This is a genomic window from Enterobacter sp. N5-15, assembly GCF_057221635.1.
This window is the reverse complement of sequence record NZ_CM170150.1, coordinates 1-115,343: the sequence shown is the minus strand read 5'-3', so window position 1 is coordinate 115,343 and position 115,343 is coordinate 1. Positions and strand designations below refer to the sequence as shown.

At 57.1% G+C, this 115,343-nt stretch carries 104 protein-coding genes, 1 tRNA gene, 2 pseudogenes and 1 other annotated feature (1 of these 108 running past the window's edge); of the genes and pseudogenes, 50 read left to right on the top strand and 57 right to left on the bottom strand.

From position 1 onward, the window contains the following. From coaBC to slmA, 3 genes are all read left to right on the top strand, one after another. A protein-coding gene (gene coaBC / locus AC2TE5_RS00535; protein WP_484613378.1) for a bifunctional phosphopantothenoylcysteine decarboxylase/phosphopantothenate--cysteine ligase CoaBC crosses the window boundary here: on the top strand, positions 1–396 show its end. The gene continues 816 nt to the left of window position 1, outside the view; only the last 396 of its 1,212 coding nucleotides appear in the window; its start codon lies off the left edge, out of view; the stop codon is at positions 394–396. Continuing rightward, a complete protein-coding gene (dut, locus tag AC2TE5_RS00530; RefSeq protein WP_008502691.1) occupies positions 374–832 on the top strand; it encodes a dUTP diphosphatase in 459 nt (152 codons plus the stop codon). The genes coaBC and dut overlap by 23 nt, the downstream gene beginning before the upstream one ends. 120 nt (positions 833–952) lie before the next feature. Next, positions 953–1,549 (top strand): nucleoid occlusion factor SlmA, encoded by a 597-nt coding sequence (gene slmA, locus AC2TE5_RS00525; RefSeq protein ID WP_024906630.1) that lies wholly within the window; start codon positions 953–955, stop codon positions 1,547–1,549. Between the two features lie 83 nt (positions 1,550–1,632). On the opposite strand, the gene pyrE is transcribed toward slmA, so the two are convergent. Both pyrE and rph read right to left on the bottom strand, forming a co-directional pair. Then, on the bottom strand, positions 1,633–2,274 hold the full coding sequence (gene pyrE / locus AC2TE5_RS00520) for an orotate phosphoribosyltransferase (RefSeq protein WP_010426430.1): 642 nt from the start codon (positions 2,272–2,274) through the stop codon (positions 1,633–1,635). A gap of 67 nt (positions 2,275–2,341) precedes the next feature. Next, positions 2,342–3,058 carry a ribonuclease PH gene (rph, locus tag AC2TE5_RS00515; RefSeq protein ID WP_010426431.1) on the bottom strand — a complete coding sequence of 239 codons (717 nt, stop codon included), beginning with the start codon at positions 3,056–3,058 and terminating at the stop codon, positions 2,342–2,344. 125 nt (positions 3,059–3,183) lie between these two features. On the opposite strand from rph, the gene AC2TE5_RS00510 reads away from it, so the two are divergent. Then, positions 3,184–4,047 carry a YicC/YloC family endoribonuclease gene (locus tag AC2TE5_RS00510; protein ID WP_063145645.1) on the top strand — a complete coding sequence of 288 codons (864 nt, stop codon included), beginning with the start codon at positions 3,184–3,186 and terminating at the stop codon, positions 4,045–4,047. Positions 4,048–4,251: 204 nt separating this feature from the next. Continuing rightward, entirely contained in the window at positions 4,252–4,869 is a 618-nt protein-coding gene (locus tag AC2TE5_RS00505; protein WP_048980250.1) for a trimeric intracellular cation channel family protein, read from the top strand. Between the two features lie 2 nt (positions 4,870–4,871). Here the strand turns inward: AC2TE5_RS00505 and ligB are convergent, their stop codons facing one another. After that, positions 4,872–6,542: an NAD-dependent DNA ligase LigB gene (gene ligB / locus AC2TE5_RS00500; protein ID WP_484612476.1), complete on the bottom strand. Its 1,671-nt coding sequence runs from the start codon at positions 6,540–6,542 to the stop codon at positions 4,872–4,874. Between the two features lie 251 nt (positions 6,543–6,793). Between ligB and gmk the strand changes: the two genes are divergently transcribed. From gmk to recG, 5 genes are read left to right on the top strand one after another with little or no spacing between them, the layout of a single operon-like run. Further along, a complete protein-coding gene (gene gmk / locus AC2TE5_RS00495) occupies positions 6,794–7,417 on the top strand; it encodes a guanylate kinase (protein WP_008502674.1) in 624 nt (207 codons plus the stop codon). A gap of 54 nt (positions 7,418–7,471) precedes the next feature. Then, a complete protein-coding gene (gene rpoZ / locus AC2TE5_RS00490) occupies positions 7,472–7,747 on the top strand; it encodes a DNA-directed RNA polymerase subunit omega (protein WP_000135058.1) in 276 nt (91 codons plus the stop codon). A 19-nt stretch (positions 7,748–7,766) separates the two neighbouring features. After that, entirely contained in the window at positions 7,767–9,881 is a 2,115-nt protein-coding gene (gene spoT / locus AC2TE5_RS00485; protein WP_213330097.1) for a bifunctional GTP diphosphokinase/guanosine-3',5'-bis pyrophosphate 3'-pyrophosphohydrolase, read from the top strand. A 4-nt stretch (positions 9,882–9,885) separates the two neighbouring features. Beyond that, positions 9,886–10,575, top strand: coding sequence for a tRNA (guanosine(18)-2'-O)-methyltransferase TrmH (gene trmH / locus AC2TE5_RS00480; protein ID WP_024906644.1), 690 nt, complete (start codon positions 9,886–9,888; stop codon positions 10,573–10,575). Positions 10,576–10,578: 3 nt separating this feature from the next. After that, positions 10,579–12,660, top strand: coding sequence for an ATP-dependent DNA helicase RecG (gene recG / locus AC2TE5_RS00475; RefSeq protein ID WP_484612475.1), 2,082 nt, complete (start codon positions 10,579–10,581; stop codon positions 12,658–12,660). A 2-nt stretch (positions 12,661–12,662) separates the two neighbouring features. Here recG and gltS read toward each other — a convergent pair whose 3' ends face one another. Next, complete coding sequence (gene gltS / locus AC2TE5_RS00470) at positions 12,663–13,865, bottom strand: sodium/glutamate symporter (protein ID WP_063145642.1); 1,203 nt, start codon at positions 13,863–13,865, stop codon at positions 12,663–12,665. A 226-nt stretch (positions 13,866–14,091) separates the two neighbouring features. Here gltS and xanP point away from each other — a divergent pair, with 226 nt between their 5' ends. Next, positions 14,092–15,483: a xanthine/proton symporter XanP gene (gene xanP / locus AC2TE5_RS00465; RefSeq protein ID WP_196352861.1), complete on the top strand. Its 1,392-nt coding sequence runs from the start codon at positions 14,092–14,094 to the stop codon at positions 15,481–15,483. A gap of 119 nt (positions 15,484–15,602) precedes the next feature. Beyond that, entirely contained in the window at positions 15,603–17,291 is a 1,689-nt protein-coding gene (locus AC2TE5_RS00460; RefSeq protein WP_484612474.1) for an AsmA family protein, read from the top strand. A 157-nt stretch (positions 17,292–17,448) separates the two neighbouring features. Here the strand turns inward: AC2TE5_RS00460 and yicI are convergent, their stop codons facing one another. After that, positions 17,449–19,767, bottom strand: coding sequence for an alpha-xylosidase (gene yicI, locus AC2TE5_RS00455; RefSeq protein ID WP_484612473.1), 2,319 nt, complete (start codon positions 19,765–19,767; stop codon positions 17,449–17,451). Between the two features lie 12 nt (positions 19,768–19,779). Next, a complete protein-coding gene (locus AC2TE5_RS00450) occupies positions 19,780–21,171 on the bottom strand; it encodes a glycoside-pentoside-hexuronide family transporter (protein WP_484612472.1) in 1,392 nt (463 codons plus the stop codon). A gap of 288 nt (positions 21,172–21,459) precedes the next feature. Here AC2TE5_RS00450 and AC2TE5_RS00445 point away from each other — a divergent pair. Both AC2TE5_RS00445 and AC2TE5_RS00440 read left to right on the top strand, forming a co-directional pair. Further along, positions 21,460–21,554 (top strand) — tRNA-Sec (locus tag AC2TE5_RS00445). 65 nt (positions 21,555–21,619) lie between these two features. Further along, positions 21,620–22,474 (top strand): hypothetical protein, encoded by an 855-nt coding sequence (locus AC2TE5_RS00440; protein WP_484612471.1) that lies wholly within the window; start codon positions 21,620–21,622, stop codon positions 22,472–22,474. Here AC2TE5_RS00440 and AC2TE5_RS00435 read toward each other — a convergent pair whose 3' ends face one another. Further along, on the bottom strand, positions 22,475–22,663 hold the full coding sequence (locus AC2TE5_RS00435) for a toxin-antitoxin system HicB family antitoxin (protein WP_484612470.1): 189 nt from the start codon (positions 22,661–22,663) through the stop codon (positions 22,475–22,477). 136 nt (positions 22,664–22,799) lie between these two features. On the opposite strand from AC2TE5_RS00435, the gene AC2TE5_RS00430 reads away from it, so the two are divergent. From AC2TE5_RS00430 to AC2TE5_RS00415, 4 genes are all read left to right on the top strand, one after another. Next, positions 22,800–23,096 (top strand): SymE family type I addiction module toxin, encoded by a 297-nt coding sequence (locus tag AC2TE5_RS00430; protein ID WP_484612469.1) that lies wholly within the window; start codon positions 22,800–22,802, stop codon positions 23,094–23,096. A 371-nt stretch (positions 23,097–23,467) separates the two neighbouring features. After that, on the top strand, positions 23,468–23,953 hold the full coding sequence (gene tssD / locus AC2TE5_RS00425; protein WP_484612468.1) for a type VI secretion system tube protein TssD: 486 nt from the start codon (positions 23,468–23,470) through the stop codon (positions 23,951–23,953). A 9-nt stretch (positions 23,954–23,962) separates the two neighbouring features. After that, the gene (locus AC2TE5_RS00420; protein ID WP_072051083.1) at positions 23,963–24,328 is read left to right on the top strand and encodes a tlde1 domain-containing protein; all 366 of its coding nucleotides are present in this window, start codon (positions 23,963–23,965) and stop codon (positions 24,326–24,328) included. Further along, complete coding sequence (locus AC2TE5_RS00415) at positions 24,325–24,912, top strand: hypothetical protein (protein WP_484612467.1); 588 nt, start codon at positions 24,325–24,327, stop codon at positions 24,910–24,912. Before AC2TE5_RS00420 ends, AC2TE5_RS00415 begins: the two co-directional genes overlap by 4 nt. Positions 24,913–24,965: 53 nt before the next feature. Here the strand turns inward: AC2TE5_RS00415 and AC2TE5_RS00410 are convergent, their stop codons facing one another. From AC2TE5_RS00410 to AC2TE5_RS00375, 8 genes are all read right to left on the bottom strand, one after another. Continuing rightward, positions 24,966–25,448 carry an Hcp family type VI secretion system effector gene (locus AC2TE5_RS00410; protein ID WP_484612466.1) on the bottom strand — a complete coding sequence of 161 codons (483 nt, stop codon included), beginning with the start codon at positions 25,446–25,448 and terminating at the stop codon, positions 24,966–24,968. An 11-nt stretch (positions 25,449–25,459) separates the two neighbouring features. Beyond that, on the bottom strand, positions 25,460–25,804 hold the full coding sequence (locus AC2TE5_RS00405; RefSeq protein ID WP_224435036.1) for a putative T6SS immunity periplasmic lipoprotein: 345 nt from the start codon (positions 25,802–25,804) through the stop codon (positions 25,460–25,462). Next, a complete protein-coding gene (locus AC2TE5_RS00400) occupies positions 25,801–26,343 on the bottom strand; it encodes a type IV secretion protein Rhs (protein WP_484612465.1) in 543 nt (180 codons plus the stop codon). Before AC2TE5_RS00400 ends, AC2TE5_RS00405 begins: the two co-directional genes overlap by 4 nt. Before the next feature lie 127 nt (positions 26,344–26,470). Next, positions 26,471–26,914 carry an acetyltransferase gene (locus AC2TE5_RS00395; protein ID WP_484612464.1) on the bottom strand — a complete coding sequence of 148 codons (444 nt, stop codon included), beginning with the start codon at positions 26,912–26,914 and terminating at the stop codon, positions 26,471–26,473. Positions 26,915–27,207: 293 nt separating this feature from the next. Continuing rightward, on the bottom strand, positions 27,208–28,254 hold the full coding sequence (locus tag AC2TE5_RS00390; protein WP_484612463.1) for a class I SAM-dependent methyltransferase: 1,047 nt from the start codon (positions 28,252–28,254) through the stop codon (positions 27,208–27,210). 85 nt (positions 28,255–28,339) lie between these two features. Beyond that, positions 28,340–29,338, bottom strand: coding sequence for a GlxA family transcriptional regulator (locus AC2TE5_RS00385; RefSeq protein ID WP_484612462.1), 999 nt, complete (start codon positions 29,336–29,338; stop codon positions 28,340–28,342). Between the two features lie 131 nt (positions 29,339–29,469). Beyond that, the gene (locus AC2TE5_RS00380) at positions 29,470–29,949 is read right to left on the bottom strand and encodes a hypothetical protein (RefSeq protein ID WP_213330078.1); all 480 of its coding nucleotides are present in this window, start codon (positions 29,947–29,949) and stop codon (positions 29,470–29,472) included. Between the two features lies 1 nt (position 29,950). Continuing rightward, positions 29,951–30,712, bottom strand: coding sequence for a winged helix-turn-helix domain-containing protein (locus AC2TE5_RS00375; protein ID WP_484612461.1), 762 nt, complete (start codon positions 30,710–30,712; stop codon positions 29,951–29,953). A 704-nt stretch (positions 30,713–31,416) separates the two neighbouring features. Here AC2TE5_RS00375 and AC2TE5_RS00370 point away from each other — a divergent pair. The 6 genes from AC2TE5_RS00370 to AC2TE5_RS00345 are packed head-to-tail and all read left to right on the top strand — an operon-like array spanning position 31,417 to position 37,453. Continuing rightward, complete coding sequence (locus AC2TE5_RS00370; protein ID WP_121426049.1) at positions 31,417–32,019, top strand: helix-turn-helix transcriptional regulator; 603 nt, start codon at positions 31,417–31,419, stop codon at positions 32,017–32,019. 53 nt (positions 32,020–32,072) lie between these two features. After that, complete coding sequence (locus AC2TE5_RS00365; RefSeq protein ID WP_213330076.1) at positions 32,073–32,657, top strand: fimbrial protein; 585 nt, start codon at positions 32,073–32,075, stop codon at positions 32,655–32,657. A 53-nt stretch (positions 32,658–32,710) separates the two neighbouring features. Next, a complete protein-coding gene (locus AC2TE5_RS00360; protein ID WP_213330074.1) occupies positions 32,711–33,388 on the top strand; it encodes a fimbrial biogenesis chaperone in 678 nt (225 codons plus the stop codon). Positions 33,389–33,411: 23 nt separating this feature from the next. Then, positions 33,412–35,937, top strand: a complete 2,526-nt coding sequence (locus AC2TE5_RS00355; RefSeq protein ID WP_484612460.1) for a fimbria/pilus outer membrane usher protein — start codon at positions 33,412–33,414, stop codon at positions 35,935–35,937. Further along, the gene (locus AC2TE5_RS00350; RefSeq protein ID WP_484612459.1) at positions 35,928–36,443 is read left to right on the top strand and encodes a fimbrial protein; all 516 of its coding nucleotides are present in this window, start codon (positions 35,928–35,930) and stop codon (positions 36,441–36,443) included. The genes AC2TE5_RS00355 and AC2TE5_RS00350 overlap by 10 nt, the downstream gene beginning before the upstream one ends. After that, positions 36,440–37,453 carry a fimbrial protein gene (locus AC2TE5_RS00345; protein ID WP_484612458.1) on the top strand — a complete coding sequence of 338 codons (1,014 nt, stop codon included), beginning with the start codon at positions 36,440–36,442 and terminating at the stop codon, positions 37,451–37,453. The genes AC2TE5_RS00350 and AC2TE5_RS00345 overlap by 4 nt, the downstream gene beginning before the upstream one ends. A gap of 3 nt (positions 37,454–37,456) precedes the next feature. Here AC2TE5_RS00345 and AC2TE5_RS00340 read toward each other — a convergent pair whose 3' ends face one another. Next, positions 37,457–37,981: a lipocalin family protein gene (locus tag AC2TE5_RS00340; RefSeq protein ID WP_033147067.1), complete on the bottom strand. Its 525-nt coding sequence runs from the start codon at positions 37,979–37,981 to the stop codon at positions 37,457–37,459. A gap of 117 nt (positions 37,982–38,098) precedes the next feature. On the opposite strand from AC2TE5_RS00340, the gene AC2TE5_RS00335 reads away from it, so the two are divergent. From AC2TE5_RS00335 to AC2TE5_RS00320, 4 genes are all read left to right on the top strand, one after another. Beyond that, positions 38,099–38,824, top strand: a complete 726-nt coding sequence (locus AC2TE5_RS00335; RefSeq protein WP_121426055.1) for a MerR family transcriptional regulator — start codon at positions 38,099–38,101, stop codon at positions 38,822–38,824. A gap of 99 nt (positions 38,825–38,923) precedes the next feature. Continuing rightward, positions 38,924–39,334, top strand: a complete 411-nt coding sequence (gene uraH / locus AC2TE5_RS00330) for a hydroxyisourate hydrolase (protein WP_024906656.1) — start codon at positions 38,924–38,926, stop codon at positions 39,332–39,334. A gap of 102 nt (positions 39,335–39,436) precedes the next feature. After that, positions 39,437–40,396, top strand: coding sequence for a YbgA family protein (locus AC2TE5_RS00325; RefSeq protein WP_484612457.1), 960 nt, complete (start codon positions 39,437–39,439; stop codon positions 40,394–40,396). A 146-nt stretch (positions 40,397–40,542) separates the two neighbouring features. After that, positions 40,543–41,631 (top strand): AAA family ATPase, encoded by a 1,089-nt coding sequence (locus AC2TE5_RS00320; RefSeq protein WP_484612456.1) that lies wholly within the window; start codon positions 40,543–40,545, stop codon positions 41,629–41,631. Between the two features lie 40 nt (positions 41,632–41,671). Here AC2TE5_RS00320 and AC2TE5_RS00315 read toward each other — a convergent pair whose 3' ends face one another. The 3 genes from AC2TE5_RS00315 to AC2TE5_RS00305 all read right to left on the bottom strand — a co-directional run bounded on the left by AC2TE5_RS00315 (position 41,672) and on the right by AC2TE5_RS00305 (position 43,047). Then, positions 41,672–41,902, bottom strand: coding sequence for a hypothetical protein (locus AC2TE5_RS00315; RefSeq protein WP_484612455.1), 231 nt, complete (start codon positions 41,900–41,902; stop codon positions 41,672–41,674). A 90-nt stretch (positions 41,903–41,992) separates the two neighbouring features. After that, positions 41,993–42,448, bottom strand: a complete 456-nt coding sequence (locus tag AC2TE5_RS00310; RefSeq protein ID WP_484612454.1) for a hypothetical protein — start codon at positions 42,446–42,448, stop codon at positions 41,993–41,995. 296 nt (positions 42,449–42,744) lie between these two features. Beyond that, positions 42,745–43,047 (bottom strand): hypothetical protein, encoded by a 303-nt coding sequence (locus tag AC2TE5_RS00305; RefSeq protein ID WP_484612453.1) that lies wholly within the window; start codon positions 43,045–43,047, stop codon positions 42,745–42,747. A gap of 537 nt (positions 43,048–43,584) precedes the next feature. Between AC2TE5_RS00305 and AC2TE5_RS00300 the strand changes: the two genes are divergently transcribed. Beyond that, positions 43,585–43,740, top strand: a complete 156-nt coding sequence (locus AC2TE5_RS00300) for a SymE family type I addiction module toxin (protein ID WP_484613377.1) — start codon at positions 43,585–43,587, stop codon at positions 43,738–43,740. A gap of 56 nt (positions 43,741–43,796) precedes the next feature. Here AC2TE5_RS00300 and AC2TE5_RS00295 read toward each other — a convergent pair whose 3' ends face one another. The 9 genes and pseudogenes from AC2TE5_RS00295 to AC2TE5_RS00255 all read right to left on the bottom strand — a co-directional run bounded on the left by AC2TE5_RS00295 (position 43,797) and on the right by AC2TE5_RS00255 (position 63,146). Continuing rightward, entirely contained in the window at positions 43,797–44,399 is a 603-nt protein-coding gene (locus AC2TE5_RS00295) for a hypothetical protein (protein WP_484612452.1), read from the bottom strand. Continuing rightward, complete coding sequence (locus AC2TE5_RS00290; RefSeq protein WP_484612451.1) at positions 44,383–54,078, bottom strand: hemagglutinin repeat-containing protein; 9,696 nt, start codon at positions 54,076–54,078, stop codon at positions 44,383–44,385. Before AC2TE5_RS00290 ends, AC2TE5_RS00295 begins: the two co-directional genes overlap by 17 nt. Before the next feature lie 113 nt (positions 54,079–54,191). Beyond that, complete coding sequence (locus AC2TE5_RS00285) at positions 54,192–55,778, bottom strand: beta strand repeat-containing protein (protein WP_484613376.1); 1,587 nt, start codon at positions 55,776–55,778, stop codon at positions 54,192–54,194. 141 nt (positions 55,779–55,919) lie between these two features. After that, a pseudogene (locus AC2TE5_RS00280) lies at positions 55,920–56,882 on the bottom strand (filamentous hemagglutinin N-terminal domain-containing protein); the annotation flags it as partial. Between the two features lie 14 nt (positions 56,883–56,896). Then, a complete protein-coding gene (locus tag AC2TE5_RS00275) occupies positions 56,897–58,594 on the bottom strand; it encodes a ShlB/FhaC/HecB family hemolysin secretion/activation protein (RefSeq protein ID WP_484613375.1) in 1,698 nt (565 codons plus the stop codon). A 182-nt stretch (positions 58,595–58,776) separates the two neighbouring features. Beyond that, positions 58,777–59,730 carry a GlxA family transcriptional regulator gene (locus AC2TE5_RS00270; RefSeq protein ID WP_121426059.1) on the bottom strand — a complete coding sequence of 318 codons (954 nt, stop codon included), beginning with the start codon at positions 59,728–59,730 and terminating at the stop codon, positions 58,777–58,779. 26 nt (positions 59,731–59,756) lie between these two features. After that, positions 59,757–60,536, bottom strand: a complete 780-nt coding sequence (locus tag AC2TE5_RS00265; protein WP_484612450.1) for an MBL fold metallo-hydrolase — start codon at positions 60,534–60,536, stop codon at positions 59,757–59,759. Positions 60,537–60,658: 122 nt separating this feature from the next. Beyond that, positions 60,659–61,459 carry a lipoprotein NlpA gene (gene nlpA, locus AC2TE5_RS00260; RefSeq protein WP_213330393.1) on the bottom strand — a complete coding sequence of 267 codons (801 nt, stop codon included), beginning with the start codon at positions 61,457–61,459 and terminating at the stop codon, positions 60,659–60,661. Between the two features lie 187 nt (positions 61,460–61,646). After that, on the bottom strand, positions 61,647–63,146 hold the full coding sequence (locus tag AC2TE5_RS00255) for an MDR family MFS transporter (RefSeq protein ID WP_484612449.1): 1,500 nt from the start codon (positions 63,144–63,146) through the stop codon (positions 61,647–61,649). Between the two features lie 78 nt (positions 63,147–63,224). On the opposite strand from AC2TE5_RS00255, the gene AC2TE5_RS00250 reads away from it, so the two are divergent. Beyond that, positions 63,225–63,872, top strand: coding sequence for a TetR/AcrR family transcriptional regulator (locus AC2TE5_RS00250; RefSeq protein WP_032661988.1), 648 nt, complete (start codon positions 63,225–63,227; stop codon positions 63,870–63,872). Here AC2TE5_RS00250 and AC2TE5_RS00245 read toward each other — a convergent pair. Further along, positions 63,869–64,288 carry a GNAT family N-acetyltransferase gene (locus AC2TE5_RS00245; protein WP_484612448.1) on the bottom strand — a complete coding sequence of 140 codons (420 nt, stop codon included), beginning with the start codon at positions 64,286–64,288 and terminating at the stop codon, positions 63,869–63,871. The two genes, AC2TE5_RS00250 and AC2TE5_RS00245, sit on opposite strands and share 4 nt — an antisense overlap. A 187-nt stretch (positions 64,289–64,475) precedes the next feature. Between AC2TE5_RS00245 and AC2TE5_RS00240 the strand changes: the two genes are divergently transcribed. From AC2TE5_RS00240 to AC2TE5_RS00220, 5 genes are all read left to right on the top strand, one after another. Next, positions 64,476–65,045: a TetR/AcrR family transcriptional regulator gene (locus tag AC2TE5_RS00240; RefSeq protein WP_193940982.1), complete on the top strand. Its 570-nt coding sequence runs from the start codon at positions 64,476–64,478 to the stop codon at positions 65,043–65,045. A gap of 148 nt (positions 65,046–65,193) precedes the next feature. Further along, the gene (locus tag AC2TE5_RS00235) at positions 65,194–66,315 is read left to right on the top strand and encodes an efflux RND transporter periplasmic adaptor subunit (RefSeq protein ID WP_484612447.1); all 1,122 of its coding nucleotides are present in this window, start codon (positions 65,194–65,196) and stop codon (positions 66,313–66,315) included. Continuing rightward, the gene (locus AC2TE5_RS00230; protein WP_484612446.1) at positions 66,315–69,425 is read left to right on the top strand and encodes an efflux RND transporter permease subunit; all 3,111 of its coding nucleotides are present in this window, start codon (positions 66,315–66,317) and stop codon (positions 69,423–69,425) included. Before AC2TE5_RS00235 ends, AC2TE5_RS00230 begins: the two co-directional genes overlap by 1 nt. Further along, on the top strand, positions 69,425–70,789 hold the full coding sequence (locus AC2TE5_RS00225) for an efflux transporter outer membrane subunit (protein ID WP_484612445.1): 1,365 nt from the start codon (positions 69,425–69,427) through the stop codon (positions 70,787–70,789). The genes AC2TE5_RS00230 and AC2TE5_RS00225 overlap by 1 nt, the downstream gene beginning before the upstream one ends. 121 nt (positions 70,790–70,910) lie before the next feature. After that, a complete protein-coding gene (locus AC2TE5_RS00220) occupies positions 70,911–71,207 on the top strand; it encodes a YicS family protein (protein ID WP_032661999.1) in 297 nt (98 codons plus the stop codon). A gap of 45 nt (positions 71,208–71,252) precedes the next feature. Here the strand turns inward: AC2TE5_RS00220 and AC2TE5_RS00215 are convergent, their stop codons facing one another. Next, entirely contained in the window at positions 71,253–72,203 is a 951-nt protein-coding gene (locus AC2TE5_RS00215; RefSeq protein ID WP_196367203.1) for a LacI family DNA-binding transcriptional regulator, read from the bottom strand. 293 nt (positions 72,204–72,496) lie between these two features. Here AC2TE5_RS00215 and AC2TE5_RS00210 point away from each other — a divergent pair, with 293 nt between their 5' ends. The 6 genes from AC2TE5_RS00210 to AC2TE5_RS00185 all read left to right on the top strand — a co-directional run bounded on the left by AC2TE5_RS00210 (position 72,497) and on the right by AC2TE5_RS00185 (position 78,417). Beyond that, complete coding sequence (locus tag AC2TE5_RS00210) at positions 72,497–72,811, top strand: PTS sugar transporter subunit IIB (protein ID WP_010426508.1); 315 nt, start codon at positions 72,497–72,499, stop codon at positions 72,809–72,811. Between the two features lie 11 nt (positions 72,812–72,822). Then, a complete protein-coding gene (locus AC2TE5_RS00205) occupies positions 72,823–74,148 on the top strand; it encodes a PTS sugar transporter subunit IIC (protein WP_213330409.1) in 1,326 nt (441 codons plus the stop codon). A gap of 17 nt (positions 74,149–74,165) precedes the next feature. Then, a complete protein-coding gene (locus AC2TE5_RS00200) occupies positions 74,166–75,542 on the top strand; it encodes a glycoside hydrolase family 1 protein (protein WP_484612444.1) in 1,377 nt (458 codons plus the stop codon). A gap of 5 nt (positions 75,543–75,547) precedes the next feature. Next, positions 75,548–75,850: a PTS lactose/cellobiose transporter subunit IIA gene (locus tag AC2TE5_RS00195; RefSeq protein WP_029741865.1), complete on the top strand. Its 303-nt coding sequence runs from the start codon at positions 75,548–75,550 to the stop codon at positions 75,848–75,850. A gap of 136 nt (positions 75,851–75,986) precedes the next feature. After that, on the top strand, positions 75,987–77,366 hold the full coding sequence (locus tag AC2TE5_RS00190; RefSeq protein WP_484612443.1) for a carbohydrate porin: 1,380 nt from the start codon (positions 75,987–75,989) through the stop codon (positions 77,364–77,366). Positions 77,367–77,511: 145 nt separating this feature from the next. Further along, positions 77,512–78,417 (top strand): DMT family transporter, encoded by a 906-nt coding sequence (locus tag AC2TE5_RS00185; protein ID WP_248208803.1) that lies wholly within the window; start codon positions 77,512–77,514, stop codon positions 78,415–78,417. A gap of 48 nt (positions 78,418–78,465) precedes the next feature. On the opposite strand, the gene nepI is transcribed toward AC2TE5_RS00185, so the two are convergent. The 11 genes and pseudogenes from nepI to AC2TE5_RS00130 all read right to left on the bottom strand — a co-directional run bounded on the left by nepI (position 78,466) and on the right by AC2TE5_RS00130 (position 88,631). After that, a complete protein-coding gene (gene nepI / locus AC2TE5_RS00180; RefSeq protein ID WP_484612442.1) occupies positions 78,466–79,656 on the bottom strand; it encodes a purine ribonucleoside efflux pump NepI in 1,191 nt (396 codons plus the stop codon). A 102-nt stretch (positions 79,657–79,758) separates the two neighbouring features. Then, complete coding sequence (locus AC2TE5_RS00175; protein WP_047646739.1) at positions 79,759–80,211, bottom strand: DUF1198 domain-containing protein; 453 nt, start codon at positions 80,209–80,211, stop codon at positions 79,759–79,761. 178 nt (positions 80,212–80,389) lie between these two features. After that, a complete protein-coding gene (uhpT, locus tag AC2TE5_RS00170) occupies positions 80,390–81,781 on the bottom strand; it encodes a hexose-6-phosphate:phosphate antiporter (RefSeq protein ID WP_213330419.1) in 1,392 nt (463 codons plus the stop codon). Positions 81,782–81,913: 132 nt separating this feature from the next. Beyond that, on the bottom strand, positions 81,914–83,233 hold the full coding sequence (uhpC, locus tag AC2TE5_RS00165) for an MFS transporter family glucose-6-phosphate receptor UhpC (protein ID WP_484612441.1): 1,320 nt from the start codon (positions 83,231–83,233) through the stop codon (positions 81,914–81,916). Next, complete coding sequence (gene uhpB, locus AC2TE5_RS00160; protein WP_484612440.1) at positions 83,226–84,731, bottom strand: signal transduction histidine-protein kinase/phosphatase UhpB; 1,506 nt, start codon at positions 84,729–84,731, stop codon at positions 83,226–83,228. The genes uhpC and uhpB overlap by 8 nt, the downstream gene beginning before the upstream one ends. After that, positions 84,728–85,321 carry a response regulator transcription factor UhpA gene (gene uhpA, locus AC2TE5_RS00155; protein WP_213330425.1) on the bottom strand — a complete coding sequence of 198 codons (594 nt, stop codon included), beginning with the start codon at positions 85,319–85,321 and terminating at the stop codon, positions 84,728–84,730. Before uhpA ends, uhpB begins: the two co-directional genes overlap by 4 nt. 125 nt (positions 85,322–85,446) lie before the next feature. After that, on the bottom strand, positions 85,447–85,734 hold the full coding sequence (ilvN, locus tag AC2TE5_RS00150) for an acetolactate synthase small subunit (RefSeq protein ID WP_010426528.1): 288 nt from the start codon (positions 85,732–85,734) through the stop codon (positions 85,447–85,449). Positions 85,735–85,737: 3 nt separating this feature from the next. After that, entirely contained in the window at positions 85,738–87,426 is a 1,689-nt protein-coding gene (gene ilvB / locus AC2TE5_RS00145) for an acetolactate synthase large subunit (RefSeq protein ID WP_484612439.1), read from the bottom strand. 229 nt (positions 87,427–87,655) lie between these two features. Further along, the gene (gene ivbL, locus AC2TE5_RS00140) at positions 87,656–87,754 is read right to left on the bottom strand and encodes an ilvB operon leader peptide IvbL (protein WP_057979964.1); all 99 of its coding nucleotides are present in this window, start codon (positions 87,752–87,754) and stop codon (positions 87,656–87,658) included. A 147-nt stretch (positions 87,755–87,901) separates the two neighbouring features. Further along, the gene (locus tag AC2TE5_RS00135) at positions 87,902–88,321 is read right to left on the bottom strand and encodes a helix-turn-helix domain-containing protein (RefSeq protein ID WP_139156876.1); all 420 of its coding nucleotides are present in this window, start codon (positions 88,319–88,321) and stop codon (positions 87,902–87,904) included. Further along, positions 88,318–88,631, bottom strand: a pseudogene (locus tag AC2TE5_RS00130) (type II toxin-antitoxin system HigB family toxin). The gene AC2TE5_RS00135 and the pseudogene AC2TE5_RS00130 overlap by 4 nt, the downstream one beginning before the upstream one ends. 487 nt (positions 88,632–89,118) lie before the next feature. Between AC2TE5_RS00130 and tisB the strand changes: the two are divergent. From tisB to emrD, 4 genes are all read left to right on the top strand, one after another. Beyond that, entirely contained in the window at positions 89,119–89,208 is a 90-nt protein-coding gene (gene tisB, locus AC2TE5_RS00125; protein WP_023309830.1) for a type I toxin-antitoxin system toxin TisB, read from the top strand. Positions 89,209–89,272: 64 nt separating this feature from the next. After that, on the top strand, positions 89,273–89,719 hold the full coding sequence (locus AC2TE5_RS00120) for a GNAT family N-acetyltransferase (protein WP_484612438.1): 447 nt from the start codon (positions 89,273–89,275) through the stop codon (positions 89,717–89,719). A gap of 62 nt (positions 89,720–89,781) precedes the next feature. Continuing rightward, positions 89,782–90,615, top strand: a complete 834-nt coding sequence (locus tag AC2TE5_RS00115; RefSeq protein WP_484612437.1) for an EamA family transporter — start codon at positions 89,782–89,784, stop codon at positions 90,613–90,615. A 175-nt stretch (positions 90,616–90,790) separates the two neighbouring features. Then, entirely contained in the window at positions 90,791–91,975 is a 1,185-nt protein-coding gene (emrD, locus tag AC2TE5_RS00110; protein WP_484612436.1) for a multidrug efflux MFS transporter EmrD, read from the top strand. On the opposite strand, the gene AC2TE5_RS00105 is transcribed toward emrD, so the two are convergent. Both AC2TE5_RS00105 and dsdC read right to left on the bottom strand, forming a co-directional pair. Continuing rightward, positions 91,878–92,966, bottom strand: a complete 1,089-nt coding sequence (locus AC2TE5_RS00105) for a cellulase family glycosylhydrolase (RefSeq protein WP_484612435.1) — start codon at positions 92,964–92,966, stop codon at positions 91,878–91,880. The genes emrD and AC2TE5_RS00105 overlap by 98 nt on opposite strands. Before the next feature lie 84 nt (positions 92,967–93,050). Beyond that, complete coding sequence (gene dsdC, locus AC2TE5_RS00100; protein WP_213330435.1) at positions 93,051–93,977, bottom strand: DNA-binding transcriptional regulator DsdC; 927 nt, start codon at positions 93,975–93,977, stop codon at positions 93,051–93,053. A 204-nt stretch (positions 93,978–94,181) separates the two neighbouring features. Between dsdC and dsdX the strand changes: the two genes are divergently transcribed. After that, positions 94,182–95,519 (top strand): D-serine transporter DsdX, encoded by a 1,338-nt coding sequence (gene dsdX, locus AC2TE5_RS00095; RefSeq protein ID WP_213330437.1) that lies wholly within the window; start codon positions 94,182–94,184, stop codon positions 95,517–95,519. A 17-nt stretch (positions 95,520–95,536) separates the two neighbouring features. Next, on the top strand, positions 95,537–96,823 hold the full coding sequence (dsdA, locus tag AC2TE5_RS00090) for a D-serine ammonia-lyase (RefSeq protein WP_484612434.1): 1,287 nt from the start codon (positions 95,537–95,539) through the stop codon (positions 96,821–96,823). 82 nt (positions 96,824–96,905) lie between these two features. Here the strand turns inward: dsdA and AC2TE5_RS00085 are convergent, their stop codons facing one another. From AC2TE5_RS00085 to AC2TE5_RS00070, 4 genes are all read right to left on the bottom strand, one after another. Then, on the bottom strand, positions 96,906–97,253 hold the full coding sequence (locus AC2TE5_RS00085; RefSeq protein ID WP_032662043.1) for a DUF202 domain-containing protein: 348 nt from the start codon (positions 97,251–97,253) through the stop codon (positions 96,906–96,908). Next, positions 97,243–97,590: a YidH family protein gene (locus AC2TE5_RS00080; RefSeq protein WP_023309821.1), complete on the bottom strand. Its 348-nt coding sequence runs from the start codon at positions 97,588–97,590 to the stop codon at positions 97,243–97,245. Before AC2TE5_RS00080 ends, AC2TE5_RS00085 begins: the two co-directional genes overlap by 11 nt. 92 nt (positions 97,591–97,682) lie before the next feature. Then, on the bottom strand, positions 97,683–99,005 hold the full coding sequence (locus AC2TE5_RS00075) for a 6-phospho-alpha-glucosidase (RefSeq protein ID WP_484612433.1): 1,323 nt from the start codon (positions 99,003–99,005) through the stop codon (positions 97,683–97,685). Then, positions 99,002–100,624: an alpha-glucoside-specific PTS transporter subunit IIBC gene (locus AC2TE5_RS00070; protein ID WP_484612432.1), complete on the bottom strand. Its 1,623-nt coding sequence runs from the start codon at positions 100,622–100,624 to the stop codon at positions 99,002–99,004. The genes AC2TE5_RS00075 and AC2TE5_RS00070 overlap by 4 nt, the downstream gene beginning before the upstream one ends. A gap of 221 nt (positions 100,625–100,845) precedes the next feature. On the opposite strand from AC2TE5_RS00070, the gene AC2TE5_RS00065 reads away from it, so the two are divergent. Next, a complete protein-coding gene (locus tag AC2TE5_RS00065) occupies positions 100,846–101,592 on the top strand; it encodes a GntR family transcriptional regulator (RefSeq protein ID WP_484612431.1) in 747 nt (248 codons plus the stop codon). On the opposite strand, the gene AC2TE5_RS00060 is transcribed toward AC2TE5_RS00065, so the two are convergent. The 3 genes from AC2TE5_RS00060 to ibpA all read right to left on the bottom strand — a co-directional run bounded on the left by AC2TE5_RS00060 (position 101,560) and on the right by ibpA (position 104,362). Continuing rightward, complete coding sequence (locus AC2TE5_RS00060) at positions 101,560–103,221, bottom strand: putative transporter (RefSeq protein ID WP_213823192.1); 1,662 nt, start codon at positions 103,219–103,221, stop codon at positions 101,560–101,562. The genes AC2TE5_RS00065 and AC2TE5_RS00060 overlap by 33 nt on opposite strands. 165 nt (positions 103,222–103,386) lie before the next feature. Further along, a complete protein-coding gene (gene ibpB, locus AC2TE5_RS00055; RefSeq protein ID WP_108417247.1) occupies positions 103,387–103,815 on the bottom strand; it encodes a small heat shock chaperone IbpB in 429 nt (142 codons plus the stop codon). Positions 103,816–103,951: 136 nt separating this feature from the next. Next, positions 103,952–104,362, bottom strand: coding sequence for a small heat shock chaperone IbpA (gene ibpA, locus AC2TE5_RS00050; protein WP_008500162.1), 411 nt, complete (start codon positions 104,360–104,362; stop codon positions 103,952–103,954). Further along, positions 104,356–104,427, bottom strand: a sequence feature (ROSE (Repression Of Heat Shock gene Expression) occurs in the 5'-region of heat shock genes and acts as an RNA thermometer to modulate expression.). (Overlaps the previous gene by 7 nt.) 248 nt (positions 104,428–104,675) lie before the next feature. Here ibpA and AC2TE5_RS00045 point away from each other — a divergent pair. Further along, a complete protein-coding gene (locus AC2TE5_RS00045) occupies positions 104,676–105,008 on the top strand; it encodes a YceK/YidQ family lipoprotein (RefSeq protein ID WP_032640291.1) in 333 nt (110 codons plus the stop codon). Here AC2TE5_RS00045 and AC2TE5_RS00040 read toward each other — a convergent pair. From AC2TE5_RS00040 to AC2TE5_RS00030, 3 genes are all read right to left on the bottom strand, one after another. Then, a complete protein-coding gene (locus AC2TE5_RS00040; RefSeq protein ID WP_484612430.1) occupies positions 105,005–106,234 on the bottom strand; it encodes a YidR family protein in 1,230 nt (409 codons plus the stop codon). The genes AC2TE5_RS00045 and AC2TE5_RS00040 overlap by 4 nt on opposite strands. A 50-nt stretch (positions 106,235–106,284) precedes the next feature. Then, positions 106,285–107,097 carry a sugar-phosphatase gene (yidA, locus tag AC2TE5_RS00035; RefSeq protein ID WP_213330459.1) on the bottom strand — a complete coding sequence of 271 codons (813 nt, stop codon included), beginning with the start codon at positions 107,095–107,097 and terminating at the stop codon, positions 106,285–106,287. 115 nt (positions 107,098–107,212) lie between these two features. Continuing rightward, on the bottom strand, positions 107,213–108,238 hold the full coding sequence (locus tag AC2TE5_RS00030; protein WP_484612429.1) for a zinc-dependent alcohol dehydrogenase family protein: 1,026 nt from the start codon (positions 108,236–108,238) through the stop codon (positions 107,213–107,215). A 110-nt stretch (positions 108,239–108,348) separates the two neighbouring features. Here AC2TE5_RS00030 and AC2TE5_RS00025 point away from each other — a divergent pair, with 110 nt between their 5' ends. Next, a complete protein-coding gene (locus AC2TE5_RS00025) occupies positions 108,349–109,284 on the top strand; it encodes a LysR family transcriptional regulator (protein ID WP_484612428.1) in 936 nt (311 codons plus the stop codon). A 34-nt stretch (positions 109,285–109,318) separates the two neighbouring features. Here AC2TE5_RS00025 and gyrB read toward each other — a convergent pair whose 3' ends face one another. Genes gyrB through dnaA form a run of 4 tightly spaced genes read right to left on the bottom strand, consistent with a single transcriptional unit; the run spans position 109,319 to position 115,331 of the window. Then, positions 109,319–111,730 carry a DNA topoisomerase (ATP-hydrolyzing) subunit B gene (gene gyrB / locus AC2TE5_RS00020; protein WP_029741443.1) on the bottom strand — a complete coding sequence of 804 codons (2,412 nt, stop codon included), beginning with the start codon at positions 111,728–111,730 and terminating at the stop codon, positions 109,319–109,321. Positions 111,731–111,758: 28 nt separating this feature from the next. Continuing rightward, complete coding sequence (recF, locus tag AC2TE5_RS00015; protein ID WP_032648574.1) at positions 111,759–112,832, bottom strand: DNA replication/repair protein RecF; 1,074 nt, start codon at positions 112,830–112,832, stop codon at positions 111,759–111,761. Beyond that, a complete protein-coding gene (gene dnaN, locus AC2TE5_RS00010) occupies positions 112,832–113,932 on the bottom strand; it encodes a DNA polymerase III subunit beta (protein ID WP_484612427.1) in 1,101 nt (366 codons plus the stop codon). Before dnaN ends, recF begins: the two co-directional genes overlap by 1 nt. Positions 113,933–113,936: 4 nt before the next feature. Next, positions 113,937–115,331: a chromosomal replication initiator protein DnaA gene (gene dnaA / locus AC2TE5_RS00005; protein WP_010426558.1), complete on the bottom strand. Its 1,395-nt coding sequence runs from the start codon at positions 115,329–115,331 to the stop codon at positions 113,937–113,939. Between the last annotated feature and the right edge of the window lie 12 nt (positions 115,332–115,343).

Sequence of the window (115,343 nt, the reverse complement as noted above, 5' to 3'; positions counted from 1 at the left end):
GGCTGTGCGGCCGTCGCAGACTATCGTGCCGAGACGATCGCTGAGGCTAAAATTAAAAAGCAAGGCGATGAATTAACACTAAAAATGGTGAAAAACCCGGACATTGTTGCCGGTGTCGCCGCACTAAAAAGCCATCGTCCATACGTTGTTGGGTTTGCCGCAGAAACGAATAATGTGGAAGAATATGCCCGGCAAAAACGTACCCGCAAAAACCTCGATTTGATTTGCGCGAACGACGTATCGCTGGCCACACAAGGATTTAACAGCGACAGCAACGCACTGCACCTTTTCTGGCAGGATGGAGATAAAGTCTTACCGCTTGAGCGCAAGGAACTCCTGGGCCAACAATTACTCGACGAGATCGTTACCCGTTATGATGAAAAAAATCGACGTTAAGATTCTGGACCCGCGTGTTGGCGAGCAATTCCCGCTGCCAACCTATGCCACCTCCGGCTCTGCCGGTCTTGACCTGCGCGCCTGTCTCGATGACGCCGTAGAACTGGCTCCGGGTGCCACTACCCTGGTTCCAACTGGCCTGGCAATTCACATTGCTGACCCGTCGCTGGCAGCGGTGATACTGCCGCGTTCTGGCCTGGGCCATAAGCACGGCGTTGTGCTGGGTAACCTGGTCGGCCTGATCGACTCCGACTACCAGGGTCAGCTGATGGTCTCCGTCTGGAACCGTGGTCAGGACAGCTTCACCATTGAACCGGGCGAGCGTATCGCACAGATGGTCTTTGTACCGGTGGTACAGGCAGAATTTAACCTGGTGGCAGACTTTGACGCCACCGACCGTGGCGAAGGCGGCTTCGGCCATTCCGGGCGCAAATAACGGCCCGAAAGACACGTATCTCACAGCGTCATAATGCAATAACAAACCGCAAACGCCAGTTTGCGGTCGCTGTGTGGATGCCAGCCTGGCAAGTGCTTATTTTCAGGGGTATTTTGTAACATGGCAGAAAAACAAACCGCGAAAAGGAATCGTCGCGAAGAAATACTTCAATCTCTGGCTCTGATGCTTGAATCCAGCGATGGCAGTCAACGCATCACCACCGCTAAACTGGCCGCCTCTGTGGGCGTGTCTGAGGCGGCGCTGTACCGTCATTTTCCGAGCAAGACCCGGATGTTCGACAGCCTGATCGAGTTTATTGAAGACAGCCTGATCACGCGCATCAACCTGATTCTGAAAGACGAAAAAGACACCACCGCGCGTCTGCGTCTGATTGTGCTGTTAATCCTGGGCTTCGGTGAACGCAATCCGGGCTTAACCCGTATCCTCACCGGCCACGCGCTGATGTTTGAGCAGGACAGACTGCAGGGCCGCATTAACCAGCTTTTCGAACGTATTGAAGCGCAGCTGCGCCAGGTACTGCGCGAAAAGAAAATGCGTGAAGGGGAAGGTTACAGCATTGATGAAACGCTGCTGGCAAGCCAGATTCTGGCGTTTTGTGAAGGGATGCTCTCCCGCTTTGTGCGCAGCGAGTTCAAATACTGTCCAACGGACGATTTTGATGCCCGCTGGCCGTTAGTGGCCGCTCAGTTGCAGTAACATCGTTGCCGGATGGCGGCTTCGCCTTATCCGGCCTACGAAATGCGCAGGCCCGGTAAGCGTCGCGCCACCGGGCAATTTAACTACACTCCGAACTCTTCCCGGTACGCACGTACCGCCGCCAGATGGTCCGCCATCTCAGGCTTCTCTTCCAGATACGCAATCAGGTCTTTCAGGGTGATAATCGACGTCACTTTGCAACTGTAATCGCGCTCGACTTCCTGAATAGCGGAAATTTCACCGCGACCACGCTCCTGACGATCCAGAGAAATCAGCACGCCAGCAAGCGTCGCACCGTTGGCCTGGATAATCTCCATCGATTCGCGGATCGCCGTACCCGCGGTGATCACATCGTCGACCAGCATGACGCGGCCCTGCAGCGCGCTGCCGACCAGATTCCCGCCTTCACCGTGGGTTTTGGCCTCTTTGCGGTTAAAGCAGTACGGCACGTCGCGGTCATGGTGTTCCGCCAGCGCCACCGCGGTGGTGGTCGCAATCGGAATGCCTTTATAGGCCGGGCCAAACAGCAGGTCAAAATCAATCCCGGAATCCACCAGCGCTTCGGCATAGAAACGGCCTAACAATGCCAGATCGCGCCCGGTATTAAACAGCCCGGCGTTGAAGAAATAGGGGCTCTTACGCCCGGATTTCAGCGTAAATTCGCCAAACTTAAGTACCTGCTTGTTAAGCGCAAACTCAATAAACTGGCGCTGATACGATTTCATGGATTTGCTCCTTTGGTTTTTCTGTCTTACAGGCAAAAAAAAGGCGACTCATTGGTCGCCTTTAAAATCAATTTTCTAACGCCGCTTTCTGCGTCGTTACAATGGATTCGATGCCCCCTCGGGCCAACGCCAGCAGGGAGAGAAGTTCTTCGTGGGTGAACGGCTCACCTTCCGCCGTGCCCTGCACCTCAATGATGCGACCGTCTTCGGTCATCACCACGTTCATGTCGGTTTCGGCTGCGGAATCTTCAACGTATTCCAGATCGCAAAGCGCTTCGCCGTTAACGATACCGACAGAAACCGCCGCAACCATACCTTTCATTGGGTTGGTTTTCAGCTTACCGGCCGCAACCAGCTTGTTCAGGGCATCGGCCAGCGCTACGCAGGCACCGGTAATGGATGCGGTACGCGTACCGCCGTCTGCCTGAATCACGTCGCAGTCCAGCGTGATGGTGAATTCGCCGAGGATTTTCAGGTCAACGGCGGCACGCAGCGCACGCGCGATCAGGCGCTGAATCTCCATGGTACGACCGCCCTGCTTGCCCTTTGCCGCTTCACGGGCATTACGGGTATGGGTCGCACGCGGCAGCATGCCGTACTCAGCGGTGATCCAGCCCTGGCCCTGACCTTTCAGGAAGCGCGGAACGCCTTCTTCGATGGAGGCGGTGCACAGCACTTTAGTGTCACCAAACTCAACCAGCACGGAGCCTTCAGCGTGTTTTGTATAGTTACGGGTCAGGGTGACGGGACGCACCTGATTGGCGCTACGGCCTGATGGACGCATGATGGATTCTCCGGCTTGAAACGAATGTGGCTGCGCATTATACGGATAAAGGACGCTTATTCCTATCCTGAGAAGCCCCCGAAAGCTATAATCCCCCCATCTCTCCTTTAAAAACGGGAATGTCTATGATCCGCAGTATGACCGCCTACGCCCGGCGTGAAATCAAGGGTAGCTGGGGCAGCGCCACATGGGAAATGCGCTCGGTAAACCAGCGTTACCTGGAAACGTATTTCCGTATGCCGGAGCAGTTCCGCAGCCTTGAGCCTGTCGTACGTGAGCGTATCCGTAATCGTCTGACGCGCGGGAAAGTGGAATGTAACCTGCGCTTTGAGCCTGATGCCAGCGCACAGGGCGAACTCATCCTCAACGAAAAACTGGCGAAACAGCTCGTGAACGCGGCGAACTGGGTCAAAATGCAGAGCGATGAAGGCGAAATCAACCCGGTTGATATTCTGCGCTGGCCTGGCGTCATGGCCGCCGGTGAGCAGGATCTGGATGCCATTGCCGCTGAAATCCTGGCAGCCCTCGACGGCACGCTGGACGACTTTATCGTTGCCCGCGAAACCGAAGGTCAGGCGCTGAAAGCGATGATTGAGCAGCGCCTTGAAGGCGTGAGCACCGAAGTTGCCAAAGTCCGCACCCATATGCCAGAAGTGCTGCAATGGCAGCGCGAGCGTCTTGTCGCCAAACTGGAAGAAGCGGAAGTTCAGCTGGAAAACACCCGTCTGGAACAAGAGCTGGTGCTGATGGCGCAGCGTATTGATGTCGCTGAAGAGCTGGACCGTCTGGAAGCGCACGTTAAAGAAACCTACAACATTCTGAAGAAGAAAGAAGCTGTGGGCCGCCGTCTGGACTTTATGATGCAGGAGTTCAACCGCGAGTCGAACACCCTGGCGTCTAAGTCGATCAATGCAGAAGTGACGAATTCAGCGATTGAGCTGAAAGTGCTGATTGAGCAGATGCGCGAGCAGATTCAGAATATCGAGTAATGCCTTTCGGGTGGTGTCGACTGCGCCACCCATTACTATTTCTAATCCATCTCAACGCTCATTTTTGCGCCTTACCGCCTTTCATCAAGCCTGCCCAATATAACGTGATGAAAATTTATAGGGCAAACTGACTCGCCTTAGAAAATCTCAATCGTGATCTTGCGCACAAATCGCTAACCTCCCCGCGTTCACACCGGAGGGTATATGCTGCTTCACATCCTTTATCTTATTGGCATCACCGCAGAAGCCATGACCGGCGCACTTGCCGCCGGACGTCGCCGTATGGACACCTTCGGCGTAATCATTATTGCTACCGCGACCGCACTGGGCGGCGGTTCCGTGCGCGATATCCTGCTTGGCCATTACCCGCTTGGCTGGGTTAAACACCCTGAGTACGTGATTATCGTGGCGACGGCTGCCGTGTTAACCACCATCGTGGCGCCAGTTATGCCCCATCTTCGCCGCCTGTTCCTGGTGCTTGATGCGCTGGGGCTGATCGTCTTTTCGATTATCGGTGCGCAAATCGCGCTCGATATGGGGGAAGGACCGGTTATCGCCACCATTGCTGCCGTGGTCACGGGCGTATTCGGTGGTGTGCTGCGCGATATGTTCTGCAAACGCATCCCCCTGGTCTTTCAAAAAGAGCTGTATGCCGGCATCTCCTTTGCGGCAGCGGTGCTTTATATCGCTCTACAGCATTACGTTTCGAACCATGACGTGGTGGTCATCTCGACGCTGCTGTTTGGCTTTACGGCCCGCATGCTGGCGCTGCGTCTGAAGCTCGGGCTGCCCGTTTTTCATTACAAACACAGCACACACTAGCTTCAGAACCCGTTGATGTGCTGTTCAGCGAGCCATTTCGCCAGCACATCAATCTGAGGCGCGTGCATCCAGTTAACGATTTGTCGCGCTTTCTCCTCTCCCGTTCCCGGCAGGGCCTGCCAGTCCTTTGCGTTGCGCCCGCTCATCTCCTGCCACGATATGTCTCCCATCGCCTTCAGCGAAGCCTGCGTCATTGGCACACCCAATGCCATGAGCCAGCGGATAAACGGTTTTTCGCGCACCAGATTAAATCGGTGCCAGAGCGCCAGCCCGCGTGCTGAGGAAAACCCCGGTGTAGTCTGCAGCTGCGCCTGTGTTAATAACAGCCATGAAAAGAGATGTTCAAAACGATGCGCCTGCCAGAGGGCCCGCCAGCCTGATTCGCCTAATCCTTCAATATCAAAGACCTGCTTTGAGCTGAGCCACGTCAGCCGGGCAAAGAACTGCTCCATACACTCCGGCGAAGCATAGAAACAGCTAAGAGCATGATAGCGCGGGGCCGGAGGCTCTGGCTTATGCCTGTCCGTCCCGCGCCAGAGCACCTTATCAAACCGGGGGATACCCTGCCCGGCCAGGCTGACCTGTATCTGGTCCCCCGGGGCAATATCCAGCCTCTGCCAGCGCCCAACCGAGCCCAGACTCACCCGCTGCACCTGTTTATCATCCAGTTGCACGGGTTCCAGCGCTGCTACAACAGAAATTTTACCCGTTCTCCCTACGGAAAAATGAATATCTCTCACCTCAGCGACCTGGGCTGCAGGAGGATATTTCCAAGCGACAACCCAGCTGCCTTCTCCCGGTAACCAACCTTCGCCCGCGGGTTCATCTTCCGAACGCACCACAATGCCATCCGTGGCAAAGGGTAATGCGGTCGCGTGCCAGGCCGCGCGCTGTTTCTCGACGGTATCAACAGATTTAGCGGGAAGCGTGTACCGTGCCGACAGCGTAAAACCGGCCTGAGACAGTTCAGCTAAAGATGTCTGCATATCTTTCGGTCCGTCCGGCCAGGCCCAGATGAATACGCCGATCATGCTTAATAGCGCGTTATCCTTTTGCCTCATCATCGCCCCCGCCACCTTTGCGCGAGCGTTCATTCCGCCCATCTGGTTCTGAATGTGGTTGTCACGTAACCAGAAAAGCTCGCCCTGTAAGACGCTATTCGCCAGCACGCCGGTGAGCTTTTGCGGAACCGACGGGATTAAACGCACCTTCTCGGTCCAGTCTTCCCCTTTCAGGCCATCACCGCGGCTGATGGCCTGGGTTAACTTTCCGTCACGATAGACCAACGTTACCGCCACGCCGTCAACTTTCGGCTGCAGCCACAGATGCTGTCGGGCACGCATCCACTGCCTCAGCTCCTCTTTGCTGGCCACCTTATGCACGCCCGTGTGTGCAACAGGGTGTTTTACGCTCCCCGTCAGCGCGGGGAGTTTCTCTTCTGAAGGCTCACCGCCAAAACAGCGCTGCCACTGCGTTAATCGCCCGTGAAGCTGGTCGTAAACCTCGTCGTTGATCTCGCTCACGCCCTGCTTCCAGTAAGCCTCATCCCAGCGTTTGATTTGCGCGCTTAACGACGCCATCTCTTTCTCTGCTTTTGCCTGCGACCACACTGGACATACCGCCGCGCCATAGCCACACCACAACAGCATTAACCCGCTTACCCATCGCCACATCGCTACCCCTCCTTTGCATTGCAGGAGGTATACCCGGATGCCTGAAACAACGCTAACGGCAACGTTTCACAATGCGAGACGCTATCCGGGATTTCTTTTGGTTGCTGAAAACCACAGATAAAACCTGAAAACGGCACGCAAAATTCAATAATCCAGGGGAAAAAGTGTGACAAAGGCTACGTCACGGTGCGCCGACGTGTATAATAAGCCCGTATGTAGGACTTCTTCGTTAACACATACAAAAGACTCTCATGGCTCAAGGCACGCTTTATATTGTTTCTGCCCCTAGTGGCGCGGGTAAATCCAGCCTTATTCAGGCACTGTTAAAAACCCAACCGTTGTACGACACACAGGTTTCTGTTTCTCACACCACGCGCCAGCCGCGTCCGGGTGAAGTGCACGGTGAACACTATTTCTTTGTGGATCACGACGAATTCAGAGCGATGATCGGCAGAGACGCGTTTCTTGAACACGCTGAAGTATTCGGTAATTACTACGGTACCTCGCGTGAAACCATTGAGCAGGTTCTGGCCACGGGCGTGAATGTGTTCCTGGATATCGACTGGCAGGGCGCACAGCAAATTCGCAAGAAAATGCCTGACTCGCGCAGTATCTTTATTTTACCGCCATCGAAAGATGAGCTGGATCGCCGCCTGCGTGGCCGCGGTCAGGACAGCGAAGAAGTGATCGCAAAGCGTATGGAACAGGCTGTTGCAGAAATGAGCCATTACGCGGAATATGATTACCTTATTGTGAATGATGATTTTGATGCCGCATTGAGCGATCTCAAAACCATTCTTCGTGCAGAACGTCTGCGTATGAGCCGCCAGAAGCAGCGACATGACGCATTAATCACCAAACTGTTGGCAGACTGAACCCACTTTCAGTATCATGCCCAGTCATTTCTTCACCTGTGGAGCATTTTAAGTATGGCACGCGTAACTGTTCAGGACGCTGTAGAGAAAATTGGTAACCGTTTTGACCTGGTGCTGGTCGCCGCGCGTCGCGCTCGTCAGATGCAGGTAGGCGGTAAAGATCCGCTGGTACCGGAAGAAAACGATAAAACCACCGTCATTGCACTTCGCGAAATCGAAGAAGGTCTGATCAACAACCAGATCCTCGACGTGCGTGAGCGCCAGGAGCAGCAAGAGCAGGAAGCCGCAGAACTGCAGGCCGTAACCGCTATTGCTGAAGGTCGTCGTTAATTAAACCTGCGGGTCGCCCTTGTATCTGTTTGAAAGCCTGAATCAACTGATTCAAACCTACCTGCCTGAAGACCAGATTAAGCGTCTTCAGCAGGCGTATCTCGTTGCACGTGACGCTCACGAGGGCCAGACACGTTCAAGCGGTGAACCCTATATCACGCACCCGGTAGCGGTGGCCTGTATTCTGGCCGAGATGAAACTCGACTACGAAACGCTGATGGCCGCTCTGCTGCACGACGTGATCGAAGATACCCCTGCCACCTATCAGGACATGGAACAGCTGTTTGGCAAAAGCGTTGCCGAACTGGTGGAAGGGGTCTCTAAGCTTGATAAGCTGAATTTCCGCGACAAGAAAGAGGCGCAAGCCGAAAACTTCCGCAAGATGATTATGGCGATGGTGCAGGATATCCGCGTCATTCTCATCAAACTCGCTGACCGTACCCACAACATGCGCACGCTGGGCTCACTTCGCCCGGATAAACGTCGCCGCATTGCCCGTGAAACCCTCGAAATCTACAGCCCGCTGGCGCACCGTTTAGGTATTCATCACATTAAAACCGAGCTGGAAGAGCTGGGTTTTGAAGCGTTGTACCCGAACCGCTATCGCGTGATTAAAGAGGTGGTGAAAGCCGCACGCGGTAACCGTAAAGAGATGATTCAAAAAATCCTCTCTGAAATCGAAGGGCGCTTACAGGAAGCGGGGATCCCGTGCCGCGTCAGCGGTCGCGAGAAACATTTGTACTCCATCTACTGCAAAATGGTGCTCAAAGAGCAGCGTTTTCACTCGATCATGGACATCTACGCCTTCCGCGTCATTGTCCACGACTCGGACACCTGCTATCGCGTGCTGGGGCAGATGCACAGCCTCTACAAACCGCGTCCAGGGCGTATGAAAGATTACATCGCCATTCCAAAAGCGAACGGCTATCAATCTTTGCACACCTCGATGATCGGTCCGCACGGCGTGCCTGTTGAGGTGCAGATCCGCACCGAAGACATGGACCAGATGGCAGAGATGGGTGTTGCCGCACACTGGGCGTATAAAGAGCACGGTGGCGAAAGCAGCACGACCGCACAAATCCGCGCCCAGCGCTGGATGCAGAGCCTGCTGGAGCTTCAGCAGAGTGCGGGAAGCTCGTTTGAATTTATCGAGAGCGTTAAATCCGATCTCTTCCCGGATGAGATTTACGTTTTCACCCCAGAAGGTCGCATTGTCGAACTGCCTGCGGGCGCAACGCCGGTCGACTTCGCTTACGCCGTGCATACCGATATCGGGCATGCCTGCGTCGGCGCACGCGTCGACAGACAGCCTTATCCGCTGTCTCAGCCGCTCTCCAGCGGCCAGACGGTAGAAATTATTACCGCGCCGGGCGCACGTCCTAACGCGGCCTGGCTGAACTTTGTCGTGAGCTCCAAAGCGCGCGCCAAAATTCGCCAGCTGCTGAAAAACCTCAAGCGCGATGATTCCGTCAGCCTGGGGCGTCGTCTGCTCAACCACGCGTTGGGCGGCAGCCGTAAGCTGGCTGAAATTCCGCAGGAGAACATCCAGCGTGAGCTGGAGCGCATGAAGCTCGCGTCGCTTGATGACCTGCTGGCAGAGATTGGCCTCGGCAACGCCATGAGCGTGGTGGTGGCGAAGAACCTGCAGCAAGGCGACACGACAGCGGTGCCTGCAACGACGCAAAGCCACGGACACTTGCCGATTAAAGGCGCGGACGGGGTGCTGATCACCTTCGCAAAATGCTGTCGTCCAATTCCTGGCGACCCGATTATTGCGCACGTCAGCCCGGGCAAAGGGCTGGTTATCCACCACGAGTCCTGTCGTAACATTCGCGGCTACCAGAAAGAAGCCGAGAAATTTATGGCGGTCGAGTGGGATAAAGAGACCGCGCAGGAATTTATCACCGAAATTAAGGTGGATATGTTCAACCACCAGGGTGCCCTGGCGAACCTGACGGCAGCGATCAACACGGCCTCTTCCAATATTCAGAGCCTGAATACGGAAGAAAAAGATGGCCGCGTGTACAGCGCCTTTATTCGTCTGACCGCCCGCGACCGCGTGCATCTAGCGAATATTATGCGCAAGATCCGCGTCATGCCGGACGTGATTAAAGTCACCCGAAACCGAAACTAGGTTTATGAATTCACAACGTTATGCACGTATCTGCGAAATGCTCGCCAGGCGTCAGCCTGACCTGACGGTCTGCATGGAGCAGGTGCATAAACCTCATAACGTCTCTGCTATCGTCCGTACCGCAGATGCCGTCGGTGTGCATGAAGTGCACGCCGTCTGGCCGGACGGCCGTATGCGAAATACGGTCTCGGCGGCGGCAGGCAGCAACAGCTGGGTGTCTGTCAAAAATCATCACACCATTGGCGAAGCCGTATCGCACCTGAAAGGGCGCGGGATGCAGATCCTGGCCACTAACCTGTCCGCTAAAGCCGTAGATTTCCGCGAGATCGACTACACCCGCCCGACCTGCATTTTGATGGGTCAGGAGAAAACCGGGATCACCCAGGAAGCGCTGGATCTGGCGGATCGGGACATCATCATTCCGATGATCGGCATGGTCCAGTCTCTCAACGTCTCCGTGGCGTCCGCGCTCATTCTGTATGAAGCGCAGCGCCAGCGTCAGAACGCCGGGATGTACGAGCGCAGCAACAGCATGCTGCCGGAAGAGGAACAGCAGCGCCTGCTGTTTGAAGGCGGTTATCCGGTGCTGGCTCGCGTTGCGAAGCAGAAAAAATTGCCTTACCCCCACGTCAACGCGCAGGGCGAAATTGAAGCCGATGCCGAGTGGTGGGCCACCATGCAGTACGCCGGGTAAGCGATGAAAGGCCGCCTGCTGGATGCCATCCCGCTTAACAGCCTGACGGGCGTGGGCGCGGCGCAAAGCAATAAGCTGGCAAAAATTGGCCTGCACACCGTGCAGGATCTCCTGCTTCACCTCCCCCTGCGTTACGAAGACCGCACCCAGCTCTACAAGATTGGCGATCTCCTTCCCGCCATTTACGCCACCGTTGAAGGCGAAGTCCTGAACTGCAACATCACCTTCGGCGGACGCCGGATGATGACCTGTCAGATCAGCGACGGCACCGGCATTCTCACCATGCGTTTTTTCAACTTCAGCGCGGCGATGAAAAACAGCCTGGCGACGGGCCGCAGGGTGCTGGCCTATGGCGAAGCCAAACGCGGGAAATACGGCGCAGAGATGATCCACCCGGAGTACCGCGTGCAGGGCGATCTCAGCACGCCGGAAATGCAGGAGACGCTCACCCCGGTTTACCCAACGACCGAAGGCATCAAGCAGGCGACGCTGCGTAAGCTCACCGATCAGGCGCTGGAGCTGCTGGATACCTGCGCCATTACCGAGCTGCTGCCGCCCGAGCTGGCGCAGGGCATGATGAGCCTGCCCGAGGCGCTGCGCACCCTGCACCGCCCGCCGCCAACGCTGCAGCTCAGCGATTTAGAAAGCGGCAAACACCCCGCCCAACAGCGTCTTATCCTTGAGGAATTACTGGCACATAACCTGAGCATGCTGGCGCTTCGCGCGGGCGCGCAGCGTTTCCACGCCCAGCCCTTAAGCCCGCATGATGAGCTCAAAGATAAGCTGCTGGCCTCGCTGCCGTTTAAACCCACCGGCGCGCAGGCGCGCGTCACCGCCGAAATCGAACGCGATATGGCGCTCGACGTGCCGATGATGCGCCTGGTGCAGGGCGACGTAGGTTCCGGTAAAACGCTGGTTGCCGCGCTGGCGGCCCTGCGCGCGATTGCCCACGGTAAGCAGGTGGCGCTGATGGCGCCGACCGAGCTGCTGGCAGAACAGCACGCCAACAATTTCCGCGCCTGGTTTGCGCCCCTGGGGATTGAAGTGGGCTGGCTTGCCGGGAAGCAAAAAGGCAAAGCGCGCCTTGCGCAACAGGAGGCTATTGCCAGCGGGCAGGTGCAGATGATTGTCGGCACGCACGCCATCTTCCAGGAGCAGGTGCAGTTTAACGGTCTTGCGCTGGTGATTATCGACGAGCAGCACCGCTTCGGCGTGCATCAGCGTCTGGCACTGTGGGAGAAAGGCCTGCAGCAGGGCTTCCACCCGCATCAGCTGATCATGACCGCCACGCCGATCCCGCGCACCCTGGCGATGACCGCCTACGCCGATCTGGATACCTCCACCATCGACGAACTGCCGCCGGGCCGTACGCCGGTCACAACGGTCGCCATTCCTGACACGCGCCGCAGCGATATCATCGACCGCGTGCGCAACGCCTGCACCCACGAAGGGCGTCAGGCCTACTGGGTCTGTACGCTGATTGAAGAGTCTGAACTGCTGGAAGCGCAGGCTGCCGAAGCCACGTGGGAAGAGCTTAAGCTGGCGCTGCCGGAGCTGAACGTGGGTCTGGTTCACGGACGCATGAAGCCCGCCGAAAAACAGGCGGTGATGCAGTCGTTCAAACAGGGTGATTTGCATCTGCTGATCGCCACCACGGTGATCGAAGTCGGCGTGGACGTCCCGAATTCCAGCCTGATGATCATCGAAAACCCGGAACGTCTCGGCCTTGCCCAGCTCCACCAGCTGCGCGGGCGCGTTGGCCGTGGCGCGGTAGCGTCCCACTGCGTACTGCTCTATAAAGCCCCGCTCTCGAAAACCGCCCAGATGCGGTTGCAGGTGCTGCGCGACAGCAACGACGGTTTTGTGATTGCGCAAAAAGACCTGGAGATCCGCGGCCCGGGCGAACTGCTCGGCACGCGTCAGACGGGGAACGCGGAATTCAAAGTGGCGGATTTGCTGCGCGATCAGGCGATGATCCCCGAAGTTCAGCGCCTTGCACGACATATTCATGAACGCTACCCCGAACAGGCGGCAGCGTTAATTGAGCGCTGGATGCCGGAAACCGAGCGCTATTCCAACGCCTGATTTCAGGCAAACATCGGCAGCATCAGGTACAGCTTAATCACCAGCGCGTTGACGATATCAATAAAGAACGCCCCGACCATCGGGACCACCAGAAACGCCATGTGCGATGGCCCGAACCGTTCGGTGATCGCCTGCATGTTGGCGATAGCCGTTGGGGTAGCCCCCAGGCCAAACCCGCAGTGACCCGCAGCCAGCACCGCCGCATCGTAGTTTTTGCCCATCATACGCCACGTGACAAATATGGCGTATAGAGCCATAAACAGCGCCTGCACCGCCAGAATGGCCACCATCGGCAGCGCCAGAGAGGCTAGTTCCCACAGCTTGAGGCTCATCAGCGCCATCGCCAGGAACAGCGACAGGCAGACGTTGCCGAGCACCGATACCGCCCGTTCAAATACGCGGTAGAAGCCCATCAGCGCCAGACCGTTGCTCAGGATCACCCCGATAAACAGCACGCAGACAAACGTCGGCAGTTCAAACGCTGAGCCCGCCAGCCATTGCGCAACCACTTTGCCCACGGTCAGGCAGATGGCGATCGTCGCGATGGTTTCAATCAGCACCAGCGAGGTAATGCTGCGCCCGACGTCCGGCTTTTCGAACGCGGTCGGCACCAGCTCATCGTCAGGCCTGCCGTTCGGCGTGGTGGAGTGTTTAACCAGATACCGCGCCACCGGGCCGCCAATCAGGCCACCCAGCACCAGACCAAAGGTCGCACAGGCCATCGCCACTTCCGTCGCGTTTTCAAACCCGTAGCGTTCGATGAACAGCTTGCTCCATGCGGCCCCGGTTCCGTGACCGCCCGAAAGGGTAATCGACCCCGCCAGCAGCCCCATCAGCGGATCCAGCCCCAGCAGCGTCGCCATCCCGATGCCGATAGCGTTTTGCATTAGCAGCAGCCCCACCACCACAATCAGGAATACGCCGAGCACTTTACCGCCCGCCCGCAGGCTCGCCAGGTTAGCGTTCAGGCCGATGGTGGCAAAGAAGGCCAGCATCAGCGGGTCCTTCAGGGACATATCAAAATCGATTTCCCAGCCCATGCTTTTTTTCAGTATCAGCAGGGCCAGCGCCACCAGCAGGCCACCGGCGACAGGTTCAGGAATGGTGTATTTCTTCAGAAGGGAAACGCTATGTACCAGCTTACGGCCAAGCAGTAAGACCAGCGTTGCGGCAACAAGTGTCGACAACGTATCGAGATGAATCATAGAAGGCTCCTGTTTTGCGCGTGTTCCATACACTCGCGGCGTTATCCTGGGCCGGTTTGCGCTCTTCATGAGCTCCCGGCGCGAAAAAGTGTAATTTTTTTTCCCGATGCGTTGTAGAAAACCTGCTCACAGCGGCAGATTTTCTTCCCTTTTTTTGCTGGCAATCGTTTGCTTTTACCAGGTGGTCAGATAAAATGCCCGCTTTTCCACCGTGGGATTGCCGCCGATGTCCGTTAACACCATAGAGTCGCCCGATGCGCAACCGATTGCGCAGAAGCAAAATAGCGAACTGATTTACCGCCTTGAAGACCGCCCGCCGCTGCCGCAAACGCTTTTCGCCGCCTGCCAGCATCTTCTGGCGATGTTTGTTGCGGTGATCACCCCGGCGCTGCTGATTTGCCAGGCGCTCGGTTTACCGGCGCAGGACACGCAGCACATTATCAGCATGTCTCTCTTCGCCTCCGGCGTGGCCTCGATTATTCAAATTAAAGCGTGGGGTCCGGTAGGGTCGGGATTATTGTCGATTCAGGGCACCAGCTTTAACTTCGTGGCACCGCTGATCATGGGCGGTACGGCGCTGAAAACCGGCGGTGCGGATGTTCCGACCATGATGGCGGCGCTGTTCGGCACGCTGATGCTGGCCAGCTGTACGGAGATGGTGATCTCCCGCGTTCTGCATCTGGCTCGCCGCGTCATCACCCCGCTGGTTTCCGGCGTCGTCGTAATGATTATCGGCCTGTCGCTGATCCAGGTGGGCCTGACCTCCATCGGCGGTGGCTATGCCGCAATGAGCGATCACACCTTCGGCGCGCCGAAAAACCTGCTGCTGGCGGGTGTCGTGCTGGCGATCATTATTCTGCTTAACCGTCAGCGTAACCCTTACCTGCGCGTCGCCTCGCTGGTGATCGCCATGGCGGCGGGTTACCTGCTGGCGTGGGCACTGGGCATGCTGCCTGAGAACACCGCGCCGACCAACAGCGCGCTGATCACCGTCCCCACGCCGCTGTACTACGGGCTGGGCATTGACTGGGGCCTGCTCCTGCCGCTGATGCTGGTCTTTATGATCACCTCTCTGGAGACCATCGGTGACATCACCGCCACCTCCGACGTCTCCGAGCAGCCGGTGTCCGGCCCGCTGTATATGAAGCGCCTGAAAGGCGGCGTGCTGGCGAACGGCCTGAACTCGTTTGTCTCTGCGGTATTCAACACCTTCCCGAACTCCTGCTTCGGTCAGAATAACGGCGTGATCCAGCTGACCGGCGTGGCCAGCCGCTACGTTGGTTTTGTGGTGGCGCTGATGCTGATCGTCCTCGGCCTGTTCCCGGCAGTAAGCGGCTTTGTGCAGCACATCCCTGAGCCGGTGCTGGGTGGCGCAACGCTGGTGATGTTCGGGACTATCGCGGCCTCCGGCGTGCGTATCGTTTCCCGCGAGCCGCTGAACCGCCGCGCGATCATGATTATCGCGCTGTCGCTGGCCGTCGGTCTGGGTGTTTCCCAGCAGCCGCTGATCCTGCAGTTTGCGCCTGACTGGGTGAAAAACCTGCTCTCTTCCGGCATTGCCGCGGGCGGTATCACCGCTATCGTACTGAACCTCATTTTCCCGCCTGAAAAGAACTGATCCTCTTCACGGCAGGCAGTCAATGCCTGCCGTGACATCTAATTACACCATTCCCGCCTTGAGGATTGCGCATAAATCGTGCATAACTCCCTTATGTGCGTTTTGCGGGATGGAAGACCATGAAATTTATTGGAAAGCTCCTCATCTATCTTCTGGTAGCCCTGCTCATTGTGATGCTGGCGCTCTATATTCTGCTCCAGACCCGCTGGGGCGCGTCTCAGGTCAGCAGCTGGGTGACGGTGAATACCGACTACGAACTCAGTTTCGACAAGATGAATCACCGCTTTTCGTCGCCTTCCCACATCATTCTGGAAAACGTCACCTTCGGTCGGGACGGTAAACCCGCCACGCTGGTAGCCAAAAAAGTCGATATCGGCCTGAGCAGCCGCCAGATAACCGATCCGCTGCATATGGACACCATCACCCTGTTCGACGGCACGCTGAATCTCTCGCCCCAGACGGCACCGCTGCCTTTCCAGGCGGATCGCCTGCAGCTGAACAACATGGCCTTTAACAGCCCGAATACCGAATGGGACCTGAGCGCACAGAAGGTTACTGGCGGCGTCAGCCCGTGGCAGCCGGAAGCGGGCAACGTGCTGGGGAACAACGCGCAGATTCAGATGAGCGCAGGCTCGCTGACCCTGAACGGCGTACCGGCCACCAACGTGCTGATCGAGGGCCAGCTTAACGGCAAGGAGGTGGTGCTGAAAACAATTGGCGCCGACATGGCCCGTGGCTCACTCACCGGCTCCGCCCTGCGCAACGCCGACGGGAGCTGGATTATCGACACCATGCGCCTGAACGAGATCCGCCTGCAGAGCGATAAAACGCTGATGGCGTTCTTCGCGCCGCTGGCCACCATCCCCTCTCTGCAGATTGGTCGTCTGGACGTGACCGACGCCCGGCTTCAGGGCCCGGACTGGGCGGTGACCGATCTCGACTTAAGCCTGCGCAACCTGACTCTCAGCAAAGGCGACTGGCAGAGCCAGGAAGGACGCCTGTCCATGAACGCCAGCGAGTTTATCTACGGCTCGCTGCATCTTTTCGACCCGATCCTGAATGCGGAGTTTTCCCCACAGGGCATGGCGCTGCGTCAGTTCACCTCCCGGTGGGAAGGCGGCATGGTACGCACCTCCGGCAGCTGGCTGCGCGACGGTAAAGCGCTGGTGCTGGACGATGTCGCCATCGCCGGGCTGGAGTACACCCTGCCTGAAAACTGGAAAACGCTGTGGATGGAGCCTCTACCGGAATGGCTGAACAGCGTCACGCTGCAAAAATTCGGCCTGAGCCGCAACCTGGTGATCGATATCGATCCCGCCTTCCCGTGGCAGATCACCTCTCTGGACGGCTATGGCGCAAACCTGCAGCTGGTGAAAGATCGCCAGTGGGGTATCTGGGGCGGCAGCGCAACCCTGAACGGTGCGGCCGCAACCTTTAACCGCGTGGACGTGCGCCGTCCGTCGCTGGCGCTGAATGCCAACGCCGCCACGGTGAACATTACCGACCTGAGCGCCTTTACCGAGAAAGGTATTCTGGAAGCCACGGCAACGGTTTCACAGCTCCCGCAGCGGCAGACCACGGTGAGCCTGAACGGGCGCGGCGTGCCGCTCAACGTGCTGCAGCAGTGGGGCTGGCCTGCGCTGCCGATTACGGGCGACGGCAATATTCAGCTCACCGCCAGCGGCAGCGTGCAGGCCAGCGCACCGTTGAAGCCAACGGTGAACGGCAAGCTGAACGCGGTGAATATGGATAAACAGCAGGTGCAGCAGACGATGACGGGCGGTGTGGTTTCGACACCGGCGCAATAAACAAGCCGGGTGGCGCAAGGTAAATGCAAAACGGCAACCCTGTTGCCGTTTTTGATGTTTGTTCCCTCTCCCTGTGGGAGAGGGTCAGGGTGAGGGCATCAGACCGCACAATTATCGTAGGCCCGGTAAACGAAGCGCCACCGGGCATTTTTACGGCTCAGAGGTAAACCACCACCTCATCCCCCTCCGCTTTCACCACCACACCCCACTCGCTGCCCGCGTGTGAACCGCCTTTCACGCCGCTCACCTTCTGCACGTTGCGCAAGCACACCGACCAGTTTTGCGCGTCTCCCGCACCGGTAAAGGTCACGATGTCGCCCCGACGTGACGCCTTCAGCGTAAACGCCACGGAGCCGTCCGCCGCAGGCACTTCGCTCACCGCCGTTGCGCCGTCGTTCAGGTTAAACAGCTGGAAGGCCGTCCCCTCATTCCACGCGTAGTCCGGCTTCTGGTTGTTGCTGCCCAGCGCCAGCAGGGTGTTATCGCGCACGTAGACCGGCAGGCTCATAAAATCGTGCTGTTGCTTATGCCAGCGGCTGCCCTGAATTTCGTCGTTGTGCCACAGGTGCGTCCAGCGTCCTTCCGGCAGATAAAACTGCACGTCCCCCGCCTCGGAGAACACCGGCGCGACCATCACCGAATCCCCCAGCATGTACTGGCGGTCGAGGTAATCGCACGCCGGATCGTCCGGGAACTCCAGCATCATCGCGCGCAGCATCGGCGTGCCGAACTCGCGCGCCAGCGCCGCCTGACGATACAGATACGGCATCAGCTGGCACTTCAGCTGGGTGAAGTGGCGCACCACGTCGCAGGACTCGTCATCGTACGCCCACGGCACGCGGTAGGATTTGCTGCCGTGCAGGCGGCTGTGGCTGGAGAAAAGCCCGAACGCGCACCAGCGTTTGTAGACGTGCGCCGGAGCGGTGTTTTCGAACCCGCCGATATCGTGGCTCCAGAACCCAAAGCCGGACAGGCCAATCGACAGCCCGCCGCGCAGGCTTTCGGCCATGGATTCATAGTTGGCGTAGCAGTCGCCGCCCCAGTGCACCGGGAACTGCTGTGCGCCGACGGACGCGGAGCGGGCAAACAGCACCGCCTCTTCTTCCCCCACCGTTTCTTTCAGCACGTTCCACACCAGCTCGTTATAGATGTAGGCGTAGTGGTTGTGCATCTTCTGCGGATCGGACCCGTCAAACCACTGCACGTCCGTCGGGATACGCTCGCCGAAGTCGGTCTTAAAGCAGTCGACGCCGATATCCACCAGGCCTTTCAGCCTGTCGGCATACCACCGGCACGCGTCCGGGTTGGTGAAGTCGTAAATCGCCAGCCCGGGCTGCCATTTGTCCCACTGCCACAGAGAGCCGTCCGGGCGCTTGAGCAGGTAGCCCTTCTCTTTCAGCTCCCGGAAGATCGGGGATTTCTGGCCGATGTACGGGTTAATCCATACGCAGACCTTCAGCCCTTTCTCCTTCAGGCGTCGGATCATCCCTTCCGGATCCGGGAAGGTCACCGGGTCCCACTCGAAGTCGCACCACTGGAAGGCCTTCATCCAGAAGCAGTCGAAGTGGAAGACGTGCAGCGGCAGGTCGCGCTCGGCCATGCCGTCGATAAAGCTGTTTACCGTCGCTTCGTCGTAGTTGGTAGTGAACGAGGTGGTCAGCCACAGGCCGAACGACCAGGCAGGCGGCAGCGCCGGACGCCCGGTGAACTGCGTATAGCGGTTCAGCACCTCTTTCGGCGTCGGGCCGTCGATCACGAAGTACTCGAGATATTCTCCTTCCACGCTGAACTGCACTTTGGAGACCTTCTCGGAACCGACTTCAAACGAGACGTTCTCGGGATGATTCACCAGCACGCCGTAGCCGCGATTGGTCAGGTAGAACGGGATATTTTTGTAGGACTGCTCGGTGCTGGTGCCGCCGTCGCGATTCCAGGTTTCGACCGTCTGGCCGTTGCGCACCAGCGCGGTAAAGCGCTCACCCAGACCGTAGACCGTTTCCCCCACGCCCAGATCCAGACGTTCGAACACGTAATTGTGGTCGGTATTGCTGTCCTGCACGTAGCCGTTATTTTTTAGCTGGCTGCCGGTAATGCGCTGGCCGTTGCGCAGGAAATCCAGCGCCCAGAACTCGCCTTTGGTGACGCGGACGCTGACGCTGCCGCTTTTCAGCTCGGCAAACTCGGCGTTGTTTTCGATCTCTACCTTCACGTCTTTCAGAACGTTCAGCGGATAGTGCGGGCCATTATTCAGCGCGCCCTGGAAGTGCTCGATGCGTACCCCGACAATCCCTTCCTGCGGGGCAAACAGGCGCACCGTGAACATCAACGTGTCGAGCTGCCAGGTGCGTTCGCGCACGTCGCGCGGCGCAACAAACACCACCAGGTCATTGTCCTGCTGCTCCACGTCGAACACCTGCACCGGATAGGTCACGTTCAGACCCGGTTGAATAAGCCAGTTTCCATCACTGATTTTCATACTCTCGTCCTCTTAGTTCTGTAATTCTTTGCTGACCGGCAGAGTTTCAAACTCCTGCTGATTGCGGCGCGCGCCCTGCGCCAGCTCGCCCATGATTTTGGTCAGGAAAGGGGTTTTCAGCGTGTAGTAGCGTTTGGCGATGATGGCGCTCAGCACGTAGCAGACCGCCGGGGCCAGGGTAAACAGGCCGATAATGATGCTGATGGTCGCGCTGTTCTGGGTTTTGGCTGCCGCGTCGTAGCCGCCGCCTGCCAGCATCCAGCCGATCATCGCCCCGCCCAGCGCCAGGCCAAGCTTCAGCACGAACAGCGTGCCCGCAAAGCTGATGCCGGTCAGGCGCTTGCCGTTGGTCCATTCGCCGTAGTCGACGGTATCGGACATCATCACCCACTGAATCGGCGTCACCAGCTGGTGCAGCACGCCGATGACGAAGATAAAGGCGAACATCAGCACGGTGGCGTGCATCGGGACGAAGAACATCGCCACGCTGACCACCGCCAGCGCGGCGTTGGTCCACCAGAAGATGCTGACCTTGCACTTCCAGTCGGTGAGCGGTTTCGCCAGCGCGGAGCCGATCAGGTTGCCGACGCAGTAGGTGGTGAGGAACGCGACGAACACCTCCGGCGAGCCCATGATCCAGGTGCAGTAGTACATCATCGCCCCGCCGCGCACGCAGACGGCGAGGATGTTGAGAATGGTGAGCACGCCAACGATGCGCCACTGGTCGTTGTGCCAGATGTCGCGCAGGTCTTCCCGCATGGAGGTGGTGCTCGGCGGCACCTGGATGCGCTCTTTGGTGGTGAAGAAGCAGAACGCCAGCATCAGGAACGCGACCACCGACAGCACGGCGATGCCGCCCTGGAAGCCGAACGCTTTATCGTCACCGCCAATCAGGTTCACCAGCGGCATCATCAGCACCGTGGAGAGCATGCCGCCTGCCGTTGCCAGCACAAAGCGCCAGGACTGAAGGGAGATACGCTGCGTCGGGTCGTTGGTGATCACGCCGCCGAGCGCGCAGTACGGGATGTTGACCACGGTATAGAGCAGGGTCAGCAGGGTGTAGGTAACGGCGGCGTAAATCATTTTGCCGTTGAGGCTGAGGTCCGGCGTGGTGTAGGCCAGCACGCAGACGATGCCGAACGGGATGGCACCAAACAAAATCCACGGACGGAACTTGCCCCAGCGGCTGCGGGTGCGGTCAGCAATCAGGCCCATGCACGGGTCGGATATCGCATCCAGCGCGCGCGCCAGCAGGAACATGGTCCCGACAAACCCGGCGGGAATGCCGAAAATATCGGTGTAGAAGAACATCATGTACAACATAACGTTATCAAAAATGATGTGGCTGGCGGCATCTCCCATGCCGTAACCAATCTTCTCTTTTACTGACAAAACTTCGCTCATCTTTTTTTATCCTTCACGCTGTAGGGGGCGCTGAGACCGGTTACAAAGTTTTAAACCATTGTTTCAGGAGCGGGTATTGCGTTTTCTGGTTAGCAGATTACGTTTCTTGTTTTTTGTGATCGCGGTAAATGTTGAGAGCACGGGGGGCTAACATGAGGATTTTCTTAGGAATTAACTGAAACAGGGGTGTACAGGTCAAAAGAGAGGTGAAAAAAGTGTGTCGGGGTATGTGGTAAATGCCTGAAAGTAGCTATAATGCGCCCCGCCTCCATGTAGCAATCGAGGCGCGGAAGATCGTCATCTCCGGTGAGGTGGCTGGACTTCAAATCCAGTTGGGGACGCCAGCGTTCCCGGGCAGGTTCGACTCCTGTGATCTTCCGCCAAAAGTTTCTATTTTCCTAAACGCTTACTGTCATTTCCATTTTCTTCACATCATAGTGATATAAATATGTCTGCCGAAAAAAAAATTGAAGATATAACATGTGGCTATGTGATGCCAATAGCTAGAACCGACGGCTATCCTGAAAGCCACTGGAAGGATGTTTTAACTATTTTAGATTCTGTAACATCTGACTTGGGAATTAGTAAAAAAAGGATTGTAAGCGATGGTGATACCATAACAACCATACACTCGAGAATAGTTAACAATCTTAATGAAGATGATATTATTATTTGTGATGTAAGTTCAAGAAATCCAAATGTTATGTTTGAACTGGGAATGAGAATAGCTTTCGACAAACCAGTAATTATAATTAAAGATAGCCTAACAGACTATTGTTTTGACTCAGGGACCATCGAGCATTTGCCGTATCCGAAAGATCTACGTTATGGAGAAATACAAATCTTCAAAGAGAAACTTAAGAAAAAAATAGTTAAAACCCATGAAGAATTTATTCAAAATGGGGACAAAGGTGTGAGCCCTATTTTGAAAAACTTTGGTTCCTTTGAAAGAAAGAAAATAAAACTTGATAAACTTAGCGCTGAAGAAGCTTTAATTAGAGATATTGACTCGATAAAAAGCTCATTGTTGCATATACAAATGTCTGTCCCTTTCATGATGAACTCTATGAAAGAAACAAACACAGAAATAAAAATCAATCCTACAATGTTTTCTAAATTTATAAAAATCGAGGTCAAAGATTTCCCTTCTGAGAAAGTGGACACCCTTATTTCACTTCTGGATACAGAAAGATTATCTTTTGAACTAAGCGAGGAAGGATATTTAAAAATTAAGACAACCAATCCTTCTGAAAGACAACGAGCTCACCAAGTAATTAATTTTATCAATAATACGCCATTTTGACTATCCCGCCTCAAGACCTAATCGTTGAAGTTCTTTTCTTCCTAAGGTCTTGAGCCAATTCCCTAAACTCATCCCCTCAGCCTTCGCAGCAGCCTCAAACTGTTCCTTCAACTCCGGCGTAATACGCATCTGGAACGTCGGTGCTTTTCCGGATTTAGATTTGTTAGGGTCACGTTTAGCAGTTGACATGTACGTACCTACAAGAGCAAGATATCATCACTGAGGTACGTACCTTAACATACGAAAACCTCAAATTAAAACGCCCTCGCCAGGTACTCGCAATACCGGACGAGAGCTAACCTCACCAACTATCAAGGAGTTGATTATGGCTGATTCGCATTCTACCCCAGACACCGACCAATCCGGAACCGAGCGTTCGTTAATTGTGGGATACCGCCCGAATGTTTTCGACAAATCCACGCCGAAAATCATCCTTTCCGGCAAGTGGCTGCGTGCGGCAGGTTTTGATACCGGACAGCAGGTCACGATAAAAGTGATGAAAGGGTGCATCGTTCTGGTGGCGTATAACGAGCAGGAGCAAAGGATTCTGGACGATTACAAACGCACTAAAGCAAAGTTATGCCAGATCGAGAACACGCTGGCGAGCCTGCAATTATCATAACCGTTCCCGCTGTTATCAAGTTGGCTGCTGGGCATGCAGCCAACATAAAACACATTATGGAATGCCAGATTTCTTCCATGACATCCAAAAAGCAATCGAACCCAACATGTAATGCTAACTTACAAGTTCAATATTTGATGACATTCATCGTTTCAATACCTGATGCTATTTTTACTTAGCATTTATCTTACGATGGCAACGAAATCATAATTCAACGTTATAGTTTTTGAAAAAATATCTGAGAAAACAATATATCGCAAAGAGAAATTTTAAGCCCCACTTCCATATTTTCTTTTCTATTTTGAAATGAAAGTCACAATTTAAATCCATAATGAAGAGTAGTTTCCCTCACTCTATAAAAGGAGATTGAGATGGCTATACCTGTTTACTTATGGCTCGAGGATGATTCAGGCCGGAGGATTAATGGATCTGTCGATATAAAAGATCGCGAAGGTTCAATAGAAGTGATTGAATTTATGCATTCTATAGAACAACCTATAGATAAATTCTCCGGTAAAAGCACTGCAAAACGCATTTGTAGTACCTATGCATTCATGAAAGAGATTGATTCATCATCCTCTTATCTATACAAAGCCTTGTGCACTGGGCAAACACTAAAAAAAGCAGAATTTATATTTTACAGAATCAACTATAACGGACTTGAAGAGGCTTACTTTAAGACAACGTTAGAAAATGCAAAAGTTGTTCAAATTGAACCTATCATGTTTGACATTAAACACCCGCAAAACCAACACTATACACACCATGAATATGTAGATCTGACATATGAAAAAATCACATGGCACTACATTGATGGAAACATCATTCACTATGATACCTGGAAAGAACGCGCTTAAGGAGAAAGTATGTCCTGGGAATATGATGTAAAAGAGCATAAATTTTATCTGGATGGTGTCTACCAATTTGATGCAGATTACGCAGGAGCTAGTGGTTACAAAAACGATCCGTCACAAGAATGTGTAAAAAACAGCGGACCGCTGCCACGAGGTACCTACACTATTGGGTCCCCTCATAATTCAGCCCATACTGGGAAATATACTCTCAGCCTCACGCCCTACTCGACAAATGATATGTGTGGTAGAGACTCATTTAAAATACATGGTAAAAGCAGTTTGCACCCCGACGACTCTTCAGAGGGCTGCATCATTGCTCCCCTTAGTGCCAGAAGGAGTATCTGGAAAAGCAACGATACGGTATTGATTGTCAAATGAAGCATTTATTTTGTTTATTGCCATTACTCGTTGCAGTCAGTTCGCACGTCTCAGCAACGGAAATGACCGGCTTCGCGACTCGATATTACGATGAAGACGGCTCGCTGACGCAAATTTCAACAACAATGCCCCTTACTCCAATCATCACCATCGGTAAGAAAACCGTGCAAATGGAGGTTACTCATCTGGCAGACATCTCCAGCACACCAGTTAACAAAGACAGTTCCGCACGCTGGGTCTGCCTTCATGACGACGATGACACGAATTACTGGTTCATTTCTGATAACGAAATGGGTGCAGGATTGCTAACTGCGCTAGTTATAGCCAAAGATGGCATCCATCACGAGTGTGCTAAAACAACGGAACCTGTCAGAGTCTCGGTCGCTAATGTTCCATTATTAAATGCGACGCATGGCAATTTAGTCGCATTGTTCGGCAAGAAAGAGATAGCCAAAAAGAAAGCGATGCTTTTTTATCAGGAGACGCCAGTACAGAATGGATTCATCCAGAGTAATACGGTCTCGTATTACTTCGATGGCGAAAAAGTACATGGCGTAATCATCGGGCAAATTACCAGTAATTAGTTTTATAAATCCCTCTCCTTCAGGGGAGAGGGATCCAATCTTCACTTACAGCATCACTGAGGCACCTTATTCCAGTGATCCTCATATTTAATATGTCCCTCCAGATAAAACCACTCGATACCGCGATAACGGATCCCGATGCTTTCCATCATATTATGACCAGGCGCCCCCGGAACCCAGGTATGGGCAGCATCGACAGACATAATCACGATACTATCCAGCGTTATGCGGTACACCTCGAATTCAAATCCTGCTTCGTTCACATCATAGTAGTGGATAACCGCTTTCTGTAGCCTTTTGCTTTGACATAAGGCATCCGCAAAGTAAGGCAACGTTTTGTCGATCTGCTTATGGATAGTGAATGCCCCATGTTCTCTGGCCCCCATAAGATTGCCCGTACTGGCGCTGCAAACCTGATGGATGTGGTAATTGCTGTTAAGGATCTCAATCGCGCCTTCTCTGCCCGAAACGTTGCAGCTGCCTTTGATCGGGTTTCCATTTTCATCATAAAGAAACATGTATGCGGGTAATGACATTGACTTTCCTCTTAATGATAATTTATGACTCTGCCGTCATTATCCTTGAAAAATGGATAGTAATAATTTCGCTCATTCAAGGTATAAGAGATTTCATAGGCATAGCCAGCTGGTAGGGCAATCTCGATACAACTATCTGGATATGAACGCCTTTGAAATTCGGCCGCAAACTCTTTATATTCACCGTGTTGCATAGACGAAATAGTATATCCATTCAAAATATCTTTTTCGTCAACACTAAAACAAAAATGATTGCCATTTATCATGATCGTTCGCTGCTCAGGAATATTCAGGTTTTCACCCGGACAACCGGTCAACATTGAGATAATCGGAATGAATAGAATTTTTAGTTTCACTGTGGAAAATCTCCTAAAACAGCTTCATACCGCCTGAGAAGATTCTGTTTTGGTTCCGACGGGTCGTAATCAATGAGCTTATGCAGGTTGCTGCGGAGATCAAATCCATAGGTATTGAGTAGCCAGAAATCACTGACGATAGAGGCTTGTTGCTCGAGACCGTAATCAAGCAAGTGATGTTTATCTAAATGGTAGGAATAGTCGACAGCCCAGGAGAATGCTCCACGAAGGCGTACCATCATACCGTGCTGATGCTGCCAAACATGCATCATTTCATGCAGAAAAAGATGTGCTCCGACGATACGAGACATTCTTTGATGGGACATGGAAAAGTCGTTTTCATACGTACCTTCCATAAAGTAAATCTCACCGTTTGGCGTCATTGCGGTTCTGAAATTCTGCATATTGAAGGGCAAATAACTTCCCCGATGAATCCACACTTCATTATAACGAATACTTAAACCATAAAGCGTTTTGGCAAGGTTAATTTCACCGAGCGTTAGCAGTCGCACTCCGCCAATTTTTATTCCATCGCTCATCTGCGCTCTCCTTTTGCGAGAGCTATATTAATATCACCGTAACTTAATACAATTATTTTTTTAATGAATGATAAGTGTATAATTATATCCCTAAGAAATTACGGTAACGTTTTAAATTATCTACTGATTATTTATACTCACCCAACCGCATATGCAGCAACGGAAACGGATTCCCCTGCCCGTCCAGTTCCGAGCGTCCGACCTGCTCAAACCCCATATGGCGATAAAATCCCACGCCCTGCGGGTTCTGCTCATTCACGTCCACTTCGTTCGCGCCAAACTCTGCGATGGCGTGTTTAAGCAGCAATTTCCCGACGCCCTTTCCCCGGCTCGCGTCATCAACAAACAGCATTTCAATGCGGTTTTCATCCACGCCTAAAAAGCCTTGAATAACGCCTGCGTCATCGCGAGCGATCACGACCTTGAGATTGGGTAGATAGGCGTTGAGCAACAGCGGGCGCAGCGCCGCGATATCGCTTTCCTGTAAAAAGTGATGGGTGGCGCGGACGGAGGATTCCCAGATCGCGACCAAACGTTCGAAGTGTGAGGGGAGTGCGGTTTCAATTTTCATGGGGAGATCATTATAGAGCGCGGCGATTAAATCAAGTATCCAGAAGCATGGAGGCAATAAACTGAAGACCTTAAATGAAGTTATAAACTCTCGTACATCTGAAAGTCGAGAGCGTATCAGGGAAATGGCCCGGAAGTTGGTTCAGGAGACAGGTCAGCAGATAGAGCATGAAAAACAAGAATCCCCAACAGACAGTGAGAATAAAGAAACCAGCTAATCCTTCATGGCAGTTGTTCGGGTAAACCGAACAACTGAGGAACGGTAAATATTGTAGCGCCCTGTCCCCCCTCACCCTAACCCTCTCCCTCAGGGAGAGGGAACTGACCGTGCGGTTTTTCATCCCCTACCCTAATCTCCATCACCGCATACACCCCGTCCTTCGGTACTACCACGGTGACGTTTTCCACCGGCACGCCCGCCGCGAGGTGAATATTTTGCAGCTGCTGTAACGACCTCGGGTAAATATCCTCCCAGCCGATACCCCTCAGAACAAAGTCAATTTGCGGGCTGCTGGTCAGCATGTTCGACACAATCACCGCCCCGCCGGGTTTGACCAGCCGCAGCGCGCGCTGGAGAAAAATCACCGCATCGGTATCGTTGAAGTATTCGAAGATCCCCAGCGCGTCGACCAGTTCGGCCTGATGTTCGCCCAGCTCCAGCAGCAGGTCCTCGTTACGCACCAGGGTATGGAGCAGGTTGCGCCTGAGCAGCGTCAGCTGTTCGCCCACCACAATGCCTTCCTGAGCCGCCATGGTTTCGGCCCAGCTGAGGGCCACCGGGTCTTTGTCCACCAGCGTGAGATAGACCTGTTGGCCGTCGAGCTTTGCTTCGCGCAGCGCCTCCAGCACCGGGATGGCGGCGCCGCTCGCGAGGCTGACCCAGTTGTTCTCGCTCTCATTATGAATGTACTTATCCACCAGCGCGGCCAGCACCCGGGCGCGGGAACGCACGCCAACCGCATCGTTAGCGTGGATAAACCACTGGCGGCTGTCGCTGTCCATTTTTGTGCCGTCGGGCAGGCGGTCTTCCAGCGGGTTTTGCACCACAAACAGCGCCAGCGCGGAGGGGACAAGCCGGGTTCGCCACGCGGCAAGCGCCGGGCGGTTGCGGAAGGCCTGTTCGGAATAGCGGTTCTGCGGGACAAGCACGGCCTGCCCCCCTTCGTCGTATTCCACGCTCGGCGGCCGGAGCGCTGGCTCGGCTTTCAGGGCGCGGTCAAGGGAGGCGATCTCACGGGCAGCGTCTTCTTTCATCGGCCACTGGTCGCTGACGTCGGGAAATGACGCGCTAAAAATCGTCATATTTTCCGGTGCATCGCCGCGAAAAGGCTGCCAGTTCATGTCGTCTTCCCTCCGTTGGGCTTTTAACGGAAGTCTATCCAGGCGGGCCAGTAATACCCTACGAAGAAAGCACGAAATCGGCACATCAGTTCTGCGACGTGCGCCATACTCCCGGCGTACAGCCGTACTCGGTCTGAAAATGACGAATAAAGTGGGCGCAGTCGCTGAACCGCATCCGCCGCGCAATATCCGTGACGCTTTGCTGAGAGTTTTTCAGCAGCCAGCAGGCATAGCGTAGCCTGGCGCTGCGAATAAATTCCCGCGCCGTTTTGCCAAACTCGGCATGAAACAGGCGGTTGAGCTGACGTTCACTCAGCTTGACGTCCTGCGCGAGCCTGGCGGCGTTCAGCGGGTGAGTCAGATATTGTTCGATAATCATCACCGCCCTGCGCAGTCGTGAATCAGGGATCATGGCGACATTCGCGGGCCGTGGCGTGGCGGCATCATGTGGAGGAAGAGACAGACGCCAGGAGGTAGTAGCCGCAATGTCGTCTCCCCCGTGGGCGCGGATCAGCGACGTTACCAGGGTGAGCGTTGAGATCCCACCCGGGCAGGTCAGCACATCACCTTCGTCGATAAAATCGAGGCCTTGCTCAGCATAAACCTGCGGGAACCGCTGCGTGAAAACGCCATGATGATGAGGATGAATCGAGGCGCGGCGCTCGTTCAGTAAGCCTTCCTCCGCCAGAATAAAGCTGCCGGTGCCAATACCTATCAGAGGAGTGCTGTTGTGATGAGCATCAGTGAGAAACGCTCTGTCGCCACGGTGTCCCTGGTGAAGATGCTCCAGACCTCCACCAATCACCGCAATGTAGTCGAAGTCACCGGGCGGTGCATGGGCGGCATCGGGCCTTACGCTGATACCCGAGCTGCTTACAACCGGTGAGTCGGGGTGAACGCTTATCAGGCTGAGTTTAAAGCATATTTTCTGGCTACGCTTTTGGACGCTGGAAGCAATGCGTAACGCCTCTATCAATCCTGAAAATGCTAAAAGCGAGAACTGGGGCCACAGGAGTAAACCCATATGCAGGGATTTATTCCGTGCAGGCGTCATTCTGACGCTATCATCAATTAAAGTTTTCATTAACTTGCCGAAGAAGAATAATTACATTATCGCAACATTATTGCTGCTATTATATTTCCATAATGTATATCATAGCTGTTAAATCAAGCATAAATGACGCCGGCAAAACTTAAAAGAATTTCTCCCTTTCGCTATCTGTTTTTTGACGTGTGGCACACATAGGTTGGCAGCGTCCCCAGAATAAATAAATAATTCTCATTCTGCTGTTTCTTAATGCGCATATAAATATTCTTGTCCGGGTAGATAAAAAATAAGGGCTCGTACTTTTCAAGCCAGCTGTCGCTGATGTTGTCGTCCGGAAATTTTATATTGCGTACGGACGTCAGGTTATAGACGCTGTCTCTACGCTCAATCTGAAAGAACACTTTGCGATTTAGCCTCTTCGTTGGGTCGCTTTTCACCTTGCCATTCATGCTGAGTATTCCGCTGTTACCCTCCACGCTGTAATTCAGCCACAGAGAGAGCGTCTCATCCCGATGATGCTGAATAAAGTTCACCTGACAGGCAAAGGGCTGAATGTAATGGCGATGCCAGAGGTAATACGCCGCCGCAACAGCCCCCATCAGCAGGCACAGGCAGAGCGCAAAGAGCATTTGACGGTAGCGAATCATACTAGCGATCCTCTATAAAATAATCAGACATACAGCGGTTGGATTCCGTCATTGGCCTGTCACAGCGAATGACCGACGCGCGAGGTAGCAATGTGTAGCCGCTGACATATACCCAGGGATAGTTCACGCACTGATCCTTAAACGGGGTGGCATAGACCAGGGCTTTATCCCGATCGCGTTGCGTTTCAATATCGCGAGCAAAATAGAGCTGGCACTCGCCCAACTTCGTCGCGAAGCGGTATCCGTCCACAAAATAGCTGTCATGCATCAGGCGATGGCTTATAACGCTCACGCCAGCCAATACCAGAAATACCACCAGCACGGCCGGCAGCCAGAAGCGGCGTGTCGATACCATCGGAGCGACGGTCTCTTCGCAGACATCCGGCGCACCGTGTTCTTCCTCTTCAGCCTGCGGCTGCGTCTCTTTAATAGTGATTTGCGTATCGCTTGCGAGCGTGAGTCCAATGCGCGGGATAGTGACAATCGGATCGGTTTCGAAACCCACCTTCTTCAGCCCTTTACGCAGAATAGAAATGTTCTGGTAATAGGTATTAGGCGAAACCAACATCCCCCGGCGCTGCCAGACAATATCCATGCACTCCTGTTGAGTCACAATACTTCCGACTCTCTCTATTAATAACAACAAACAGCGGCCCGCCGGGGAATTTAATACCACTACCCGCTCGGGATTGTTCAGATCGCGTAATGTGCTGGCTGCTGGGTGAAACTCTACCAGGCCATTAATAATGTAATACTTATGCATAGAATGGGCTAAATACCTCCGGTCAACACCTGTTACTACAGTAAAATCCCTTTACGGTTAACCTGCGTATCCCTCGCCTGTGTAAGGATTAATGTGACGGATAAATGCGCAACTGTATATCCTGACGCCTGGCGAAAAATCTTATTTTTCCTTTCCCCTAATCTATCAGTCTGAACTTTTCTTAATCGCCGCTTAATCCGTCTTGACACTGACAAAACTCGACAAATGCGCCAGTTGAACGCTTTAGTCATCGCTGTCTAAATTATTCAGCATGCTTAATTTATTTTTTTAGCGAAAAGCAGAGAGGACGCGCCATGCCACCGGATTTCGAAATTCCGACCAATTCGAAAGCTATCGTCTTAATTAACAATTTCAGCACGAAACTGTTAGTAACCGTCAGTAACAATGCGCCTCGTATGACATCACCAGACAATCCCCTTACAAAACATTTATTAAAGCCAACTTTTTAATAAAAAATACCGGTATCATTATTTACAGGCAGAGAAGTAAGAGACGGTTCAGCGAGGAGAATTGACGCTACACGTAAATTGCACTTAAAACAAATTAAGATTAATTCAGGTTACCTCTTTTACGCCTTGAGTATAGTGAGCTCACACCGTGCAATGCTTAATTGCTTCGAGAATATCAGGCATCGCCTTACCATACAGGCGAGTCTCATTACAATTATAAATCGAGGGAATGTCATGGCGAATAAACACAACAACACACGTCATTTAAATATCGCGCTATTGGGTGGGGATCACTTTACGCGCCAGGGGATCGCCGCGTTATTAAAAAACATTGCCCCTGACATGCAGATTAATGCATCAAGCAATGATTACGCGGAGCTCGAAAAGATGTTAACGGCAACACCTGTAGACGTGATTTTTTTATCCGGCACGGATAAATATCACGCGGGTTATGATTGCCTGAAATATATCAAGAAGATGAAAGTGCTCTATCCCGGCGTGCTTATTTGCATGTATTCCGCACCAGCAAATTCCTGGCTGTGGATACGCGGTGAAATAGACGCTTATATCTCGCTGCAGGACCCGCTTTATCACTGGCGAGCCAGCGTATTAAAACTGGTCGATAGCCGTTATCGCCCAATAAAGAAACCCACGGCGTTATCGCTGACGCCGGGCGAATGGAGAGTATTGAAGGAACTGCGAAAGGGTCTGGATATGCGTTACATCGCCGAAACAGAGCAGCTTTCTTACCGTCGTGTCAGCGCGTTAAAAAGCTCAGCGATAAGAAAACTCGGGCTCAGGAACAAGACAGATTTGCTGGTCTTTTTAACCAGTTAAACCTGCTCCTTTCAGAGCAAATCTCGACATAACAACATAATGGAATCAGGACAATGAAAGCTCAATTCAATACCAAAACGCTGCTTGCGGTCGCTATTGCTGCATTACTGCCAGCTGGCACGGCGCTGGCTGCCGGCACCAGCGGCGGCACGGTGAACTTTAACGGCAAAGTGGTGACCTCCGCCTGCGCCATCAGCGCAGGAAGCGCCAACATTGACGTGGATATGGGTGAAGTGCGTACCGCGACGCTGGCGAGTGCGGGCAGCGAAGCCAGCACGGCGAAAGCGTTTGCCATCACGCTGGAAGATTGTGAAATCGCCGACACCTCAGCCTCAACGGAAGATAACCCGATTGCCGCGACAACCGTGGCCGTCACCTTCACCGGCACGCCGGACGGTTCCGATGTTAATAGCCTGTCCGTCGGGGCAAACGGCAGCGCCAACTCTGCGCAAAACGTGGCTATTCGCCTTTATGACGAGCAGGGCAACGTAGTGAAGCTGGGTGAACCTGCTTCGGCCATCCCTCTGCGCAAGGGTGCCAACACCCTGAACTTCAGCGCGAAATATTACTCGCCGAAGGGCGGCGCCACCGCGGGTGATGCCAGCGCTGTCGCGACCTACACCGTGACCTATTCGTAATCTTCAGGCCCGGTCTGCTGGCCGGGCCTCACTTAGCTTTCAGGAGAAACACTATGCGCGTAAACACATTGATTTGCCTGGCGGGTACGTTATGTTCCTCCGCCGTCTATGCCGGCGGCGTGGGGTTGGGCGCAACGCGAATGGTCTACTCCAGCGCGACCACCCAGTCGATGATGCAGGTGAGAAACACCCATCCCGACGCCACGTTCCTGATCCAGTCATGGATGGAAAATGAGAAAGGCGAACGTACCAACGACTTCGTGATCACGCCACCGCTTTACGTCATGAAACCGGCCAGCGAAAGCGCGGTGAAAATCATGTTTAACGGTAAAGCCCTGCCAGAGGATCGGGAGACGCTCTACTGGATGACGGTCAAAGCCATCCCCCAGCAGGCGAAAAGCGGCTCCGGGAATACGCTGCAGTTTGCATCGGCTAACCGCATCAAGGTCTTTTATCGCCCGGCGGGACTCAGTGAGAGCCCAGGAGAGGCGTGGAAACGCCTGACCGGTTCCTACCGCGCCGGAAAGGTCACGCTCAGCAACCCTACGCCGTACTACCTCACCACCATCAACGTGAAAATTGACGGTATCCCGGTGCAGCCGGTGATGGTGCCCCCGAAAGGTAGCGTGACGCTGGCCGAAACCTTCAGCCATGCGGGCAGCATGAGCTTTCAGACCATTAACGATTATGGGGCATGGACCCCCGCTTCGCGCGCATCGTTATCCCAATAATACAAACAGTAAGGCGTGACCACGTGAAAAGAAAAATCCTGTGCGCCACGGTGATCTCCCTGGTGATTCGGCAAGCCGTGGCTGCTGAAAGCGAGCTGCAATTTAACCCCGCGTTCCTCAACGGCGAGAGCGCAAACAGCGCCGATCTCGCCTGGGTCAACGCCGGGAGCGCGTTGCCGCCGGGTGATTACAACCTCAACGTGTATATCAATACCAACTACGCGTTCACAGGTAACGTCACGTTCCGCCTTGCTGAAGACAGTACGGGTGAAGCGCTGCCCTGCCTCACGCCTGAGCAATTCGACGCGCTGGGCATCGATAGTCATCAGGCAAAGGGCGGAGCGCTGCCGCTGGCGCAGCGCTGCATCTTCTTAACGAAGGCGTTTGCGGATACGCAGTTTGATCTGGACCAGAAGACGCTCACCCTGAGCTTCACCGTACCGCAAAGTGCGATGCGCAATTTGCCGCGCGGGTATGTCAGCCCGGAAAGCTGGGAGGCGGGCATTCCTGCCGCGTGGCTGAATTACGTGGTCAATGGCTCGAACAATGAGTATCGCGGCGAGACGCGCACGCGGGAACAGCAGCTGTTTGCGAGCCTCAACAGCGGCGTCAACCTGGGCGCGTGGCGGCTGCGTGATTTCACCACGTGGACCAAAGACAGCAATGAACTCACCCACGTGCAGACCTGGCTGCAGCGCGATATTCACGCCCTGCGCGCCCAGGTGTATGCCGGGGAAACGTACACCTCGGCGCAGGTCTTCGATTCCGTGGGCCTGCGCGGCATCGCCCTGAAAACCGATGACAACATGCTGCCCGCTAGCCTCAGCGGCTATGCGCCGGAAGTCCGGGGCATCGCGCGCAGCAACGCTACCGTAACGGTTCGCCAGAACGGCAACATCATCTATCAAACCTCCGTTCCACCAGGGGCGTTTGTGCTGAAAGATCTCTACCCGACCTCCTCGGGAGGCGATCTGGCGGTCACCATTCAGGAGAACGACGGCAGCAAAACGCAATACACGCTTCCTTTTGCCAGCGTGCCGAACCTGGTGCGTAACGGACAGGTGAAATATGCCCTCGGTGCCGGGAAATACCGTCCGACGGGCAATCAGGATGCGCCCTCTTTCGCGCAGGGCGAACTGTTCTATGGCTGGCAATATGGCCTGACGTTTTACGGCGGGGCACAGTTTGCCGATCGGTATAACGGCCTGGCCTTCGGGTTTGGGCAAAACCTCGGCCGCTTTGGCGCCTACTCTCTTGACCTGACCCATGCCCGCAGCCAGCTGGCGGACGATCGGCACTACAGCGGTGATTCGGTGCGCCTGCGCTACAGCAAGCTGCTGAACGACATTGGCACGCGGGTGAACTTCTTCTCGCTGCGCTACTCCACGAAAGGGTTTTATACCCTCAGCGACACGACGTACAAAGGGATGTCGGGCGGATCGCCAAAGCAGACGGTGGAAAACGATGGCACCGTCACCACCCATTACGACAACGTGTACAACCTGCGCATGTCGCGCAAGGCAAAAAACCAGCTGCTGCTGTCGCAGCCGATGGGACAATACGGCTCGCTGTCACTGTCGTGGGATCAGCAGACCTACTGGAACACGTCAGACACCACGCAAAGCCTGCAGTTTGCGTGGAACGCCACGTTTCGCAACGTGTCGCTTGGCGTCAGCGTTCAGCGAAGCTCAAGCCTGTATGACGACAAGAAAGATAACATCCTGTCGATGTCGATTTCGGTCCCGCTGGGCAATCCGGCGCTGTCTACCCGCGCGCGCTTTACCACGACCCATGCGGACTCCACAGGTACAACCGCCAGCACGGGCGTGAGCGGCTACCTGCCGGGCCAGGAAAATCTGTTCTATAGCGTCAACCAGCGCTACAGCGCCCAGCAGCACTACGGCGGCGATGCCACCCTGCAATACGAAGGCGCGCGGGGAGACTACAACCTGGGCTACAGCTACACCAGCAACTCCCGCAACCTCAGCTACGGCATCAGCGGTGGTGCGGTAGTGCATGAAGATGGCCTGACGCTGAGCCAGCCGCTCGGGAACACCAACATTCTGGTAAAAGCCCCGGGGGCCAGCAACGTCGCCGTGCTTAACCATAAGGGCATCAAAACGGACAGCCGTGGCTATGCGGTGATCCCATACGCCACGCCGTACCGCGTTAACCAGGTCGCACTGGACGTGACGACCGCTGGCAACGACGTGGAGCTGGAAAACGCCATCGCCAACAAAACGCCTACCGATGGTGCCCTGGTTCGCGCCACCTTCACCACGCGTCAGGGAGCAAAAGCGATGTTTATCGTGCGTCACGGCAACGACGTGCTCCCCTTCGGCACGCTGGTCTCGCTCGATAATGACAAAACCAGCGGCATCGTCGGCGATGGCGGCAGCCTGTATCTGTCCGGTTTGTCAGAGAAGGGAAAGCTGAACGCCGTGTGGGGTCGCGGCAACAGCCAGCGCTGCGCCATTACCTACGCCTTAAACAAGCAGAACTATAACGCCCGCACCGGTCTCTATTCTCAGGAGGTGGTATGTCAGTAATGTTCCGGCTCGGCTGCATCGCACTGCTGGTTTTCGCTCTCCCCGTTCGCGGGTATGACGTGCTGGTTTCCGTCACCGGCAATTTGATCGGCAATACCTGCGTGGTGGCACAGGACTCCGAGGAGCAGAACGTGCCGCTGGGCACCATTGGCATCAAACAATTTACGCGCGCCGGGGCCGTCAGCAATATCAAAACGCCCTTTACGCTCAGGCTTGAAGCGTGCGGGCCAACCTTTGCTGGCGTAAAAATCCGCTTCAGCGGTACGCCGGATGATGCCAACCCGCAGCTGTTGAAGATTGCCGACGATGGCGCTACCGGCGTGGCGGTGCAGATCCTCGATAAAGAGAGCGTACTCATTCCCCTGAACACGCAAACCACCGCGTACGGAACGGCGGGGGATGACAGCGTACAGATGACCTTTTACGCACAGCTGGTTGCCACCGGCATCCCCGTGAGCGCCGGTGATGTGTCAGCCTTCGCCACCTGGACAACGGAGTATCTATGATGCGTTTATTCTTTTTTATCAGCAGTATGTTTCTCTGTGCCAGCCTGCAGGCGATGGAGTGGAAATCGGATATTACCCTCTCCCCTCAGCCGATGACCTACACCGGGCCCGCTGATTCGGTGGTGCCGGGCAACATCATTGGATCGACCTGGAGCGCCACCGCCAGCGTGCAGCAGGTGTTCTGGTGCGGATTTGTTATTCTCTGCAACAAAAGCACGCTGGAACCGAGCAGCAGCGCCGTCTCAAGCGGGATGACGGTCACCGTCGACGGGGTGAACTACACCATTTTTGAAACCGGCGTGCCGGGGGTAGGGTATATCATCGGGCTGAAGGATTTTAATGGTACAAAATACATTCCCCTGCAAACCGGTGTGACGCAAAGCTATCCGGCGGAAGGTACCACTACCAGCACCCAGGATCTGGGCTGGTCAGCAAAAGTCACCTTTATTAAAACCGGTACGGCGCTGAAATCCGGCGTCTATAACATCCCGACTATCAACGCCGCGGTATTAACCGCCTATAACAACGAGGTCAAAACGGCGCAGGTCATCATCAGCCCGACCACCATCACGGTAACCGCCAGCGGGTGTACGGTCGGCAGCAAAAACGCCAGCGTGGCGCTCGGCACCATTGATATACGCACTCTGCCCACGGTGGGAAGCACGTCGCCATCCGGGACGTTTACCGTCGGCCTGACCTGCGACGCGGACGTGGCGGTTCACGCGGTGATGACCGATCAGACCACGCCGTCGAACACCTCGTCGGTGGTGACGCTGACCGGAGACTCCACGGCGTCCGGCGTTGGGGTGCAGTTTTTCTACAACGGCACCGGACCGTTGACGATGGGACCGGACAGCTCGGCCGCGGGCACGACCGGCCAGTTCTTTATCCAGAGCACCGCGGCGGCGCAAACCCTGTCGTTACCGTTCCAGGCGCAGTACATCCGAACCGGCGAACTGGTCCCCGGCTCGGCCAACGCGCTGGCCAGCATTACGTTTTCCTACCAGTAGGGGCTACTGCTTGACCCACACCAGCTGGTCAACCCGGAAGCCCAGACTGCGAGCGGTGTTCAGGTAATCCTGCTTCACCGCATCCGGAATGGTTGGCGTGCGCGAAAGGATCCACAGGTAGTCGCGGTTCGGGCCGCTGACCAGGGCGTACTGGTACTTATCGTCGAGCCTGATCACGTTATAGCCGCCGTAGAAGGGGCCGAAGAACGACACCTTGAGCGCGGCGGTGGTCGGCTCGCCGGTAAAGTACGCTTTCCCTTCGCTCTCGTTCCACTTGTTCTTCACCGGATCGTAGCCCCGGTTAAGCACGCTGATGCCGCCGTCGCTGCGCTTGCCGTAGGTGGCGGTTACCTGCTCCAGCCCGCGTTCAAAGCGGTTTTCCAGACGGGCGACCTCGTACCATTTGCCGAGATAGCGGCTGGCGTCAAAACCAGAAATCGGCTGCACGCCCTTCGGCGGCGTGGGGGATTTACAGGCGACCAGCGTCAGCGCAATGGCAACACCGGTCACAACAGGCCATAGCTTCATGAGAATTCCTTTCATTTGCACGGTTGGACGTTAAGTGTAGTGCACCGTTTCGGCGCTTCATCCCGTTCGGGAAAATTCGTAGTATATTGAGAGTATTCTTCCACTCTGGACACGGACATGGCTTACTCCATCGGCGAATTCGCCAGACTCAGCGGCATCACCGCCACCACCCTGCGGGCGTGGCAGCGTCGCTATGGTTTACTCAAGCCACAGCGCACGGAAGGCGGCCACCGCCAGTACAGCGATGAGGACGTCCAGCAGGCGCTCAAAATCCTCGACTGGGTAAAAAAAGGCGTCCCGATCGGCCAGGTCAAACCGCTGCTGGAACGCCCGATGCCGGGTCGGACCAACAACTGGCAAACCCTGCAACAGAACATGCTGCAACGCCTGCAGGACGGCAAAGTCGAGTCCCTGCGCCAGATGATTTACGACGCCGGACGCGAATACCCAAGGCCGGAGCTGGTCGCGAACGTGCTGCGCCCGCTGCGCAGCCAGGTTTCGGCCAACGTCGCCGCCGCCATGACCCTGCGCGCGATCCTCGACGGCATCATCATCGCCTACACCTCGTTTTGCCTCGAAGGCGATAAAAAAGCGCCGGGCGATAATATTCTGCTCAGCGGCTGGCACCTGAACGACCCGTGCGAGATCTGGCTCGAAGCCCTAACGCGCACCGGGCAGGGCCATCGAATCGACATCCTGCCGGTTCCGCCCGACGCGCTGGCACCGGAAATTTTCCCGGAGCGTAAATGGCTTCTGGTCACCAGCGGCAAACTCACCGCCGGGCGGAAAAAGCAGCTGGAGCAGTGGCAGCAGCAGGTATCGCTTGAAGTGATTATCCTCTGATAATTTTCTCCTGCGGGAATCTTCACGAAAAGTTGAATATTTTCCCGCGCCGCAGATGCTAACGTTTTCCTGTGACGAATAACTCCACAGGAAAACACCATGAAAAAAACTGCCCCTCTGCTGATCCTGGCCTCGATGGCCTTTGCCCCTGCTGCCTTTAGCGCCCCTGCCGGCACGCTGAGCGTCCACATTCTCGACCAGCAAACCGGGATGCCGCCATCAGACGTGACCGTTACGCTGGAGAAACAGCAGCAGGACAAATGGACCCCGATAGCCAGCGGCAAAACCGACCACGACGGCCGTATCAAATCGCTCTATCCGCAGGATCAGGACATGCAGCCTGGCGTGTATAAAGTGACCTTCAAAACCGCAGATTACTTCCACGGCAAAAAGCTGGACTCCTTCTTCCCGGAGATCCCGGTGCTGTTTACCGTGACCCGCACCAACGAAAAGCTGCACATCCCGCTTCTGCTGAGCCAGTACGGTTACTCGACCTACAAGGGCAGTTAAGACGCATTGATTTTAAAGGATTATAAAAAATAGTTCCGCGAATACTTGGACAAATTAGTCATGTTGTGTAAGTTTTAATTATATGAACGGGAGGACCACACCATGACAACGAAACCTGTACTCGGTATTAGCGGATGTTTGACCGGATCCGCCGTTCGCTTTGACGGCGGACACAAGCGTATGGGCTTCGTCATGGATGAGCTGGCCCAGTGGGTGAATTTCAGGCCCGTTTGCCCGGAAATGGCCATCGGTCTGCCGACGCCTCGCCCGGCCATACGCCTGACGCTGATGGACAGCGGTGAAACGCAGCTCCGTTTCAGCAAGCCGCCTCATGATGACATTACGCAGAAAATGGCCGATTTTACGGCGGACTATCTGCCAAAAATCGGCGATCTGTCGGGATTTATCGTCTGCGCAAAATCCCCAAGCTGCGGCCTGGAACGCGTGCGGCTGTACGATGAAAACGGCAACCGGGGCCGCAAGGAGGGCGTCGGGCTGTTCACCGCCGCCCTTCTTGAAACCTACCCGTGGCTGCCCGTCGAGGAAGACGGTCGGCTGCACGACCCGGTGCTGCGGGAAAACTTTATCGAGCGGGTATTTGCCCTGCACGAACTGAACACGCTGCGTAAAAATGGCCTCACGCGCCGCGCGCTGCTGGACTTCCACAGCCGTTACAAACTTCAGCTCCTGGCGCACCATCAGGCAGGCTACCGTGAAATCGGCCCGTTCGTTGCCTCGCTGCACGAGTGGGAAGACCTGGACGCCTTCTTCGTGGAGTACCGGGAAAAGCTAATGACCATCCTGAAAAAGCCCGCCTCGCGGAAGAATCACACCAACGTGCTGATGCATATCCAGGGGTATTTCCGTCGCCAGCTGAACACCCGCCAGCGCGGCGAGCTGCGCGACGTGATCCTGCACTATCGCAACGGACAGTTGCCTATTCTCGCCCCGATCACGCTGCTGAAGCACTACCTGGCCGAATACCCCGACCGGTATCTGATGACGCAAAACTACTTTGATCCCTATCCTGATGATTTGGGTCTGCGTCTGGCAGTCAAGTGATCATAAAAATGCGAAGGCCCCATTGACCCGTAGAGGCCCAAAGCAGTACCCCGTTTAGACGACATCCTCACTGTCGTCTCTTTTTTGCATTTCATCTCAAATACTGTGATTATATACAGGCTTATTCTGCAAAAAGGGGCCTGCCAGTGATCAACACCCTGCACATTCAAAACTACCGCTCCATCCGCGAGATGTCGCTGGAGCTGGAGCAGCTCAACATCGTCTTCGGGCCGAACGGTACCGGGAAATCCAATATTTACAAGGCGATACATCTGATGCACAGCGCCGCCCAGGGGCAGTTTTCCCAGGCGCTGGCGAACGAGGGCGGCATTCTGAAGGTGTTCTGGGCAGGCAAAACCCGCAGCGACCAGCTGCGGCGGATGAATCTGGCGGTGGAAACAGAGTCCTACGAATACGAGCTGCAGGTCGGGTTTGTGGAGAAGCTGCCCTATCCCTCGCAGTTTCAGCTCGACCCGGTTATCAAAGAGGAGTCCATCTGGCTGAGCGGCCAGCACCGTCGTCCTTCGTCACAGCTGATGAAGCGAAAAAATCAGGCCGTATTTCTGAACAACGTGCATCACGAGAAAGTGACCCACAGCGGCACGCTGTATGAGAACGAATCGGTATTCGGACAGCTCGGCGAGCCGCATCTTTACCCGGAAGTGTCGCAGATGCGCGAGTCCCTGCGTAACTGGCGCTTTTATCATGAGTTTTCCGTCGCGTCCGGCTCGGCGATGCGGGCCCCGCAGGTCGGTTTCCGCTCCCCGGTGCTGGCCAGCGACGGTGCCAACCTGGCGGCCGCGTTTCAGACCATCGTCGAGATTGGCGACGAGCTGCTGCTGATGCGCATCCTCGACCAGGCCTTCCCCGGCTGCGTGTTTTACAGCGACAACACCGGCGGACGTTTTCGCATGATGATGCAGCGCGAGGGGCTGAGCAGGCCGCTGGAACCGGCGGAGTTCTCTGACGGCACCCTGCGCTTTCTGTGCCTGGCGGTAGCGCTGTTAAGCCCACGCCCACCGGCGTTTATCGCGTTAAACGAACCGGAAAACAGCCTGCACCCGCAGATGCTGCCCGCCCTGGCGAGCTTAATCGCCGAGGCCAGCCGCTACTCGCAGATCTGGCTCACCAGCCACTCGCCGGAGCTGGCGAAGTTGATTGAGAAGCAGAGGTCGTTCTCGCTGTATCAGCTATCGATGGTGGAGGGGGAGACCAGGGTGGAGAGGCTGAGGTAAGCCGCATTCTCTTCCTTTGAAGCCCAATAAAATGAAATTTTCATTTTTTCTCTTTCACCTGCAGGGACTGCCCCCCTCCAATGATGAACCCTGCGCCTACAGAGATTCTGAGCGCAGTAATCAAGTCGCTCCACTTGAAATCAAAATCATTAAGGAAGAGATACGAGGCCGCTGCAATTAGCAGACGGCCTGAAGCCATAGTGATAAAGAGACCTGACATCCAGAGTAATACCAGTAACAGGAAAAGTTTTAATCGAGGATTAATCATCATTTCTATAACTACCACAATCGCTTTCGTGATATTGATATTTCGTTTGGCAGTACGTCGAGATTGAGGCTCTCTCTTTATCCATATTTCGCTTCAACGCATCATTCCGATAAAGAAACCCAGATACCCGGCCCGACTTAACCATAAAAAGGGGCTAGTGAGGCTGGACAACCTGATACTGGTCAATTCTCTCATGGGTGCAAGCCCATCATTTTTGATAACGACATTTTTTGCGCAATAGCGACAGTGCATAATCAGAAACAAAATTCCGGCGATCACAAAACCAAAATAACTTTCGCGACTGCCCCAAAAATGAGTGCTTGATTTTAAATAAGTTAATCCCCAGATACTAACTAAAAAGACGATAAATGAACATGCTGCGATGTTCATGTCTCGCTTACTGCCCAGCCCAAAAAAGAGCGCATCAAAGAAAAACATAGAGGTAAAAGGTGACTGGACGCTTCTTCCCGTCACTTTACTAAAACGGAAAAAAACGACCGTTCCGACGAAAAATGCGAACAGCGCAATTCCTAATAGCAGATAAATCATTTAATTCATCCTTTTTGAAGGGCCAGGATATGAGCTCGGTACTGATAGAGTCGTTAAGGTTGGAGAGCAATAGCTCAGTAAAAATTGTAAAAAATTTTATCCAATCCTGTTAGGACGCTATTCTACACTCATTAGCATCTAATAAATGCTTGTTTTTTTCTTATCTTTTCCCAGCTTTTTCAGATCAGACAGAAGCTATTCCCTCTCGGCCTCAGCCTCCGCGCTTACGTACTTTTCGGTGAAGATTGTGATGTCCTTATCACCCCAAAAACATTCTCAACAACAACCAAATTCTATTATTTATATTTTTTCATTTTCAAGAATAAATTCACAGAAAACATGAGCACACCAAAAACAAACCCATTGAAAAGACTAAAGTTAAAGTCATCAAGGAAATTAACAATCGAATAAAAAGGCCAATGTCCTTCTATCAGTAAAGCAGTCAATCTGCTAAACACTGAAACTAAAACACATCCGGCTAAAAGGGTGATGAAACCCATAAGTAAAAAAAGAAGAAAGGAAAAAATTATTTTTTTCATTTCAGTTTCCCCTGGCATAATCTTCGCCTGCTTTTCCAGCTCTCTCAGATAGATAGCCACCTGCTGTAGCACCTGCTATTGCTGGTAATTGGTTTACTTTAGGTGGCTCTATTATTGATGGCATTCTCGAATTTTGATAATCTTTAAACCCATTACTCCAAGGATTCCATACCTTATTATCAACCTTCTGAACGCCCAACCCAAACAAATAACCTAACGTAGCTCCACCTGCAGCCCGATGAAGGGCGCTGTTGGATTCTTACCATTAATGAGGCTACTTATCCCTGCTCCTGCGGTGCTCACTGCTGTAGTTCCAACATATTTCATACCAGTTGTAGCTGCTCCAGTTATCATTGCTGTGATAAGACTATTCGGGCTAAATACATCACTTGGATCATTATAAATAGTGTACGCCTAGACGTGGCGTTTGTGATTCCACTCGTAGCCGCAGGAACCTTTTTCCCCTAGACTTTCCATGGGTTATAACAGACCGTCCCTGTCGCCTTTTCGCTGCCAGTCATCAGACCCCGATACGCGGTTTTGGACTCCGGCACACTACCGCCAAGCCGTGACCTTTCCGCCTTCAACTCCCGCATCATGACAGCGTTTGCAGCCTCTGCCATTAGCGGCCTGACCCTGCTACCACAACTGACGATTAAGGGGGGATGGCTGGAGCCGCTCGGATTTACCTTCGGGCAGAAGCTCGAAGTGATCACCATGCCGGGACAGTTGATAATCAGGCGGACGGGTTAATGGTAACTAGCTAAGTTATAAAGTAAAATTCGGTGCCAGAGCCGGGATTTCAACATTTACATCTGTAATTTCCAAAAATTCATGCCATTAATAAGCCAGTATTGCTCTTTGTCTGGTACTAACAAACCAAAATCACTATTTGCTTGAGCGTTCCAATCAGAAGGTACAGACGCTTCGTGACTTCTATCCCAATCAGTATGACGGTATATTTTTTTATCAAAATTAATATAAAACTTAGGTAGCCGCATTCTCCAGCTATCCCACTCAACTGACACTGGCTCTGTTAATGTGGATAAAAATCGCTCAACATAATCATAAAAACTGACAAGCTGCTCATCATCTCTATTCAGAGTGAAGAAGGATCTCATCCAGTCAACCGTATAAATAGCAACGCCATTTTTTGTTATGTAATCTTTAAAGCTCTCCTTAGATAATACAGGGACTCCATTTCTGAAAGAACTTACAGCCTCGTCATACAGGGACTCTTTCATCCACCCTTTAACTATGTACGCCTTATATTCCGGCCTAACATCTATGCAATAATTATCTTTATTATCAATAACATAATAATGGACGCCATCCACAACAAAGATAGCTATATCTTTATCGCCATTAAAAATGGCATCGAGTAAATTCTGATAATCATTTGTTAAATTCATTCAGAAATTCCTCTTTCGTTAATACACGAGCTTTTGATGAGTTTTGCTCTATCAATCTATCCCAAACCTTAGGTAACTCAAGAGAAACACTAGGTTGGCCTTTTGTAGGATCGACGATCTTAGGAGCATCTGGATCTTTCGGCACCCCAGGAATCGGCCTCTGAGGTACTGCTGCCTCCATTATTTTTTTATGGAGAGCCGCATCGACTTCAAATACGACTACGCTACCATCTTGCCTTCTATTAGTCAGGTAATAAGAAGCATGATTTGGTCCATTAGTGCTAACACACAATTGCCCACTACAACCTGAGTTAATAGTTACACTTCCATCAGAGTTTACATTTATTCTATTCTGACTGGTTTGCGTACCATTTCCCCCACCTTCAACCCGAAAATAAGTTTCAGATGATTTTGGTGCATTTTCTATAGTTTTTGCCGTCGAGCTCCCAGGTTTCGACTCCTGAGCCACATCCTTCCCTAACTGCTTCGCCAGTGCACCAGACGCAACAACTGCACTCATACCACCCGCGATGTACATCGAACCAACATAGGCTCCTGCTCTCGCTTTGGCCTCATCCTCCGTGTATCCAAACGACATGAATGCCTGCGTATACCCTTCCACAATATTGAACACTTCTTTAGCATTCGGATCTGTAGAGTTCAGCAAGTTCATTATCTGCTGATAACCCGCCTGAGCCTCTTTCGGATTCTGGTAAGTCTGGTTGAAGTAGGTATCTTGCGCAGCCTTCGCTTTCGCTCTTTCTGCCTGACAGTCAGCTCCTGTGTCACTACAGGCCGCATAAACAGCTATATCGCTTTCCAGATCCTTGCGATTTAACCTCTCCTTATCTTTCTGCTCTTCTGGCGTCAGGTTCTGTTTGTTGTTGAGATATGTCTGTCGACTCTTCTCGGTGCTGCTCAGATAGTTATTTTCAACTGCATTCTTCCCGGCCTGCGCTCCCGCCGCAGCCGACGCCGTACTGCCCCCCTCAATCCCTCCGGCCATCCCCGCCGAAATTGTCGCCAGCGTGCTGACCGTCTGTTTCTGCTCCTCACTCAGGTCGCTGACCGCTTTACCCGGATACATTGCCGCCATGATTGCCCGTGCAGCCAGCTCACCCGTAGCCGCACCTGCAGCACCCGCCGCTGCGCTGTTCCCCTGCAGTACCGCAACTGCGCCACCCAGTATCGCGTGCGCAATCGTGTTGACAGCCGGGTTATCCTCCGTGGATTTCAGCAGATGCGCCAACTCAGGTGCCGACGCGCCCGCCAGCGCCCCTCCGATATTGCCGCCCGCCAGTCCCTGTAGCGCTGCCGTGGCCGCCTGGATGCCGCGCTGCATATCGCTGCCGGTACCATATTTTTCCTGCGTCTTTTTATATTCCGGCGTAGCACGCAGTTTCGCCAGATAATCCTGGCGATCTTTTTCTGTCGCGTTAGCCGGAATATCACCGTATTTATCCTTTGCCGCCTTCAGCCCGTTAAGATCACCCTGCGTCCTGGCAATATCCGCCACCTGGCTGCCAATGTCGCTGATCATCCCAACTGCGTTCAGGCGGTTCTGCTCTTTCTCCTTGTCGAAGATCGGGCTGATGCTGTCGTTAGCATGTTCGGTGTCGCGGCTCAGATCGGCCACGTCCTGCTTCTGGTTTGCTTTGTCGCGGATAGTGAGGGAGCCCTCTGCCACCGCGGCCTGCGTGGTGCCTTCCTTATGACCTTTATTACCCGCAGCGGAGATCATGCCGCCCGGCAGGTTGCCCTGGAATTTATCCCCGAAGCTGCCGCCGCCGCTCAGGCTGATACCGGAGTGCGAAGTTTTAAAGTCCGCCTCATTGTGGATATCGCTGAAGCCCAGCGTCCCGGTATCGAGGCTGTTTTTGTCCGGCGTGGCGGTAGAGGCGATAACCGCGCCATCAAGCTGGGTATGATGCCCCACGGTGATATCGAAGCCGCCGTCCCCGGCATACAGCCCGGTCTGTTCGGCCACCGAATCAAAGCGGCTCTTCATCTTGTCCTGGCTGGCGTTGATATAGCCTGAACCGGACATAGTGCCGAAGGTGAAGCTGCCACCCGCCGCAACGCTGGTCTGCTTGCTGTCGTAGTCGCTGTTGTTCTGCTGGCTGCGCATCAGCAGGTCGTGACCAACATCTGCCACGATTTTATTGCCGTTAACCTGAGCGCCATCAAGCACGGTGTCGTGCCCGCTTTTTAGGGTGACGTTTTTGCCGCTGTCGATTGTGGTTTCGGTCCAGTCGGTACCGTTGCCTTTATCCTTGCCGTGCGCGGCGTTAACGTTGGCAAACACGCTGATACCCGCGCCGTTGCCTCCGGCACCGATGCTCACGCCAATGCCGCCACCGCTGCTGCTGTTCTTGCCGCTGGTTTTTTGGGTATTCGCCGCGCCGGACAGCAGAATGTCGTTCTGTGCATCCAGCGTGGTATCGCCCCCGGCTTTCAGCTGGCTGCCCGCAATCACGATATCGCCGCTGTTTGCACCTTTGTTTTTGCCGTTCGCGGTGATGGCGAGATTGTTGCCTGCGTTCAGCGTGCTGCCTGCCACCGCATCACTTTCAGCATGCTGCTGTGATTTCGACTTCTGGGTCGTCAGCGAGAGGCTCACACCCATTGCGTTCGGGTCGCCGGTGGTTGCCGCCATATCCGCTGCCTGCCCGGCCTGCACGCCGGACAGCACCGTTTTGGTGGCCTGAAGGGCTTTCAGACGGCCATCACTTTGCTCTTTGGTCTCCTGCGCCGCGCTCACGGCATTGTTAATAGCGCTACCGACGGTGCCGGAGAGTGCCACGGTGAGCCCGCTTTTCTTCTGCTCGAAGGTTTCATCCCGGGTGCGCTTGTCGTGCCCCGGCTCGATGATGACGCTGTCGCCGCTGAGGCTTAAATCCTTCCCGGCGATAAGATCCGCGCCGCCGATGTGGGCCTGGTTACCGGCAGAAATCGCGACGTTACCCCCCGTCGAGCCCACCGTACTGAAGCTCTGACTCTGGGTGGTGCCCTTCTCACGAAGATCGTGCGTGCTTTTGCTGCTGCCGATGGTGAAACCAATCCCGCCCGAGCCCATCAGGCCGGATTTTTTCTCTTCCTTAAAGCGCCAGGAGGTGTCGCTGTTCGTGGCCGCCACGATATCGACGTTGTTGCCCGCCTTAAGCTGCACGTCGCCATCGCCCGCCACGGCGGAGCCATTCACCAGCAGGTTATTGCCCGCCACCACCTGCACGTTATCACCGCTCAGCAATGAGCCGGATTCACGCGTCGCGCTGTCCTCCTCGATGGTGTGGGTGGTTTTCTTGCTGAGGAAACCTTTTTTGGTTTTGGTCTGCTCTTTGTAGTGATAATCGCTTTCGGTTGCGGTATTGAGATTGACGTCGCGGCCTGCCGCCACGCCGATATCGCCCTTCGCCGTCACCTGCGCGGCTTCGGTGGTGACATCGCGTCCGGCGAGGATTTGAGTATTCGCCCCGCTGGCGATCTCGGTTCCCTGCTGACGCACCGATTCGTTAATAACGGTTTTCTTGCCTGACCTATAGCTGTCGCCCTGCGTGGTCTCTTCCGCAGCCAGATTCACGTCGCGACCCGCCTGCAGCCCGACGCTTTTCTCCGCCGCCAGTGCGGCGGCCTGAGCGTTGATATCCTGCCCGGCCTTCAGGACCAGGTTATCGCCTGCGGAAATCGTGGTGCGGTCGAGCCCGGTGCTGTGGGATTCGCTTTTCCCTTTACGGCTGCTTTCGCTTGTTTGCTCCGCGTTCAGATTGAGATCGTTGCCCGCGCTCAGCCCCGCGCTGCCGCCCGCCTTCAGGTCGCTGGCGGTCACGTCAAGGTTGTGCCCGGCATTCACCAGCAGGTTGCCGCCCGCGGTGACGTTACTGCCCTGATACGTGACGGACGAACGGCTGGTTTTCTCCCGGCTGGAGCTGAATGCGTCGTTAATCTGGTTCGCGTTGACGGCAATATCGCCCCACGCGTTCAGCAGCATATCCCCGCCGGAGGCCAGGTTCGCCCCGGTAACGGTGATGTTTTTTCCCGCCTCAAGCGACAGGCCATCCTGCGCGGTAATCGACGCCGTGTTGCCCAGCAGGGTGTCTTTCAGGCCGATGTTGCCGTATTTACCTCCGGCGTTGATATCAATCTGCTCAACCTGAGTCAGGTTGTTGATGCTGCCGTCGAGGCTCTCCAGCGCGACCGTTTTGCCGCTGATGGTGGAGCTGATGTTATTGATATCGCCGATGGCGCTCAGGTTCAGGTCGCCGCCCGCTTTCATCAGGCCGCTGTTGAGGTTGCTGATGCTGTTCTGGCTGTCGAGCGTCAGGCTGTTTTTCGCCAGCAGCGAGCTGCCGCTGTTGGTGATGCTGCCGCCCTTCAGGGTGACGTTGTTGCCCGCGATCACGCTGCCGTTATTGACGGTGACGTCCTTCGGCGACAGGTAGAGTTTCGGCACCATCACCGTTTCGCCGTTGACGGTGGCTTTCTCCCACCACAGCAGGCTGTGGTCGAGCGCGGCAATCTGATCGGCGATCAGCGAGACGCCAAACTGCAGGCCAAGCGACTGCTGCTGCGCCGCGGCGTTGTCCATCAGGTAGCGCATCTGATCCAGATCGGAGCCGATGCCGTTCAGGTAGCGGTTACCGGTCTGGTTGAGCACCACGTTGGAGACATAGCGGGTATCGAACGCCGCATCGCCGAGGAAGCGGTAGTCGTAATCCGGGTTCAGGTTGAGCCGGCCGAGCATATAGGACGAGCCGAGGAACTGCTTCTCGTCGGTAAACGCCGGCCGCGCCTCCTGCGGCGCGGTGGACGACGGTTTAACCCCGAGCATCGCGTTCAGGTCGGCAAACAGGGCGGGATCAAGCTGCCCGAGACCGTTCAGTTTCGGGTTGATGCTGATCAGGTACGGGCTTTTCGGGTTATCGGAGAAGACAAAATAGCCGTTGTTGCCCGACGGCAGCGGGTAAGCGCTGGTATCGACGCGCTGGCCCTGATAATGCCCGCTGGCGCTGCCTTTGATGGGGCTGAGTTCAGCGGTGGTAATCCCCGCCTCCGTCAGCGCCCCCAGTTTTCCGAGGTTAGCGTTACCCTTCTGCGTAGTGGAAATCATACTGAGTGATGTATTTTCAGGTCTATTCGTTTCGATCGCACCACTACCATTGAACTGTATTAAGCTATCCTGTAACTGATCTTGCCAATCTGGCATGGCAGTCATATTATTTTCTACAGAAACAAGATCTAACGCTTTTGAAGTTGCAGGTGTACTGAGTAAATCAATCGATTGCAGAGTAGGTGGCGTGAAAGTAGGTGAAATAGTTCCTCGAACATCTGTCGAATCACTATTATTAGTAACACTGCCAAAATTAAGCACAACATTTCCATTACCCTGTAGTACTCCTCTTAAAGAGGAAGATAAATCTGTTCTATATTCTTCGGTAGGATGGTAGGCAAGCGAGCCGTATAAGTCAGGTATATTATAAAGCGGTGTATCGCTAAAGGTAATACCTAATTTTTCAATATAAACAGGATCAATTGCGTTATTAGAAAGTAACCCAGCATCGGGTGTAAAACGCTGGTAAACCGTCTGAACCCCAGACTGATATGATTGATTATTAAGAACTTTACCGGAGATTGAAACATCTCGCCCTGCCAGTATATAGCTACCCAAGTTATCTAAAGTTCCTATATCTCCATTGATATCTCGGCCAGAAACTATGCGCCCAGCATTTCCAGTCGCTACTGTTGAATAGGTGATTTTTGAAACAGTAATTTCTTTGTCTTTTGTAGGATTGACCAAGACAAAATATGAATATGGTTTTGCTTTTTCTTCCTGCATTCCAAAGTCGAGTGGTTTACTTACATTGACATACCTAACTTCATCTGCAGAAAAAAAAGATAATGGGATATTAACAGTACCAGGAATACTCCAGGCGTATTCCGGGAAGGTATTCTTTATATCTTCTTTTTGAGTTTCGCCCTTGGTAATACTTAGCCATTGGTTGATTAAGCGTCCAGTTTTAACCGTAATATCCCCATTCTGCGTCTCAATATTCCCCGACGTGTTCACCACCTGGCTGTTGGCATTCCCCGCTGCATCCCGCTGCATCCACAGGTTGTTCCCCGCCATGATGTCGCCGCGCTGGTTGGTGATGCTTTCGGCAAACAGCGCCAGGTTATTCGCCGCGTACAGCAGCGCGGTGTTGACGATGGAGCCCGGTGCGCTCAGGGTCAGCGAGCCGCGCGTGCCGGTGAAGCCGTCGACGGTAATGTTGCTCCGGCTGGCCACGGTGATGTCGCCCCCGCCCTGCACCGCGCCCGCGGCGTTCAGCGCCACGCTGCTGCCGGAGAGCGTGCTGGTGCCGCCGCCGGTGGTGATTTGTCCGTTATTGCTGAGCTGCCCGCCCGCGCTGAGGTTGACCGCCTGCCCCTGCAGCACGCTGCGGTTATCGATGTCGCCGCCGCTGCTGATGGTCAGGGTTCTGCCTGCCGCCACAGCGGTCCGGCTGGTAAACGCGTTCGTCAGCTGCAGCGTTAAATCCCCCAGGGACACCAGCTGGCCGGTGAGATCCAGCCCCCGGCTCTGCAGCCACAGGTTGCCGCCGCTCAGCAGCTTACCGCCCGCGCTCTGGGTCACCTGGTCGGCATTGATGTTCAGCTGCGCGTTGCCGAGCAGCGTGCCGCTGTTGTTCAGCTGGCCGTAGTTAACCGTCAGCTGTCCCGCCTGGGTGGTGCCCTGGCTGGCAAGCGCGGTGCCGGTCAGGGTGGCCCGGTCGGCCACCCACGTGCCGCCGTTGACGGCGTTTGCCGCATTGAGTATCAGGTCGGTGGCCTGCAGCCAGCCGGTGCCGGTGAACTGCGGCGTGCCGAGCGTCAGGCGCGCGCCGGAGAGCAGCCTGCCGTCGTTACGCGCCTGCGAGGAGGCGGTCACGCGCGTCTCGCCGCCGCCCTGAATCAGGCCGTAGTTAAACAGCGCGGGCGCGGTCAGCGTCAGGCCATCGCGGCTGACGATTTCGCCCCCGCTATTGTTGGTCAGCGTCCCGCTGAGGGCCAGCGTCGCGCCGTTATCGCCCTGCAGACGTCCGCCGTTGGTGAGCGCCCCGGTGGTGATGCCGAGCGTGCTCCCCTGCATTTTGCCGTCGCTGGTGACGGAGGCCGCCGTGACGTTCAGCGCCCCGCCGGAGAGCAGGGTCCCGGTCGACTGCTGGCTGACCGCGCCGGTCTGGCTGAGGGTCAGGCCATTCACCCCGCTGATGGCGCCGCTGTTGCTGAGCGTGCCGCCGGTCAGCGTCAGGTTTTTCGCCGCCCACTGCCCCTGGTTCGCCAGCGTGGCGGCCTGCAGCGTGGCGCTGCCCAGCGCGGTGATCCTGCTGCCCGCGGTTCCGGTGAGCGCGTCGGCCAGCGTCATCTGCAGCGCGTCGGCGCTCTGCACCGCGCCGCTGTTGGTGAGAGACTGGGCGTTAAGCACAATGTTCTGTGCCTGCCAGCTTCCGGCGTTGGTCACCGCGCCGGACGCAATCGTCAGGGTGCCCTGGGTGAGCAATTTGCCGCCTGCGCCGTTAATCAGCGCCTGCTGCGGCGCGGCCATCGCCATGCGCGCCATCAGCCGCTGCTGCCCCTGAACGGTCAGGCTCTGCAGGCCGGTCAGGGTGCCCTGGTTGTTAATGCTGCCCTGATGCAGCGCGAGGGTGTTCCCCTGCACGGTGCCGCTGTTTGTAAGGGAGCTGCCGCCGAGCGTCACATCGCCCTCGCTGAGGAGCTGCCCGCGGTTATCCAGCGTCTGTGCGGTGATATCCGCCCTGCCCTGGCTCATCAGCGAGCCGGTTGAGGTCAGCGTGCCGCCGGTCGTGGCCGTCAGCGCCCCCTGGCTGAGCAGGGACCCGCCGTGCGTCCAGTCGCTGGCGCGGATATCTGCGCCGTTCCCCTGCAGCGTGCCCTGGGTGGTCAGCTGGCCTGCGTCCAGCGTCAGCATGCCGCCCGAGAGGGTGCGCGAGGCCGCGCCCGTGGTCAGCGTGGTGCCGGTGAGCGCCAGGCCGTTCGTTCCCTGCATCAGCCCGCCGTTGTTCATATCGCGGGCAGTGAGGGAGAGCGTGCCGCCGGTGATGCGCCCCGGGTTCGCCAGGGTGTCCGCGGTGAAGGTGGTTGCGCCGCCGCTCTGCAGCAGCCCGGTATTGGTTAACGCCCCGCTCAGCGTGCCGCCGAGTCCCGCCTGCCCGTTCACCGTGCCGCTGTTGGTGAGGGTGGTGCCGGTCATGCCCAGCGTCGCGCCCTGCAGCGTACCGGCGTTGGTCAGCTGTCCGCCCGTCAGCGTGAAGCCGCCGCCGGAGAGCCATTTACCGTTCAGCTCGTTGATAAAGCGGTCGGCGGTGGCGTTAACCGCGCTGCTGCCCTGCATCAGACCGCTGTTGCGCAGCTCCGCCGCGCCTGCGGTCAGCGTTTTGCCCGCCACCGTGCCGCTGCTGGTCAGCGTCGTCGCGTGAAGCGCGGCATCGCCGGTGGCAACGAGGTTCCCTGTATTTGTCAGGGTGTTGCTCAGGCCCAAATCCAGGCTCTGCGCCTGAATATCGCCCCGGTTCGTCAGGTCGCTGCCCCGGAGGGTAAACCCGCCGTTCACCAGCAGCAGACCGGCGTTATCAAGCGTGTCCAGGGACACATTCAGGTCGCTGCCGCTCACCAGCTGCCCGGCGGCGCCGTTGCTCAGGGCGCGGGTGGTCAGCGCCAGCGTGTCGTTACCCTGCAGAATGCCGGTGTTATTCAGCTGCGCGGCGTTCACCGTGAGCGCTTTCCCCGCCAGCCGGCCGTCGTTAAACAGCTGCGCCGCCGTCAGCGTGAACAGGTTCTGGCTGAGCAGGGCGCCCGTGTTGTCCAGCCTGCCGGTCGCGGCAAGCGTCAGGGCGTCCAGCGCCTGAACGCTGCCCTGGTTATTCAGGCTCCCGGCGTCCAGCGTCGCGCTGCGCCCCTGCAGGCTGCCCGCGTTGCTGAGGGTTTGTCCGCTCAGGGTCAGGGCCTCGCCGCCCGTCACCTGCCCCTGAGCCTGGTTCGCGAAGGTGTTGCCGGACCAGGCCAGCGTGCTGCTCCCCTGAAGCAGGCCGCTGTTCTGCAGGTCGCCCCGCAGGGTCAGCACTTTCGCCAGCAGCTGGCCCCGGTTATCGGTATTGCCGGCCTGAACGTCGATCGCCTGCTGGCTGAGCACCTTACCGCTGTTGGTCAGCGCCCCGGTCACCGCCGCCGTCACGCCCGCTTCCCCGAGCGCGTTACCGGTGTTAATCCACTCGCCGGTGGCCAGGTTCAGGGTGTTGCCCTGCACAAGCCCGGCGTTGTTCAGGGTGGCGTGGTGCAGGTCAAGCGCGCCACCGGAGAGCAGCATGCCCGCCTGCAGGTTGCTGAGCTGTGTCCCCGTCGCCGTCAGGGAGCGGGTTCCCTGCAGGGTGCCGCCGTTGGTCACCGACGCGCTGTTAAACTGCGCGTCGGTGCCGGCCATCAGCCCGCTGTTCGTCAGGCTGGCGGCGGTCAGCGTCAGGCCGTCCCGGGCAATCACCCGGCCACCGGCCTCGTTGCTGACCTGACGGGTCAGGTTCAGCAGCAGCGCGGTGGCGCTGAGCTCGCCGCTGCTGGCAAGCGTATCGCCGCCGAGCGTCAGCGTTCCGCTGCTGCGCAGCGCGCCCCGGTTAGTGAGGTCTGCCACGTCAAGCGTCAGGGCCGCGTCCCCCTCGACGGTGCCCTGGTTCTCCAGGCTGTCCGCCGTGATGTGCAGGTCGCTGGCCGCTATATTGCCCGCGTTAGCAAGCGTGGTGCCGTTCAGCGTGAGCCGGTCTCCGCCAGCAGGCGTCCGGTATCGGTGTTGGTCAGGCTGAGGTACTCACCGCTCAGGCTGACGCCGTTGATTTCGCCCTGGTTTGTCAGCGTGTCGCCTTTAATGCGCAGCGTGCCGTCGGTGGTGATAAGCCCGCTGTTGGCCAGCACCGGAACGTTCAGCGTTAAATCCTGTGCGCTGTAGACCGACCCGCCAGCGAGGTTCGTGAGTGACCCGGTATTCAGGCCGAGCAGGGTGGTTCCCTGCAGCAGCCCGCCGTTCTCCACCGAGGCAGCATCCAGCGAGAGGGTACCGGCAACCAGAGAGCCGCTGCTGGTGATACGCCCGGGGGCCGTCAGGGTTATGCGGTCCGCTTTTGCGGCGCCGGACTGGAGGATGTTCTGTCCGCCGAGCGTGATGGCGCTGGCGGTAAGCTCTCCGCCGCTGGTCAGGTCGCCGGTCGCGTTAAGGCTCAGCGTGTCACCGGTGGATTTCCCGGCGTGCGCAATCGTGCCCGCCGTCACCGACAGGGCCCCTTTCGCCGCCTGCGTGCCGTTCAGCGCGGCATTCTGCGCCTGCAGGGTGAGCCCCTGCCCGCTCTGCAGGTGCGCATCCCGGCCGGTGGTCAGGTCGCCGGCGCTGACGGTGACTGCCCCTGCCGCGTCCGTCTGCCCGTTCAGGCTGGCGCTGCGGGTCGCGGTAATCTGTACGTTGCCCTGGCTGGTGGTGCGGGACGCCTGACCGCTGGTCAGGGTACCGGCCCGCGCCGTCAGCGCCGTCGCGCCGGACAGGGTGCCGTTCTGCTCAAGCGTGCCTGCGGTCACGTTCATCGCGCCGTCCGCCAGCAGGCTGCCGCCGTTACGCAGGGTCTGCTGCGCCGTGACGTTCGCATTGCCTTTCGCGCTCAGCGTGCCCCGCTGCTCCAGGGTTCCGGCGCTTAACGCCAGGCTGCTGCCGCTCTGCAGGGTGCCGTTATTGGTGACCGTCTGCCCCTTCAGGGTGACGTCGTTGCCCTGCGCCGTGCCGCCGTTCGTCAGGTCTCCGGCGTTCACGTCCAGATGGCCTTTCGCCGCCAGCTGGCCGCCGTTTGACACCCTGTCGCCGGAGAGCGTTATGTCGCGCCCCGCATTCACCTGCCCCTGGCTACTGACGGTGCTGCCCGTCAGGCGGATATCTGCCGCGGCATCGGCCCGGCTCTGGCCGTCCAGCACCAGCTGCCCGCCGCTCAGCGCCAGGCTCTCCCCTGCCGAGACCGCACTGCCCGTGGATGACAGCGTGCCGCCGCCCGCCAGCGTCGTGCGGGTATCGCTTCCGCTGCGGGTATTCGTCAGCGTGATATCCTTCCCGGCCGCCACGCTGAGCGCGCCCTTACTGGTGACGCTGCCGCCGCGCTGCGTCAGGCTGCCGCCGGTGGACAGCGTGGTGTCGGCCTGGCCTGTCAGCGTCGCATCCGAAAGTGCCACTCCCTGCCCGCCCGCGACGGTCAGCGCCCCGCCCTGTGCCGACACGCCGCCGCCGTTGACGGTCAGGGTGCCTTTACTGTCCAGCGTCGCCGCGCCGCGGGAGATAAGGGAGGTGTTGCTGAGCGACATCGCCTGCCCGCTGCTGACCGCCAGCGCCCCCGCGCTGTTTGTCCCGCCGCCCGTCGTCTGCATTTTCCCCGCAGCGGAAAGGCGCATATCGCCCTGGCTGGCGAGCGTGCTGTTATTGAGTTCCACATCCTGCGAGCTGGCCACATTCAGCGCGCCACCGGCCTGATGGCTGCCGCTGAGGGCCACCCCCGCGCCATTCGCGCTAACCGAGCCGCTGGCCAGGCTGTTCGTGACCGTCAGTTTGCCGCCCGCATCCAGCTGAATATCGCCCTGGCGCGCGGTGAGGTTGCCGAGGTTCACCCCCACGCCCGTCTCGCTGGAGACCAGGCGGATACGGTTGGCATACATCCCGCCGAGCGCGCCGGTATCCACCGCCACCACGGGCGCGGCGCCCTCACCGGTAATCGGCCTGACGCTGCCGTCTGCGCCCACGCGGTTCGCCCCTGCCGTTACCGTCAGGTCGTTCGCGTGGATCGCGGCGTTCACTTCCGTTGCGCGCGCAATAATCGACAGCGCGTCGCTCTTGCTGGCGTCCAGCCCCTGGCCTTCAACCGTGATGGCCCCTTTCGTGACATCCAGCGCCAGCAGGTTACCGCTGGCGTCAAACTGCGGCTTGCCGGTTGTCAGGGTGACGTTCGGGGTGTTGATAAATCCGCACCCGTTACAGGTGATCCCGTACGGGTTGGCCACCATGACGTTTGCCGCCTTACCGGCGACTTCCGTGTAGCCCTGCAGCTGCGAGCGGCTGGCGCCGGTGACTTCGTTGATGATGCCTTTCGCTTCCCGCCCGGCCTGCAGGTTGGGGTTGTTCTGGATAAGCCCGCCGAGCTGGGTCTGGGTTAAACGGTCCGTGCCGTTATTGAGGATAAGCCCCTCTTTGCCGACGTTATACTCACCGAACTGGTTATGCGAAATGCCCGCCCCGTTCGGCGTGGCAATGTTGACGACCGGCACCCCGTTCCCGGCCCGATCGACCGTGGTCTGCCCGGCCGGCGTAAGCGCCGCCGCGACGGCAGGTGCCATCGGCTGCCAGACCATCAGGCCGCAGACAATCCAGCTAATCAGACGCTGCGAGAAACGAACGGGAGGGTGACGGGTATCCATAGTCGTAGAGTCTCTTAAAGCATGAAGGCAATGCGCCAGTTAACGCTCACATGATCCGGGCCGAGCCAGTCGGGGTAGTGCAACGGCGTACCGACCGAAATCTGGCTGCTGTACCAGCGCCCTGCGCTGCTCAGCCCCACCGAGCCTCCCCACAACGTGCCGGAGGCAAAGCGGTCCTGGCGATCTTTTTCCAGCCAGCCGCCGTCAACGGCGATCGTTGCGCTCACCGCGCCAATCACCGGGAGGGTGAAGAGGGAATACCCCAGCTCGTTACGCCAGTAGCCGCCGTTATCCCCGGACAGGTACTGTTCTTTAAAACCGCGCACGGAGCTTTCGCCGCCGAGCGTCAGGCGCTCGGCGGCGTACAGCCGGTCGGGCGACCACTGGCCGTAGGCGCTGGTCAGCCACCACGCGTTGCGGGCGACAGGACGCTGGAAGCTGGCGTTCAGGCTCCATTTACGGAACTCTGCCCGCGGCATATCCCCGGATTTATTTTCGTCGGTTTCGGCATTGAACCACGGCATGCCGTGGCTCCAGGTCGGATTGAAGGTCGCCACGCCGCCCAGCATTTTTTGCGTGTGGGTAATTCCCAGGACCAGGCTGGAGAGGTTGCGCGTGCTGCTCTGCAGCGGCGCGTCGTTCAGCCAGTTGCGGCTGGAGCGCTGAACCACGCCTGCCGCAATGCCGGTTTTCACATCCCCGTTGCGGAAAACCACCCATGACGCGTTAAGGCGGTGGGTTCTGGTATCGCCCGTGGAGAGCCAGTTGAATCCCTGGTTACTGATGGTGGTCCGGTAGTTACTCCAGGCGTAGCTGTAGTCCAGCAGCCCGTAGCCAAACGGTACGCTGACGCCCGCCTGGAAATTCTGCGCATCGTACGCGCTGGCAAAATCACTGCTGCGCCCGCCGCTGACAAACCATTTATCCGCCAGCCCCAGCATATTATTGGCGGTGAGCACGCCGTTAAGCTGGTTTTCACCGGTGCTCTTCTGCCCGCTATTATCCAGGCTTACGGATGCACTTAACGGAAATTCCGGTTTAGCCGTGAGATTAACGATGGAATATCCGGCCTGCGTTCCCGGAAGAATTTCAATCTGAACCGGTTCGGCGCGCAAACGGTTAATTTGCTCCATACCCTGTTCGATGTCGCGTAAATTAAGGATGCCGCCCACCCGTCCCGGAAACGCCATTTTCAGCATTCGCGGCGTTTCGCCTTCCAGACGGATCGCTTCCAGCCGCCCTTCCAGCACAACAATATTCAGCTGACCGCCGGAGAGATCCTGCTCGGTGAGAAAGGCGCGGCTGGTGATATATCCGCGGCTGATATACCAGTCAGAAATATGGGCGAGAAGTTCCGTTATTTTCGCCATATCCAGACACCGGTCCTGCCACGGCGCAACAAGGGCCTGACGGGTTTTCGGGGGGATTAAGGTCGCGCCGGAAAGGGTAATGGTATTAATGGTGAAACAGGGCCCGGAGCCGGTAACGGGCAGCGGTCTGGCGGGCGCGGGGCGAGGAATACTGCGCTCCAGCTCTTCACGCTGTTGCTGGTTCTGTAATAAAAGCTGCTGCTGTTGCTGTTGAATAGCGTCGCGATCGGCTGGCGACAAGGGGGCAGCATTCACGCTCTCTGAAAAAAGCGCAACAAATAAGATAGCAACAGCATAATTTACCAATGAAATTATTCTATTTTTTATTTTGGAGCTATTCATCCATGCCACAAAAATGTCCGCAATGATTATTTTTGTAATATAAGAGCATTCTTAATGCGAGTATATCTAATTTGCATTAAGGCACCTAAAATTAATAGTTCTTTCGGAAAAGTGAGAAGGACATTAAGAGAAAATAAGAAATGGTTTAACTCACCCTTAAATCTTGAGTTAGCCGTAATACACTAGGCATGAAGCCGAAACGTTTTTCGCCATTCCGCGGGGCTTACCCCAAAACGCGCCTTAAACTGCTGTCGCCAGGTGACGGCGGAATTAAATCCCACCAGCTCGGCCACGCGTTCAATCGGCATATTTCCGGCTTCAAGCAGGATCTGGCTGCGCCGCAGGCGCTCGGCGGTAAGCCAGTCGGCGACGCTCATCCCCGTGGCTTTAATAAAATGACGGGTCAGGGTGCGGCGGCTCATCGAAACCACCTCCGCCAGCGAGTCCAGACTATGCGGTTCGGTGATGTGCTGCTGTAGGTAGTCGATCAGGCAGTTAATGCGTCCGTCGCGGGTATCTTTAGGTACCGGCTGGGCGATGAACTGCGCCTGCCCGCCCTCGCGGTGGGGCGGAACGATCATCCGGCGGGCAATCTGGTTGGCGACCACGCTGCCAAAGCGCTGGCGAATGATATACAGGCAGCAGTCCAGCGCCGCCGCGGTACCGGCAGAGGTGATAATATTGCCGTCATCCACGTAGAGCGCATTGATATCCAGCTGGACATTCGGAAAGAGCGACTGGAATTGATGTTCAAACTCCCAGTGGGTGGCCGCACGTTTGCCATCGAGGATCCCCGCATAGGCCAGCACAAACGACCCCAGACACAGCCCGACGATTTCCGCGCCGTTGTCTCTCGCCTGCACCAGGCTGTCGAGCAGCGTCTGAGGCGGGCGTTCAAGGACGTGCTGCCAGTAGGGAACGACAACAATATCGGCCTGACCAATGGCGGTGTAGTCCTGCGTGGCGTTGAGGGCAAATCCGTCTTTTGAGGTGAGAAAACCCGGCGTTTCGGCGCAAATCGTCACGTTAAAGCGCTTTTCGCCGGAGACCGAATCGCCAAACAGAATGCAGGGAACGGAGTAGTGGAACGGGCTGAACCCGTCTACCGCGACAATCGCGACGTTGATTAGCGACATCTGTCTCTCCTTTCCCTTTAACGCACTCAGAATATAACGGTTTCGCCATCCTGGGGAATGCTCACTGCATCACTCACCTGATTGGCTTCGACGTACTCACGCAGCGCGCTGCGGGTCAACAGGCAGTGGTTAATCGCCTCCATATGGCTCGCCACAATGCTGGCCTGCGGCAGCAGGAAATGAACGTTGAGCACGTCCTCCTGCCCCATAATAATGGGCCCAAAACCAATGACGTGGGCATAGCCCGCGTTCAGCACCACCACGTCCGGCTGGTGCTTTTGCAGATCGGCCGCCACCTCGTCACGCCAGACGGTATCTCCGGCAAGATAGAGCGTCTTCTCAGCGGGATGACGCAGCACCACGCCACAGGCCTCTCCCAGCCGCTCCGCCAGCTCCGGCACGGCGTAAGCGCGATCGGTCCCGTGCTGTCCGCCCTGGGTTTTCGTAATCTGAATATCGCCGAAGAAGGTCGCGTCGGTCATGACCGTCAGGTTGCTAAACCCCTGGCTGCGCAGCAGCGCGGCGTCACGGTCGTTTTGCACGTAGATCGGTTTATCTTTGGCGATCAGCTCCGCCGCGGCGCGATCCCAGTGATCGTCATGGGTATGAGTGACGATCACCGCGTCGGCGTCCAGCAGCGTGTTCACGTCCACGGGGAGTTCGACCGTCGGGTTACGGCGTTCGGCATACGCCGTGCCGGGAAAGCCCGGATAAGCGCCCTTCGGGGCCAGCATCGGGTCAATTAAAAGACGTTTTCCGGCGTAGGAAATCAGCTGGGTGGCGTTGCGAATATGGGTAATGTTCATAGGCTATCCTCCGGTTGGTGTGATAAGGAGGATAGCCATCCGTCATTATTGGCGCTGTGGGCTAAAGGGCGATTACCGATGGAATCGGGCCAATTTAAGCAACCCGTTTTCCGTCAAAACGTTTACCAGCCCGGCACTGCCCCGCCGTTAAAGATCGTCTCAGCCGCTTTTGCCACTTCAGGCGACTGATACGACTGGATAAACGCCTTCACGTTCTCCGCATCCTTGTTATCTTCGCGCGTCACCACGATGTTCACGTACGGCGAGTTTTTGTCTTCAATAAAGACGCTGTCATGCACCGGCGACAGCCCGGTTTGCTGAATATAGGTAGTGCTGATGATGGCGACGTCCACTTTCGGGTCGTCCAGCACCCGCGGCAGCTGCGCCCCTTCCAGCTCCATGATTTTCAGGTGCTTAGGGTTGGCGGTAATATCCAGCGCCGTCGGCAACAGCCCGGTGTCCGGCTTCAGGGTAATGAGCTTCTCTTTTTGCAACAGCAACAGCGCGCGGCCAAGGTTGGTCGGGTCGTTTGGAATGGCAATGGTTGCCCCGTCGTTCAGGTCAGACACGGATTTGATTTTGCGGGAATAGCCGGCCATCGGGAAAACAAAGGTGTTGGCCACGGCCACCAGCTTATAGCCATGCGCCTTGTTATCTTCCGCAAGGAAAGGGCGATGCTGGAAGACGTTGGCATCCAGTTCCCCCTGGTTGGTCGCATCGTTGGGCAACAGCGAGCCGCTGAAGCCGACCAGCTCCACGTCCAGGCCATATTTCTCTTTTGCCACCTTTTTGGCGACTTCCGCCACGTCCTGTTCAGCGCCGTTGATGACGCCAACCTTAATGTGTTTGGCATCATTGCTGTTTTGGTCACAGCCCGCGAGCAGCAGGCCAGTCAGGAGAAGCGCACCCAGTCGAAGTTTCACGAGACAGATCCTTTTGATAAACGTTTAGAAGACTATATCGACAACGCAACGGCTCTCTAAAAAACGAAAAGGAATCAATAAGAAGGATACGTTATATGCGGCCTATTGTCGGGTGGCGCTACGCTTACCCGACCTACGCGCGGAGGTGTTGTAGGCCATGTAAGCAAAGCGCCACCGGGCGATGGAGTCACGCCTGCCGACGCAGCGGCGCCTCACGTAAAAACCACGACAGCGCAAACGCCAGCACCATAATCCCCGCCGCCAGCAGGAATACCGCGTGAATGGCCGAGCCAAACGCATCAAGATAGTCCAGCCTCAGGGCGTCTGGCAGATGATGAATGGCGGTCGGGTTCAGCTCGCGCGGCAGTTCCGCCCCTTCAGGCAGCCTGTCGACCAGCCCTGACTGCAGAACGTTCGTGAACACCGCGCCAAACAGCGCGACGCCAATGGCCCCGCCAATAGAACGGAAGAGCGTGACGCCAGAGGTGGCTACGCCGTATTGATCCGCCGACACGCTGTTTTGCACCGCCAGCACCAGCACCTGCATCACCAGGCCCAGCCCCATGCCCAGCACGCTGGTGAAAAGGTACAGTTGCCAGGTCGGAGACGAGATAGAAATGCGGGTCAGTAAAAACATCCCCACCACGCCGAGCAGCGTGCCGAGGATCGGGAACAGACGGTATTTCCCGGTGCGGCTGATGATCCGCCCGCTGATAATGGAGGTCAGCAGCAGCCCGCCCATCAGCGGGATGAGCTGCAGGCCGGCCTGCGTTGGCGTGGCGTCTTTCACGACCTGCAGGTACAGCGGCAGGAAGGTCACCGAGCCGAACAGCGACATGCCAATGATAAAGCCAATCAGGCTGCAGAGCAGGAAGCTGCGGTCGCGGAACAGCGACAGCGGGATGATCGGCTCCCACGCCAGCCGCTCCTCATAGATAAACCCGGCAATGCCCGTCAGGCCAAAGGCCAAAATGCACCACAGCTGCGGGTCGCTCCACTGGCGAACGGTGCCGCCTTCAGTGGTAAACAGGATGATGCACAGCAGCGCCATACTGAGGTAAATCGCCCCCAGATAGTCAATCTCATGCTTGCTGCGCCGCGCGCTGCCGTGGAACACCGCACCAATCACCAGCAGGGCAAACAGCCCCAGCGGCAGGTTGATGTAGAAAATCCAGCGCCAGGAGACGTGCTGGACGATAAACCCGCCGATCAGCGGCCCAATGACCGTCGCCAGCCCGAATACGCCGCCAAACAGCCCCTGATAGCGCCCGCGATCGGCTGGCGGGATCACGTCCGCGACGGCGGCCATGCTGATGACCATTAGGCCGCCGCCGCCCAGCCCCTGCAGGGCGCGCATCAGCACCAGCTGGGTCATGTTTTGCGCCAGCCCGCACAACGCCGAGCCCAGGAGGAACAACACAATCGCGATTTGCAGGACGATTTTACGCCCAAACAGATCGCCGAACTTGCCGTACAGCGGTACCACGATGGTGGAGCTGAGAATATAGGCCGTTACCACCCAGGAGAGCTTATCCAGCCCCCCAAGTTCGCCGACGATGGTCGGCAGCGCGGTAGAGACAATGGTCTGATCCAGCGCCGAAAGCAGCATCACCAGCAACAGCGCGCTGAACAGCAGCTTAATCGACGGCGCTTTTTGCACGGTTGGGGTCATGACGTCGGATTCCATAAGAGATCGCTTGAAATTAATTAATCGCATAATTAATATTTGTGGAAGTGATGAATAAGATCAAGAGGCACCGTGGTCATGCCAGCATTAAAAGACAATTCTGAACCGCGCCGCCCCGGCCGCCCTCGCGGAGGTAAACGCGTTACCGCCAGCCGCGAACAGCTGCTGGATATCGCCCTGAACCTCTTTTCCCGTCAGGGGATCGCCAACACCTCACTCAACGCCATTGCCAAAGAGGCGGGCGTCACGCCCGCGATGCTGCACTATTACTTCAACTCCCGAGAGCAGCTGCTGGATGCGATGATTGAGGAGCGTTTTCTGCCGTTACGCGAGAGGATCGGGACGATTTTTGCCGATAACCGGGATTCGCCGGTGAACGCCCTGACGGAAATGGTCAAGGTGCTGGCCGAACTGGCAGAACAGCATCACTGGTTTGCGCCGCTGTGGATGCAGGAGGTGATTGGCGAAATGCCGGTACTGCGCACCCATCTTCAGGCGCGGTTTGGTGACGAGAAGTATCAGGCGACGCTTGCCACCATCAAAGGCTGGCAGCAGGAGGGGAAGCTGAATCAGGCGCTGGCACCGGAGCTGCTGTTTACGACCTTGCTGAGCCTGGTGCTGGTGCCGTTCTCACGCATGCGCAATGACGAGAGGCTAAAATCCCTCTCGCCGGAAATCATTGTCCGTCATGCGCTTGCCGTGATCGGCACCGGGATCGGCGGTTAAAGCGCTTTCGTCAGATAGTGCCGCTGCATGCCTTCATACGGATATTCCTGCAAAGACATCTGCAGCTGGTACCCCTGTTTTTCATAGAACGGGCGCGCCTGGAAGCTGGCGGTATCGACCAGCGCGTGCCTGCAGCCTTTGCGTCGGGCTTCCTCTTCGGCCGTTCTGATGAGCTGGCTGCCAACGCCGGATCCGCGCACGGTCTCGCTGACCCACAGAAAATCAATATTCAGCCAGTCGCCTTTACGCACCCCAATTAGCCCGCCGAGCATGATGCCTTTTTCGTCCCGCACGTAAACGCCAATATCCCCGCTGAAGGTCGACAGATCTAAAAAATGCCCGTTATACGATCTCAGCCCCGTTAATAACTCTTCTTTTTCTTCTGGCGTAACTTTTTCAGTGATGCTCAACTGCATATTGTTCTCCTTATTTTCAGCGCAATCTGAATATCTCACAGCTTCACCTTCATAAAAACTCCTTATTTCCTCCATTGTTTAACCCTGGAAATATTCATTCAATATGTAAATAAAAAAAAGCCTTTCCAATACGCACCTAAAACGTATACTGAGAACGATCATTCTCACTTTTACACGGTAGCCGACGATGAGCACAAAGCTGGAAGAACGACAAAAACTGCGTCAGGACGAGATCATCATCGCCGCGCGCCGCTGCTTTCGCGCCAGCGGATTCCACGCCGCCAGCATGTCGCAGATTGCCAGCGAGGCGAAGCTCAGCGTCGGGCAAATTTACCGTTATTTCAGCAACAAAGACGCGATTATCGAAGAGATGATCCGGCGAATCATCGACTCGCGCATCGAGGAGATGCAGGGTAAAACCCTGGTGGAGGGGATGCCGCAGGCGCTCGCCTGGCGGCAAACGCTCAACGAAGATGACGATGCGCTGATGCTGGAAATGTCCGCCGAGGCCACGCGCAATCCGCAGGTGGCAACGATGCTGATAGAAGCCGAATCGCGCATGTTTGCCAACGCCTGCGCGCATCTGAAAAAACAGTTTCCCCACCTGAGCGACGAGCATATTCGCTGCTGCGTGGAGATTACCGCAGTGATGATTGAGGGGACGATTTATCGTCGACTCACGCCATTAAAAGTCCCGTCAGAACAATTAGAACCTCTTTATCAGGATATTTTAAATATGCTTTTCTCTGCGAAGTAATCGCATATGAATAATTAGCGGGAATAAGTAATTCCCCATTTTTACATTTCTGGCTCAGCCAGAGATGCGGTATCGCTGTGTCTTTAAATAGCCCTCCTCCCTGTTAAGCGATTAACAGGGCAGGCATCGTTCACCCTGGAAAAAGATTATGAAAACCATAACAACCTCCATCGCGGCATTACTCCTCCTGACAGGGTGCGATAATGCGCAAACATCTGCTCCCCAGCGTCCTCTTCCGGATGTGGGAATTGTCACCCTCATGAGCCAGCCTGTGTCCGTCGTCAGCGAGCTGACGGGCCGCACCACCGCCGCCATGAGCGCCGAAGTGCGCCCGCAGGTGGGCGGCATTATTCAGAAGCGGCTGTTCACCGAAGGCGATACCGTTAAAGCCGGACAGGCGCTGTATCAAATTGACCCTTCCAGCTACCGCGCCGCCTACGATGAAGCCGCCGCGGCGCTGAAGCAGGCGCAGGCGCTGGTAGCGGCCGACTGCCAGAAGGCCCAGCGCTATGCGCAGCTGGTGAAAGACGACGGCGTGTCGCGTCAGGACGCAGAGGACGCGAAGTCCACCTGCGCGCAGGACAAGGCCAGCGTTGAGTCAAAGAAGGCCGCGCAGGAGAGCGCGCGCATTAACCTCAACTGGACCACCGTCACCGCACCGATTTCCGGACGCATCGGCATCTCCTCCGTCACGCCCGGCGCGCTGGTGACCGCCCAGCAGGATACCGCGCTCGCCACCGTTCGCGGACTGGACAGCATGTACGTCGATCTCACCCGTTCCAGCGCCGATCTGCTGCGTTTACGTAAGCAAACCCTTGCCACTAACAGCGATACGCTAAGCGTGTCGTTAATCCTTGAAGACGGCAGCACCTACAGCGAGAAAGGCCGTCTGGCGTTAACCGAAGTGGCGGTGGATGAATCGACCGGCTCGGTCACGCTGCGCGCCGTCTTCCCGAACCCGCAGCATCAGCTCCTGCCGGGCATGTTCGTTCGCGCCAGGGTGGATGAAGGCGTCATGAGCGACGCGATCCTCGCCCCGCAGCAGGGCATCACCCGCGATGCCAAAGGCGCCGCCACCGCGCTGGTGGTAAACGCCAGCAGCAAGGTCGAGCAGCGTCAGCTGGAGACGGGCGACACCTACGGCGACAAATGGCTGGTGCTGAGCGGCCTGAAGGCGGGCGATAAGCTGATTGTGGAAGGCACTGACAAAGTGGCCGCCGGGCAGGAAGTGAAAGCCGAAGAGATGAAAGCCAGCGGAGGAAACGCCTGATGTTTTCCCGTTTCTTCGTGCGTCGCCCGGTCTTTGCCTGGGTTATCGCCATTCTTATCATGCTCGCCGGGATGCTGGCGATCCGCACGCTGCCGGTAGCGCAGTACCCGGACGTCGCCCCGCCGTCGATCAAAATCTCCGCTACCTACACCGGCGCCTCAGCGCAGACGCTGGAAAACAGCGTGACGCAGGTGATCGAGCAGCAGCTCACCGGGCTGGATAACCTGCTCTACTTCACCTCCACCAGCAGCTCGGACGGGTCGGTAAGCATCAACGTCACCTTCGAGCAGGGAACCGATCCGGACACTGCCCAGGTGCAGGTGCAGAACAAGGTCCAGCAGGCAGAATCCCGCCTGCCGACCGAGGTGCAGCAGTCCGGCATTACCGTCGAGAAATCGCAGAGCAACTTCCTGCTGATCATGGGCGTGTACGATAAAACCGACGCCGCCAGCAGCTCGGATATCGCCGACTGGCTGGTGAGCAATATGCAGGACCCGCTGGCGCGCGTGGAGGGCGTTGGCAGCCTGCAGGTGTTCGGTGCGGAATATGCGATGCGCATCTGGCTCGACCCGGCGAAGCTGGCGTCCTATTCGCTGATGCCGTCCGACGTGCAGAGCGCGATTGAAGCCCAGAACGTGCAGGTCTCCGCCGGTAAAATCGGCGCGCTGCCCTCGTCGAACGCCCAGCAGCTGACCGCCACCGTCCGCGCCCAGTCGCGCCTGCAGACGGTGGATCAGTTCAAAAACATCATCGTGAAGAGCCAGTCCAATGGCGCGGTCGTGCACATCAGCGACGTCGCCCGCGTGGAGATGGGCAGCGAAGACTATACCGCCACCGCGAAGCTCAACGGCCACCCGGCGGCGGGTATGGCGGTCATGCTCTCACCGGGCGCGAACGCGCTTAATACCGCCACGGCGGTGAAAGATAAAATCGCCGAGTTCAAAAAGTCGATGCCGGAAGGCTACGACGTGGCCTACCCGAAAGACAGCACCGAGTTCATCAAGATCTCCGTTGAGGACGTGATTCAGACCCTGTTCGAAGCCATTATCCTCGTGGTGGTGGTGATGTACCTGTTCCTGCAAAACATCCGCGCGACGCTGATCCCCGCGCTGGCGGTACCGGTGGTCCTGCTGGGCACCTTCGGCGTGCTGGCGCTGTTCGGCTACTCCATCAATACCCTGACGCTGTTTGCGATGGTGCTGGCGATTGGGCTCCTGGTGGATGACGCCATCGTGGTAGTGGAAAACGTCGAGCGTATTATGCGCGACGAAGGGCTGCCCGCGCGGGAAGCGACCGAAAAATCGATGGGCGAAATTTCCGGCGCGCTGATCGCCATTGCGCTGGTGCTCTCTGCGGTATTCCTGCCGATGGCCTTCTTCGGCGGCTCCACCGGGGTGATTTACCGTCAGTTCTCGGTCACCATTATTTCGGCGATGTTCCTCTCCGTGGTGGTAGCGTTGACTCTGACGCCGGCGCTCTGCGGCTCGATCCTGAGCCACACGGCGCCGCACAAAAAGGGCTTCTTCGGCGCGTTTAACCGCTTCTACAGCAGGACCGAGCGCGGCTATCAAAACAAGGTGCTACGCGCTCTGCGCCGTTCCGGCGGCATGCTGGTCATCTACGCCCTGCTCTGCGGCGCGATGGGCTTCGCCATGCTTAAGCTGCCGGGCAGCTTCCTGCCGACGGAAGACCAGGGTGAAATCATGGTGCAGTACACCCTGCCAGCAGGCGCGACGACGGTGCGTACCGCCGAAGTCAGCCGCCAGGTGCGCGAATGGTTCCTCACCAAAGAGAAAGCCAACACCAACGTGATCTTCACCATTGAGGGCTTCAGCTTCAGCGGCAGCGGCCAGAACGCCGGGATGGCGTTTGTCTCCCTGAAAAACTGGTCAGAGCGTAAAGGCGATGAGAATACCGCTCAGGCCATTGCCCTGCTCGCCACGCAGGAGCTAAGCACCATCCGCGATGCGACCATCTTTGCCATGACGCCGCCTGCGGTGGACGGTCTGGGCCAGAGCAACGGCTTTACCTTTGAGCTGATGGCCAGCGGCGGCACCGACCGCGACGCGCTGCTGAAGCTGCGTAACCAGCTGATTGGCGAAGCCAACCAGGACAGCTCGCTGCACGCCGTGCGCGCCAACGATCTGCCGCAGATGCCGCAGCTTCAGGTGGATATCGATAACAACAAGGCCGTGTCGCTGGGGCTGTCCCTGAGCGACGTCACCGACACCCTCTCCAGCGCCTGGGGCGGGACCTACGTGAACGATTTTATCGATCGCGGCCGCGTGAAAAAGGTCTACATCCAGGGGGACAGCGACTATCGCGCCGTGCCGTCGGATCTCAACAAATGGTATGTGCGCGGCAGCGACAGCACCATGACCCCCTTCTCCGCCTTCGCCACCACCCGCTGGGAGTACGGCCCGGAAAGCCTGGTGCGCTACAACGGCTCGGCGGCGTATGAGATTCAGGGCGAAAACGCCAGCGGCGCAAGCTCCGGCACGGCGATGAGCAAAATGGAGCAGCTGGCGAATAATCTGCCGTCCGGCAGCACCTGGGCGTGGAGCGGTTTGTCGCTGCAGGAAAAACTGGCGAGCGGTCAGGCGATGAGCCTCTATGCCCTCTCCATCCTGGTGGTGTTCCTGTGCCTGGCGGCGCTGTATGAGAGCTGGTCAGTGCCGATTTCGGTCATTCTGGTGATCCCGCTTGGCGTGCTGGGCGCGGCCGTGGCCGCCTCCCTGCGCGGCCTGAACAACGACGTCTATTTCCAGGTAGCGCTGCTCACCACCATCGGCCTGTCGTCGAAGAACGCCATCCTGATTGTGGAATTCGCCGAAGCCAAAGTCGCGGAAGGGTACTCCCTGACGCGCGCCGCGCTGCGTGCCGCCCAGACGCGCCTGCGGCCGATCGTCATGACCTCGCTGGCGTTTATCGCAGGGGTGACGCCGCTGGCCGTGGCAACTGGGGCTGGCGCCAACAGCCGCGTGGCAATTGGTACCGGCATTATCGGCGGGACGCTGGCCGCGACGCTGCTGGCGATCTTCTTCGTCCCCTTATTCTTTGTACTGGTGAAACGTCTGTTCTCCGGTAAACACGCGAACCGGAGGTCATAATGTTTCGTGTATCTATTTTAGCGTTAGCCCTGCTGAGCGCAGGCTGCGTGTCGTTAGATCCAACGTATCAACGCCCGGACGCCCCCGTCCCGGCAACTTTGCCCGGCGCGCACGGCGAAGCCACCGCCGTGGTGAGCCAGTGGCAGCAGGTAATGAACGACGCGCGTCTGAAAAGCGTGGTGACGATGGCGCTGAACAGCAACCGCGACGTGCAAAAAGCGATTGCGGATATCGATGCCGCCCGCGCCCAGTACGGTGAAACGCGCTCGTCCCTGTTCCCGACGGTGGACGCCGAGCTGAGCCACACCCGCAGCCGCACGCTGGCGAGCGGCGTGACCACCAGCGACGAAGCCAACGGCGCGGTCTCCAGCTTCGAGCTGGATCTGTTTGGCCGCAACCAGAGCCTCTCCCGCGCCGCGCGTGAAACCTGGCTTGCCAGCGAGTTCACCGCGCAGAACACGCGCCTGACGATGGTTAGCGAGCTGACCACGGCCTGGGTGACGCTGGCGGCGGATAACAGCAACCTGGCGCTGGCGGAATCCACGATGGAGAGCGCCGCGAACTCACTCAAGATTGTGAAGCGCCAGCAGGAAGTGGGCGTTGCGGCGGCGACGGACGTCAGCGAAGCGATGGCGGTTTACCAGCAGGCGCGCGCCAGCGTGGCGAGCTACCGGACGCTGGTGATGCAGGACAAAAATGCCCTCAATCTGCTGGCGGGCGATACGGTGCCGGAGAACCTGCTGCCCGGCACGCTCGAGAGCCTGAGCGATAACGCCATCACGCTGATCCCGGCGGGCGTCAGCTCCAGCGCGCTGCTGCGCCGCCCGGACATTCAGGAGGCGGAACATAACCTGCTGAGCGCCAACGCCAATATCGGCGCGGCGCGCGCCAACTTCTTCCCGACCATTTCACTGACCGCCAGCGCGGGCGTCGGCAGCGATTCGCTCTCATCTCTGTTCAGCCACGGGATGAAGGTCTGGTCGTTCGCGCCGTCCATCACCCTGCCGCTGTTCAGCGGCGGGAACAACCTGGCGCAGCTGCGCTACGCGGAAGCGGAGAAGAAGGGGCTGATCGCCACCTATGAGAAAGCCATCCAGAGCGCGTTTAAGGACGTGGCCGACGCGCTGGCGCGACGTGAAACCCTGAGCGAGCAGCTCGACGCCCAGCGCGAATACGTGGCGGCGGAGCAGAAAACGCTGGACGTGGCAACGCGCAGCTATAAGGCGGGCGCGGGAGATTATGTGACGGTACTGACCGCGCAGCGGTCGCTGTGGTCGGCGCAGGAATCGCTGATTGCGCTGCAGCAAACCGACCTGGAGAACCGCATCACGCTGTGGCAGTCGCTGGGCGGGGGGATCCAGTAACCTTATCGGTGGGCGATTCTCATGCGCAGAAAAGAGAAAATCATACTTTCGGCTGGAATCGCTACACTGAATGTAACGATATATTTCATGGGAAGCATGTGACTTCTAAAGGGGGTTGTTGATGAAAGCTGCGCACCTGGTCTGCCTGCTGGTTTGTCTGCTCTTCGCCGCGTTTGTCCATGCTCAGGAAAAGGAGGATCCGGCGAAAGAGGCGCAAATAAAGCAGCAGGTCCTGAAAGATATTAAGAAAACCTGTACGCCACAGAAAAAGCAGAGCGATAAGGCCTGGCAGGAGATGATTTTGTCGTCCGAGGCCAATCAGCTGCTGATCAAAAACGCCATTACCGCCGTGAAGCGCGACAACCTGGACGCCTACTGGGCGGCGGTGGGTCAGGTGGATTGTCTGGAAGATTATTGAGTTCTCGCCGGGTGGCGCTGCGCTTACCCGGCCTACACAACATTTTTAGCGCTTACGCATGTCCGGGATAATTAAATCCCCGCGCAGAACATAGGACCCCAGCATCTGCGTTTTCTCCGTCAGCCAGCTCACGATGCGCGCCGCCATCGCGTCCATGGAATATTCAATCGCCGGGATCACCGGAATGCCCGGCAGGTGCAGCGATCCGGCAAGGCTGAAGACCATAATGTCGTCCGGCACGGATTTATTGAACGCCTGCAGCTGCGGGATCACCCGCTGGGCTTCCTGCTCGTCCGCCACCAGCAGCGCGTTGAAATTCAGGGTGCTGGCGTTGTTAAGCAGCTCCTGCAGCGCAACGGATGAGGAGGTGGCGTCCATAAAGACCAGGCTGCGATTGAAGGGCAGGAAATTTTTCTCCAGCGCATGCTTGTAGCCGAGCAGCACCTGGTCAGCAAAACCGCTGCCGTGCGGGTGGATCAGCGCAATCTGGCGACGCCCCTGGCTGGTGAGGTAGTTACAGGCGGTTTCGGCGGCAAAGGCGTGATCGAACTGGATGCTGTTGGAATTATCAGACTCCATGCAGTCCACCAAAATGACGTTGTCCATATCCACGTCCAGCGGGAAACGGGCGCCAATCACCAGGATGTCGTCACACAGGCCGCAGGAGAGTTCTTCGAGGGCGTTCATCACTTCCGCTTTGCTGTGCGCGAAGCGCAGCAGGAGGTGTTTTTGATGCTGGCTGAGCTGTTTTTCCAGCGCGTACAGATAACCGGTGGTCTGGTTAATGTTTTCCTGCGCGCAAATGACCCCGATACAGCCCGTCGACTGGCTCAGCAGCGACTGGGCAATCACGTTAGGCCGGTAGTTCAGCTCATCCACCGCTTTCAGTACGGCCTGACGGCTGGCTTCCTTTACGCCACGCGACCCGCTCAACACTCGCGATACCGTGGCTTTAGACACCCCGGCAAGACGTGATACATCATTGATTGTCGACATCTCTTTCCCCTGACAGGCTTACCTCGCGCCTGCAAATTCCATGACCGCTTCGGCTCACATTATAGCCAGAACGGAGTATATCCGTTTCCGTTTTCCATGGAAACCGATTTTCCGTTTCCACTCAAAATGATGTCAAAACAGCCAAATTATGTGATGCACATCCGGTTAATTAGCCTCATAAGCAAGGGATCTTGATGGGTATCACACTTCTGTCTTTTATGAATGGAAACCGGTTTCCGTATAATGTCCAATCATCCTCGCAATAACTTTTTACATTTAGAGGATGGTTGTCGATGTTCAAGATTATGCTGTGCTGCTCTGCCGGGATGTCCACCAGCCTGCTGGTCAGCAAAATGGTCGATGTCGCGAAAGAACGTGGTTTGCCGGTGAAGATTGATGCGTACGGTGTTTCCGAATTTGATACGCAGTTTCCGCAATACCAGGTTGTCCTTCTCGGACCGCAAGTGAAATACATGTTAAAGACGCTCTCAGACAAGGCGGCGACGCAAGGCATTCCGGTACAGCCCATCGACATGATGGACTACGGCATGCAGCGTGGCGATAAAGTACTGGACTATGCTCTGTCGCTCATCGAAGCGGCACACTAAAAGGTGTTCACATGAGTTCGTTATATCAATCCATGGTCGCGGTTATTGAGCAGTCAATTACCCCGCTGGCCGCCAAGCTGGGCCAGCAAAAGTATGTGATTGCCATCCGCGACGGCTTTACCGCCGCGCTGCCGTTTATGATCATCGGCTCGTTTATGCTGGTGTTCATCTTCCCGCCGTTCTCGGCGGATACCACCAACAGCTTCGCCCGCGGCTGGCTGGATTTCTCCCAGACCTATCGCGAACAGCTGATGCTGCCGTTTAACCTCAGCATGGGCGTGATGACCTTCTTCATCTCGGTGGGAATTGGGGCAAGCCTGGGGCGTCAGTTTAACCTCGACCCGGTGATGTCCGGCCTGCTGGCCTTTATGGCCTTCCTGCTGGTCGCCGCGCCGTATGCCGATGGCAAAATCTCGACCCAGTATCTCTCCGGCCAGGGGATTTTTACCGCGCTGATCACCGCCATCTACTCCACCCGCGTCTATGCGTGGCTGAAGCAGAACAACGTGACCATCCGCCTGCCGAAAGAAGTGCCCACCGGCGTGGCGCGTTCGTTCGAGATCCTGATCCCGGTGATGGTGGTGATCGGCACGCTGCACCCGCTGAACCTGTTCATCGAAGCGCAGACCGGAATGATCATCCCGCAGGCCATCATGCACCTGCTGGAGCCGCTGGTGTCCGCCTCTGACTCACTGCCCGCCATTCTGCTCTCCGTGCTGCTGTGCCAGATTTTCTGGTTCGCCGGTATTCACGGCTCGCTGATTGTCACCGGCATCATGAACCCGTTCTGGATGGCGAACCTCTCCGCAAACCAGGCGGCGCTGGCGGCAGGCGCGGCGCTGCCGCACGTTTACCTGCAGGGCTTCTGGGATCACTACCTGCTGATTGGCGGCGTAGGCTCTACGCTACCGCTGGCATTCCTGCTGCTTCGCAGCCGCGTGACCCACCTGCGCACCATCGGCAAAATGGGCGTGGTGCCAAGCTTCTTTAACATCAACGAGCCGATTCTGTTCGGCGCGCCGATCATCATGAACCCGATGCTGTTTATCCCGTTCGTATGCGTTCCGCTGGTCAACGCCTGCCTGGCGTACGGCGCAACCAGGCTCGGCTGGCTGGCGCAGGTTGTGTCGTTGACCCCGTGGACCACCCCGGCACCGATTGGCGCCTCATGGGCGGCAAACTGGGCGCTCAGCCCGGTGGTGATGTGCCTGGTCTGTATGGTGATGTCCGCGCTGATGTACCTGCCGTTCCTGCGCGCCTATGAGCGTACGCTCATCAAAAACGAAGAGCAGAAAGCTCAGGCGACCGTCGGTAACGCTGAAGCCGCCAGCAATTAAGTCAAAGAGGAAGAGTCATGAAATACGCATTTCCCGATAGCTTCTGGTGGGGCAGCGCGAGCTCCGCTCTCCAGACGGAAGGGGCAAGAGAGGGGGAAACCACGTGGGATTACTGGTTTGCCCGCGAGCCGAACCGTTTTCACAACGGCGTGGGGCCGCAGCAGACCTCCACGTTTTATGAGCACTGGAAAACGGACATTCAGCTGTTAAAGCAGCTGAACCACAACAGCTTTCGCACCTCGATTAGCTGGGCGCGCCTGATCCCCGACGGTATCGGTGAAGTGAACCCGGAGGCGGTCGATTTTTACAATCAGGTCATTGATGAGCTGAATGAACAGGGCATCACGCCGTTTATCACCCTGTTCCACTTCGACATGCCGATGGCGATGCAGGAAATCGGCGGCTGGGAAAACCGCGACGTGGTGGAGGCCTACGCCCGCTATGCGCAGATTTGCTTCGAGCTGTTTGGCGATCGCGTGCTGCACTGGTTTACCTTCAACGAGCCGATCGTGCCGGTAGAAGGCGGTTATCTGTACGATTTCCACTATCCGAACGTGGTGGATTTTCGTCGGGCGGCCACCGCGGCGTACCACACCGTGCTGGCCCATGCGAAGGCGGTTCAGGCCTACCGCGCCGGGCATTACGCGGGGGAGATTGGCATCGTGCTGAACCTGACGCCGTCGTACCCGCGCTCGCAGAACCCGGCAGACGTGAAGGCGGCGCACATCGCGGACCTGATGTTTAACCGCAGCTTCCTTGACCCGGTCCTGCGAGGGGAATACCCGGCGGACCTGGTGGCGCTGCTGAAATCCTACGATCAATTACCCGCCTGTAAACCGGAAGACGGTTTCCTGATTGCGGAAGGGAAAATCGACCTGCTCGGCGTGAACTACTATCAGCCGCGTCGCGTGAAGTGTCGCAACAGCGCGGTGAACCCGCAGGCGCCGTTTATGCCGGAGTGGTTCTTTGATAACTACGAGATGCCGGGTCGCAAGATGAACCCGTACCGCGGCTGGGAAATCTACGAGCCGGGTATTTACGATATTCTGGTCAACCTGCGCGACAATTACGGTAACCCTCGCTGCTTTATTTCTGAAAACGGCATGGGCGTCGAAAACGAGCAGCGCTTTATTGAAAACGGCCAGATTAACGATCGGTACCGCATCGAGTTTATTTCCGAACATTTAGCCTGGCTGCATAAGGGTATTAGCGAAGGGTGCAATTGTCTTGGCTACCATATGTGGACGTTTATTGATAACTGGTCGTGGTGCAACGCGTATAAAAATCGCTACGGATTTATTCAGCTCGATTTAAAGACGCAGCAGCGCACCATCAAAAAAAGCGGAGAGTGGTTTGCCGCCACCGCCTTAAATAATAGTTTTGATAAAGAGTAATGATGATGATCGCACTAGAAGAAGCCGTAATGGAAATTATCGTCAATGCCGGACAGTCCCGCAGCCTGTGCTTTGAAGCGCTGCACGCGGCGCGTCAGGGCAACATTGACGAGGCCAAAAGCCTGCTGCGCGAAGCCGACGGCTACGCGCGCCAGGCGCACAAGATGCAGACCAAACTGATCGAGCAGGATGCGGGCGAAGGCCGCCAGCCGATGACGTTAATCATGGTGCACGCGCAGGATCATTTAATGAATTCTTTATTAGCGCGTGAATTGTCCGAAGAAATTATTCATTTATATCAGAGATAGTCTATGGCGAAATAATTACTGTAATCCCTCTGTACCCTAAATAGAGATCCACTTGTTCTGATGATAGCGACATACTCTGTCAGATCGGAGCGGGATGGTTATTGTCTGAATAAAATTAAACTATATTGAGATAACCATGAATACCATAAAAAAACTTCCATTAACCATGGCGGTTATCGCCGCGCTTTGCCCAATTTCCGTGCTCGCGCAGGAATTCACCCAGGAGCAAATCGACGCCATTGTGGCGAAAGCGGTGGATAAAGCCCTGGCCGAACGTCAGGCTAAAATGGATGCGGCGGTCGCCAAAAAAGCGGACGTGGTCACCGAGCCGCAAAGCGCAGCGCAATCCCCCGATATGGCGATCCCGTTCGGGATTAAATTTACCGGCTACGCCCGCTACGGCGCGCACTTCCAGGCCGCCGATCAGAAATACGTGGCGGTGGACGGCTCCTACAACGGCGCGTCCGCCATTGGTCGTCTGGGCAACGAAGGCAACGGCGGGGAGTTCCAGCTCTCCAAGGCCTTCAAGGGTGAAAACGGCGCCATCTGGGACGTTAACGTGATGATCGACCACTGGGGCGACGAAGTTAACCTGAAAAAAGCCTACGCGGGGGTGACCAACATTATGGCCTCCAACCCGAACGCCTATTTCTGGGCCGGCCGTGACTTCCACCAGCGTCCGCAGCAGGGCATCAACGATTACTTCTGGATGAACCACGACGGCCAGGGCGCCGGGGTGAAGAACTTCGACATCGGCGGCGTGCAGTTCGACGTGGCCGCCGTCGCGGCGGTGGAATCCTGTAGCCCGGAAGTGATGGAAGACGAAGCGAACCCGTCGCGCATCACCTGTACCGGCGGTTCCGGCACGGGCGACAAAGGCAACTACGCCGCAACCTCAAAAATCCACGGCATGAAGCTCGGCCCGATCGACGTGGAGCTGTACGCCAACTACGGCTTTGACTCCAAGGCGGTGGAGAGCAATGAGCGTCTGAACGCCTGGCAGGGCGGCGTGGTGCTGAGCCACACCAACGACAGCGGCGTGAACAAGGTGATTGCCCGCTACTCCGATAACGCGGACAACAGCGTGTTCAACAAAACCGAGGATCTGACCACGGTCTACGCCAGCTTCGAAGGGCTGTACAAATTCACCCAGGCGACGCAGGTGGAGTACATCCTCGCCTTCCACGACTACGACAACAGCCGCGATAAGACCGACAACCGTAAGAACTACAACGCCATCGTGCGCCCAATGCACTGGTGGAACGACGTTCACTCCACCTGGCTGGAAGCGGGCTGGCAGCATGTGGATTACGACAACGGCGGCGACAACAAGGGCTGGAAGCTGACGCTGTCGCAGAACATGTCTATCGCCATGGGGCCGGAGTTCCGCCCGATGCTGCGCTTCTACGTGACCGGCGGCAAGGTGGATAACGCACGCACCGCGCGCGTAAACGGCACCAAAGACGAAACGCTCGACGACTTCAACGTCGGCGCGATGTGGGAGGCGTGGTTCTAAGGTAAAAGCAAAACGGCAACGTAACGTTGCCGTTTTTAGTGTTTGCTCCCTCTCCCCGTGGGAGAGGGCCGGGGTGAGGGCATCAGGCCGCACACAACCATGCTATGCTGTTGACCGAATTAACGACAACATAGCAGGGGAGAACATGGGTTCCACACGCAAAGGGATGCTAAACGTCCTCATCGCCGCCGTTTTATGGGGCAGCTCGGGGGTTTGCGCGCAGTACATCATGGAGAAAAGCCACATTTCTTCGCCTTACCTGACCATGGTTCGCCTGCTGTTTACCGGCGTGATCCTGCTGACGCTCTCCTTCGTTCACGGCGACAAGATTTTCTCGGTCATCAAGCATCGCAAAGACGCCCTCAGCCTGCTGATTTTCTCGCTGGTCGGCGCGCTCACCGTGCAGCTCACCTTCCTGCTGACGATCGAAAAATCCAACGCTGCGACCGCCACCGTGCTGCAGTTTCTGTCGCCGACGATTATCGTGGCGTGGTTCGCGCTGGCGCGGAAAAAGCGCCCCGGGGTGTTTGTCCTATCGGCCATCATGACGTCGCTTATCGGCACCTTCCTGCTGGTGACCCACGGCGACCCGACCTCGCTCTCCATCTCGCCTGCCGCGCTGTTCTTCGGCATCGCCTCGGCGTTCGCCGCCGCGTTTTACACCACCTATCCGTCAACGCTGATCGCCCGCTACGGCACGCTGCCGATTGTTGGCTGGAGCATGTTGATTGCCGGATTGATGCTGACGCCGTTCTACGCCGGACGCGGAACTACCTTTGTGATTGACGGCAGCCTGCTGCTGGCGTTTTTCTATCTGGTGGTGATTGGCACCGCGCTGACGTTCAGCCTGTACCTGAAAGGCGCACAGATGATCGGCGGGCCGAAGGCGAGCATCCTGAGCTGCGCCGAGCCGCTGAGCAGCGCGTTACTGTCGGTGATTTTGCTGGGCGTGGCGTTCACCCTGCCGGACTGGCTGGGGACGCTGCTGATTGTGTCGTCGGTGGTGCTGATTTCGATGGATTCGCGGAGAAGGGTTAAGGCATCGGCGTAGCCTGATGCCCTCACCCCAACCCTCTCCCACGGGAGAGGGAGAAAAGCACTACTTCGCCTTCACCTTCCCTGCCACCAGCAGCGCCGTCAGCAGCATCAGCGTACCGGAAATCACCAGCGGTGACGTCAGCCCCAGATGGTCGAGCGCCACGCCGCCAATGGCCGCACCGCAGGTGTTCGCCAGCTGGATCACCGCCACCTGAATCGACCCGGCTTTTTCAGCCTGATCGGCCAGCGTTCGGGTGATCCACGTCGACCAGCCCACCGGCACCAGCGCAAAGGCAAAGCCCCAGATAATCGCAATCGCCGACGCAACCCACTTATCGCTGCCCCACAGCACCAGCACCGCCGCGCTCAGCGCCAGCACCAGCGGCGCGCCCGCCAGCGCGACCTTCAGGGAGCGTTTCAGGAACTGGGACGACAGCGAGGTGCCGACAAAGCTGGCGATACCGAAGCTCAGCAGCACCAGCGTCAGGCCGTCGACGTCAAAGCCCGCCATGGTCATAAACACCGGGCGGATGTAGGTAAAGAAGGCAAACTGCCCGGCAAAGGACATAAAGATGGCGGTCATCCCCGCCAGCACGCCGGGGCGCTTCAGCAGCGCGAACATGTTCTGCTTATGGTGCGCCGCTTCGCCCGGCAGCGACGGCAGCGCTTTCCACACCCAAATGATGCAGAGCAGGCCCATCACCGCCGCAGCGTTGAAGACGTTACGCCAGCCGATAATCCCACCGAGGAAGCTGCCGAGCGGTGCGGCAATCACCAGCGCGATAGAGACCGCACCGAAGATAACGGAAAGCGCTTTTGGCACCGTGCGCGCGGGCACCAGTCGCATGGTCAGCGAGGCCGACATCGCCCAGAAGCCGCCGAGCCCCAGCCCCAGACAGGCGCGGCCGAGCAGCAGCAGGGTGAAGCTTTCAGCGAAGGAGACCAGCAGGCAGGAGAGCGTCAGCAGCACGCTGAACAGGATGACCACCTTGCGGCGGTCGATGGTGCCAATCACCTGAGTGATAAACAGGCTGGCGAACATCGCCACGAAGGCGGTCACGGTGACGGACTGCCCCGCCACGCCTTCGGAAATGCCCAGATCCTGCGCCATCGGCGTCAGCAGGCTCACCGGCAGAAACTCAACGGTAATCAGGCAGGCGACGCAGAACGCCACGGCGAAAACGGCCGACCAGTTGGGGCGAGAAACCTCTTTGGTCTGCGGTCTGGTCGTGGGCTGGATATGTTCTGTCATGGCGTCACCTGAAGATAAAAACGTGCGGAAAAGTCGCGCAGTTTATCATCAAAAGTGTGACGGATTTAACGATTTGACAACTTTTGTCGTTTTTACAGGGGATCAGTGCAGGTAAAACACACCCTCTTCCGGCAGGAAGAGCTGATTGTAGCGCAGCTGGAAGGCGTTAAGCTCCTGCGGATCGGGCTCCATCTCGCGCATAAAGCCAAGCGCCAGACGAATTTGCGCATCGGTAATGGGTGCCGCCAGGCGGGCTTTACGCAGCATGCGGTGCCAGGTATGCAGGTTCTCTTCGCTGCCGTCGACAATGCAGACCTGCCAGATGAGCAGCACCTGCGCCGCATTTTGCAAATGCGCCTCGTCCGGCCGCTCAAGGTAGCGGATAAACTCATTGCCCGACGTTTTACCAAACTGGTCGATCATCGACTCAACCGGCATCGGGGTGATCCCCAGCCGCTCGCTTAATCGTTTGATGGCGCGGCGGGAATCAGAGGTCAGGACGCGAAATCCCACCACAAACACCACGGCAAGCGTTGCCAGCATTATCCAGACCATGCGTTCTCCTTAGAATAGCCGCTCATCATAGCGGGAAACGCAGCGCCTCGACAGCGGGCGGCACCATAATAGTGTACTGAAAAGATGTTGAAGAATTCGGGGAGGAGGAATTAACGCCGTCGGCGAAAATGTAAAAAAGCCCGGCATCACACACCGGGCAAAGAAGTTACCTGCACACTCAGGCTGTTTTTAATTTCTGCGCGCGATTCTCACGGCGAATCTTACGTTCTTCCAGCACCGCGACCATCGCCATCAGGACGATACAGCCGATCGCTGCCGCATCCAGCGCCGCGAAGGTGCCCGCCCAGCCGGTGAGGCCGAAAATCGGCGTGCCGTCGGCGATCATCCCCAGACCCAGCTTGGCGAAGCTGTCGCCGATCAGGTAGGCGAAGGTGCCCTTAATCCCATCGGCGGCGCCGATCGCTTTTTTCGGGACGAAACCGACTGCCGCCACGCCGATCAGCAGCTGCGGGCCAAACACCAGGAAGCCGAGCGCGAACAGGGACGCCAGGTAAACGTACTGGTTGCTGGCGTGCTGATAGACGCCGAGCGTGGCGATAATCAGCGCCAGCGCGACGCAGGCCACCAGCGCACGACGGCCGTTGGCGAGGTCGGAGAGCCAGCCCCACAGCAGCGTGCCGACCAGCGCGCCCACTTCGAACAGGGTGAAGCCCTGAATCGCCACTTCTTTAGAGAGCTTCAGCTCCTGGAAGGCATACACGGTCGACCACTGGTCGATACCGATACGCACCACGTAGAGGAAGATGTTTGAGAAGCACAGCAGCCAGATCACCTTGTTTTTCAGCACGTACTCAACAAAGATCTGCCATTTGGTCATCTCGTTTTCTTCGGTCTCTTTGTCCTCTTCGCTGATCTCCTCGCCGAACAGCTCTTCGGCTTTGCCGAGGCCGTACGATTCCGGGGAGTCGCTGCCGTAGCGCAGGCCGATAAAGCCGACGATCAGGGCGATAATCGACGGGAAGATAAACATGCCGATCACGTGGCCGTCGAACAGAACGTTTGCACCGAACAGCGCTACGCCAGCCGCACCCGCCCCGCCGAGGTTGTGGGAGATATTCCACATGCCGAGGTACGAACCACGCTTGCGGCGCGGCGTCCATTTGGTGATGGTGGAGTAGCTGCACGACCCGCCGGTACTCTGGAAGAAGCCGCTCAGGGCATAGAAGGCGATCATCATGAACAGGCTGACGGAGCCCGCGCCCATGCTGGCGCTGAAGCCGAGCATACAGATGGCAGAGAGGATCAGCATAAACGGCAGGAACTGCTTGGTGTTTTTGCCGTCCGCGTAGTAGGAAACCAGCGTTTTCCCCACGCCGTAGGTGATGGAGAAGCCCAGGCCAATCATCCCCAGCTGCGTCATGCTCAGCCCGTAGGTTGAGATCATGTCGTTCTGCGCGATGTTAAAGTTTTTGCGGATCAGGTACATGGTCAGGTAGCCGATGAAGACCACCAGATAGGACTGCATGAACGGTTTGAACCACATCTTGCGCCGCACGTCGAGCGGCAGATCCAGGGTCGGCTTGCGCACCTGATTTAAGAAGGCCAGCATGACTGAGTTACTCCTGAGCTGATTTTTGCAGCATTGTAAAAATCAGCCGGGAGAGATGCCTGAGACAGCGTCCAGGTAAAACCGGGAAAATTTCCTAGTTTTGCGCCACTCGGGGCGAAAAGGTGAGGCGCATCACGCTTCGCTCACCTCGCGCGGCGCCTGCGCGTTCAAAAACGGCAGCAGCAGCAGAGCGGAGATCCCCGCCGCGATGGCAATCACCGCAAAGAAACCGCTCCAGTGCCAGACGTCGATCACCCGCGCCAGCGGCCAGCCGGAGAGCGATGCGCCGAGATAGGCAAACAGTCCGACAAAGCCCGTCGCCGCGCCTGCCGCCTCTTTGTGGGAACACTCCGCCGCCGCCATGCCGATCAGCATCTGCGGGCCAAACACGAAGAAGCCGGTGGTGAAGAAGCACGCCGCCTGCATCACGTAGCTGGCGAACGGCATCAGCCACAGCGAGCCGACGGAGAGCAAAATCCCGGCGGCAAAAATCAGGTTCATCGGACCGCGGTTGCCGTTGAACAGCTTGTCCGATCCCCAGCCCGCCACCAGCGCGCCGATAAACCCGCCCAGCTCGAACATCGTCACCGCCGAGTTGGCGGTCACCAGATCCACGCCGAGCGTCTCGGACATGTACAGGTTGCCCCAGTCGTTGATCGCCGCGCGCACCACGTAGACCAGCACGTAGCAGAGCGACAGCAGCCAGATGTACGGATTTTTCAGCACGTATTTGGTGAGGATCTCCCTGCGGGTCAGCCCCGCGCCTTCCTGCTGCTGGGCAATCTCCATCTCGTCGTGTCGCCAGTCGCCCACCGGCGGCAGGCCGACGGTTTGCGGCCTGTCGCGCAGGCGCCAGCAGAGGTACAGCCCGGCGACAATTGCGAGGCCACCGGCAATCATCATCCCCGCACGCCAGCCGTAGTGCAGCGCCGCGGCACCCACCACCATAGGGATCAGCGCCCCGCCGACGTTATGCGCGGTGTTCCAGATTGCCCACCAGCCGCCGCGCTCGTTGCGCGAGTACCAGGCGGTGAGCAGGCGGGCGCAGACCGGCGCGCCCCAGCCCTGGAAAAAGGCGTTCAGCGCCCACAGCAGGGCAAAGGCCCACAGCGAGGTGGAGAAACCAAACAGGATGTTCACCACACCGGTGGCGATCAGCCCAACGCCCATAAAATAGCGCGCGTTTGAGCGGTCGCTGACGATGCCGGAGAAGAACTTCGACAGGCCGTAGGTGATGTAAAACAGCGTCGCCAGCAGGCCGATATCGGTGCGCGTCATCACGCCGCTGGCGAGGATTTCCGGCGCGGCGGCGTTGAAGCTTTTGCGGGTGAAGTAGAACAGCGCGTAGCCGAGCCAGATGGTCATCAGGATATGGCGACGCCAGTAGCGGTAGCGGGCGTCGATTTCCGCTTTATCGCCTATCGGCGCGGCGCTGGCAGGGGTTTTAAACATGGTAACTCCGTAGCGGCAGGCTGACGCTGACGCGCGTCCCGTGGGTGCAGGAGATGTTCAGCGTGCCGCCGAGCGCCTTCACGCGCTCGCGCATGCCCGCCAGGCCAAAGCCCTGCTGGCTGGAGCCCGGCGGCAGGCCGCAGCCGTCGTCTTCAATCACCAGCATCAGGCGCTCGTCCTGCTGCCAGCCCTGGATCGTGACCGCGCTGGCGCTGGCGTGCTTGACGATATTGTTCAGCCCCTCCTGACAGACGCGGAACAGCGTCACGCGCTGGCCTTCGCTCAGGGTGGCTTCATTAATACGCCAGTCGAGATGGCTGACAATTCCGCGGCTTTCCAGCTCCATCTCGCGCATCAGGGAACGCACAGCCTGCTCAAGCGACAGGTCGTCAAGCTGGCGCGGGCGCAGCCGTCCTAACAGGCGGCGAACGGAGTCATAGACGCCCAGCGAAAGCTGTTCGATATGCGCCCCGCCCTGCTTCACGCCCGCGTTTTCCGCCGCCAGGCGCTGAACAATGCCCGCCTGGGTGCGGATAGCGGTGATGGTCTGGCCGATATCGTCGTGCAGCTCCCGGGCAACCTCCTGCCGCACGCTCTCTTCCGTCTCCAGCAGACGCTCCGCCAGACGGCGGTTGCGCGCCAGCTCGGTTTGCAGGGACTGGTTCAGCTCGCGCAGGCGCTGTATGCCCGCGCCGAGCAACAGCCCGGTCAGGCTCTGGGCCAGCAGGGAAAGCAGCAGATCCACCGGATGATCGTGCCAGGTCTGGCTGGCAATCAGCGCAATGGCGTTCATCAGCGTCGCAATCAGCGCCCCCTGCCAGCCGTAGTGCCAGGCCAGGGCAATGATTGGAAGCGCCAGACAAAACGGCGTGAAGCGTGAAAGCTCGGCGGGCAGGCCAAGCTGGAGCCACAGGCTCACCACAAACAGCAGCAAATACCAGATGAGGTGCCGGGCGCGCCAGTTCACCGGTTGGGAAACCAGCGCCGGGCCGAGCGGCTGCCAGACGGTGCTGGTGAGGTAGTGCCAGATCACGAGGCAGGTTGGTGCCAGCGTCAGGCCGCCGGTCAGGGTCAGCAGCAGGGCGTTGAGCATCTCCTTCTCGCCTACCCACGGAAGCGACTGCAGCAGCGCGGCGGCAATCAGCGCCGCCCCCTGGCGCAGCAGCGTGCGCCAGTCGCGCTGGTGGCGGTAGCGGGAAATCAGCGCAACCGGGAGAAGCGTGAGCAGGCTTCCGGTCATCAATAAGGGCAGGTGCGCGAGAGCGACTTCCTGCGCCAGCCAGACCAGCATCAGCCACTCTGCGCCCAGCAAAACCGGCCAGTAGGCGCGCGGACACTGGAGCATTAACCCCAGACGCAGCCCAAAGGGAAACAGCAGCACCGCCAGCTCCGGACGTTCCACCAGATGCAGGCTGATGCTCCACAGGCAAAACCAGGCGGCGGAGAAGATAAAAAAGCTGGCGACAACGGCGATCAGCCGCGAAAAGACGGGACTCATTGCCAGCTGTCGAACATGCGGCGCGCCAGCTCGACGTCGTTGCTGACGTTAAGTTTTTCCATCAGGTTGGCGCGGTGAACGTGTACGGTTTTCGGGGACAGATCCAGCTCGGCGGCAATCTCTTTTACCGACATCCCCTGCGCGAGTTTTTCCGCAACCTGACGCTCGCGTTTGGTGAGCGGATCCTGACGTCCGGCCGCCAGCTTGATGGCGATATCCGGCGTTAAATAGCAGCCGCCGGTGGAGACAGTACGCACCGCGGCGATCAGTTCGTCGGGGCTACAGCGTTTAGAGAGGAAGCCGCGCGCGCCCGCGTTGAGCGCCTGCTCGACCAGCGCCGGGCTGTCGTGGACCGACAGCATAATCGTCGCCATCCCTTTCGGCAGCTGGCTTAGCAGCTCCAGCCCGGAGAGATCCGGCATCGAGATGTCGCAGATACAGACCTGCACCCCGCGCCCCGGCAGGCCCGCCAGCGCCTCGCGGCCGGAACCAAACTCGGCCACGACCTGAAAATCCAGCTCGAGGTTCAGAAGCTGGGCAAAGCCGGAGCGGACGATAAGGTGGTCGTCGATGAGAGCGATGGTGGTCATGGGTTGATCCTGATGCGTGAACACGCCGGATGGCGGCGTAAACGCCTTATCCGGCCTACGTGTAAAGTCCTTGTAGGCCGGATAAGCGCAGCGCCATCCGGCAAAAGCCTCTTACCTTAAGTGATTTACTCGAAAAACACCGCAATTTTGTTAAACATGGTGGGATCGGACTGGTTGCGCGCCACTTTGGTGACGTCTTCCAGCTTGTCGATCTGCGCCATCATCTGCTCCAGACGCTGATCGTCGTTGACCAGTAGCCAGATGCGGCTGTGCTCGCTGCCCTGAATCGGCAAGCAGAGAATGCCTTCCACGTTAAACGCCCGGCGGGCAAAGAGCCCGCAGACGTGGGTCATGACGCCAGGGTGGTTGCGGACGGTGAGTTCCAGAATGACGTTATCATGTTGTTTCTGCATGGCTTATTCCCCCACCATCTCAGTATTTGCCGCACCCGGCGGCACCATCGGATACACTTTTTGTTCAGGGTCGATACGCACGTGGATCAGCGCCGGGCCGGGCCGAGAAATCGCCGCCTGCAGCGCCGCGTGGGCGTCTTCTTCCGCGTTCAGATCGCAGGTATGCAGGCCAAAACCGGCGGCAATCTGCATAAAGTTAATCATCCCCGGATAGGTCGCCGCAAACACGCCCTGCTTGTAGAACAGGCTCTGCTGCTGGTGCACCAGCCCCAGCGCCTCGTTGTTCATCAGGATGATTTTCACGTCTAACTGGTTTTCGGCCGCGGTCGCCATTTCCTGAATGTTCATCATCAGGCTGCCGTCGCCGGAGAAGCAGATGACCTTGCGGTCCGGATTCGCCAACGCCGCACCCACGGCTGCGGGCAGGCCAAAGCCCATGGTGCCGAGACCGCCGGATGTCAGCCACTGGCGCGGACGGTTCAGCGGGTAGGCCTGGGCGGTCCACATCTGATGCTGGCCGACGTCGGTGGTGATAATCGCGCTGTCGTCCACGCAGGCGGCCACGGCGTTGATCAGCCCGTAGTGGCTCAGCGGGTCGCCTTCTGTTGGTATGGCCCCCGGGAACTCGCGCTGCAGATCGGCCACCAGCTGACGCCAGTCGGCGCGGTCGGTCGCGTCGGTTTGCGGGATCAGCTGCGCCAGTACCTCGGCCACGTCGCCCTGAATCGCCACGTGCGGCTGTTTGATTTTACCCAGCTCGGCGCGGTCGATATCCACGTGAATGATCTTCGCGTTCGGGCAGAACTGCTCGGTTTTGCCGATCGCCCGGTCATCAAAACGCGCGCCCATAACAATCAGCAAATCCGCCTCTTGCAGGATGTAGTTGGTGCTGCGCGCGCCGTGCATGCCCAGCATGCCGAGAGAGAGCGGGTGCGCTTTAGGCAGCATACCCAGCGCCATCAGGGTCATGGTGGTTGGCAGGTTGGCTTTTTCCGCAAACTCGCGGATTTCATCCGCAGCGTTAATCGCCCCACCGCCCAGATAGAGCACCGGGCGTTTGGCAGCGTTAATCATGGCGGCGGCATCGCGCACGCTCTCAGCGCTGAATTCGGGCGCGGGGGCACGGTCGCCCGGCTCGGGCAGTACGTCGATCTCGATCTCTGCGGTCTGGACATCCTTAGGAATGTCTATCCACACCGGGCCCGGGCGGCCGGACTGCGCAATGCGGAACGCATCGCTGATAACCTGAGGCAGCTCGCTGATGTCGCGAACTAAATAGTTATGTTTGGTGATGGGGATAGAGATGCCGTAGGTATCCACTTCCTGGAACGCATCGGTGCCGATCATGGAGGACGGTACCTGGCCGGTAATGCAGATCAGCGGAATGGAGTCGAGACGCGCGTCGGCGATGGCGGTGACCAGGTTTGTCGCCCCCGGACCGCTGCAGGCCATGCAGACCGCCGGTTTGCCCTGGGTACGCGCCATGCCCTGAGCGATAAAGCCTGCCCCCTGCTCGTGGCGCGCCAGCACGTGGCGGATCTGCGTGCTTTGGCTTAACGCATCGTACAGCGGCAGCACCGTACCGCCCGGGATACCCGCAACGGTGGTGATGCCCTGCCGTTCCAGCAAATGAACGATCAGTTGCGCGCCAGTAAAACGCGTCCTGGTGGATGTTGTGCCCGAAATTGCCATGCTCCAGTCCTTTTCTTCTGGGCCGACGTTACGCGTCGTATTTCAGGTTGCAGATGCGTTGGCTGCGTTCACTCACCCCAGTCACGTACCTGTGTACGCTCCCGGGGATTCGCTCACTTGCCGCCTTCCTGCAACCCGAACTACTTAGCGTATCCGGGAGGGGTCCTAAACGAAAAACCCCGCCCGGTTTGCGCCGGCGGGGTTTTGGATTCGTGTGTTGATCCAGTCCCTACGGCGCATTGCCGACGACCACCACCACACGCACGACGACCACTGCGGCTGGTTGCGCAGTTTTTAGTAGGGTCGAAGTGAAGATGGATGAAGTCATTGGGGACCTGTGTTTGGAATCATTGATTGAATTTATACAAACACAGGTTTTCGGGCGTGACAATGGAAATATTTTCATCTGCGCAAAAATGCGTCAGGGATCACGTTTCGTTTGTTGAGTGATAACTCTCAAAAAGTCGGTTTTTACTCACTCAATAAACAGAGCAGGTGATACCCCAAATCTGGCCGCCAGCTTTTTAATATGGTTCAGAGTAAGCTGCCTCTGGCCATTCAGAACCCGTGAAACCATCGATTTACTGCCAATTTCATCCTGAAAATCCGATATCGTCAGGTTGTACTGATCCATCAAAGTTCTTAAAACCGCAATACCGACGGGAACGGACTCCATCTCCTTGCGTAATGCGACTATCTCTGGCCGATTGGCTTCGTAACGGCTAATCCTGGCGCACACAATATCCAACAAGGGGCTATCGGGCTCGTTCATAAGAAGATACTCAACCAGCTCTAGCGCATCCTTATAATCTTTCTCGCTCGGCTGTTCACCCAGTAAAGGAACGGCCGCAACAAGGGCATGCGTAGCTTTCATTGCATCAGCGACGATCATCATTTCTTCCCCTTAGTGCGATGTTTCTCCGTAAAACGGTCATATTCCTTATGAGTAAAAACATGTCGCACATAAAACTTTTGGCTTTCAAAGAATATGAGAGCCACTACTCTAAGATTGTTGTTTGCAATATCAATAACATAATGCTTATCCAGATACTTAAAGTTATCCAGCGTCGGAAACAGTTTCTTCAGCGCAGCAGGTGTCGGGCAATGGCTCTTTTCGATGGTGCGACCCAAAAAAGGAGTTCTTCCTTGTGCTGCGGAAGCTGGGTTACCGCATCCAAAATAGCTTTCATAGAGATTAAATGCATACTGCATGCCTGCCGCGTCCGTTGCCATTATGGCAATGATGACACGCATTGCCAATAAGTCAACGGGCATCTTTTTATGGGCAGACCAGAAAACAAAAAACCCCGCCTAAGCGAGGTTTTTATCAGGGTTTTGCGGTTGGTTGCCGCAGAACACACTGTGTTACGTCAACGCAAAAAGTATACGCGATCGAAGACGAACGCGCAATTCCGGCACGGATTTTGACGTTTTTGAGTATGGATCGCCTTCCTGATTTTGTCCAAAAAATACTGTTCATACATACAGTGTTTATCTATACTGAGGGTGTTCGCAGTGAGCGAGGGGGCCGCAGTTCTACCGGCGCAACGAAGTCCTGGCTGAAACGGGTGGTGCCGTCAGTGCCTTAATCCCCTGAAGTGAGCACACTGTGTTACGTCAATCCAGGTGCTGGCAACAGGCGGCGGAAAGGTACGCCAGCATCGTGCTCCTTTTAACCAAAAGGAGACGCGTATGAGCGTAGTGGATATGGTGATACTTATCCTCAAACTCATTGTTGCAGTACTGCAACTGCTTGATGCTGTCCTGAAATTCCTTCGGTAATTCAGGTTCAAGTCGCACCTGAGAGGGGCGGGCAACCGCCCCTCTTTAATAACGAGGGAATGCTATGTCGCGTCTGTTAATTGAGCCTGTCACACCGGATGAGCCGGGGTATATCGCCCTGAAGGCGGAAAGTATCGCATTGAATTTCAACATGCTGCGCAGGCTAGAGGAGAACTGGCAGAGCGGTGAGAACCGCTTTAACGCGCCGGGTGAAAAGCTGCTGGGTGCGTTTCTCAACGGCAAGCTGGTGGGCGTATGTGGTCTGAATCGCGATCCGTTCAGCCTGCAGCCGCGCGCCGGGCGCATTCGCCATCTCTACGTCAGCGAGAAGTGCCGCGGGCTGGGCATTGGCAAACAGCTTCTGACCGTGGTCATGGCCGATGCCAGCATCTGGTTTGATTTCCTGAATACCCACGCGCCGGACAGTGCCTGCGGGTTTTATAATCGGGCGGGTTTTACGCTGGTCTCAGACGAACCGCGGGTGACGCACCGCCTTTTTTGTGCGGTGTAACCGGCTGGCAGCATCAGGATGTGAATGTTACAGTTGAGTGACAATTCATCACCCGATACGCCATGACCATCACCGTATTCTGCATTTTGCTCTTCGCCGCGCTGCTGCATGCCAGCTGGAACGCCATCGTCAAAGCCGGAACGGACAAGCTCTATTCCGCCATAAGCGTCAGCGGCTCCGCCACGGTTATCGCTCTGGTCTTACTGCCGTTTTCCCCTCAGCCATCTGCAGAAAGCTGGCCGTTTTTGATCGTCTCCTGCGCCTTACAGGTGGTGTACACCGTGCTGGTAGCGAAGACCTATCAGGTCTCTGACATGAGCCAGACCTACCCGCTAATGCGCGGCACCGCCCCGCTGCTGGTGGCGCTGATCAGCGTACTGGCGCTCGGCGATCGTCTCTCCTGGCTCGCCTGGTCCGGTATCGGGATAATCTGCCTGTCGATTCTCATTATGGCGATGCATGGCCGAATGCAGTCACGCAAAGGGATCTGGCTCGCGCTGCTGAACGCCTGTTTTATTGCCGGGTACACGCTGGTGGACGGCACCGGCGTGCGGTTATCGGAAACCGCGCTGGGCTATACGCTGTGGACCTTCTTTATGAACGGCTTCTGCCTGCTGAGCTGGGCGATGGTGGCGCGTCGGCGCGAGGCGTCCGGCTACCTGCGCCTGCACTGGAAAAAGGGGTTACTCGGCGGCGTTGGCACCATGGGCTCTTACGGCCTGGCGCTTTGGGCAATGACGCAGGCACCGCTGGCGGTGGTCGCGGCGCTGCGTGAAACCTCCATACTCTTTGGGGCACTGATCGCGTTTGTCCTTTTAAAAGAGAAGGTTGCGGGTCTGCGCATCGCCGCAGCGCTGGGAATTGCCGGCGGTGCCATTCTGCTTCGTCTGGCATAAATCACTGGCAACATTAGTTGCCGTTCTTGTTTACAAATCCTGCCTTTCCCGGTTTTTTCATTCACCACGACAATGCTTAAATTGTCATCTCACTGTGGTAGATTCCTCGCGCATTTATGGGAATGCGTAGTCACTTATTCTTCATTTTTCTCTTTTGGCAAAAGTATTCAGCGACATGAAAAAACAAAGGAACGTTAACTTATTGTTGATGCTGGTGTTACTGGTGGCCGTCGGTCAGATGGCGCAAACCATCTACATTCCGGCTATCGCCGACATGGCAAAGGAATTGAACGTCCGCGAGGGTGCGGTGCAGAGCGTAATGGCAGCCTACCTGCTGACCTATGGCGTTTCGCAGCTCTTCTACGGCCCGCTGTCCGACCGCGTCGGGCGTCGCCCGGTGATCCTGGTGGGCATGAGCATTTTCATGGTGGCGACGGTAATTGCCATAACCACCCACAGCCTGACCGTACTGATTGCCGCCAGCGCCCTGCAGGGCGTCGGCACCGGCGTCGGCGGGGTGATGGCGCGTACCTTACCGCGCGATATGTATCAGGGCACCCAGCTCCGTCATGCCAACAGCCTGTTGAATATGGGTATTCTGGTCAGCCCGCTGCTGGCCCCGCTGATTGGCGGCCTGCTGGACACGATGTGGTCCTGGCGCGCCTGCTACGCCTTCCTGCTGGTGCTGTGCATCATCGTCACCTTCAGCATGGCGCGCTGGATGCCGGAAACGCGCCCGCAGGACGCGCCGCGCACGAAGCTCATCACCAGCTATAAGACGCTTTTCGGTAACGGCTCGTTTACCTGCTATCTGCTGATGCTGATCGGCGGCCTGGCGGGCATTGCGGTGTTCGAAGCCTGCTCCGGCGTGCTGCTGGGCGCAGGGCTGGGCCTGAGCAGCATGGTGGTGAGTATTCTGTTTATTCTGCCGATCCCGGCGGCGTTCTTCGGCGCGTGGTTTGCCGGACGCCCGAACAAACGCTTCTCAACCCTGATGTGGCAGTCGGTGATAAGCTGCCTGCTGGCGGGTCTGATGATGTGGATACCGGGGCTGTTTTACGTGATGTCGGTCTGGACGCTGCTCATCCCAGCTGCGCTGTTCTTCTTTGGTGCGGGAATGCTGTTCCCGCTGGCAACCAGCGGCGCGATGGAGCCGTTCCCGTTCCTTGCAGGCACGGCTGGCGCGCTGGTGGGCGGTTTGCAGAATATCGGTTCCGGCGCGCTGGCCTGGCTCTCCGCCATGATGCCGCAGACCGGGCAGGCTAGTTTGGGCCTGCTGATGACGCTGATGGGGCTGCTGATTTTACTGTGCTGGCTGCCGCTGGCGTCGCGTGTCCCGCATCACGAGCAGCCGGTTTAACCGCATGATGGCCCGGCTTCTCGCCGGGCTTTTCACAGACGGGCGCAATCATCGCCTGCAATAACGGCTCTGGCGCAGACCGCCAGGCCCCCTCTTCCCCGTCGTAAAACTGGAAATCCGCGTTAAGCGCATACGGGATTTTCGCCTTTTGCAGCTCGCAGGCCATAAAGGTGGTGAAGGCCAGCTGCGAAGCAGTTGGCGTGAGGTGGTTTGACTCCCCCACGCCCCAGCCCCCGACCCAGCTGACGTGCCCGGTTTTTTGCTGCCAGCGCAGCGCGGTATTGATGCGATTATGGATAGCCGCTTTCTCCGCCGCCGTACCGGACGTCCACGGGTATTTACCGCTATTTTTCAGCGGCCCCCACGGAAAAATATGCCACTCCGCCAGCAGGAAATTTTGACTGTGCGCAGGCAGCTTCAGGCTGGATAAATCCTCCGGCGCGGCACGCAGGCGTGGCGCAATAAAGATCATGCGCTGCGGGTCCATGTCGTGGATCGCTTTAATGGTTTTTTCATACACGCGGTTTAGCGACGCGAGGTTGTGGTTAAGCTTGTCGGCCGGCTCATAAATAAGATCAAAGCCCAGCAGCGGGTAGCTCTGACCGAAATAGTGCGCCACGGCAATCCACCAGTTGATCGTCTCTTTCTCGTTATCGGCTTTGGGGTCGTTTTTATATTCATCAGCCTGATAAGCGACTATCGGGATCACGCCATACTGCTCGCAGGCCTCCACCAGCTTGCGCAGGTGGATCAGCCGCGCTTCCGTCGGCTCATCGGCCACGCGGATGCGCACGTGGGTAATGCCTTTTGCACGAAAATCGCGAACCACCAGCGGGTCGAATTCGCGTATGCCGCGCTCGGTGCGCGCCCAGTCCACATCCATCCCGACGCCCAGCTGCTGCGCATAATGGGCAGCCGTCAGCGGCGGCTCAGCGGCAATCGCCCAGCCGGAAGAGATCAGTAATGCAGAGACAATAAAAGGCTTTAACACGGTTTACCCTGGATAAATCGAAAGCATTACCTGTATTTAGCACGCTTTTTCACATTTGGTGTAGAGCGAAAGCGTAATAATTCTTCAACCTGCCAGCTCTCTCAGCCAGCCGATGAAGGCGTCTATTTTCGGCCACTGACGGCCAGAGAGCGTCGAGATATAGTAGTGCTGATGACATTTCAGGGTCTTTTCACCGAACGGGGCGATCAGCTCGCCCCGCTCGAGCCGTTTCTGCACCAGCCGCTTTCTGCCCATCGCGACTCCTACGTGGTTCATGGCCGCAATAATCGCTAAATCGGAACGATCGAAACCAATGCCCGACGATGGCGGCATATTCATCGCAAAATGCTGCGCCCAGCTCAGCCACTCATCCGTACCGGAATCATTGCTCCAGGCCTGACGGTCGTGCAGCAGCGTGCAGTGGCTGAGGTTATCGGGGTTTTTCAGCAGTTCATGCTCGCGGGCATACTGCGGTGAGCAGACGGGCAAAATCTCCTCGTCCATCAGGAAGTGATGAGAGAGATGGTTTGGCGGCGTATCGTCGAAATAGAGCGCCAGATCGACGCCCGTTCGCTGCATATTAACGTAATCATTGCCGGTCAGGATGGTGAGTGAAATCGAGGGGTAGCGGCGGGTAAAGTCCCCCAGCATGGGCACCAGCCAGCACTGGGCAATCGACGGGCGGGAGTAGACCGTCAGCGTGCCGGAGAGCGCCTGGTTTTTGATGTCCAGGATCTCCTGATTCAGGGTGTCGAGGGACGATTTCAGCGTCCAGTAAACGCGCTTTCCCTCCTGCGTCAGCTCGACTTTCCGGTGCGAGCGGACGAACAGCTGAATGCCCAGCTCCTCTTCCAGCAGGTTGATACGGTGACTCACCGCGCTGGGGCTGAGCGACAGCTCCTCCGCCGCCAGGGCGAAGGACTCATGCCGGGCGGCGACTTCAAAGGTGTACATTTTCGACAGCTGCCAGCCGTTTAACAGCCGGTTTCTGGCTTCATTTGCATCGGTCATCACAATTCTCGCGCGTGGTTTCTTCGCTCAGCATACCGCTCAAGGGTGAATTTATGTGAACCTAATACGAATTAAGTGCGCTTTTTAGAGCGCAGTCACTCAGTTGATCCAATCTGGCTCACCTGAACGCCAATTTATATCGTTTGTCAGCCCACGCCGTTTTTTCGTCCAATACCCACAGATGACATAAGGGTGAGGTGAGATATGGGATCTCAGGTCTGGGTTGTGGCAACGCTGCTGGTCAGCATTGTGTTGATTGTTTTAACCATCGTAAAACTGAAGTTTCACCCGTTCCTCGCGCTGCTGCTGGCGAGCTTTTTCGTCGGCGCGATGATGGGGATGAGCCCGCTGGATATGGTGAACGCCATCGAGAGCGGAATTGGCGGTACGCTGGGCTTCCTGGCGGCGGTGATTGGTCTGGGCACCATTCTCGGCAAAATGATGGAAGTCTCCGGCGCGGCCGAGCGCATCGGGATTACGCTGCAGCGCTGCCGCTGGCTGTCGGCGGACGTGATTATGGTGCTGGTGGGCCTTATCTGCGGCATTACGCTGTTCGTGGAAGTGGGCGTGGTACTGCTGATCCCGCTGGCGTTTTCCATCGCCAAAAAGACCCACACGTCGCTGCTCAAGCTGGCCATTCCGCTCTGTACCGCGCTGATGGCGGTACACTGCGTGGTGCCGCCGCATCCTGCGGCCCTGTTTGTGACCAATAAATTAGGTGCGGACGTCGGAACGGTCATTGTTTATGGTTTGATGGTAGGCCTGATGGCCTCGCTGGTCGGCGGCCCGCTGTTCCTGAAACTGCTTGGCAATCGTCTGCCGTTTAAACCGGTTCCGGCGGAATTTTCAGACCTGAAGGTGCGTGAAGAGCACACCCTGCCGTCGCTGGGCGCCACGCTGTTCACGGTGCTGCTGCCGATTGCCCTGATGCTGGTGAAAACCATTGCCGAGCTGAATATGGCAAGAGAAGGCACGCTGTATACGCTGCTGGAGTTTATCGGCAACCCGATCACCGCCATGTTTATCGCCGTGTTTGTCGCCTACTACCTGCTGGGGATCCGCCAGCATATGGGCATGGGCACGATGCTGACGCACACCGAGCACGGCTTCGGCTCTATCGCCAACATTTTGCTGATTATCGGTGCGGGCGGCGCGTTTAACGCCATCCTGAAAACCAGCGGGCTGGCGGACACGCTGGCGCATATTCTCTCGAACCTGCACATGCACCCTATCCTGCTCGCCTGGCTGGTGGCGCTGGTGCTGCATGCCGCTGTAGGCTCCGCGACGGTAGCGATGATGGGCGCCACGGCGATAGTCGCGCCGATGCTGCCGCTCTACCCGAACGTGAGCCCGGAGATCATCACCATTGCCATCGGTTCCGGCGCTATTGGCTGCACGATCGTCACCGATTCCCTCTTCTGGCTGGTGAAGCAATACTGCGGCGCGACCCTGAATGAGACCTTCAAATACTATACGACGGCGACGTTTATCGCCTCGGTGCTTGCACTTGGCGGCACATTCCTGCTTTCCTTCATTATCTGAGCGCGAAGAGACGTATTATGGAAAACGCAACTATCACTACTTTAACCGCACAGTTTCCTCTGGTTGAGGATCTGATCGCCCTGAAAGAAACTACCTGGCTTAACCCGCGCACCACGACGCTTGCAGAAGGGTTGCCGTACGTCGGTCTGACCAAAGCCGACGTGGACGACGCGCACGCTCGCCTCAACCGGTTCGCGCCGTACCTGGCGAAAGCCTTCCCGGAAACGGCGGCAACGGGCGGGATTATCGAATCCGAACTGGTCGCGATCCCGGCGATGCAGACGCGGCTGGAGAAAGAATCTGCGAAGTCCATTCCCGGCACCCTGCTGCTGAAAAAAGACAGCCATCTGCCGATCTCCGGCTCGATTAAAGCGCGCGGCGGCATCTATGAGGTGCTGACCCACGCGGAGAAACTGGCGCTGGAAGCCGGGTTGCTGAGCCTCGAAGACGACTACAGTATTCTGCTGGAACCGCGCTTTAAGGACTTTTTCAGCCAGTACAGCATTGCGGTAGGCTCAACCGGCAACCTCGGGATGTCTATCGGCATCATGAGCGCCCGCATCGGCTTTAAGGTCACCGTGCATATGTCTGCCGACGCCCGCGAGTGGAAGAAAGCCAAACTGCGCAGCCACGGCGTGATCGTCGTGGAATATGAGCAGGATTACGGCGTGGCGGTAGAGCAGGGACGAAAAGCGGCGGAAAGCGATCCGAACTGTTTCTTCATTGACGATGAAAATTCCCGCACCTTATTCCTGGGCTATGCCGTTGCAGGCGAGCGCCTGAAGGCGCAGTTTGCCGAACAGGGCCGCGTGGTGGATGCGGATCATCCCCTGTACGTCTACCTGCCGTGCGGCGTCGGCGGCGGCCCCGGCGGCGTGGCGTTTGGCCTGAAGCTGGCCTTTGGCGATAACGTCCACTGCTTCTTCGCGGAGCCTACGCACTCCCCGTGCATGCTGCTGGGCGTTTACACCGGCCTGCACGATGAGATTGCAGTGCAGGATCTGGGCATTGATAACGTGACGGCGGCGGACGGTCTGGCGGTAGGACGCGCCTCCGGCTTCGTGGGCCGAGCGATGGAGCGCCTGCTCGACGGGTTCTACACCCTTACCGATCAGAGCATGTACGACATGCTCGGCTGGCTGGCGCAGGAGGAAGGGATCCGCCTGGAGCCGTCGGCGCTGGCGGGGATGGCCGGGCCGGTGCGCGTTCATTCGCATACCAACGTTACCCACCTGGTGTGGGCGACCGGCGGCGGGATGGTGCCGGAAGACGAGATGGCGAAGTATCTGGCGAAAGGGAAGTAATTATACCGGGTGGCGGCTGCGCCTTACCCGGCCTACGGTTCGCGGCAGTTGTAGGCCCGGTAAGGCGTAGCCGCCCTCGGGCTTACAGGCTCACAATTTGCTGAATGTGGGTTACGGCAAACAGCAGCGACAGCGAGAGAACAGCCAGCGCGATCAGGAACTTATCCCGCACCGCTTTCGGCTGGACAAAGTCGTTCTGCGCCACGTCCATCAGGTTACGGCTGCGGGTATAGCGCCATAAAATGATAGCCACCAGCGCCAGCACAACTAGCGAAACCCAGAATGGCACCCCGGTGCGGTGCCAGTTGTGCTTAATCGCCAGGGCAATCAGCGCGCCATACCCCAGCAGCGTGCGCAGCCAGGCGAGTGACGTCCGCTCCGGCTGCAGGCCGGGGTCCGCTTCGCGCCGCGCTTTGCGGCTATCCGCCATAGAACACCAGCACCATTACCACGCCCGCCACCGTCAGCAGAATCGTGCTGATGATCAGCAGCCCGCGCGTATAGGGCAGATCCTGCTTCAGACGCATCGCCTTCTCATTACGCAGCCAGCGCAGATAGCCGTAAATCGCCAGCACGCCCGCGAACAGGCACAGCAGCAGCGCTAGCACTTCACGGATCAGCGGCGTAGCGAAATCAGGCGCGAGCTGATCGAGACCGACCCCTGCGGCAAGAAAGCCCAGCGCGGTGCGGATCCACGCTAAAAAAGTACGTTCATTAGCCAGAGAGAAGCGGTAGTCCGGCGCTTCGCCGAGGCGGGAAATTTTCATGAGGGTTCCTTGTCGTGCTACGGGCAGGCTTCAGCATAGCGTAAATCGACAAGGACAAGGAGACCGGCATCGGGCGATGCCGGTCAGGACGATTAATGCAGCTCTGGCCAGTACGCTTTGTTAGCCTCGATCAGGTCATCCAGAATCGCTTTCGCGACGGACGCGCTCGGCACGGTCTTCGACAGGGTAATCGCCTGCCAGAGTTTCTGGTACGAGCGCTGCTCCCAGGCATCCACCACCAGTTTTTCCACCGCCACCTGCTGGCTCATCAGCCCTTTCTGGAAGTGTGGAATGTCGCCCACCGTAAGCGGTTCCGGCCCGTTATGGCCTACCAGGCACGGGATCTCCACCATCGCGTCGGCATCAAAGTTATGGATGGCCCCGTTGTTTGGCACAATCAGCAGCATCCGCTCCTGGGTGTTAAAGGCAATTGCCGTCGCCAGATCGACGATGTACGACGCATGTTCGTCGATTTCCAGCTCACCGGCGGCGGAGTTACCGGCTTCGATAATCGCCCGGCAGGCGCTGAACACGTGCTTCTCACGGTGATCCATAACTTCATTGGCGCGGGTACGTTCCGGGTTGGAGTGCGCAACCACGTAGTCCGGGAACAGGTAATACTTCAGGTAGGTGTTCGGCATGGTGTCCGGATCCAGCGCCTGCACGTCTTTTGCTTTAGCAAAGGTATCGTTCCAGCTCGCTTCGGTATGCGCGTCGTCAGAAGGGGGAACATAGCCCTTTTTCGCCACGTATTCGCGCAGTTTCGGCATCAGATCGTTGCCGTTCAGATCTTCAATCGACGTCCACCAGCCGAAGTGGTTCAGGCCGTAGTAGCGCACGCGCATCTCTTTGCGGTCCTTCAGGCCGACAATCTGCGCCATGCGCCCTTCAATGCCGATCGGCATATCGCAGATGTTGAGGATTTTGGCGTTCGGGCGCAGGCGGCGAGTGGCTTCCGCGACAATCGCCGCCGGGTTGGAGTAGTTCAGCATCCACGCGTTCGGGGAGTACTGCTCCATATAATCCACCAGCTCCAGTACGCCGCCGATAGAGCGCATGCCGTAGGAAATCCCGCCCGGTCCACAGGTTTCCTGGCCCAGCACGCCGTGGCGCAGCGGGATTTTTTCATCTTTTTCGCGCATCGGGTATTTGCCCACGCGGATATGCGCCATCACGAAATCCACATCGGTAAACGCCGCTTTAGGATCGGTGGTGTAGCTGAATTCAATCTCCGGGGCTTGTTCCTTAAGGATGATTTTGCACGCTTCGGCAATGGTCTCCTGACGCGCGCCGTCGTTGTCATAAAACTTCAGGGCGCGCAGCGGGAAACGGTCGCGGTTGGCTAACAGCATCAGGACGATACCAGGCGTAAAGGTGCTGCCGCCGCCTGCAATGACAACTGAGAATTTTTTCATGATATAGCCTCTGTCAGGGTGGTTTGTTCATTCGATAAAGGGGTTTTCATCAGCGATTCCAGCTGGTCGCGCACCTGAGGAACGTGCAGGCCGACAATCACCTGAATGCCGTTGCCGCGTCGCACCACGCCGTGGGCGCCGAGGGCTTTGAAGACGTCATCGCTTTGCGTTTTCGCCATATCGACCAGGGCGATACGCAAGCGGGTGGCGCAGTTGTTGATGCTTTCGACGTTAGCCGCGCCGCCGAGCGCCTGCAGGAACCCGGCGGCCTGCCCGACCTGCTGGCTGGCCGCTGCCGGGGCGGTGGTTTGCCCCCGCGCCGCCTTATAGTCGGCCTTGCTGTAGAGTTTGATTTCGCTCTCTTCCCGGCCCGGCGTTTTGAGGTTCAGACGTTCGATCAGCGTTTTGAAGACCACGAAGTAAATTCCGGTGAAGCAGACGCCGATGCCAATCTGGGTGAATACCGTCGAGGCGTGGTTATGGAACATGGGGATCCAGTTTTGCGGCAGGAACTGGTCCAGCAGGCCGCCGCCCATGTTCCCCACGACGCCGAAGGCGTACATCACCGTTGCCATAGTCGCCGCCAGCACCGCATGGACGGCAAACAGCAGCGGCGAGATAAACAGGAAGGTGAACTCGAGCGGTTCAGTAATACCCACCAGCACGGCGGTAAGCGTGGCCGGGACCAGCAGCCCCGCCACCTTGACGCGGTTTTCCGGCGACGCGGTATACCAGATAGCGAACGCAATCCCGACCGAGCCAAACACTTTTGAGTTGCCGTGCAGCGCGAATCCGCCTTCCGGGAAGAGGGTTTTCAGCGGCAGGGTACTCTGGCTGAACTCCTGCAGATGCTGCGCCCAGTAGACCTGAATCCCGCCCTCCACCGCCGCCGGGCCGAAGATAAACGGACCGTAGACGAAGTGGTGCAATCCGGTTGGGATCAGAATGCGTTCCAGGAAGGTATACACCCACACGCCCAGCGCGCCGGCGGAGCGCAGGAACGCCTGGAGGGACTCGATGCCCATCTGTACTTTCGGCCAGCCCAGCAGCGTCAGCCAGGCGCAGGGGATCATGACGAAGAACGCGAGGATAACGACAAAGGAGCTGCCCTGGAAAATCCCCAGAAACACCGGCAGCGGCTTGTCGAAGTAGCGGTTGTGGATGGCGGTGACGATGCCTGAAATCACGATGGCCCCGATGATGCTGGTATCGAGTGTTTTGATCCCGGCAATCATCGCCAGCCCGCTACCGGCCGTCGGTTCGGCGGAGAAGTCGACGCCAAAGAAGTGGCCCCAGGTCATCCCCATCGCGTTAATGAAGTAGTTCCAGGTCAGAAAGCTAATCAGCACCGCCAGACAGGCGCGGCCCTGCGCCTGCTTCGCCAGGCCAATCGGCAGGCCGACGGCAAAAATCAGCGGCATGTTGCGAAACACCGCCCAGCCGCCCTCTTCAATGATGTGAACGATCTGCGCGAAAAGATGATCGGGGGCCGTTAGCGCTTCGCCGACAAACAGCGGGTTGCGAAGCATGATGGCGATTCCCACCACGATCCCGGCGAATGGAAACAGCAACACCGGGGTAAACATGGCACCGCCAAAACGTTGTATTTGACTGAGCATTTTTAAATCCTCATGAAACAACCTGTAGGGGTAGAGGCCTTTATGGTTTTTTGCTGGCCTGAGGTGAGCATAAGAACTTACTGATGCGCGAACATGGCGTGCCGCTGCGATTCGTGATCGCATTCATGGTTTTATTTTGACCAATCAGGTCTACTTTTTGCTGTAAATATGGACATGTCAGGACGCAAACCACGCCCTGATAAGGGCAGAGAGGTCTACTGGTGATCTACAAATCAATCGCCGACAGGTTGCGGCTGCGGCTGAATTCATCGGACTACAACATCGGCAGCCCTCTGCCCGGCGAAAAAGCGCTGGCGCAGGAGTTCGGCGTGGCGCGAATGACCATCCGCAAGGCGCTGGAACTGCTGGTGAGCTGGGGGCTGGTTGAGCGGCGGCACGGCAGCGGAACCTTTGTGTCGCGCAAAGACGTTCACCACGAAACCACCAACCTGACCGGGCTGGTGGAGGTGCTGCGTCAACTGGGGAAAGAGGTAAAAAGCAAGGTCTTACAGTTCGAAGTGATGCCCGCCCCACCCGCCATCGCCAGCCAGCTGCGGATTCAGGTGGATGAGCGGATCTACTTTTCCCGGCGGGTGCGCTACGTGGACGGGAAGCCGCTGATGCTGGAGGACAGCTTTATGCCGGTGACGCTGTTTCGCAACCTGTCGCTGGCGCATCTTGAGGGGTCTAAGTTTGATTACATCGAGAAGGAGTGCGGGATCACCATCAGCGGCAACTACGAGAGCCTGACGCCGGTGCTGGCAGATAAAACGCTGGCCGGTTATATGAACCTGCCGGAACAGACGCCGCTGCTGCGCATTACGTCTCTTTCCTACAGCGACAGCGGCGAGTTCCTCAATTATTCAGTGATGTTCCGAAATACCAGTGATTACCAGGTGGACTACCATCTGCGGCGCATCCACCCGGACGACCTGCTAGCTCATCCCCCAGAACAGCACCGCCAGTAGCTGCGGGGTGATGATGCGCAGGAACATCACCAGCGGATAGACGGTGGCATAGGAGAGCGCGGCCGCGCCGCTGGTGGCGTGCAGGTTGTTGGCAAAGGCCAGCGCGGGCGGATCGGTCATGGAGCCCGCCAGCATGCCGCACAGGGTCAGGTAGTTCATTTTGGCGAACATCCGCGCCAGTATTCCCACCGTCAGCAGCGGGATCGCCGTGATAAAGATGCCGTAACCGACCCAGCTCATCCCTTCGCCCTTGACCAGGGTATCGACAAAATCCCCGCCGGATTTTAGCCCGACCACCGCCAGGAACAGGACGATGCCCAGCTCGCGCAGCGCCAGGTTGGCGCTCGGCGGCATAAACCAGTAGAGCTTGCCGATACAGCCGATACGCCCGAGGATCAGCGCCATAATCAGCGGCCCGCCCGCCAGGCCCAGCTTGAGCGCCACCGGGAAGCCCGGCACGTACACCGGAATAGAGCCGAGCAGCACGCCGAGTCCGATACCGATAAACACCGGCAGCATCTGCACCTGCTGCAGTTTTTGCTGGGCGTTACCCACCATATCCGCCACGGCGTCGATGGACGACGGACGCCCGACCAGGTTGAGGATATCCCCGAACTGCAGGCTTGCCTCCGGGCTGGCGACCAGCTCGACGCCCGCTCGGTTGAGACGGGAGATCACCACGTCGTAGCGCTCTTTTACCTGCAGATCGCGTATTTTCTTGCCCAGAACGAGCTCGTTAGTCACCACAACGCGTTCCACGCGCATATCGGTGCCGCGGGTTGAGAGAGAGGTATCCACCTCCTGACCAATCACCAGCCGCGCGTTGTTTAGATCGCCGGGCTGGCCGACCAGGTGCAGCAGATCGCCCTGCTGAATGACGGTGCCTGGCGCGGGTACCATCAGCATATCGTCGCGCTTAAGGCGGGAGCAGATGATATTGGCGCTGTTCAGGATCGGCACGTCCTGAATCGCCATATTGTTCAGGTTGGGGTTATCGACCCGAATGTTGATGGTTTTGATCGGCATATGGCCGTTGGTGAGCGTGGTTTCGTGGTCCTTCGCCTCTTTGTCGACGTTAATGCGAAACAGGACGCGTACCAGCCACATGGAGAGCAGAATGCCGCAAATCCCAAACGGATAGGCCATGGCGTAGCTCATCCCCATCTGGTCGACAATGCCGGGTTCGATACCCAAATCGCGCAGGATTTGCTGCCCGGCACCGAGTGCAGGCGTGTTGGTGACCGCCCCGGAGAAAATCCCCAGCACCACGGGCAGCGGGATATCGAAGATTTTATGCAGAATTGCGGTGACCAGCCCGCCCATCACCACAATGCCGAGGGCAAACAGGTTGAGCCGTAATCCGGAAACCCGAAGTGAGGCGAAAAAGCCCGGTCCCACCTGAATACCGATGGTATAAACGAAGAGGATCAGGCCGAACTCCTGAGTGAAGTGGAGCATTTCGGCGCTGAGGACCAGCCCGAGTTTGTCGGCGAAGTGCCCGACAAAAATGCCGCCAAACAGCACCCCGCCTATCCCAAACCCGACGCCACGGATTTTGATATTCCCTATCCACAGGCCAACAACAGCGACCAGGGCCAACACGCTTACGGTTAACGCGATATCACTCATGATCCACTTCCTGTGCATAACCTTAGTTATGATAAGGATTCTCTCAGAGCCGGATGCGATTGTATGGGCGATGGCGCACAAAAAAGCCCTGCCGGGGCAGGGCTTTATCTTTTCACCCTCTCCCCGTGGGAGAGGGCCGGGGTGAGGGCATCAGCCCGCACACTATTAGCTGTTTAACGCTGGCCGCTCGCTAATGGCGATACGCTGCGGTGCGATGGCTTCCGGCACGTTGCGGAGCAGGTCGATATGCAGCAGCCCGTTGGTAAACGTCGCGCCGGACACTTCCATATGGTCTGCCAGGGTAAAGCTCAGGCTAAACGGCTGATTAACCAGCCCCTGATGCAGCCATTTGGTCTCGGTCTCTTGTTTTTCCGGCGACCCCTTCACGGTCAGGCGAGTGCCTTCAAGCTGGATGTCCAGATCGTCCTGGCGGAAACCGGCCAGCGCAAGGGTAATGCGATAGTGGTTATCGTCGCTTTTTTCGATGTTGTACGGCGGAAACGTCTGTTGCTCATTGCTGCTTTGCAGGGCGTTAGCCAGTTTGTCAAAACCAATCCACTGACGCAGCAGGGGGGATAAATCGTAGTTACGCATACTAAATCTCCTTCTGAGAAGCGAGTTCGGCACAGTTTAATTTTGTGCGCAGTTGTTCCTGCAAATCCTGATGGATTCGCATATGCTCCCGTTACGGCAAGCAAGTCCGGGTGGGCCGCTCACGCGACCCGCGTAATTAGTTAATTTCGATACGACGCGGTTTTTTCTCTTCCGGAATCACACGTTCCAGTTCGATAAACAGCAGGCCGTTGACCAGGTTCGCGCCTTTAACGTGAATGTTCTCGGCTAACTGGAACTTGCGTTCAAAGTTGCGCTCGGCGATGCCCTGATACAGGTAGGTACGTTCTTTCTGCTCGGCCGTATGGGAACCTTTCACCACCAGCAGGTTGTCCTGCGCGGTGATCTCCAGTTCGTTTTCTGCAAAACCGGCGACGGCAATGGCGATGCGGTAGTGGTTTTCGTCAACCAGCTCAACATTGTATGGAGGGTAGCCGTTGCTCTGGCTTTGGTTATTTTCTAAATGGTTAAACAGGCGGTCAAAACCAATTGCAGAACGGTATAGCGGAGAAAGATCGAAGTTACGCATAAATAAAACTCCTGAAATCAGCGAGAAATTGTAGCCTTCCACCATGGACAGGCCTTTGCGCCCCCGAACACCCATCAGGCGAGTTCGTTATCGGGCCACATTCTTAAAATGGGTCTGCAATCGGGCTTTTCAAGCACGACAGCTGCACTTTTTTTTGCACTTTCCTGCATCTCGCTTAGACTGGGACAACAGCACAAAGGGTTAAATTGCGATGGCTGCCACAGTGCGGGGTTATCGGGCTATCCATTTTGGATAAGGCTCGCTATAACCCTGAGTTGCAGGTCTATGCAGTGCCATTAACGATGACTGAGTGATGATGAAAAATGTTCTGATAAAGCTGACGACGTTCAGCGGGGTAGTTTTACTTTGCGGGTGTTCGAGCGTGATGTCTCACACCGGCGGTAAAGAAGGAACATATCCGGGGACGCGCGCCAGCGCGGCGATGATCTCCGATGACGATACAAACTGGGGCACCAAATCCCTGGTTATCCTGGATATGCCGTTTACGGCCGTGGCGGATACGCTTCTGCTGCCGTGGGATATGTTTCGTAAGGACAGCTCCGTGCGCTCACGGGTAGAAAAAAGCGAGCAGGAGAATCTGGCCACAAACGCCGTCATCCCGCCCGCTGAGATGCCTCCACGCTAGTTCTGCGCGGTTTCCGTTGCCCAAAGCTGACGGAAACCGCCTGTCTCTTCCATCCATGCAATAACGCGCCCGTCCGGGGAAAACACGACCGCATCAGCAGACGGCGGGTTGCCGTGATCGGACGTCAAAAACGTCACCTCTCCGGTCTGCGCGTCGCAGCAGGCGATCCGGTTTTCGAGCACAAACCCCAGACGGTCGCCTGAAGGATGCCAGTTAAATGCAGACTGAATATCGCTCCCGGTGCGCGTCAACTGGCGTGGCTCGCCGCCCTCAGGAGAGATCAGCCACAGCTGCACAATGCCGTTATCATCCCGCATCAGAAACGCGATCTGCGTCCCCTGCGGGTTGCTGCGTACCCAGTGGCGCGGTACGTTCACCAGGCCCGGATATGCCCTCTGATGCGTAAAGGTCAATCGACGCTGCATCACCCCGGCAGGCGGCGCTGGCAGGGTCTCTGTCGTGCCCTGTAGCGGCGCATCGCCCGCACGCTTCCAACCCTGCTCGTCTTTCGGCAGGTCGACGATAAACAGTTCGGGTACTTTTTCGCCCTGCGCAGAGAGGGTGTCGCCGATAAACGCCAGCCTGTCGTTTCCCACCCAGCCCTCTTCGTAAGCGCGGTTGATTTCATCGCTGCCCGGCTGTGGGTCAGGCGTCGTGCGGCTAACCAGCACGCTCCAGAAGGCTCCCGGATACTCACGGGGATGGTTCCCCTGCGGGTTCACCGGGCCGTAAGGCGCAGCCACGCCGACGTTGCGTAAATCAAGTTTAGGATCGCGCTCGTGCAGGACATGGTCGTTATAGGTAAAGCTGACGAGCTGCCCGTTTGGGCTGAAGACATGGACGTGGCTGCCGCCGCGCAGCGCGCCTGGGGTGTAGGGCGCAGTGATATCCATCGCGTCCAGGTTGCTCACCTGACCGTTTTGCGCAATCACCCCCTGGCGATGATGAAAATCGTAGTGCCACTCTGAGTTCGGGTTTTTCGGGCCGTGGATAAAGACGTATTTGTCCTGTGCGGGATGAACGGTTACCACGCCGACGTGCGCGCCGTCGGTGGCGCGATAAACCACCTCTACCTCACCCGTACCGACATTGACCCGCTCGATGGTTTCGCCGGTGAACGACGCACCGGACGGGCGCACGTCGTAGACCAGCCACTGACTGTCCGGCGTCCAGGTATTGATGTTTGTCAGCTGGTGGTTACGGGAGGCGAAGGTGATTTGTTTCATGAGGATACCCTGATGCGCAGTTATCGCATCAGGGTATCGTAAGCGGGTTTTTAGTTCAGCACAAACTTCTCAATGGCGTAAGCCACGCCGTCTTCGAGGTTGGATTTGGTCACAAAATTAGCCACTTCTTTCACCGACGGGATCGCGTTATCCATCGCCACGCCCATACCCGCGAACTCAATCATCGCGATGTCGTTTTCCTGGTCACCCAGCGCCATGATCTCTTCCGGCTTAATGCCCAGCGCATCAGCGAGCGATTTCACGCCGGTGCCTTTAGTGACGCGTTTATCGAGAATTTCGAGGAAGTACGGCGCGCTTTTCAGCACGGTGTACTTCTCTTTTACCTCTGCCGGAATGCGGGCAATCGCTTTATCCAGGATCTCCGGCTCGTCGATCATCATCACTTTCAGGAACTGCGTCGCCGGGTCCATTTTCTCCGCTTCACAGAACACCAGCGGAATGGTCGCAACGTAGGATTCATGCACCGTGTAGTAGCTGATATCGCGGTTGGCGGTATAGAGCGTATTGCGATCGAGCGCGTGGAAGTGGGACCCCACTTCCCGGGACAGTTTTTCCAGGAACAGGTAGTCATCGTAGCTCAGCGCGGTTTGCGCAACCGTACTGCCATCTGCGGCTTTCTGCACCAGCGCGCCGTTATAGGTGATGCAGTAGTCGCCAGGCTGATTCATGTGCAGCTCTTTCAGGTAGCTGTGTACGCCCGCATACGGACGCCCCGTGGTCAGGACCACATTCACGCCCTTCGCGCGCGCCGCGGCGATCGCGTTTTTAACGGCTGGAGAGATGGTGTGGTCTGGCAGCAGCAGCGTGCCGTCCATATCGATTGCAATGAGTTTGATAGCCATGAGTTCCCCGGAATAAATGAGTGCTGCCTCATGCTAACGCGATTAAGCCCACAAAAATAGAGCTACATTGCGCAACAGAAACACCCCTTTTACGCTTATCCCGGGGAACAAAGGCTTACTCGCGGGTGAGAACGATTTTACCAAACGCCCCGCGAGCGAGATGTTCAAACGCCTGTTCAAGCTCGTTAAAACGGTAGCGATGCTCAATCACCGGCTTCAGTCCCGTGACGTCAACAGCGCGGACAAAATCTTCCAGCGCCCGGCGGTGGCCTACGCCAATCCCCTGAATGACGGGGGATTTCAGCAGCAGTTCGCCAGCAGAGAGGGTAATCTCCGTCCCGGCCAGCACGCCAATGACGGAGATACGTCCGTGAACGGCAACGGCGCGCAGGGAATGCTTCAGGTTCTCTCCCCCTACGGTTTCGATGATATGGTCGATGCCGCGATCCTGCGTGAGCGCCAGCGTATTTTCAGCCCAATCGCCTTTCAGCCGGTTGATGCCCTGGCTGGCCCCCAGCGTTTTGGCCAGCGCCAGCTTTTCATCGCTCCCCGAGGTGACAAATACCTCTGCGCCGTGCGCTTTGGCAATTTGCAGGGCGAAAATCGCCACGCCGCCCGTGCCCTGCACCAGCACCGATTGCCCGGCGCGGAGCTGGCCGCGCTCCACCAGCGCAAACCAGGCGGTGAGCCCTGCGCAGGGCAGCGTGCTGGCCTCGGCGTCATCCAGAGTCTCCGGGGAGGCCACCAGCGCGTCTTCCTTCACAATCGCATACTCGGACAGCATGCCCTGGAAGTATCCCCCGGACGTTTTATAGGGCAGATTGCGCGCGTCCGCCTGCGGCTTACCGTCTATCCACTCAGGGAAGAAGGTTGAGATGACGCGCGCGCCGGGTTTGAAGCGCGTAACGCCTTCACCAATGCTGTCCACCACGCCCGCCATGTCAGACGCCGGGGTAAACGGGAAGGAAAGCGGGATCGGCATTGTGCCTTCAACAACCATTTTATCGCGATAGTTAAGCGCAACGGCATTCACCCGTACGCGCACTTCACCCGGGCCGGGCTGTGGAACGGGTGCCTGAGTCAGCTTAAGGTTCTCGCGCCCGAGGGCGTCCATGGACCAGCGTTGCATTGTCTCTGTCATTTTATTTCTCCTGCCATCAGATGAGCTTTAGTCCTGACAGTCTACCGTTGACTAAAGGTCGCCAGTGGCGATAAGTTTTCTCTTCATTGACGCCAGAATAGATACAATCTATGACCGATACGCTGAAGGATATTCCTGTTTTTGTGGCCGCCGTTGAGGCGGGAAGTTTTGCTCAGGCCGCAGTTCGCCTGCATTTGTCACGCTCGGCGGTAGGAAAAAGCATCGCTCGCCTCGAGGAGCGGCTGGGGGTACGTCTTTTTCACCGCACCACCCGCAGCCAGAGTCTGACCGATAACGGCGCCCTTTTTTATGAACGCTGCCTGCGCGCGCTGGAGGAGATTAGGGGTGCGGAATCGCTGCTTGAAACAGGGAAACAGCAGGTCACCGGTCGCCTGCGCGTTGCCATGCCGGTGCTGTTTGGTCGCCAGTGTGTCGCCCCGCTGCTGATAGCGCTGGCGCAGGAACACCCCGGGCTTGAGCTGGAAATGTCATTCAGCGACCGCGTGGTGGATCTCGTCGAGGAAGGGTTTGATATGGCGGTGCGTAACGGCACGCTTCAGGACAGCAGCGTGCTGGTCGCCAGAAAGCTGGGAGAACACCGCATGGTGCTGTGCGCCGCGCCGGAGTATCTGCTGAAGAAAGGCCAGCCACAAAGCGTTAATGATTTACCCCAGCATACGGCCATTAACTATTTGAGCGCAGGCAGAGTGTTGTCCTGGCAGCTGATGGATAGCGAAGGAACGTCGCACACCTTTACGCCCCGATCGTCGCTCAACATGGATGATTTGCAGGCGATCTGCGACGCTGCGCTGGCCGGACACGGCATTGCATGGCTGCCCTGCTGGATGGTCGTCAAAGATATTCACCAGGGTAAACTCGTCCCGCTCCTGAAGCAGGCACCGGATGTGCATTTCAACGTTCATGCCGTGTGGCAGCAGACGCCGCATCTGCCGCTGAGGGTAAGAATAGCGATAGATACGCTGGCGAGCCGTTTACCGTCCGTGATGTCGCTGGATATGCCTGCGCCCACGAAAAAGCCGCGCTAAAAGCGCGGCCAGTTATCGTGCGGTATAGCGACGATTAAATATCGATATTTGCCGCTTTCAGGGCGTTCTCTTCGATGAAGGCACGACGTGGTTCAACCGCATCGCCCATCAGGGTCGTGAACAGCTGGTCCGCAGCAATCGCGTCTTTAACGGTCACGCGCAGCATGCGGCGGCTTTCCGGATCCATGGTGGTTTCCCACAGCTGATCCGGGTTCATTTCGCCCAGACCTTTATAGCGCTGGATCGCAAGGCCACGACGGGACTCTTTCACCAGCCAGTCCAGCGCCTGCTCGAAGCTGGCTACCGGCTGACGACGCTCGCCACGTTCGATGAACGCATCGTCTTCGATCAGCCCGCGCAGCGTCTCGCCAAGCGTGCAGATACGACGGTATTCCGGACCGGTCACAAACTCGTGTTCCAGCGGGTAGTCGGTATCAACGCCGTGGGTACGCACGCGAATAATAGGCTCGAACTGCTTATCGGCGTTCTGCTGGATATCGCATTTCCACATGCTGCCGTGCTGCTCTTTCTCGTTGAGATCGGTCACCAGGGCGTTCACCCAGCGGGTCACGGTCTGCTCGTCGCTCAGATCGGCTTCGGTCAGGGTTGGCTGATAAACCAGCTCCTTCAGCAGCGTTTTCGGATAGCGGCGTTCCATACGCGTGATCATTTTCTGCGTCGCGTTGAACTCGGACACCAGACGCTCCAGCGGCTCACCGGCCAGTGCAGGGGCGTGCGAGTTCGCGTGCAGGGTCGCGCCATCAAGGGCGATTGCGATTTGGTACTGATCCATCGCTTCGTCGTCTTTAATGTACTGTTCCTGCTTGCCTTTCTTCACTTTGTACAGCGGCGGCTGTGCAATGTAGACGTGGCCACGCTCAACGATTTCAGGCATCTGACGATAGAAGAAGGTCAACAGCAGCGTACGAATGTGCGAGCCGTCGACGTCCGCATCGGTCATGATGATGATGCTGTGATAGCGCAGTTTGTCCGGGTTGTACTCATCACGGCCGATGCCGCAGCCCAGCGCGGTGATGAGGGTCGCCACTTCCTGAGAAGAGAGCATCTTGTCGAAACGGGCTTTCTCCACGTTGAGGATTTTACCCTTCAGCGGCAGAATCGCCTGGTTCTTACGGTTACGGCCCTGCTTCGCAGAACCGCCCGCAGAGTCCCCTTCCACGAGGTACAGTTCAGACAGCGCCGGGTCGCGTTCCTGGCAGTCAGCCAGTTTGCCCGGCAGGCCTGCTAAGTCCAGCGCGCCTTTACGACGGGTCATTTCACGGGCTTTACGCGCCGCTTCACGGGCACGCGCCGCATCAATAATTTTGCCCACCACGATTTTCGCATCGGACGGGTTTTCCAGCAGGTATTCGCTCAGCAGTTCGTTCATCTGCTGTTCAACCGCCGATTTCACCTCGGAAGAGACCAGCTTGTCTTTGGTCTGTGAGGAGAACTTCGGATCCGGCACCTTCACGGAGACAACGGCAATCAGACCTTCACGGGCGTCATCACCGGTGGCGCTGACTTTCGCTTTCTTGCTGTAGCCTTCTTTGTCCATGTAGGCGTTCAGGGTACGGGTCATCGCCGCACGGAAGCCTGCAAGGTGAGTACCGCCGTCACGCTGTGGAATGTTGTTGGTGAAGCAGTAGATGTTTTCCTGGAAACCGTCGTTCCACTGCAGCGCCACTTCCACGCCGATACCGTCTTTTTCGGTGGAGAAGTAGAAGATATTCGGGTGAATTGGCGTTTTGTTCTTGTTCAGATACTCAACGAACGCTTTGATACCACCTTCGTAATGGAAGTGGTCTTCTTTGCCGTCACGCTTATCTTTCAGGCGGATAGAGACGCCGGAGTTCAGGAACGACAGTTCACGCAGGCGTTTCGCCAGGATGTCGTACTCGAATTCGGTGACGTTGGTGAAGGTTTCATGGCTCGGCCAGAAACGTACCATGGTACCGGTTTTGTCAGTGTCGCCGGTAACGGCCAGCGGTGCCTGCGGCACGCCGTGCGTATAGAGCTGACGGTGAATTTTGCCTTCGCGCTGGATAACCAGCTCCAGCTTCTGCGACAGGGCGTTAACCACGGAAACGCCTACGCCGTGCAGGCCGCCGGAAACTTTATAGGAGTTATCGTCGAACTTACCGCCTGCGTGCAGCACGGTCATGATCACTTCCGCGGCAGAGACGCCCTCTTCCGGGTGAATACCGGTTGGGATGCCACGACCATCATCGGTGACGGAGACGGAGTTGTCCGCATGGATGGTGACCACGATGTCTTTACAGTGACCCGCGAGCGCTTCGTCGATAGCGTTATCTACCACCTCGAATACCATGTGGTGCAGACCGGTGCCGTCATCCGTGTCGCCGATATACATACCCGGGCGCTTACGCACCGCATCCAGCCCTTTCAGGACTTTGATACTGGAGGAGTCATAAGAATTCGACATCAACGTTTCTCGCTCATTTCAACTTGGGTTAATCCGTTATTTTACCCTTTTCCACGGTAAACATCTTCGAATTTTCGTCCGACATGTCTATAACGTGTTCAGCGCTAATGGCGCTGACGAAAACCTGCGACTGCGTGGCTTTTAAGCGGCTGGCAAGCAGCCCGCGCCGCGCGTCGTCGAGTTCCGAGGCAAAATCATCTATCAGGTACAGGCAGCGTCTTCCGCTCTCGCGGGTGAGAAACTCTCCCTGTGCCAGGCGCAGCGCACACATCAGGAGCTTGAGCTGCCCGCGCGACAGCGTGTCTTCCACCGGCGCACCATCGGCACGAATGCGGAAATCCGCCTTGTGCGGGCCGTGCGCGGTATAGGTCAACATGCGGTCGCGCTCGAAGTTTCTCTCTAACACCTCGGCATAATCCGTCTCTTTCTCCCAGCCGCGCTGGAAAGAGAAGGTGAGAGAGAATTCGGGTAAAAACTGTTTGCAGGTGTCGGCCATGTCTTCGGCGATACCTGCGCTGTATTCGGCACGCCAGCGGCTGATTTGTTCCGCGAGAGGGATTAATTCCATGTCCCACGGTCGCAGCTGGGCGTAACGAGTTACCTGGCGCAACGCGGCGTTACGCTGCTTGAGCAGGCGCTTCAGGTTGCTCCAGGCGTTAAAGAAACCGGCTTCGTTGTGAAAACATCCCCAGTCGAGGAACGCCCTTCTGTATTTGGGGCCGCCGTTGAGTAAAGTAAACCCCTCCGGCGTAATCAGCTGCATTGGCATCAGCAGCGCCAGCTCCGCCACCTTGTGGCCGTCGGTGCCGTCGATGCGCACCTTGCTGTCGCCCTGCTTGTCTTTGGTCAGGCCGATGGCGGTTTCGCGCTCCGCCCCCTGCAAACGCCCGTGCAGAACAAAGGACTCCTGCTCGTGGCGAATGACGCGACCAATCTGCAAACTGCGAAACGCCCGACCGTGGCCGAGCGTATAGATGGCTTCCAGCACGCTGGTTTTGCCGCTGCCGTTTGCGCCAACCAGGAAGTTAAAGCCAGGGGATAAAGCGAGATCCGCGCTTTCGATATTGCGAAAGTCGCGGATCAACAGACGGGTGAGCGACATTACAGTCTCATTGGCATGACAACATAAGCCGCGCTTTGGCTGACCGCATCTTCAATCTGTACGCTTGAAACGGAGTCGGTCAGCAGAATGCGCACGTTCTCGCATTTCAGTGCATTCAGCACATCCAGCACGTAGCTGACGTTAAAGCCGATTTCCATCTCGGTTCCGGCGTAGGTGACGTCCAGAATTTCTTCTGCCTCTTCCTGCTCCGGGTTGTTAGCGGTGATTTTGATCTGGTTTTCACTCACGTACAGGCGCACGCCGCGGAATTTCTCGTTAGAGAGGATCGCGGCACGGGCAAAGGCCTGCTTGAGGCTGTCGCAGCCTGCTTCCAGCGTTTTGTCCGGATTCTTCGGCAATACGCGGCGATAATCCGGGAAACGACCGTCAACCAGCTTAGACGTGAAGACAAAATCGCCCACATGTGCGCGGATGTTGTTGCTGCCGATCTGCACGCGCAGCGGCGTGTCGCCACCGTCGAGCATACGCATCAGCTCAATCACCCCTTTACGCGGCACGATCACCGAATGGTTTGGCAGTGAATCGCCAATCGGCATAGAACAGACCGCCAGACGGTGGCCGTCGGTGGCTACGGTACGCAGCTCTTCACCTTCGGTTTCGAACAGCATGCCGTTTAAGTAGTAACGAACGTCCTGATGCGCCATGGAGAACTGCGTGGCTTCAATCAGACGCTTCATCGTCGCCTGCGGCAGGGTGAATTCAACTTCACTTTGCCAGTCGTCCAGGTTCGGGAAGTCCGCAGCAGGCAGCGTGGAGAGCGAGAAACGGCTGCGGCCAGAGCGCACCAGCATACGGTCGCCTTCCAGCTGCACAGCGATTTCAGCGCCTTCCGGCAGCCCGCGGCAGATGTCAAAGAATTTACGTGCCGGAACCGTGGTCGCGCCCGCGTCGTGCGGCTGCGTCAGCGTAACGCGCGCGATCATTTCCATTTCCAGATCTGTACCGGTCAGCGACAGCGTACAGTCCGCGACCTGAAGCAGCAGGTTTCCGAGAATAGGCAGCGTTGGGCGGCCACCTAATGGGCCACTCACCTGTTGCAGCGGTTTTAATAAATGTTCACGTTCAACGGTAAATTTCATAGCGTCACGATGATAATGTTCTGATTAGATTGGAAAAATCTTCTTTTATGTCGTGGCTTTCTTCGCGTAACTGCTCAATCTTGCGACAAGCGTGCAGCACGGTCGTATGGTCACGGCCACCAAACGCATCCCCGATTTCCGGCAGACTGTGGTTGGTTAACTCCTTTGCCAGCGCCATCGCCATCTGACGCGGACGCGCCACCGAGCGGGAACGACGTTTAGACAGTAAATCTGCCACTTTGATCTTGTAGTACTCAGCCACCGTCTTTTGAATATTGTCGATAGTGACCAGTTTTTCCTGCAATGCCAGCAAATCACGCAGCGCTTCACGCACAAAATCGATGGTGATCGCACGACCGGTGAAGTTGGCATTGGCGATAACGCGGTTCAGTGCCCCTTCCAGCTCACGCACGTTGGAGCGCAGACGCTTGGCAATGAAGAACGCCACTTCGCCCGGCAGGCGAATGTCGTTTTCATCGGCTTTCTTCATCAGGATCGCGACGCGGGTTTCCAGCTCCGGTGGCTCGATCGCCACGGTCAGGCCCCAGCCGAAGCGGGATTTCAGACGATCTTCAACGCCATTGATCTCTTTTGGATAACGATCCGAGGTCAAAATGATCTGCTGATTGCCTTCCAGCAGGGCATTGAAGGTGTGGAAAAACTCTTCCTGCGATCGTTCTTTATTGGCAAAGAACTGGATGTCATCGATGAGCAGCGCGTCAACGGAACGATAGTAGCGTTTAAACTCTTCGATCGCATTGTTTTGCAGGGCTTTTACCATGTCCTGAACGAAGCGCTCGGAGTGCATATACACCACTTTGGCATTGGGCTTGCGCGCCATAATGCCGTTGCCCACCGCATGCAGCAGGTGCGTTTTACCCAGGCCCGTACCGCCATAAAGGAACAGCGGGTTGTAGGCCCCACCGGGATTATCAGCAACCTGACGAGCCGCCGCGCGCGCCAGCTGGTTCGACTTACCTTCAACGAAGTTGTCGAACGTGTGTTTCACGTTAACGTTAGAGCGGTAGGTTGGCTCAGCCGGTGCAGGGACATTATCCCAGCCCTGACGAGCGGGTGCGACGCGAGGGGCCGGCGCAGGAGCGGCCTGAGCAGGCGCTGCTACGTTCACGGTTTCACGAACGGTTTGGGTGACCGGCTTTGTGCCCACTTCAAAGCGCAGCTGCGGGGCATCTGACCCGCAGAAATCGTTCAGCAGTCCATTGATGTTATTAAGGTACTTGTCCCTTACCCAATCGAGCACAAAACGGTTTGGCGCATACAAAGCCAGCGTGTTATCGCTCAGTTCCGCCTGCAACGGGCGGATCCACATACTGAATTCTGTGGCTGGTAACTCATCCTGCAATCGGGCAAGACACTGCTGCCAAAGCGAAAGTGACACGGCGGACTCCAC

Coding starts and splice junctions, on each gene's coding strand:
- rpoZ (WP_000135058.1), top strand. CDS start 7,472: ATGGCACGCGTAACTGTTCAGGACGCTGTAGAGAAAATTGGTAACCGT.
- ligB (WP_484612476.1), bottom strand. CDS start 6,542: ATGTGGCGATGGGTAAGCGGGTTAATGCTGTTGTGGTGTGGCTATGGC.
- trmH (WP_024906644.1), top strand. CDS start 9,886: ATGAATTCACAACGTTATGCACGTATCTGCGAAATGCTCGCCAGGCGT.
- recG (WP_484612475.1), top strand. CDS start 10,579: ATGAAAGGCCGCCTGCTGGATGCCATCCCGCTTAACAGCCTGACGGGC.
- AC2TE5_RS00435 (WP_484612470.1), bottom strand. CDS start 22,663: ATGTCAACTGCTAAACGTGACCCTAACAAATCTAAATCCGGAAAAGCA.
- AC2TE5_RS00395 (WP_484612464.1), bottom strand. CDS start 26,914: ATGAAAATTGAAACCGCACTCCCCTCACACTTCGAACGTTTGGTCGCG.
- AC2TE5_RS00350 (WP_484612459.1), top strand. CDS start 35,928: ATGTCAGTAATGTTCCGGCTCGGCTGCATCGCACTGCTGGTTTTCGCT.
- emrD (WP_484612436.1), top strand. CDS start 90,791: ATGAAAAAACAAAGGAACGTTAACTTATTGTTGATGCTGGTGTTACTG.
- AC2TE5_RS00115 (WP_484612437.1), top strand. CDS start 89,782: ATGACCATCACCGTATTCTGCATTTTGCTCTTCGCCGCGCTGCTGCAT.
- AC2TE5_RS00200 (WP_484612444.1), top strand. CDS start 74,166: ATGAAATACGCATTTCCCGATAGCTTCTGGTGGGGCAGCGCGAGCTCC.
- nepI (WP_484612442.1), bottom strand. CDS start 79,656: ATGACAGAACATATCCAGCCCACGACCAGACCGCAGACCAAAGAGGTT.
- AC2TE5_RS00220 (WP_032661999.1), top strand. CDS start 70,911: ATGAAAGCTGCGCACCTGGTCTGCCTGCTGGTTTGTCTGCTCTTCGCC.
- uhpA (WP_213330425.1), bottom strand. CDS start 85,321: ATGACCACCATCGCTCTCATCGACGACCACCTTATCGTCCGCTCCGGC.
- AC2TE5_RS00135 (WP_139156876.1), bottom strand. CDS start 88,321: ATGATGATCGTCGCTGATGCAATGAAAGCTACGCATGCCCTTGTTGCG.
- AC2TE5_RS00210 (WP_010426508.1), top strand. CDS start 72,497: ATGTTCAAGATTATGCTGTGCTGCTCTGCCGGGATGTCCACCAGCCTG.
- xanP (WP_196352861.1), top strand. CDS start 14,092: ATGTCCGTTAACACCATAGAGTCGCCCGATGCGCAACCGATTGCGCAG.
- AC2TE5_RS00245 (WP_484612448.1), bottom strand. CDS start 64,288: ATGCAGTTGAGCATCACTGAAAAAGTTACGCCAGAAGAAAAAGAAGAG.
- ilvB (WP_484612439.1), bottom strand. CDS start 87,426: ATGGCAATTTCGGGCACAACATCCACCAGGACGCGTTTTACTGGCGCG.
- recF (WP_032648574.1), bottom strand. CDS start 112,832: ATGTCGCTCACCCGTCTGTTGATCCGCGACTTTCGCAATATCGAAAGC.
- AC2TE5_RS00240 (WP_193940982.1), top strand. CDS start 64,476: ATGAGCACAAAGCTGGAAGAACGACAAAAACTGCGTCAGGACGAGATC.
- gltS (WP_063145642.1), bottom strand. CDS start 13,865: ATGATTCATCTCGATACGTTGTCGACACTTGTTGCCGCAACGCTGGTC.
- AC2TE5_RS00175 (WP_047646739.1), bottom strand. CDS start 80,211: ATGGTCTGGATAATGCTGGCAACGCTTGCCGTGGTGTTTGTGGTGGGA.
- AC2TE5_RS00325 (WP_484612457.1), top strand. CDS start 39,437: ATGACAACGAAACCTGTACTCGGTATTAGCGGATGTTTGACCGGATCC.
- dsdA (WP_484612434.1), top strand. CDS start 95,537: ATGGAAAACGCAACTATCACTACTTTAACCGCACAGTTTCCTCTGGTT.
- AC2TE5_RS00205 (WP_213330409.1), top strand. CDS start 72,823: ATGAGTTCGTTATATCAATCCATGGTCGCGGTTATTGAGCAGTCAATT.
- AC2TE5_RS00310 (WP_484612454.1), bottom strand. CDS start 42,448: ATGATTTATCTGCTATTAGGAATTGCGCTGTTCGCATTTTTCGTCGGA.
- ibpA (WP_008500162.1), bottom strand. CDS start 104,362: ATGCGTAACTTCGATCTTTCTCCGCTATACCGTTCTGCAATTGGTTTT.
- AC2TE5_RS00360 (WP_213330074.1), top strand. CDS start 32,711: ATGCGCGTAAACACATTGATTTGCCTGGCGGGTACGTTATGTTCCTCC.
- AC2TE5_RS00285 (WP_484613376.1), bottom strand. CDS start 55,778: ATGTCGCTCAGCAACACCTCCCTTATCTCCCGCGGCGCGGCGACGCTG.
- AC2TE5_RS00415 (WP_484612467.1), top strand. CDS start 24,325: ATGAAGCATTTATTTTGTTTATTGCCATTACTCGTTGCAGTCAGTTCG.
- AC2TE5_RS00255 (WP_484612449.1), bottom strand. CDS start 63,146: ATGGAATCCGACGTCATGACCCCAACCGTGCAAAAAGCGCCGTCGATT.
- AC2TE5_RS00225 (WP_484612445.1), top strand. CDS start 69,425: ATGTTTCGTGTATCTATTTTAGCGTTAGCCCTGCTGAGCGCAGGCTGC.
- AC2TE5_RS00230 (WP_484612446.1), top strand. CDS start 66,315: ATGTTTTCCCGTTTCTTCGTGCGTCGCCCGGTCTTTGCCTGGGTTATC.
- dnaN (WP_484612427.1), bottom strand. CDS start 113,932: ATGAAATTTACCGTTGAACGTGAACATTTATTAAAACCGCTGCAACAG.
- AC2TE5_RS00265 (WP_484612450.1), bottom strand. CDS start 60,536: ATGAACATTACCCATATTCGCAACGCCACCCAGCTGATTTCCTACGCC.
- AC2TE5_RS00345 (WP_484612458.1), top strand. CDS start 36,440: ATGATGCGTTTATTCTTTTTTATCAGCAGTATGTTTCTCTGTGCCAGC.
- AC2TE5_RS00275 (WP_484613375.1), bottom strand. CDS start 58,594: ATGAATAGCTCCAAAATAAAAAATAGAATAATTTCATTGGTAAATTAT.
- dsdX (WP_213330437.1), top strand. CDS start 94,182: ATGGGATCTCAGGTCTGGGTTGTGGCAACGCTGCTGGTCAGCATTGTG.
- AC2TE5_RS00215 (WP_196367203.1), bottom strand. CDS start 72,203: ATGTCGACAATCAATGATGTATCACGTCTTGCCGGGGTGTCTAAAGCC.
- tisB (WP_023309830.1), top strand. CDS start 89,119: ATGAGCGTAGTGGATATGGTGATACTTATCCTCAAACTCATTGTTGCA.
- uraH (WP_024906656.1), top strand. CDS start 38,924: ATGAAAAAAACTGCCCCTCTGCTGATCCTGGCCTCGATGGCCTTTGCC.
- AC2TE5_RS00385 (WP_484612462.1), bottom strand. CDS start 29,338: ATGAAAACTTTAATTGATGATAGCGTCAGAATGACGCCTGCACGGAAT.
- AC2TE5_RS00375 (WP_484612461.1), bottom strand. CDS start 30,712: ATGCATAAGTATTACATTATTAATGGCCTGGTAGAGTTTCACCCAGCA.
- uhpC (WP_484612441.1), bottom strand. CDS start 83,233: ATGTTTAAAACCCCTGCCAGCGCCGCGCCGATAGGCGATAAAGCGGAA.
- uhpB (WP_484612440.1), bottom strand. CDS start 84,731: ATGAGTCCCGTCTTTTCGCGGCTGATCGCCGTTGTCGCCAGCTTTTTT.
- AC2TE5_RS00430 (WP_484612469.1), top strand. CDS start 22,800: ATGGCTGATTCGCATTCTACCCCAGACACCGACCAATCCGGAACCGAG.
- AC2TE5_RS00195 (WP_029741865.1), top strand. CDS start 75,548: ATGATCGCACTAGAAGAAGCCGTAATGGAAATTATCGTCAATGCCGGA.
- AC2TE5_RS00190 (WP_484612443.1), top strand. CDS start 75,987: ATGAATACCATAAAAAAACTTCCATTAACCATGGCGGTTATCGCCGCG.
- yicI (WP_484612473.1), bottom strand. CDS start 19,767: ATGAAAATCAGTGATGGAAACTGGCTTATTCAACCGGGTCTGAACGTG.
- AC2TE5_RS00505 (WP_048980250.1), top strand. CDS start 4,252: ATGCTGCTTCACATCCTTTATCTTATTGGCATCACCGCAGAAGCCATG.
- pyrE (WP_010426430.1), bottom strand. CDS start 2,274: ATGAAATCGTATCAGCGCCAGTTTATTGAGTTTGCGCTTAACAAGCAG.
- dsdC (WP_213330435.1), bottom strand. CDS start 93,977: ATGACCGATGCAAATGAAGCCAGAAACCGGCTGTTAAACGGCTGGCAG.
- tssD (WP_484612468.1), top strand. CDS start 23,468: ATGGCTATACCTGTTTACTTATGGCTCGAGGATGATTCAGGCCGGAGG.
- AC2TE5_RS00075 (WP_484612433.1), bottom strand. CDS start 99,005: ATGAAAAAATTCTCAGTTGTCATTGCAGGCGGCGGCAGCACCTTTACG.
- AC2TE5_RS00315 (WP_484612455.1), bottom strand. CDS start 41,902: ATGATGATTAATCCTCGATTAAAACTTTTCCTGTTACTGGTATTACTC.
- rph (WP_010426431.1), bottom strand. CDS start 3,058: ATGCGTCCATCAGGCCGTAGCGCCAATCAGGTGCGTCCCGTCACCCTG.
- AC2TE5_RS00380 (WP_213330078.1), bottom strand. CDS start 29,949: ATGATTCGCTACCGTCAAATGCTCTTTGCGCTCTGCCTGTGCCTGCTG.
- gyrB (WP_029741443.1), bottom strand. CDS start 111,730: ATGTCGAATTCTTATGACTCCTCCAGTATCAAAGTCCTGAAAGGGCTG.
- AC2TE5_RS00420 (WP_072051083.1), top strand. CDS start 23,963: ATGTCCTGGGAATATGATGTAAAAGAGCATAAATTTTATCTGGATGGT.
- AC2TE5_RS00235 (WP_484612447.1), top strand. CDS start 65,194: ATGAAAACCATAACAACCTCCATCGCGGCATTACTCCTCCTGACAGGG.
- AC2TE5_RS00120 (WP_484612438.1), top strand. CDS start 89,273: ATGTCGCGTCTGTTAATTGAGCCTGTCACACCGGATGAGCCGGGGTAT.
- AC2TE5_RS00510 (WP_063145645.1), top strand. CDS start 3,184: ATGATCCGCAGTATGACCGCCTACGCCCGGCGTGAAATCAAGGGTAGC.
- AC2TE5_RS00390 (WP_484612463.1), bottom strand. CDS start 28,254: ATGAACTGGCAGCCTTTTCGCGGCGATGCACCGGAAAATATGACGATT.
- AC2TE5_RS00295 (WP_484612452.1), bottom strand. CDS start 44,399: ATGAATTTAACAAATGATTATCAGAATTTACTCGATGCCATTTTTAAT.
- AC2TE5_RS00410 (WP_484612466.1), bottom strand. CDS start 25,448: ATGTCATTACCCGCATACATGTTTCTTTATGATGAAAATGGAAACCCG.
- AC2TE5_RS00070 (WP_484612432.1), bottom strand. CDS start 100,624: ATGCTCAGTCAAATACAACGTTTTGGCGGTGCCATGTTTACCCCGGTG.
- gmk (WP_008502674.1), top strand. CDS start 6,794: ATGGCTCAAGGCACGCTTTATATTGTTTCTGCCCCTAGTGGCGCGGGT.
- AC2TE5_RS00400 (WP_484612465.1), bottom strand. CDS start 26,343: ATGAGCGATGGAATAAAAATTGGCGGAGTGCGACTGCTAACGCTCGGT.
- AC2TE5_RS00370 (WP_121426049.1), top strand. CDS start 31,417: ATGGCGAATAAACACAACAACACACGTCATTTAAATATCGCGCTATTG.
- AC2TE5_RS00300 (WP_484613377.1), top strand. CDS start 43,585: ATGACAGCGTTTGCAGCCTCTGCCATTAGCGGCCTGACCCTGCTACCA.
- AC2TE5_RS00025 (WP_484612428.1), top strand. CDS start 108,349: ATGACCGATACGCTGAAGGATATTCCTGTTTTTGTGGCCGCCGTTGAG.
- AC2TE5_RS00030 (WP_484612429.1), bottom strand. CDS start 108,238: ATGACAGAGACAATGCAACGCTGGTCCATGGACGCCCTCGGGCGCGAG.
- AC2TE5_RS00250 (WP_032661988.1), top strand. CDS start 63,225: ATGCCAGCATTAAAAGACAATTCTGAACCGCGCCGCCCCGGCCGCCCT.
- AC2TE5_RS00460 (WP_484612474.1), top strand. CDS start 15,603: ATGAAATTTATTGGAAAGCTCCTCATCTATCTTCTGGTAGCCCTGCTC.
- ilvN (WP_010426528.1), bottom strand. CDS start 85,734: ATGCAGAAACAACATGATAACGTCATTCTGGAACTCACCGTCCGCAAC.
- AC2TE5_RS00340 (WP_033147067.1), bottom strand. CDS start 37,981: ATGAAGCTATGGCCTGTTGTGACCGGTGTTGCCATTGCGCTGACGCTG.
- AC2TE5_RS00335 (WP_121426055.1), top strand. CDS start 38,099: ATGGCTTACTCCATCGGCGAATTCGCCAGACTCAGCGGCATCACCGCC.
- ibpB (WP_108417247.1), bottom strand. CDS start 103,815: ATGCGTAACTACGATTTATCCCCCCTGCTGCGTCAGTGGATTGGTTTT.
- AC2TE5_RS00450 (WP_484612472.1), bottom strand. CDS start 21,171: ATGAGCGAAGTTTTGTCAGTAAAAGAGAAGATTGGTTACGGCATGGGA.
- ivbL (WP_057979964.1), bottom strand. CDS start 87,754: ATGACTTCATCCATCTTCACTTCGACCCTACTAAAAACTGCGCAACCA.
- AC2TE5_RS00040 (WP_484612430.1), bottom strand. CDS start 106,234: ATGAAACAAATCACCTTCGCCTCCCGTAACCACCAGCTGACAAACATC.
- AC2TE5_RS00440 (WP_484612471.1), top strand. CDS start 21,620: ATGTCTGCCGAAAAAAAAATTGAAGATATAACATGTGGCTATGTGATG.
- AC2TE5_RS00080 (WP_023309821.1), bottom strand. CDS start 97,590: ATGAAAATTTCCCGCCTCGGCGAAGCGCCGGACTACCGCTTCTCTCTG.
- slmA (WP_024906630.1), top strand. CDS start 953: ATGGCAGAAAAACAAACCGCGAAAAGGAATCGTCGCGAAGAAATACTT.
- AC2TE5_RS00270 (WP_121426059.1), bottom strand. CDS start 59,730: ATGTCGCTAATCAACGTCGCGATTGTCGCGGTAGACGGGTTCAGCCCG.
- yidA (WP_213330459.1), bottom strand. CDS start 107,097: ATGGCTATCAAACTCATTGCAATCGATATGGACGGCACGCTGCTGCTG.
- AC2TE5_RS00185 (WP_248208803.1), top strand. CDS start 77,512: ATGGGTTCCACACGCAAAGGGATGCTAAACGTCCTCATCGCCGCCGTT.
- AC2TE5_RS00060 (WP_213823192.1), bottom strand. CDS start 103,221: ATGAGTGATATCGCGTTAACCGTAAGCGTGTTGGCCCTGGTCGCTGTT.
- dut (WP_008502691.1), top strand. CDS start 374: ATGATGAAAAAAATCGACGTTAAGATTCTGGACCCGCGTGTTGGCGAG.
- AC2TE5_RS00365 (WP_213330076.1), top strand. CDS start 32,073: ATGAAAGCTCAATTCAATACCAAAACGCTGCTTGCGGTCGCTATTGCT.
- AC2TE5_RS00085 (WP_032662043.1), bottom strand. CDS start 97,253: ATGGCGGATAGCCGCAAAGCGCGGCGCGAAGCGGACCCCGGCCTGCAG.
- uhpT (WP_213330419.1), bottom strand. CDS start 81,781: ATGCTGGCCTTCTTAAATCAGGTGCGCAAGCCGACCCTGGATCTGCCG.
- AC2TE5_RS00045 (WP_032640291.1), top strand. CDS start 104,676: ATGATGAAAAATGTTCTGATAAAGCTGACGACGTTCAGCGGGGTAGTT.